The following is a 115343-nucleotide window of genomic DNA, read 5'->3' as shown; positions in this document are numbered from 1 at the left end:
GCGTGAAAAGGTGCTGCAGTCTGCCCGTGAGTTGGGTTATCGACCCAACGCGTTGGCGCGATCGCTGAACACCGCACGTTCGCGCATCGTTGGTGTGGTGATCTCCTGTTTCGATAATCCGTTTTATCCCCATGTGCTGGAAGCGTTGGGGCGTGAACTGGATGCGCTTAACTACCATCTGCTGCTGTTCGTCAGCGATCGGGATAGCAATGTTGACCGCATTTTCGATCAGATCATGCAGTACCGCGTGGATGGCATTGTGCTGGCATCCGGCGCGTTATCCGATGCCTTATCCGAAGAGTGCCACGGCGCGGGCATTCCGGTGGTGCTGTTCAACCGCACCGCCGAAAGCGAAATGGCGTCAAGCGTGAATACCGATAACCGTGCCGCCGCACGTCAGATCGCCGAATTTCTGTTGGCAGGCGAACATCAACGCTTTGCCTGCATTACCGGCGCGGACAACGCTTCGGTAAATCAGCTACGGCTGGACGGTTTTCGCGAGGCATTGCGCGCGCGCAACATCGACGTCACGGTGTTAGCGGGTCAAAACGACAGCGAGCAAACCGCACAGGCGGCGCGTCAATTGTTCAGCAGCAGCACGCCGCCCGATGCGGTGTTTGCCGTCAACGATCATATGGCGCTGACGGTTATGGATGTGGCGCGTTACGAGTTTGGTCTGCGCATTCCGCAGGATGTGTCGGTGGTGGGTTATGACGATGTTGGTCCAGCGGGCTGGCCTTCGTATGCGCTGACGTCTATCTGTCAGCCGGTTGAAGTGATGGTGCAACGCACCATTGGCCTGCTAATGCAGCAAATCGACAGCGCGGTGATGGCACCCGAGCAAATTGTTATTCCCGGCACGTTGGTAGTACGCCACTCCGCGCGGCGTCCGCGTCACGGCGTGGTAGAAGAGAACGGCCAGCTGCTATTTCGTTCAGAGGAGGTTGAGTAATGCGATTGCCGGGTTTCAGTCCCCAGTTTGATTCTATTCAGCAGTTTATTCTGACGTTAACCCACGTGGTATGGGAGCAGAAGGATATCGGGCAGCTGGCTGATTTCTACGCCACGCCGGTGGTATTTCACACGCCGGAAAAGCGCCTGACCGAACTCAGCGATTTTATGCGTTTGACGCTGGAAGCGTTACATTGCTTCCCGCAGCGTCAGGTGCTGACCGAAGATATTCTCACCGCGCGTGAAGGCGATACCTGTTGGTACGCCTCGCAGCGCACGCAGGCACGTATTCAGCATCTGGGCGAAGGCTTCTTTGGCGCGCCGAGTGGCAAAACGGTTTGGGTACGTACTTTCGCCGATCGTATTTGTCGTGATGGGCTGGTGGAGCAAGAGTGGCTGCTGCAGGATCGCGCGGGCATTCTTGCGCAGATTGGTACCAACGTGGCGGAGTTTGCCCAGCATCTAACGCAGATGCGCCAGCAACAAGGGCTGGAGATGCCCGCGCCCGAAGAGCTGGAAGCGCGTTGGGCTGGCGGCCCGGATGGCGATGATGCCGAAGGAACCATCGCGGGTTTGATTGAGCGCTATCTCAGCATGTGGGCCGGCGGCAACAGCGGTGTGGTGCCAGGTGTTTATCATCCCGCCGCCACCTTGCACGGACCGGGCCACAGCAGCTTTACCGGCGAGCAGGAGATTGGCAGCTTCCTTTCCGGCTATCGCGCCTCATTCGCTGACAGCGAAACGCAGCTGCATCATTTGGTGGTGCGCCGCGATGCCAACGAACCGGTGCGCATCAGCCTGCGCTGGTCACTGTTGAGCTGGCATGACGGCTACGGAAAATTTGGTCCGCCGTCGCGCAAGCCAGTGTGTATTTCCGGTATTTCTCATTTGGAATTACGTGATGGCGTCATCATGCGGGAATATTTAGGTATCGATGAACTCTCAATCTGGTTACAGCTACTCAGCTGATTAATCAGCACTTTTAAATAACGCATCACGTCACGGTAATTAATCCCTTAATTACCGACGGCGTTCTGCACCCTGAATTCAGCCGGGTGAATCGGCAGCGCTTGATTGCGAGGACCGCGCTCACCCTTAATTCGTCAAAAGCAGGAGTGTTTATGTCTACAACGGACACGGCTAATAAAGCCACCGCCAGTGAAAAGAGCGCAGAAAAAACCTCAGCACGCACCCAGGCCGAACCGGTTTTGCAGGTTGAGCGACGGGATTTTGTCGATCTGGTTCCAGAAAACCGTGCGCGGGTGCAGCCAATGCGCGGTTTCGATCCCTGCTATACCGATATCGTTGATTACATTGTGCGTTGTACCCACAAGATCTGGGATGAGCGCGATGTCGGGCTGATCTACAGCCATTACACCCATAACTGCGTGTTATACAACGCATTGGGCACCATTTATACCCGTGAACAAGTGGTGCTCGATACCTTGCAACGTTTGGTCGCCTTCCCGGAACGCCGCGGCATGGCAACGCAGGTGATTTGGAACGGCAACGACGTGGACGGCTTCTACACCTCGCATCTGGTCACCGGTAGCGGCCGCCATACACAATCAAGCCAATACGGTAAACCCACCAACCGCACCTTCACCACGCGCACCGTGGCGGACTGCATGATTCTGGAAAACAAGATTTACCGCGAATGGGTGGTGAGCGACAACATGTCGCTGATGCGTCAATTGGGGCTGGATACCGACCAGATCGCGTACAACATGGCGAAAGAGCAGTTTGATAAGGGTTTCCGACTGACGGAGATTGGCGAAAACCGTCGTCTGCTCGGCCAGTATCCGCCAGAAAGCGATCCGGATTACACGCTGGCGCACAGTGATACCGAAGCACAGGTGCTGGGCTGGCTGCACGAGATTTACAACAAACGCATGCTGGGCAAAGTGAAAGAGGTTTACGCCAGCAATGTGCAGTGGCACGGCCCACTGATGAAAGAGTTATATGGTCAGGCATCGGTGATCCATCAGACGCTGGCGCTGATCGGCATGATCCCGGACGGCGCATGGATGCCGCAGCATATCTGCTCCAATCCATGTGAAGAGGGCGGCACCAAAGTGGCGGTGCGCTGGGTAATGGAAGGGCATCATCTTGGCTACGGCGAATTGGGTAAACCGACGGGACAGCGTCTGCTGGTGATGGGCATGAGCCACTATCACGTAGTAAACGGCAAAATTGTTGATGAATGGGTGGTTTACGATCACTTGGCGATGCTGGCGCAGATCAAACTGGGACAACTGGCGGAGACGGAAGCATGAGCAAACAACGCGTGCAGTTTATCAAGCAAGCCGCGGGCGAGGATGCGCAGGCGGATGCCAGCCTGATCGCCACCGTGAGCGACATTATTAGCAACGTGCGTCAGCGCGGAGACGCGGCACTGCGTGATTACTCGCAGAAATTTGATGGTGTCGCGCCGGAGCAGCTGGAAGTTTCGGCAGCAGAGATCGAGCAGGCGCTGGCGCAACTCGCCGATCAAACCCGCCAGGACAGTGAGTTTGCCATTGCGCAGGTGCGCCGCTTCGCCGAAGCGCAGCGCGCCACCTTGCAGCCGCTGGAGATTGAGACGTTGCCGGGCGTTCATCTGGGGCATCGCATCATCCCGATTGAAACCGTGGGCTGCTATGTGCCGGGCGGACGCTATCCGATTCTCTCCGCGCCGGTAATGTCTATCGTGCCAGCGGTGGTGGCGGGCTGCGATAACATCATCGCCTGTCTGCCGCCGGGCGCTCATCCGGCAATGATTGCAATTTGCCACTTGGCCGGAGCGCACCGCATTTTCAAAGTTGGTGGTGCGCAGGCCATTGCCGCGATGGCATACGGCACCGCATCGCTGCCGGCGGTGGACAAGATCGTCGGGCCGGGCAACGCTTTCGTCAATGAGGCGAAGCGTCAGGTATTTGGCAAAGTGGGTATTGATGCGTTGGCGGGGCCGAGCGAAATCTTTATCGTCGCCGATGACAGTGCTGATCCGCGCGTGCTGGCAGCGGATCTGCTGGCGCAGGCGGAGCATGACGTGCGCACGCGTGTTGGGCTGGCCACCACCAGCGAGCGCGTGGCGCATGCAACATTGCGGGAAATTGAGGCGCAGCTGGCATCCTTGCCGACGGCGAAAACGGCTGGTGAGGCGTGGCAGCGTCAGGGCGAAATTGTTCTCTGTGCCGACGAGGATGCGATGGTGGCGTACACCGATGAGATCGCCACTGAGCATCTGCAAATCCATGCGCGCGATCCCCATGCGCTGGCGGCGCGCATCCGCAATTACGGATCGCTGTTTATCGGGCAAAACGCCAGCGTGGTGTTTTCTGATAAATGCTGCGGCACCAACCACACGCTGCCCACCATGGCGGCGGCACGTTACACCGGCGGATTGTGGGTCGGTGCGTATCTGAAAACCTGCACGCATCAATGGATTGACGATCAGGGCATCGCCGCCATCGCTGCTCCTGCGGTGCGCCAGAGCCGTACCGAAGGGATGCAGGCGCATCGTCGTGCAGCGCAGATTCGTTTGCAGCCAGAAAAACTCGACGCCATCCTGCGTGGCGCGGAGGATTAGTCCGTGACTTTCATCACCTGCCAGGCGAGGATGCTGGCAGGTGATGAACAGAGGAATCGGGCTATGCAGGGCAGTCGTCGTACCCTGAAGTTACTTACCGCTTTATTGGTGCTGTTGATTGTCGGACTGATCGCCGGCGCCATCCATTTCCATAAAAACGCCAACGCCTTATGGCAGATCATCAGCGAAAAGTGCGTGCCGAATATGGCGGCGACGGGCAACCCAGCGCCATGCCAGCAGGTGAATAGCGCGCAGGGTTACGTCACGCTGAAAGATCTCAACGGGCCGTTGCAGTATCTGCTGATGCCGATCGAAAAAATCACCGGCATGGAAAGTCCCATCATTCTTGAACCCGCGACGCCGAATCTGTTTGCCGAGGCCTGGCAACAGCGCGCATTACTGGCGCAAAGGCACGGCGCGCCGATTCCCGATAGCGCGCTGTCGCTGGCCATCAATGCGCAATACGGGCGTACGCAGAATCAGCTGCATATTCATATTTCCTGTCTGCGTCCGGATGTGCGCCAGCAGCTGGATGCACTGGCACCGAGACTGAATGCGCAGTGGCAGAGTGAAACGCTGCGCAAGCATGGTTATCTGGTGCGGGCGCTTTCTAGGCAAGAGCTGTCGCAGCAGAGTGCGTTTATCCGTCTGGCGGATGAAGTGCCGCATGCGCGCAGCGAGATGGGGAAATATGGCCTGGCGCTGGCACAGCTGCCGGATGGCCGTTTAGCGCTGCTGGCGCTGGAACGTAACTGGCTGAAACTGAACAGCGGTTCGGCGGAAGAGCTGCAGGATCATAACTGCAGCATATTGCCGCAATAACCCTTTTTCGTAGGGACGCAATTAATAGCGGCCAATAAAAAAGGCGGCTAATCAGCCGCCTTAATCTGCATCTAAACGCTAAGTTACGCGTTTTTCGCTGCTGCTGCCGCTTTCACGATTACCGCAAAAGCATCCGCTTTCAGTGAAGCACCGCCAACCAGCGCGCCATCGATATCTGGCTGGGTGAACAGCTCAGCGGCGTTTTTGTCGTTGACCGAACCGCCGTACTGAATGATCACTTGCTGAGCGATAGCCGCATCTTTCTTCGCGATGTGGTCACGAATGAATTTATGCACCGCCTGAGCCTGCGCTGGCGTCGCTGATTTGCCGGTACCGATAGCCCAAACTGGCTCATAAGCGATGACTGCGCCTTCGAACGCCGCAGCACCCTGCGTTTCCAGCACGGCGTCGATCTGACGTGCGCACACTTCTTCCGTTTTGCCCGCTTCGTTTTCTGCGTCAGTTTCACCGATGCACAGAACCGGCACCAGACCCGCTTCTTTCACGACGGCAAATTTCTTCGCGATGAACTCGTCGCTCTCTTTGTGGTAGGTGCGGCGCTCAGAGTGGCCGATGATGATGTATTTCGCGCCAACGTCTTTCAACATGTCTGCGGAAGTTTCGCCAGTGAATGCGCCAGACAGATTAACGTCAACGTTCTGAGCACCCAGAGCAATGTGGCTACCGGAAATGGCGTGTTTCGCCAGGTCCAGATAGATGGCTGGCGGTGCAATCGCGACGCCACAACCATCAACACCAGACAGCTCTTTGCGCAGGCCTTCAATCAGCTCTTTGGTGATCTGCTTGCTACCGTTCAGTTTCCAGTTACCCATAACCAGTGGATGTCGCATTCTTTCCTCCGCATAACGCGATTCATGAAATAGCGCTGCCATCGGGCAGCGATGTCTGCGAGACAGTATAGAGATCAAATGTGTTGCTGGCTTTGCTTTTCGTCATTTTTGCCGGTGCGATCAGGGCGTCGCGAGCGCCAGTTTTATCGGTTCAACGGCGAAGGTCAAACCCTTGTCGCCGTTGTCTGCCACCACGAAACGCAATGCACCTTCGGTGCGGGCAAAATAGCGCGCACCTTTACCGGCGCTCAGCAGGGAATCGAGTTTTTTACGCCCCTCTTCGGGCGACAAGCCGGGAATGAAGAAGCGCAGCAGGGCGGTCATGTAATCCATGGCGCGAGCCTGCGCGGCTTTCATATCGGGACCGGGAACCGGCAGCCAGGTGATTTGCAGGGTTTTGATTTTGCCGGTGCCTTGCTCCAGCGCGGTTGAGGCATACAGCGTTTCGCTGATTTTGCTGGCGGCACGCGTCAGATTGCTTTTATCGCCGCGACTATCAATCGCGCGATACTCCTGCAGCAATGCATTGGGATTAGCAGCGTTGTACTTCTCACGGAACTGAGCAACGGTCATATCGAACGTCGGCGCACCCGCGAGCAGATAGGGCGCTACAGGCAGATGATCGCTACGATCCAACGCGGCTGCATCGTCCGCCCAGGCGGGAAATGTCAGTGCGAGGCCAAGCAGCAGCGCGACTGGCAGGTTGTTCATTGCTTCGGCCCTAAATCATTCACTTAGCCCACGATTAGAACGGTTTTTACCGGGCAAAGTCAAAACCCACACTGGGAAAAATCTCAGATTATTCGCTCCGCGCCAATTACCAGTAATGCTCGCTGGTCATGTGGCCGGGTTTGCGTTTGAAATGTTTGCGCATCTCACGCGTATCTTTCAGCAGCTGCTGGGTATCGCGCACCATCTGTGGATTGCCGCACAGCATCACATGGCTGGTTTCTGCCGTCAGCGGCAAGCCAACCGCACGCTCCAGTTCTCCGCTTTCAATCAACTGCGGTACGCGGCCGTGCAGCGAACCGGCGATCTCTTCGCGGCTCACCACCGTTTGGATGTGTAACTTGCCCTGATAGCGCTGCTGCAACGCCTGCATCAAGGGCAGGAAGCTCAGATCGTCGGCGAAGCGCGCGGCGTGTACCAGCACAATATTGTCGAAACGATCCAGATCTTCGCCCTGTTGCAGAATCGATAAATAGGGGCCGATCGCCGTGCCGGTCGCCAGCATCCACAGCGTTTGGCAATCTGGAATTTCGTCGAGCACAAAGAAACCCGCCGCCTCTTTAGTGATCATCACCTGCTCGCCGGGCTGCAGCGCCTGCAAACGCGGGCTCAGTTTGCCTTCCGGCACCGTGACCAGATAAAACTCCAGCAGCGGATCCTGCGGCGCGTTGACGTACGAATAGGCACGCTGCACGCGCTCACCGTCAATCTCCAGAGCCAGCTTGGCAAATTGTCCCGCGGTAAAGGTATCAATCGGCGCTGCAACGCGCAGGCTGAACAGTGCGTCGGTCCAGTTTTTTACCTCTTTCACTTCAGCATTGATCCACTCAGCCATGCTCACTCCTTAGTGTTGAATATTCAGGCACATGATTATCATCGTTATCCATCCGATAAATTTCCAGCTCGGTACCCTGTAAAGGGCTCTCAGCGACAAACGCAGCGCACAGATCAGCAACTGTAGCGGGCGGTTTACAATCTGGACAAACAGCTTGACGGCTTGAGACATACAGCTTTGCCCGCGCCTCTCGATTTGTCACTGAATCCTGATATTTTTGCCGCCATAAATCCGAGGCGGCCTTTTTTGTGCTGCTTATTCTTTGTTTCTCAGGCAGACATTTTGTTCCATGTTGATAAGTAAAACGCAAAATCGCTTTCTGTTATTCATGCTGATCGTGCTGGTGGCGGTTGGGCAGATGGCGCAAACCATCTATGTGCCAGCCATGGCCAACATGGCCGAAACGCTTAATGTGCGCAGCGGGGCGATCCAGCAGGTGATGGCCGCCTACCTGATGACTTACGGCGGATCGCAGTTGATCTACGGCCCGCTGTCGGACAGTTTTGGCCGCCGTCCGGTGATCCTGATTGGCATGACGATCTTTGCCGTCGGCGCGTTGATCGCTATGTTCGCGCCCTCGTTGGATATTTTGGTGCTGGGCAGCGCGGTACAAGGTTTAGGTACCGGCGTGGCGGGCGTGATGGCGCGCACCATGCCGCGCGATCTCTACGCCGGCATCGCACTGCGCCAGGCGAACAGCTTGCTTAATATGGGCATTCTGGTCAGCCCGCTGCTGGCGCCGGTGATTGGGGCGCTGCTGACGCATCTGTTTGGCTGGCACGCCTGTTTCGCCTTCCTGCTGCTGCTGTGCGTCGGCGTCACCGCGTCGATGGCGCGCTGGCTGCCGGAAACGCGTCCAGCGGATACGCCCGCCACGCCGTTCCTGCGCCGTTATGCCACTTTGCTGAGCGACGGCAACTTTGTGCGGTATCTGCTGCTACTGATTGGCGCGCTGGCGGGCATCGCGGTGTTTGAAGCCAGCTGTGGCGTGCTGATGGGCGGCGTGTTGGGGCTGGATGGATTAACCGTCAGCATCCTGTTTATCCTGCCGATTCCGGCGGCGTTCTTTGGTGCCTGGTTTGCCGGACGTGAGCAGAAATCCTGGCACACGCTGATGTGGTACGGCGTGAACAGCTGCCTGTTAGCGGGCTTGCTGATGTGGGTTCCGGCCTGGTTTGGCGTGATGAACATCTGGACGTTGCTGGTGCCGGCTGCGCTGTTCTTCTTTGGCGCGGGCATGCTGTTTCCGCTGGCAACCTCGGGCGCGATGGAGCCATATGCGTGGCTGGCGGGCAGCGCGGGTGCGTTAATCGGAGGCTTGCAGAATCTCGGTTCCGGCGTGGTGGCGTGGCTTTCTGCGCTGTTGCCGCAGCACGATCAATCCAGCCTTGGCATGCTGATGTTTGTGACGTCGCTGGTGATGCTGCTGTGCTGGTGGCCGCTCTCACGTCATCCGGAGAGCGGCAAGCAGGCGATTACAGGATAAATTGATGCAGCGCCGCGTCTTTGCGATCCAGATAGTGGATTGACTGGATGCGGCGAATGGTGCGCGATTTACCGCGCACCAGCAGGGTTTCGCTGGTGGCGATGTTGCCGTTACGCGTGATGCCTTTCAACAAATCGCCGGTGGTGATGCCGGTGGCCGCGAAGATAACGTTATCGTTGCGCGCCATCTGATCCAGCTTCAGTACCTGACCCGCTTCAATGCCCATCTCGGCGCAGCGTTGCAGTTCATTCTCGCCCAGACGACGATTCTCTTCGCTATCGCCTTTCACTTCGTGACGTGCCAATAAACGTGCCTGCATGTCGCCATCCATTGCGCGAATGACTGCCGCCGACACCACACCTTCCGGCGCGCCGCCGATGCCGTACATCACATCCACTTCGCTATCCGGCATACAGGTCAGAATCGAGGCCGCGACATCGCCATCCGGGAAAGAGAACACGCGCACGCCGAGCTGCTGCAGCTGGGCAATCACCGCATCGTGGCGGGGCTTGGCCAGAATCGATACCGTTAACTGGCTGAGCGGTTTGCCCAATGCCAGCGCGATGTTTTTCAGGTTGATATCAAGCGGCAGATTGAGGTCGATGGCGCCACGTGCGCCCGGTCCAACAATCAGCTTTTCCATGTACATATCAGGTGCGTGCAGGAAGCTGCCCTTATCACCAACCGCCAGCACCGCCAGCGCATTGGCCTGGCCCATCGCCGTCATGCGTGTGCCTTCAATCGGATCGACCGCGATATCCACCGCGTCGCCACGGCCGGTACCGACTTTCTCACCGATATACAGCATCGGCGCTTCGTCGATTTCGCCTTCGCCAATCACAATCTGGCCGTCGATATCAATAGTGTTGAGCATAATGCGCATGGCGTGAACGGCTGCGCCGTCGGCCGCATTTTTATCGCCGCGTCCTAACCAGTGATAGCCCGCCAGAGCGGCGGCTTCAGTCACGCGGGAAAATTCAATCGCGAGTTCTCGTTTCATGGTGGCACCTGACAAAAAACAGGCAGGCAGTTTAACACAGCGGGGAAGCGGGACGGGGGAAAAACCCGCGGCAGGGCACCGCGGGTCAGCAGGATGTTACTCTTCGTCTTCCCACGCTTTAGCGCGAGCGACGGCTTTCTTCCAGCCGGCGTAACGGACGTTACGTTCGGTGGTCTCGATGCTTGGGCGGAACTCACGCTCAATCACCGCTTTAGCGCGAACTTCTTCCAGGTCGCCCCAGAAACCGACGGCCAGGCCAGCCAGATACGCCGCACCCAGTGCTGTAACTTCACGCACTTCCGGACGCTCAACGCGCGTGCCGAGAATGTCAGACTGGAACTGCATCAGGAAGTTGTTGGCGACCGCACCACCATCCACGCGCAGTGACTGCAGGCGGGTGCCAGCATCGTTCTGCATCGCTTCCAGTACATCGCGCGTCTGGTAAGCAATCGACTCCAGCGTGGCACGGATGATGTGGTTAGCGTTCGCACCGCGCGTCAGACCGAAAATCGCGCCGCGTGCATACGGGTCCCAATAAGGCGCGCCCAAACCGGTGAAGGCCGGCACCATATATACGCCGTTAGTGTCTTTCACTTTCAACGCGAAGTATTCAGAGTCGGTTGAATCACTGATCAGCTTCATCTCATCGCGCAGCCACTGAATCGACGCACCACCGATAAACACCGCACCTTCCAGCGCATAGTTCACTTCGCCGCGTGGGCCGCAAGCGATGGTGGTCAGCAGGCCATGCGTCGAAGTCACGGCTTCGGTGCCGGTGTTCATCAACATAAAGCAGCCGGTGCCGTAAGTGTTTTTCGCCATACCCGGTTGTACGCACAGCTGGCCATACAGCGCCGCTTGCTGGTCACCGGCGATTCCGGCGATAGGAATACGCGTACCGCCTTTACCACCAATGTTGGTCTGACCGTACACTTCGGAAGAACCTTTCACTTCTGGCAGCATTTCACGCGGGATATCGAGGATCTCCAGCATGCGCTCATCCCACTCCAGCTTGTGGATGTTGTACATCATGGTACGTGAGGCGTTGGTGTGATCGGTGACGTGCACACGTCCCTGCGTCATTTTCCAAATCAGCCAGGTATCAACGGTACCGAACAGCAGTTCGCCGCGTTTTGCACGCTCACGTGCGCCTTCAACGTGGTCAAGAATCCACTTCACTTTGGTGCCGGAGAAGTACGGGTTAATCACCAAACCGGTGGTGTGCTGGATGTACTCTTCCAGACCCTCTTTCTTCAGTTTGTTACAGTAGTCTGCGGTGCGCGGATCCTGCCAGACGATAGCGTTGTAAACCGGTTTGCCGGTCTCTTTATCCCACACGATGGCGGTTTCACGCTGGTTGGTGATACCAATCGCCGCGATTTGATCGGAGTTAATATCGGCGTGCGCCAGCACTTCCACCAGCGTCGAGCTTTGTGACGCCCAGATATCCATTGGGTCATGTTCAACCCAACCCGCTTTCGGGTAGATCTGGGTAAATTCGCGCTGAGAAACCGCAACGATGTTGGCATCATGATCAAGCACCACGGCGCGTGAGCTGGTTGTGCCCTGATCGAGTGCAACGATATATTTTTTATCAGTAGTCATTGTGCTGTCCTGATGTGGTATCGATGAAACTTACGCTTTACGCTGCTGAGCGCGCGCAACCGGTTTTTCTGCTGTGCTGGCTTCCGCGACGTTAACTGGCAGATGGCGGCCAATCAGCGAACGGTAACCAAAGGCTCCGAGGCAAGCACCGACCAGCGGGCCAAAAATCGGAACCAGGAAGTAAGGAATATCTTTGCCACCGGTGAAGGCGACGTTGCCCCAACCAGCGAAGAAGGCGAACAGTTTTGGACCAAAGTCACGCGCCGGGTTGAGTGCGAAGCCGGTCAGTGGACCCATTGAGCCACCGATGACCGCCACCAGCAGACCAATCAACAGCGGAGCCAGCGGACCACGCGGCACACCGTTGCCGTCATCGGTCAGCGCCATGATCACTGCCATCAACACCGCTGTAATCACCATCTCAACCAGGAACGCCTGAGCTACACTGATGTGCGGGTTCGGGTAAGTCGAGAAGATACCGGCCAGATCGAGGCTTTCAACACTGCCGCGCACCATTTGATGGCCCGCTTCGTAATCAAAGAACAGATTGTAGTAGAGACCGTAAACCAACGCGGCAGCGCAGAACGCGCCGGCAACCTGCGCCAGAATATAGGGAACAACTTTACGACCTTCAAAATTAGCGAACAGGCACAGCGCGACGGTAACGGCTGGGTTAAGATGCGCGCCGGAAACGCCTGCGCTCAGATAGACTGCCATGGAGACGGCTAAACCCCAGATAATACAAATTTCCCACTGACCGAATGACGCACCGGCCAGTTTCAGTGCAGCAACGCAGCCTGCACCAAAGAAGATAATCAAACCTGTACCGAGAAATTCAGCGATGCACTGACCTTTTAGTGTGTTAGTTGTCTGACTCATAATGGCATTCCTGAAGCGAGGTTAAATTTTATCAGTTTTTGTTCTCATCCATGAGTCGCCCAGCTATCAATGTAGGGTTGATGTGAATTTATCGTTAACGAGCATAAACGAGAAATAGCGAAATTGAAATCTGTGTACTGCGTCATAAAAATGCGCGTTTTCGCGTCTTTTGCGTTTCTTTAAGGCCCATTCACCCCGCCAGGCTGGTCGATGCCGACGTGATCGCGCACACAGATGCGCGAAGATGCGCATTTTTTTAGGCATAGACTGAAAAGTGTTACAGACTGCCCTCGCAGGCCTTGTGCCGCTGGACTTGCTGGGTTCGGCTACATACAATCGAGTCATCGTGGCTGAGCGCACTGTAATAAGGCATGCACTAGCCCCATCAACGCCTTGCAAGATTTAGGAGAGGTCAGAAAGATGTCATTTGAAGTGTTCGAGAAACTGGAAGCGAAAGTACAGCAGGCGATTGATACCATCACTCTGCTGCAGATGGAAATTGAAGAGCTGAAAGAGCAAAACAACACGCTGAAAAACGAAGTCAGCCAGGCTTCAGGCAATCAGGATGCACTGGTGCGTGAAAATCAGCATCTGAAAGAAGAGCAGCATGTCTGGCAGGATCGTCTGCGGGCACTGCTGGGAAAAATGGAAGAAGTTTAAGCGTCAATGCTTAAACCAACGGGTGCCGCGGCACCCGTTTTTGTTGCGGCTTACTCGATGTCGAGCGCGTCTTCAGACAGGATGATGCCGGTATTGTCGGCATACAGATGGTCGCCAGAGAAGAAAGTCACGCCGCCGAAGTTAACGCGCACGTCACTTTCGCCAATGCCTTCACCCGCTGCACCCACCGGAATCGCCGCAATCGCCTGAATGCCGATTTCCAGCTCTTCGAGATCGTCAACCTGACGCACCGAGCCGTACACCACAATGCCTTCCCACTCATTTTGCGCCGCCAGACTCGCCAGCTGAGCATCGACCAGTGCGCGACGGACCGAACCGCCGCCATCCACCAGCAATACGCGACCCCGACCGTTCTCTTCCAGCAAATCGTAGAGTAAGCCGTTATCTTCGAAACATTTCACTGTGGTGATTTGACCACCGAATGAGCTGCGCCCACCAAAGTTCGAAAAAAGCGGTTCAACAACATTCACAGCTTCGTGGTAGATGTCACAGAGTTCAGATGTATCGTATTTCATGAGGGTTTTCGTCTGTTTGCCACAGGAGCGCTAAGTATATCGCTATCTGGCGATTGTTGGCAAAATCATCAACCGCCAAAAAAAGCGTTGCATCAATATCCTGCGTAAAAAAAAGCCCGGCACAGTGGCCGGGCAGAGATTTCGCGGGTGAAGCTTACAGAATGAAGCGGCTGAGATCTTCGTCGGCCACCAGCTCATCCAGATGCTTACCAACGTACTCGGCATCGATAGTGATCGACTCACCGTTACGATCGCTGGCGTCATAGGAGATATCTTCCATCAGACGCTCCAGCACGGTATGCAGACGACGCGCACCGATGTTCTCGGTGGTCTCGTTCACCTGCCATGCGGCTTCGGCGATACGCCGCACTGCGTCATCGGTGAAGTCGATGTTGACTCCTTCGGTGCCCATCAATGCTTTGTACTGCACGGTAACCGAAGCGTTTGGCTCGGTCAGGATGCGCTCGAAGTCATTGACGGTCAGCGCCTGCAGTTCAACGCGAATCGGCAGACGGCCTTGCAGTTCTGGGATCAGATCTGACGGGCTGGCGACCTGGAACGCGCCGGAAGCGATAAACAGAATGTGGTCAGTTTTCACCATGCCGTGCTTAGTGGAAACGGTGCAACCTTCTACCAGCGGCAGCAGGTCGCGCTGTACGCCTTCGCGTGACACGTCTGGACCGCCCGCATTCTGGCCGCCGCGCTTACAGATTTTGTCGATTTCGTCGATGAACACGATACCGTGCTGCTCAACCGCATCGATGGCATCCTGTTTCAGCTCTTCAGGGTTCACCAGCTTGGCCGCTTCTTCTTCAATCAGCAGCTTCATGGCTTCTTTGATTTTCAGCTTACGCGGTTTCTGCTTCTGCCCACCGAGGTTCTGGAACATCGATTGCAGCTGGCTGGTCATCTCTTCCATGCCCGGAGGCGCCATGATCTCAACGCCAGCCGATGAAGCGGCCAGATCGATCTCAATCTCTTTGTCATCCAGCTGGCCTTCGCGCAGTTTCTTGCGGAAGGATTGACGCGCTGCCGATGGCTCAGCCGCTTGTTCAGCCTGGCCCCAGTTATTTTTCGCGGGTGGGATCAGCACATCCAGGATGCGCTCTTCCGCCATCTCTTCCGCGCGGTACTTGTTCTTCTCGATTGCCTGGCTGCGCACCATCTTGATGGCAGAATCGGTCAGATCGCGAATGATGGAATCAACCTCTTTACCGACGTAACCGACTTCGGTGAATTTGGTGGCTTCCACTTTGATGAACGGTGCGTTCGCCAGTTTGGCTAAGCGACGGGCGATTTCGGTTTTACCGACACCGGTTGGACCAATCATCAGAATGTTTTTTGGCGTCACTTCATGGCGCAGCTCTTCGTCGAGCTGCATGCGGCGCCAGCGATTACGCAGGGCGATCGCGACCGCCTTCTTTGCGCCGTCCTGGCCGATGATAAAGCGATTAAGCTCGCTGACAATCTCGCGTGGAGTCATCTCAGACATGATGTTTAGTCCTTAGCCTTAGACGGTAATGCTTCGAAGTTAATATTGTGGTTGGTGTAGATACAGATATCGCCAGCGATGTTCAGCGCTTTCTCCACGATATCGTGTGCACCAATGTCGGTGTTTTCCAGCAACGCGCGTGCCGCTGCCTGGGCGTAAGGCCCACCAGAACCAATTGCGATCAGGTCATTTTCCGGCTGGATAACGTCGCCGTTGCCGCTGATGATTAATGAGGCGTTTTCGTCGGCCACCGCCAGCAGCGCTTCAAGGCGGCGCAGCATGCGATCGGTACGCCAATCTTTAGCCAGTTCGACCGCCGCTTTCACCAGATGGCCCTGGTGCATTTCCAGCTTGCGCTCAAACAGTTCAAACAGGGTGAAGGCATCTGCGGTACCGCCAGCAAAGCCGGCGATCACTTTATCGTTGTAAAGACGACGGACTTTTTTAACGTTGCCTTTCATTACGGTATTGCCGAGCGTAGCCTGGCCATCACCGCCAATCACTACCTGGCCGTTGCGTCGTACACTTACTATTGTTGTCACGGGCAGACCCCTTGTTGCAGTAGAAAAGGAACTCCGCGCACTCGGCGCGGAGTATCATGCAACCAGATATGGGGTAGGAAAAAGGGGTTTCAACCCCCGAGAGCGAGGGGAATACAACTTCCGTGGCCGGAACTGTGTAAGCGTTTGACTGTGCTGTCGGCGCTGCTGCGATCTTTGAACGGCCCGATCACCACGCGATTCCAGCCACCGCCGGTGGTAATGCGGCTCTCAAATCCTTCAAATGCCAGACCGGCGCGCACGGATTCCGCCTGATCGGTGCCTTTGAACGAACCACACTGCACCATCCAGCGTTGTGAAGCGGCTTTCTCTTCCGCTTTCGCCTTGGCCGTTTCCTGCGGCTTGGTTTGCTGCGTTGGCTCACGCGTGATCGGCGCAGCTTGCTGTTGCTGCTGACGCGCGGCCTGTTGTTGCTGCAACTGTTGCTGGCGCTGCTGCTGCTGTAACTGTTGCTGCTGACGTTGCAACTGCTGCTGTTGTTGTTGCTGAACCTGCTGACGCTGCAGCGTTTGCTGGCGCTGCGCCGGGGTTTGTTCGTTCCACGGCACTTCGTTCAACTGCGTCGGCTGCTGGCGCATATCGGCCTGCATCTGCTCCAGCAACTGGCGCTGTTCATCGGTCAGCTGAGTTTGTGATTGCACGCCACCAGCCGAAGGCTCAGTTGGCGACGGAACGGTAATTTGGCGATTTTCCAGCTCTTTGATGTACTTCCAGCGCTCTTCCGGCTTCGGCGGCAGGCCGTTACCGTTGGCTTTGTGGTTTGGAATGACCTCAATCTCTTCTTTCTTATGATGCGAGATAAACCATAAACCACCGGCAAAGGTGACCAGCACGGCCGCGGCCAGTACCATCATGAGCTTTGAAGTGCCTGATCCGCCTTTGCTTTTCTTGCTGCGGCTGGCGGGTTTTTTGCGACGCGTCCCTGTTGAACGCCCGCGGCCTACATAATCTTTCTGTGCCACTTTCGTTCTGCTACCCTTCAAAAAAATGCCAATGGGCATGTAAATGTGCTGTTAATTGCCCGGCAATGAATGCGCCATGTTACGCAAGGGCTGGAACTTTGACCAGCACAGTCTGCCTTCAGAATCCGCTGAAAATGCAGGCGTCTATGCACTATTTTTCCCGTTTTGCCGCCGGTGCCGTACTGCCGCGCACGCGCAACTCCGCATCCAGCAGGCGCGAACCGTTATTCACGCGTTTACCCTGCAGCTCATCAAGTAACAGCAGCATCGCTTCTCGGCCGATGGCAAAACGCGGCTGGGCCACGGTGGTCAGCGGCGGATCGTAGTATTGCGCCAGTTCGATATCATCAAAGCCCACCACCGACAGATCCTGCGGAATGCGCATGCCAAGTTTACGCGCCTGGTTCATCGCGCCCAGCGCCATCAAATCGCTATGGCAGAAAATCGCTTTCGGCGGCTGCGGCAAACTCATCAACTGCTTAAGCGCATTCGCGCCGGCTTCAAAGGTGAAATCGCCGTGCACAATCATCGTTGGGTCGATGGCGATACTGCTGCGCCGCAGCGCCTGAATGTAGCCCTGCAAACGATACTGGCTCAGCGGAATGTGTTCTGGCCCGGTGATGCAGGCAATTTGGCGATGACCAAGCTGCAGCAGGTGATTCACCGCTTCGAAGGCGGCGGTCAGGTTATCGATATGGACCGTGGGTAATGCCATCTCCGGCGCAAATTCGTTGCCCATCACCATCGGCGGTAGGTTGCGCTGATCTTCAATGCCCGCCTCAAACGGCAGCTGTGAACCCAACAGCACCATGCCGTCGATCTGTCGCGTCAGCATTAAATTCAGAAAGGTTTTTTCCTGTTTATTCTGATGCGCGCAATCGCCAATCAGTACCAGATAACCTTCATGCGCAGCGGTGACTTCCACGCCGCGAATGATCTCACTGAAGAAGGGATCACAGATGTCCGGCACAATCACCAGAATGGTTTGCGTTTCACCGCGTTTGGCATTGCGCGCCAAACCGTGCGGCGCATAACCCACGGCAATCACGGCTTTTTCGACCTTGAGCCGGGTAGCAGCAGAGACTTTTTCTGGATTCATCAACGCACGTGAAACCGTAGCGGTTGAAACGCCTGCTTTCTCGGCCACATCTTTCATGGTGGCGGCGGTGGAGGGTTGCTTCTGGTCCAACGTATAACTCCTGACGCGGTACAGCGCATTGATTTTCAGACATTACCGGGCTTCAACCGGGTCGGCACTATTGTTAACCCAAGGTCGCGTCGGGTTGTTACTTAATTTGCATAAAAATTGTGACTTGTGCGACTTTTTTCGATCTGGCTCGCAGTTGTGGCGTGGCTTAGCTCTCGGTGGGATCGATATCCAGCGTCCATTTCACTTTGCGTGACGCCGGCAAGGTGGCGATCAGCGGCAGCGATCCGCTCAACAGCTGTTGCAGACGTTTGCGCGACGGATGCTGCAACAGCAGCTGCCAGCGCCAGCGTCCACTGCGCTTCGGTGCCAACGCCGGAACCGGCCCCATCAGCCACATCGCCTCATCTTTAAGCGGGCTGGCTTCCAGCAAATTGCGCAGCTGTGTGAGGAATTCCGCCGCCTGTTGGTTATCCATATCCTCAGCGCGGAACAGCGCATGGCTGGTCCACGGCGGCAGCTGAACGGACTGACGCTCCAGCAGCGTTTGATCGGCAAAGGCGAAATAGCCGCGATGCAGCAATGTTTGCAGCAATGGATGTTCCGGATGATGGGTCTGCAGCAACACTTCGCCCTGTTTACCCGCACGACCGGCGCGACCCGCGACCTGCGTGTAGAGCTGAGCGAAACGCTCGGCGGCGCGGAAATCGGCCGAGAACAGCGCACCATCAACATCCAGTAGCGACACCAGCGTGACATCCGGGAAATGATGGCCTTTCGCCAGCATCTGCGTGCCCACCAGAATGCGCGCGCCGCCGCGATGCACATCGGCCAGATGCTGCTCCAGCGCGCCTTTACGGCTGGTGGTGTCGCGATCGATGCGCGATACCGGCACGCCGGGGAACAGCGTGCCCAGCTGCTGTTCTAGCTGTTCGGTGCCGACGCCGACCGGCATCAAATGCGTTGAACCACAGCTCGGGCACTGATTCGGCAGCGGGCGCTGGCTGTCACAATGGTGGCAGCGCAGCTGGCGATGGTTCTGGTGCAGCGTGTAGTAGCTATCGCAGCGCTGGCACTCGGCCAGCCAGCCGCAATCGTGGCACATCAGCGCCGGAGAGAAGCCACGGCGGTTGAGGAACAGCAGAACCTGATTATCGGCCTGCAGGTGCTGACGCATTTTGCCGAGCAGTGCTGGCGCCAATCCGCCTTTCAGCTGCTGGCCTTTAAGATCGATCAGCTGCTGTAACGCCGGTTTAGCATTGCCCGCGCGTTTGGTGAGATTGAGCTGGCGATATTTGCCGACGCGCACGTTGTGCAAGGTTTCCAGCGCGGGCGTGGCGGAACCCATCACAATTGGAATATCTTCCTCATGCGCACGGAACACCGCCAGATCGCGCGCCTGATAGCGCCAGCCTTCCTGTTGTTTGTACGAGCTGTCGTGCTCTTCATCAATGATGATGACGCCGGGGCGCGCCAGCGGCGTGAACAGCGCCGAGCGTGTACCGATAACAATCGCCGTTTCGCCGCTGCGCGCGCGCAGCCAGACGGCGAGGCGTTCGCTGTCATTCAGTGCCGAGTGCAGCACATCAATCGGCGCATCAAAGCGCTCACGGAAGCGGGCGATGGTTTGCGGCGTCAGGCCGATTTCCGGCACCAGCACCAAAGCCTGTTTGCCGCGTGCCAGCACGTTCTCCAGCACGCTGAGATACACTTCGGTTTTACCCGACCCGGTAATGCCGGCCAGCAGCCACGGCGCATAGTGATCGTCTTCACTGCGCATCGCGCCCACCGCCATCGCCTGATCGGTGTTCAGGCGCAGGCGATCCCCTTTGACGGCAAAGCTGGTACGCCAGTCGTGCATCTGCGGCGTGTGTTCACGCAGTTCGCACAAGCCTTTTGCGCGCAACGCTTGCAGCGCGGCATCGGTAAAATCGTGTTCGCTGACCTGATGACGATAGAGCGGTCGCTGACGCAGCATCGCCAGCGCTTGCTGCTGTTTCGGCGCGCGCTTCAGGCTCTCCATCGCCACTTCACGGCCAGCGTCATTGATCACCCATTGCCACAGCGGCGCTTCCTGCGCGGGTTTGCCCTGACGCAGCAGCACCGGCAGCGCATGGCTCAGCACTTCGCCGAGCGGCGAATGATAATAGTTGGCGGCCCAATGCAAAATGCGCCACAGGGCGGGCGAGAACAGACTTTGATCGTCGATCACGCTCTCTATCTGCTTGAGCTGCGTCAGCGGCAGATCGCTGGTCTCACGCGTACCGATCACAATGCCGATCATTTTGCGATTGCCGAACGGCACATTCACGCGTGCGCCCGCCACCGGCTGCGGCGCATCGGCAGGCAGCAAGTAATCAAACAGGCGAGGTAGCGGAACGGGCAGGGCAACCTGAACAACGGGCATCTGAATCTCTATCCGGTTCTGAATTAAGGAGAAGTAGTGTACACGGCTAATTAGGAAGCGGCTATTTGCTAAAACCGGTTAATTTCTGTATACTATGCCGCCTTCGATGAGATCACTTGTCGGAGCATACACTTAATGTTCAACCGCGTGTGGTGCTGTGCAGGCTGAGCCTGGCACGGAGAGCGACACGGCCTTTTATGAGGTTCTCCCATGAAACAAGGTATTCACCCTAAGTACGAAGCAGTAACCATGACTTGCTCTTGCGGTAACGTGATCAACACCCGTTCAACCATGGCTTCTGGTCTGAACCTGGACGTGTGCGGCAAATGCCACCCGTTCTACACTGGTAAGCAGCGTATTGCTGACACCGGTGGCCGTGTAGATCGCTTCAACAAGCGTTTCAGCGTGCCAGCAAGCAAGAAATAAGATTTTTGGCCGTCGAATCTTCGCGATTCGGCAGCAAGAAAAAACCCAGCCTCGGCTGGGTTTTTTTATTTCTGGCTTCAGTATTCCCAGCTATCGGGATCGATGCCCATTTCACGCATAATCTGTTTCGCTTCTTCCGGAATCTCATCGCTGCGTTCTTTACGCAAATCGACATCGTTCGGCAGAGGCTGCCCGGTGAAAGCATGCAAAAAGGCTTCACACAGCAGTTCGCTGTTGGTGGCGTGACGCAGGTTGTTCACCTGACGGCGGGTGCGCTCGTCCGTTAAAATCTTCAGCACTTTCAGCGGGATAGAAACTGTGATTTTCTTAACCTGCTCGCTCTTCTTGCCATGTTCAGCGTAAGGGCTGATATATTCGCCGTTCCATTCAGCCATGGGTTACCTTAATCAATAAAAGTTGAATATGGGGAAATCCGTTGATTATGCCCGATTTTTCGATGCCTGACCCCTTAAACCGCAGGTTTTATGCTTGAGCACCGCTTCTGCAAAGGAAAGCGCGCTGAACACCAGGCGATGACGGACAATTTTAGCGGTTATTGATGATTTGCTCAATCTATACGCAAAGACATTTAGATGTCCAGATGTATTGACGTCTATGTGCGGAATGTTATCCTGTTGCTCTTCTTTTTCTTCAGGAACAGTAAGCACCATGACGCGTAAACAGGCAACCATCGCAGTACGTAGCGGTTTGAATGATGACGAGCAATATGGCTGCGTTGTCCCACCGATTCATCTCTCCAGCACCTATAACTTCCTCGACTTCAATGAGCCGCGTGCGCATGACTATTCACGTCGTGGTAATCCAACGCGCGATGTGGTTCAGCGCGCGCTGGCTGAGTTGGAAGGTGGCGCAGGCGCGGTATTGACCAATACCGGCATGTCAGCGATTCATCTGGTGACAACCGTGTTCCTGAAGCCGGGCGATCTGCTGGTGGCGCCACATGACTGTTACGGCGGCAGCTATCGCCTGTTTGATAGCCTGAGCAAGCGCGGCGCGTATCGCGTGAAGTTTGTTGATCAGGGCGATAAAGCGGCGCTGGCCGCTGCTCTGGCCGAGAAGCCAAAACTGGTGCTGGTTGAAAGCCCAAGTAATCCACTGCTGCGTGTGGTCGATATCGCCAGCATTTGCGCCGCCGCGCGTGAAGCTGGCGCCATTAGCGTGGTAGACAACACCTTCCTCAGCCCGGCGCTGCAAAACCCGCTGGCGCTGGGTGCCGACTTGGTTGTTCACTCCTGCACCAAATACCTGAATGGTCACTCTGATGTGGTGGCGGGCGCGGTGATTGCGAAAGATCCAGCTATCGCCACCGATCTGGCGTGGTGGGCGAATAATATTGGTGTAACCGGCGCGGCGTTTGATAGCTACCTGCTGCTGCGCGGTTTGCGCACGCTGTCACCGCGCATCGCCGCCGCACAACGCAATGCATTGGCGATAGTTGATTACCTGAAGCAACAACCGCTGGTGAAAAAACTGTATCATCCGTCCCTGCCGGAAAATGCCGGTCATGAGTTTGCGGTACGTCAGCAGCGTGGTTTTGGTGCCATGCTGAGTTTCGAAATCGATGCCGATGAGGCTCGCCTGCGCCGCTTCCTGAAAGCGCTGCAGTTGTTCACGCTGGCCGAATCGCTGGGCGGCGTAGAAAGTTTGATTTCGCATACCGCGACCATGACGCATGCCGGCATGTCTGCAGAAGCGCGCGCGGCAGCGGGAATTTCGGAAACACTGCTGCGTATTTCTGTTGGGATTGAAGATCACGAAGATTTAATCGCCGATCTGGATAATGCATTCCGGATCGCAGCCGAGGAGTAATCATGACGAGTTCAGTGGGCGCGGGAACGCCGATCAAGCAGTTGCATAAATTTGGTGGCAGTAGCCTGGCCGACGCCCGTTGCTATCAGCGCGTGGCCAGCATCATGGCGGATTACAGCCAGCCAGGCGACTTAATGGTGGTCTCTGCCGCAGGCAGCACCACTAACCAGTTGATCAGCTGGCTGAAATTGAGCCAGAGCGATCGCTTATCTGCCCATCAGGTGCAACAGGCTTTACGGCGTTTTCACAGCGAATTAATTGCTGCGCTGCTGCCTGCTGAATATGCCGAAACCCTGACGTCTTCCTTTATACGAGATCTGGAAAGACTGGCGGCGCTGCTCGATGGCACCATCACCGACGCGGTGTATGCCGAAGTGGTGGGGCATGGCGAAATCTGGTCAGCGCGCTTGATGGCTGCGGTTTTGAGCCAGCGCGAGATCGAAGCCGCCTGGCTGGACGCGCGTGACTTCCTGCGTGCTGAACGTGCCGCGCAGCCGCAGGTTGATGAAGGCAAATCCTGGCCGCTGCTGCAGGAGCTGTTAACACAGCATCCGCATAAGCGTTTGGTGGTGACCGGCTTTATCAGCCGCAGCGAAGCGGGTGAAACCGTGCTGCTCGGCCGTAACGGCTCGGACTACTCGGCAACGCAGATTGGTGCGCTGGCGGGCGTGGGGCGCGTGACCATCTGGAGCGATGTGGCGGGCGTTTACAGCGCCGATCCGCGTAAAGTTTCTGATGCGTGCCTGCTACCGCTGCTGCGTCTTGATGAAGCCAGCGAGCTGGCGCGTCTGGCGGCGCCGGTGCTACACACCCGCACCTTGCAGCCGGTTTCCAACAGCGACATCGACTTGCAGCTGCGTTGCAGCTATCAACCGGAGCAGGGCTCGACGCGTATTGAACGCGTGCTAGCCTCCGGCACTGGCGCGCGAATCGTCACCAGCCACGATGATGTGTGTCTGGTGGAGATTCAAATTCCCGACAATCACGATTTCAAAACCCAGCAGAAAGAGATCGATCTGCTGCTGAAGCGCGCGCAGCTGCGTCCACTGGCGATCGGCGTGCATCCCGATCGCCGCCTGCTGCAGCTGTGTTACACCTCGGAAGTGGTGAATAGCGCCTTCAACCTGTTGCAGGATGCCGCACTGCCGGGCCATCTGCAGCTGCGCGACGGCTTAGCGCTGGTGGCGCTGGTGGGCGCGGGCGTGACGCGTAATCCGCTGCACAGCCACCGCTTCTGGCAGCAAATCAAAGATCAGCCGGTGGAGTTTGTCTGGCAATCGGAAGATCACATCAGCATCGTGGCGGTACTGCGCGTCGGCCCGACGCAGCACCTGATTCAGGGATTGCATCAGTCGCTGTTCCGCGCAGAAAAACGCATCGGTTTGATGTTGTTCGGCAAAGGCAACATCGGTTCACGCTGGCTGGAGCTGTTTGCCCGCGAGCAGGAAACGCTGTCGGCGCGTACGGGATTTGAGTATGTGCTGGCGGGCGTGGCAGACAGCAGCCGCAGTTTGCTGAGCTACGACGGTCTGGAAGCCAGCCGCGCATTGGCGTTCTTTGATGATGAAGCGGTCGAGCGCGATGAAGAGTCGCTGTTCCTGTGGATGCGTGCGCACCCGTTCGATGATTTAGTGGTGCTGGACGTCACCGCTAGCGAGCAGCTGGCGCAGCAGTATCATGATTTCGCCAGTCACGGCTTCCACGTTATCAGCGCCAACAAAGTTGCCGGTGCGTCGAGCGGTCAGAGCTGGCGTCAGGTGCGCGATGCTTTCGCCAAAACCGGTCGTCACTGGCTGTATAACGCCACCGTCGGTGCCGGTTTGCCGGTCAATCACACGGTGCGCGATTTACGCGAAAGCGGCGATAGCATTCTGGCGATCAGCGGCATCTTCTCCGGCACGCTGTCGTGGCTGTTCCTGCAATTTGATGGCACGGTGCCGTTTAGCGAGCTGGTTGATCAGGCGTGGCAGCAAGGCCTGACCGAACCAGACCCGCGCGTGGATTTGTCCGGGCAGGACGTAATGCGCAAGCTGGTGATTCTGGCGCGTGAAGCGGGCTACGACATCGAGCCGGATCAGGTGCGTGTCGAGTCGCTGGTGCCGGCAATTTGCGACGGTGAGTCGATTGATCACTTCTTCGAAAACGCCGACGAGCTGAATGATCAGATGCTGCAGCGTCTGGAAGCGGCGCAAGAGATGGGCTTAGTGCTGCGTTACGTGGCGCGTTTCGATGCCAATGGCAAAGCGCGCGTCGGCGTGGAAGCGGTACGTCCCGAGCATCCGCTGGCTGCGTTACTGCCGTGCGATAACGTGTTTGCCATCGAAAGCCGTTGGTATCGTGATAATCCGCTGGTGATCCGCGGACCGGGCGCAGGCCGCGATGTTACGGCCGGCGCGTTGCAATCGGATATCAACCGCCTCGCACAGCTGCTGTAATCTGCCTCACTTTGCAGACGGCATCGTCCGTCTGCATTCTTCACCTTCCCACCGCGCATCATGAAACGCTTTCACCTTGAGTGAAAATTTGTCACGCCTGTTCATTAATTTTCAGTTGACGCTAGCGTGCGAATCGTTCATTTTGTGCATCTGGACGTCTAAACGTATGGATGTTCGAAGGCCGCAAAATAATCGATATGTGATGACGAGGTATTAGGATGAGTTTCTTTCACGCCAATCAACGCGAAGCGTTGAACCAGAGCCTGGCTGAGCTGAACGGGCAAATTAATGTCTCTTTCGAATTTTTCCCGCCACGTACCAGCGAAATGGAAGAAACCCTGTGGAGCTCAATCGATCGACTGAGCAGCCTGAAGCCAAAATTCGTCTCCGTCACCTACGGTGCCAACTCGGGCGAGCGCGATCGTACGCACAGCATCATCAAAGGCATCAAAGATCGTACCGGTCTGGAAGCCGCACCGCATCTAACCTGTATCGATGCCACGCGTGATGAGCTACGCAGCATCGCGCGTGATTACTGGGATAGCGGCATTCGTCATATCGTGGCCCTGCGCGGTGATTTACCGCCGGGCAGCGGCAAGCCGGAGATGTACGGCTCGGATTTGGTGGCGCTGCTGAAAGACGTTGGCGATTTCGATATCTCGGTGGCGGCCTATCCGGAAGTGCATCCCGAAGCGAAAAGCGCGCAGGCCGATTTGATTAACCTGAAACGCAAAATTGATGCCGGTGCTAACCGCGCCATCACCCAGTTCTTCTTCGATGTGGAAAGCTACCTGCGCTTCCGCGATCGCTGTGTCGCAACCGGTATCGACGTGGAGATCGTGCCGGGTATTTTGCCGGTCTCTAACTTCAAACAGCTACAACGCTTCGCTACCATGACCAATGTGCGGGTGCCGGGCTGGATGAGTGCAATGTTTGAAGGTCTGGAAAACGATCCGGAAACGCGCAAAATGGTGGGTGCCAGCGTCGCCATGGACATGGTGAAAATCCTGTCGCGCGAAGGGGTGAAGGATTTCCATTTCTATACGCTGAACCGCGCCGAGTTGAGTTACGCCATTTGCCACACGCTGGGCGTGCGTCCGGCGATGGGAGGTTAAGATTGGCGGTCGCCATGAATGGCGGCCTTACAAAATCCAATAAAAAAGGAGCCAGTTGGCTCCTTTTTCACATCATTTCACTCGATTAACCGGTATTACGCATACCCGCTGCAACACCCGCGATCGTCACCATCAGCGCTTGTTCTACACGCGCATCTGGCTCATCACCGCGCTCTTCCTGCGCACGTGAACGATGCAGCAGTTCAGCCTGCAACACGTTCAGTGGATCGGTATAAACGTTACGCAGCGCGATGGACTCAGCAATCCACGGTTGGTCAGCCATCAGATGGGCATCGTTAGCGATGGTCAACACCGCTTTGATATCCGCATCCAGCTGATCGCGCAGCTGCTTGCCGAGCGACCACAGTGATTTATCCACCAGACGCTGATCGTAGTACTCCGCCAGCCACAAATCGGCTTTCGAGAACACCATCTCTAGCATGCCAAGGCGTGTGGCGAAGAATGGCCACTCGCGGCACATGTTCTCCAGCTCATCCTGATGACCTTCATCCATCGCTTTCTGCAACGCGGCACCCGCGCCCAGCCAGGCTGGCAGCATCAGACGGTTCTGCGTCCAGGCGAAGATCCACGGAATGGCACGCAGCGATTCCACACCGCCGGTTGGGCGACGTTTAGCCGGACGTGAACCCAGCGGCAATTTGCCCAGCTCCTGCTCGGGCGTGGCTGAGCGGAAATAGGGCACGAAGTCCGGATTCTCACGCACATAGCCGCGATACATCGCGCAGGAGTGCGCCGACAGACCATTCATGATCTCCTGCCATTCGCGCTTGGGTTCCGGCGGTGGCAGCAGGTTGGCTTCCAGAATCGCACCGGTATACAGCGACAGGCTGGCGATAGTGACTTCGGGCAAACCGTATTTGAAGCGAATCATCTCGCCCTGTTCGGTCACGCGCAGGCCACCTTTCAGGCTGCCCGGCGGTTGTGACAACAGCGCCGCATGGGCTGGCGCGCCGCCACGACCGATTGAGCCGCCGCGTCCATGGAACAGCGTCAGCGTGATGCCCGCGCTTTCACAGGTTTTGATCAGCGCGTCCTGCGCCTGATATTGCGCCCAGCTGGCGGCCATCACGCCGGCATCTTTCGCTGAGTCGGAATAGCCAATCATCACCATCTGTTTGCCATTGATAAAGCCGCGATACCAGTCGATGTTCAGCAACTGTGTCATCACGTCGTTAGCGTTGTTCAGGTCATCAAGGGTTTCGAACAGCGGCGCAACCGGCATGGCGTAAGGAATGCCGGCTTCTTTCAGCAGCAGATGCACGGCCAGCACGTCCGACGGCGTTTTCGCCATGGAGATCACGTAGGAAGCAATTGAACCCTGCGGCGCTTCGGCCACCACTTTGCAGGTATCCAGCACTTCGCGCGTCTCATCGCCTGGTTCCCACTGATGCGGCAACAGCGGACGCTTGGAATTCAGTTCGCGAATCAGGAAGGCTTGTTTATCCGCTTCTGACCAGCTTTCGTAATCACCGAGGCCGAGATAGCGCGTTACTTCGGCAATCGCCTGGGTATGGCGGGTGCTCTCCTGACGGATATCGATGCGCACCAGCGGCACGCCGAAACACTTCACGCGGCGCAGCGTGTCCAGCAGCTGACCATTGGCGATGATGCCCATGCCGCACTGCTGCAGAGATTGATAGATAGCGAACAGCGGATCCCACAGCTGATCGTTAGAGACCAGCAAATCGGCCGGACGCGGCAGGCGCTCGCCTTTAAGACGACGGCCAAGATAAGCCTGCGTGGTCATCAGCTGGCCGCGAAGGCGCTTCAGCACCATGCGGTACGGCTCCAGCGCTTCCGCATCGCCGCACAGCTCGCGCACTTCGTCGCTGCATTCGGACATCGACAGCTCGGAAATCAGCACGCCGATATCGCGCAGGAACAGGTCCGCGGCCTTCCAGCGGCTCAGCTGCATCGCGTGGCGGGTAATCGGTGCGGTGACGTTCGGGTTGCCGTCACGGTCGCCGCCCATCCACGAGGTAAATTTAATCGGTACGAAATCGACCGGCAGCTTAATGCCAAAAGTCTCTTCCACTTGCTCATTCAGCTCACGCAGGAAGGCTGGCACGCCTTGCCACAGGCTGTTTTCCACCACGGCAAAGCCCCATTTGGCTTCATCTATCGGCGTTGGACGGTATTTGCGGATTTCGTCGGTGTGCCACGCTTGTGCCACCAGCTGGCGCAGACGGCGCATCACCTGGGTACGTTCGTAGTCAGAAATATCGCTATGATCGAGTTGCTGTAAACAGCTGTTCACTTCGCCCAGCATATGGATCAGCGTGCGGCGGGTAATTTCGGTGGGGTGCGCAGTCAGCACCAGCTCCAGCGACAGCTCTTCAATCGACTGGCGGATCGCCGCTTCGCTGATATCGCCTTGCTGTTTCAGACGTTCGAAAGTCTTTTTCAGCAGTTCAGGGTGGTTCGCGCCATCGCCGCTACGTGAAATGGTTTGATACTGTTCAGCGACGTTGGTGAGATTAAGGAACTGGCTAAACGCACGCGCCACCGGCAGCAGCTCGTCGTTCGACAGATTTTGCAGCGTGGTCAGCAGTTCCTGACGATGAGTGTCATTTCCCGCACGGGATGACTTAGAGAGTTTACGGATGGTCTCCACCTGGTCGAGGATGTTCTCTCCTAGTGCATCCTTAATTGTATCCCCGAGCAGTTTGCCGAGCATACTGACATTACTTCGCATTGCGGAATATTGTTCGTTCATTGGACCCTGACACCCTTATCGTCTTTTTTTAATACTCTTACGCCCAACGGGCATAACATCGTCTTTTATCTAGCCACGTATCTTCCTGCGCGTCAATTGCCTTAAATCTACGTAAATGTGCTGCTAAATGGCGGAAATTCAAAGAATTTGCTTGCATCGAAGCGAGATAAGTTATTCTTATTATCAAATCCCGAACAATGACGGGGCAATTTGCTGATTTAACAGTGAAATGCCCCATTTGTTGTTCATCAATGACAAAAATGCTGTACGACTTGGGTGATAAGCGCATGAGTCGGCTTGATAAATGCGGTATCAATAAACTCATCAGGTTGATGGGCTTGATTGATAGATCCCGGGCCTAATACCAGCGTTGGGCACAACTGCTGGATAAAAGGCGCTTCAGTGCAATAGTTCACCACTTCGGTTGGCACGCCCAGCAGCTTCTCCACCACTTGCACCAGCTCATGATCGGCCGGACATTCGTAGCCTGGAATCGGCGGATGCAGCTCGCCCACGGTAAGACGTCCCGGCCAGCGCGCACTTACCGGCGCCAGCGCGTCATTCAGCAGACCATCCAAATCGCTCAGGGTTAAGCCCGGCAGCGGACGAATATCCATGTGCAATTCACAGCAGGCGCAGATGCGGTTGGCGGCGTCGCCACCATGAATATGACCAAAGTTCATGGTTGGATAAGGAATGGCAAAACCATCGTGGTTGTAACGCTCTTTCAGCGTGTTACGCAGCTGCATCAGCTGGGTAATGGATTCATGCATCAGTTCAATGGCGTTAACGCCGCGTGACGGATCGCTGGAGTGGCCTGATTGCCCCTGAATACGAATCACATTCGACAGATGACCTTTATGCGCGCGCACCGGCTTAAGCGAGGTGGGCTCGCCGATGATGGCGCAATCCGGACGCAACTGGGTGGATTCAGAGAAATACTTCGCGCCCGCCATGGTGGTCTCTTCGTCGGCGGTGGCGAGGACGTAGAGCGGCTTGCTGAGTTTGGTCACGTCAACGTCACGCAGCGCATCCAGAATAAAGGCGAAGAAGCCTTTCATATCGGCGGTGCCGAGGCCGTACAGCTTGTTGTCGTGTTCGGTCAGCGTGAACGGATCGCGCGTCCAGCGGCCGTCGTCGTAAGGCACAGTGTCGGTATGACCCGCCAATAACAAGCCGCCTGCGCCCAATCCGCTGCGCGCCAGCATGTTGAATTTATGCCGCGTGCCAGGCACCGGCTGCACTTCGACACTGAAGCCAATATCGCGGAACCAGCCGGCCAGCAAATTGATTAAAGTTTCATTACTCTGATCCAGTGCGCTATCGGTTGCGCTGATTGATGGCGTGGCAATCAACTGGCGGTAGAGTTCGATAAAAGGTGGTAATTTTGTCTTCACTGTTGACGGTCCTTGGGTTAGGATGTATCAATATTCATGCATTAATAGTGAATAAAAATACAATAACGTCGCTTGCATGTGAAGCATCAAATCTTCTGCAAACGGCATTCTGGGCAACGGGGCAAGGCCGCGACCCGATACGTGTGACTGTAATAAGGTATACAGCCTGATGTTGAATACGCTGATCGTTGGTGCCAGTGGTTACGCTGGCGTAGAGCTTGCCACCTACCTGAATCGCCATCCGCATATGAACATAACCGCTTTGGCGGTTTCAGCGCAAAGCCCGGATGCTGGAAAGTTACTGTCGGATTTGCATCCACAGCTCAAAGGCATTGTCGATTTGCCGCTGCAGCCGCTGAGCGATGCCGCTGAATGGGCCGACAAAGTGGATGTGGTGTTCCTCGCCACCGCTCACGAAGTCAGCCACGATCTGGCACCTGCATTCCTCAAAGCCGGTTGCGTGGTGTTCGATCTCTCCGGCGCGTTCCGCGTAAACGACGATGCGTTCTATACCCAATATTACGGCTTCAGCCATCAGCATCAGGATTGGCTGGACAAGGCGGTTTACGGCCTGGCCGAATGGCAGCACGACAAAATCAAAGACGCAGAGCTGGTTGCGGTGCCGGGTTGCTACCCAACCGCAGCCCAGCTTTCGCTGAAACCGCTGATCGCAGCGGGTCTGCTTAACGATGCACAGTGGCCGGTGATTAACGCCACCAGCGGCGTGAGCGGCGCAGGGCGCAAAGCCAACGTTGGCACCAGCTTCTGTGAAGTGAGCTTGCAGCCGTACGGTTTGTTTAATCATCGTCATCACCCAGAAATTGTGGCGCATCTCGGTACGCCGGTGATCTTCACGCCACATCTGGGCAGCTTCCCACGCGGGATTTTATCGACCACCACTTGCCGCCTGAAAGCGGGCGTGACGCAGCAGGATGTGGCGGATGCCTTCCATAGCGCCTACCACGATAAACCGCTGGTGCGCGTCTATGACAAAGGCGTCCCGGCGCTGAAAGCGGTGGTCGGTTTGCCGTTCTGCGACATCGGCTTCGCCATGCAAGGCGAGCACCTGATTGTGGTGGCTGCCGAAGATAACCTGCTGAAAGGCGCCTCATCGCAGGCGGTTCAGTGTTTAAACATTCGTTTCGGCTTCCCCGAAACGCTGTCTCTGATTTAACGAACGGATAACGCAATGAATCCATTAATCATTAAACTGGGTGGCGTGCTGCTGGATAGCGAAGAAGCGCTGGCCCGTCTGTTTGATGCCCTGCTGGCGTACCGCAATGAACATCAGCGTCCGCTGATCATTGTGCACGGCGGTGGTTGCGTGGTGGACGAGCTGATGAAGAAGCTCGCGCTGCCGGTGAAAAAGAAGAACGGTTTGCGCGTGACGCCAGCCGATCAGATTGACATTATTACCGGTGCGTTAGCCGGTACAGCCAACAAAACGCTGCTGGCGTGGGCGAAGAAATATGGCATCGGCGCGGTGGGTTTGTGCCTCGGCGATGCCGGTCTGGTCAACGTGGCGCAGTTCGATGAAGAGCTGGGACACGTTGGCAACGCGACGCCAGGCAACCCGGCGCTGGTGAACACGCTGCTGAGTGCAGGCTATATGCCGGTGATCAGCTCAATCGGTATCACCGATGGCGGCGAGTTGATGAACGTCAACGCTGACCAGGCGGCAACCGCGCTGGCTGCGACCATCGGTGCCGATTTGGTGCTGTTGTCTGATGTCAGCGGTATTCTCGACGGCAAAGGTCAGCGCATCGAAGAGATGACCGCCGCGAAAGCGGAGCAGCTGATTGCGCAGGGCATCATCACCGATGGCATGATCGTGAAAGTGAACGCGGCGCTTGATGCCGCCCGCACGCTCGGTCGCCCGGTCGATATCGCCAGCTGGCGTCATGCTGAACAACTGCCAACCCTTTTCAACGGCGTGTCGATTGGCACCCGGATTCTCGCATAATCAAGGATTAAGACATGAGCACGCAAAACATCAAAAAAATCGTTCTGGCCTACTCCGGCGGTCTGGATACTTCAGCCATCATTCCATGGTTGAAAGAGAACTATGGCGGCTGTGAAGTGGTGGCGTTCGTGGCGAACATTGGCCAGGATCCCGCCGATCTGGAAGGCGTTGAGAAGAAAGCGCTGCAGTCAGGTGCGTCTGAGTGCCACGTGGTTGACCTGCGTGAAGCGTTCATCAGCGAATACGTGTATCCGGTTCTGCAGACTGGCGCCCTGTACGAAGGCACTTATCTGCTGGGTACGTCTATGGCGCGTCCGATTATCGCTAAAGCCCAGGTTGAGCTGGCGCTGAAAGTGGGCGCAGATGCGCTGTGCCACGGCGCAACCGGTAAAGGTAACGATCAGGTGCGTTTTGAAACCACCTACACCGCGCTGGCGCCACAGCTGAAAGTGGTTGCGCCATGGCGTGAGTGGGACCTGCGTTCACGTGAAGCGCTGCTGGATTACCTGAAAGAGCGCAATATCCCGACCACCGCGTCGCTGGAAAAAATCTACAGCCGTGACGAGAACGCATGGCACATCTCTACCGAAGGCGGCGTGCTGGAAAGCCCAGCCAATGCACCGAACAAAGATTGCTGGGTGTGGACCGTTGATCCGCTGGAAGCGCCCGATCAGCCAGAAAATGTCACGGTCACCGTGGAGAAAGGTCGCGTGGTGGCGGTGAATGGCGAGACGCTGAGCCCGTTCCAGTGCCTGGAAAAACTCAACGTGCTGGGCGCCAAACACGGCGTCGGCCGTATCGACATCGTGGAAAACCGTCTGGTAGGCATCAAGTCCCGCGGCTGCTACGAAACTCCAGGCGGCACCATCATGGTTAACGCGTTGCGTGCGGTTGAACAACTGGTGCTGGATCGCGATAGCTTCAAATGGCGTGAGCAGCTGGGCCATGAAATGTCTTACGTGGTTTACGATGGTCGCTGGTTCGCGCCGCTGCGTAAATCTATCCAGGCCGCAGCTGAATCATTGGCAGAAGAGGTGAATGGCGAAGTGGTACTCCAGCTGTATAAAGGCCAGGCCACGGCGATTCAGAAAACCTCTGCTAACAGCCTGTACTCAGAAGAGTTCGCCACCTTTGGCGAAGACGAAGTTTACGATCACCGTCACGCGGGCGGCTTTATCCGCTTGTTCTCACTCTCTTCACGCATTCGCGCGCTGAACGAGCAGAAGAAGTAATACCGCGGCAATCGACCTATTTTGCAAGGGCGGCTTCGGGCCGCCTTTTCTATAACAGATTCAGGAGTAATGCAGATGGCACTTTGGGGCGGACGTTTTTCGCAGGCAGCAGACCAACGGTTCAAACAGTTCAACGACTCGCTGCGTTTTGACTATCGCCTGGCCGAGCAGGACATTACCGGCTCGATTGCCTGGTCAAAAGCGCTGGTGACGGTCAACGTGCTGACCAATGAAGAGCAGCAACAGCTGGAAAGCGCGTTGAATGAACTGCTGGCTGAGGTACGCGCCAATCCTGAGCAGATTCTGCAAAGCGATGCGGAAGATATTCACAGCTGGGTGGAAGGCAAGCTGATCGACAAAGTCGGCGCGCTGGGCAAGAAATTGCACACCGGCCGTAGCCGTAACGATCAGGTCGCGACCGATCTGAAACTGTGGTGCAAAGAGCAGGTTGCCGTGCTGCTGGAGGCGACGCGTGAGCTGCAATCGGCGCTGGTCGCCACGGCACAAGCCAATCAGGACGCGGTGATGCCGGGTTACACGCACCTGCAGCGTGCGCAACCGGTGACGTTCGCGCATTGGTGCCTGGCGTACGTTGAGATGCTGGCGCGTGACGAGAGCCGTCTGCAGGATGCACTGAAGCGTATGGATGTCAGTCCGCTGGGTTGCGGCGCGCTGGCGGGTACCGCCTACGAGATCGATCGTCAGCAGCTGGCCGGCTGGTTAGGTTTTGCCTCTGCCACGCGTAACAGCCTCGATACCGTTTCCGATCGCGATCACGTGCTCGAGCTGCTGTCAGACGCCTCGATTGGCATGGTGCATCTGTCGCGCTTTGCTGAAGACCTGATCTTCTTCAACACCGGTGAAGCGGGCTTCCTTGAACTGTCGGATAAAGTCACTTCCGGGTCGTCGCTGATGCCGCAGAAGAAAAACCCGGATGCGCTGGAGCTGATCCGTGGCAAATGCGGCCGTGTGCAAGGTGCGCTGACCGGCATGATGATGACGCTGAAAGGCCTGCCGCTGGCGTACAACAAAGATATGCAGGAAGACAAAGAAGGGCTGTTCGATGCGCTGGATACCTGGCTCGACTGCCTGCATATGTCGGTGCTGGTGCTGGACGGCATTCAGGTAAAACGTCCGCGTTGCCAGGAAGCCGCTGAGCAGGGCTACGCCAACTCGACCGAGCTGGCCGATTATCTGGTGGCAAAAGGCGTTCCGTTCCGCGAAGCCCACCACATTGTGGGTGAAACCGTGGTGGAAGCGATCAAGCAAGGCGTGGCGCTGGAAGCGCTCACTCTGGCGCAGTTGAAGCAGTTCAGCGCGGTGATTGAGGATGACGTGTATCCAATTCTGTCGCTGCAATCCTGCCTGGATAAGCGTAATGCGCAAGGTGGTGTCGCTCCTCAACAGGTCGCCTTCGCCATTAGCGAAGCTCAGAAGCGTTTGGGTTAAAGCTATGCGCATTAGATTGCGCCGCTGCGGTATGAGCAGGAATGCGTAGCGGCGCGATTTATCGCGCTCTGTTGATATCCAGCAGGCGAGTGACAAGCAAAAAAAAGCGGGCACCTCTTGGGTAGCCCGCCAACCTCTAGCTTCGGAATTACATTTTGTTATAGGCACATCATCAAGGGCAGGCCACTCCCGGCCAGCACAGTGATTGGTTTTAAGCAGTTTGCAGGTTCTGCTCCAGATCATTTGATGCGCGCATTATTCCCGCTCACGCCTTGATAGGGCCAATCGTTCATTGCTATTCTATCTATCGCCACGGGCTATCGTGGTTTGGAGGATTTCAATGAATATTCGTGATCTCGAATACCTGGTTTCACTTGCGGAGCATCGCCATTTCCGGCGTGCAGCTGACGCATGTCATGTCAGCCAACCTACCTTAAGTGGACAGATTCGTAAGCTGGAAGATGAACTTGGCGTGATGCTGCTGGAGCGAACCAGCCGTAAGGTGTTGTTTACTCAGGCAGGACTGTTGCTGGTGGATCAAGCGCGAACCGTGCTGCGCGAAGTGAAAGTGCTGAAGGAGATGGCGAGCCAGCAAGGCGAAGCGATGTCTGGACCGCTGCACATTGGTTTGATTCCAACCACCGGGCCGTATCTGCTGCCGCACATCATTCCGATGCTGCACAAAACCTTCCCCAAACTCGAAATGTACCTGCATGAAGCGCAGACGCAGCAACTGCTGGCACAGCTCGACAGCGGCAAGCTGGATTGCGCCATCGTGGCATTGGTGAAAGAGAGTGAAGCCTTTATTGAAGTGCCGCTGTTTGATGAGCCAATGACGCTGGCGGTTTATGCCGATCATCCGTGGCGCGATCGCGATCGCGTGCCGATGTCGGATCTGGCCGGTGAGAAATTACTGATGCTGGAAGATGGGCACTGCCTGCGCGATCAGGCGATGGGCTTCTGCTTCGAAGCCGGTGCCGATGAAGATACGCATTTCCGCGCCACCAGTCTGGAAACGCTGCGCAACATGGTTGCCGCCGGTAGCGGCATTACCTTGTTACCTGCGCTGTCCGTGCCGAATGAACGCGAACGTGATGGCGTCTGCTATTTACCGTGTTACAAGCCGGTGCCGCAGCGCACCATCGCGTTGGTCTATCGTCCAGGATCGCCTCTGCGCAGCCGCTATGAGCAGTTGGCAGAAGCAATCAAAACCCACATGAAGGGTTATCTGGATACCTCGTTAAAACAGGCGGTTTAAGCCGTTTAACGCTGCCACGCGATAAGCTTCGGCCATGGTGGGATAGTTGAAGGTGGTATTCACGAAGTACTCGATCGTGTTGCCGCCGTTCTTCTGTTCCATGATGGCCTGGCCGATGTGAATGATCTCCGCAGCACGCTCGCCAAAGCAGTGAATCCCTAAAATCTCTTTGGTTTCGCGGTGGAACAGAATCTTCAGGCTGCCGACATGCATGCCAACAATCTGCGCACGCGCCAGATGTTTAAACTGCGCACGACCCACTTCATACGGCACTTTCATCGCCGTCAGCTGCTGTTCGGTTTTACCCACTGAGCTGATCTCCGGAATGGTGTAAATCCCGGTTGGAATATCTTCGATCAGGTGCGCGGTAGCTTCACCTTTGATGATCGCCTGCGCGGCAATGCGGCCCTGATCGTAAGCAGCAGAAGCCAGGCTTGGATAACCAATCACGTCGCCAACCGCGTAAATATGCGGCAGCGCAGTTTGATACATGCTGTTCACCTTCAGCAGGCCACGACCATCCGCTTCCAGTCCGACGTTTTCCAGCGCCAGTGAATCGGTGTTACCGGTTCGACCGTTTGCGTACAGCAGGCAATCGGCTTTCACTTTTTTGCCCGATTTAAGGTGAATTATCACCCCGTCATCAACGCCTTCAATCTTCTCAAACTCTTCGTTGTGACGAATCACCACGCCGCTGTTCCAGAAGTGATAGGAGAGGGAATCTGACATCTCCTGATCGAGGAATGCCAGCAGACGGTCGCGAGTGTTGATCAGGTCAACCTTGACGTTCAGGCCGCGGAAAATCGAGGCATATTCACAGCCAATTACGCCGGCGCCATAAATGATGACGTGACCAGGTTCATGATGCAGGTTGAGGATGGAGTCGGAATCGTAAACGCGCGGATGGGTGAAATCGACATCCGCGGGATGATACGGACGAGAACCGCAGGCGATCACGAATTTCGCCGCGGTTAATCGCTCGCGGGTGCCGTCGGGTTGTTCCACTTCGATGGTGTTGGCATCAACAAATCGGGCATCGCCCTGATAAAGTTCACAGCGGTTGCGCTCGTAGAAGCCCTGACGCATCGCGGTTTGTTGACTGATCACGTTCTCGGTGTGGTTGAGAATGTCGGCGAATGAGGAGCGCAGGAGGCGAGTGTGATCGCTGTAAAGTGGGTTTTGATTGAACTCGATGATACGGCTAACAGCGTGACGCAGGGCTTTGGAAGGGATGGTTCCCCAGTGTGTACAACCGCCGCCGATGTTGTGGTAGCGTTCGATCACTGCAATACGCGCTCCCTGCTTCACCAGCCCCATCGCCGCACCTTCGCCGCCCGGACCGGAGCCAATCACAATGGCATCGTAATCGTAAGACTTTTGCATACCAGTACGTCCTATTTTTTTATCACATTTTTACAACGAGATTCTAACATCTCGCCGCGCACATCTGAATTCTAACAGCGTAAATTGCTGAAGTTTGACAAAGCGTGAGGTTCACAAGCGTTCACAAAGTTTGCACCGCTGTACGCTGAAAAGTTTGTTATAGTGCCTGCCAAATCACCTAAAAGGCCGGGAAAATGGGCGTCAGAGCGTTACAAAAAGAACGTACACGACGTTCACTGATTGAAGCTGCCTTCAGTCAGTTAAGTGCAGAAAGGAGTTTTGCCAGCCTGAGTTTGCGCGAAGTTGCACGCGAAGCGGGGATTGCGCCGACCTCATTTTATCGTCACTTCCGCGATGTCGATGAGCTGGGCCTGACCATGGTGGACGAAAGCGGCTTGATGCTGCGCCAGTTAATGCGTCAGGCGCGCCAGCGTATTGCCAAGGGCGGCAGCATTATCAAAACCTCGGTGGCAACTTTTATGGAGTTCATCGGGAACAATCCCAACGCTTTTCGGCTCTTACTACGCGAGCGCTCCGGAACCTCGGCGGCCTTTCGTGCCGCAGTCGCGCGTGAGATTCAGCACTTCATCGCCGAACTGGCCGATTATCTTGAATTAGAAAATCGCATGCCGCGCAGCTTCACCGAAGCGCAGGCCGAAGCCATGGTGACGATTGTGTTTAGCGCGGGTGCCGAAGCGCTGGACGTTGATATTGAGCAGCGCCGTAAGCTTGAGGATCGATTAGTGCTGCAGCTGCGCATGATCGCCAAAGGCGCTTATTACTGGTATCGCCGGGAGCAAGAGCGTCTGGCGGTTACCCTGGAAAAACCCGAAGAGTAATGTGATAAGGATAATGAAATGATTGAGCAAAACCCACGCGATAAAGGAACGCTTTTATTGGCTTTTATCACCGGTTTAGCGATCAACGGCTCCTTTTCGGTGCTGTTCAGCACGTTTGTTCCCTTTTCGATATTCCCGCTGATTGCGCTTGGCCTCGCGGCCTGGTGTTTGCATCAGCGTTATCTCAACCGCAATATGCCAGACGGCATGCCTTCACTGGCGGCGGCGTTCTTCCTGCTGGGTATTTTGGTTTATAGCGCGCTGGTGCGGGCTGAATATCCGGATATCGGCTCTAACTTCATCCCGACCATTCTGATGGTGGCGCTGGTGTTCTGGATTGGTATGCGTTTTCGCCGCGCGAAGAGCAAGCAGTGAAAAAACGGGAACCTTGGGGTTCCCGTTGTTGTTTAGGCCTTGCGCGTCAGCAGCACGCCGCATTCCATATGATGGGTATACGGGAACTGATCGAACAGCGCCAGACGCGTGACGTCATGCGTTTCTCCCAGCACCGCGAGGTTGTCGCACAGCGTTTGCGGGTTGCAGGAGATATAAAGGATGCGCGGATAGGCCTGCACCATCTTCACAGTTTCCTCATCCAGCCCGCTACGTGGCGGATCAACAAAAATGGTTTCGCATTGATAGCTCTTCAGGTCGATGCCTTCTAAACGATTGAAGCTGCGTACGCCCGTCATCGCCTGGGTAAACTCTTCAGCGGCCATACGAATAATCTGCACGTTATCAATATGGTTGGCGGCAATGTTGTATTGCGCGGACGCGACCGACGGCTTGGCAATTTCCGTGGCCAACACGCTGCGGAAGTTACGCGCCAGCGCCAGCGAGAAGTTGCCGTTACCGCAATAGAGTTCCAGCAGATCGCCTTGCGAATCCTGCGTGACGTCCAGCGCCCACTCCAGCATCTTAATATTCATCGCCGCGTTTGGCTGGGTGAAGCTGTTCTCCACCTGACGATAAATCATCTCTTTCCCCGCGACCGGCAGGCGCTCATCCACGTAATCGCGATCGAGGCAGATTTTGGTTTTGGTGGCGCGGCCAATCAGCTGCACGTCAAAGCCTTCGGCACGCAGGCTGTCGCGCAGGGCGCTGGCGGCGGCGGTCCACTCCTCTTCCAGCTTGCGGTGATAGAGCAGCGAGATAACAATCTGGTTGCTCATCGTCGACAGGTAATCGATCTGGAACAGTTTGAAACGCAGCGCGCGGTTGTCACGGATCGCCGCGATCAGTTTTGGCATCAACTGGTTGATCAATTCACTGGCCGCCGGGAATTGATCGACGCGGATACGTTGCTTGGTCTGTTGATCAAAGATGATGTGGTAGAGATCGTCTCCGTCGTGCCAGATGCGGAATTCGGCACGCATCCGATAGTGGCTGACCGGCGAACGGAACACCTCCACGTCGGGCGCGGCAAAGGGCACCATCATCGCCTGTAAACGGCTGACTTTTTCCGCCAGTTGCGCGTCGTATTGTTCAATCGGGAGCTGTTCGGGTGTCATCTTTAATCCTGGTAATAAGCTGGCTTGCCGGGCGATTGTAGGCATTCAACTGCTGATGTCCAGCCCTGCGGAAAACAAGATGGCTGGAAGTCTGGATTTCCGGCCTTCCTGGCCGTAGACTGCGCCTGCCGGCCTCCTTGAGTTAAAAGGGAATCCAGTGTGAATCTGGAGCTGACGCGCAGCGGTAAGGAATGTCGTGGTGATGGCAATTACAAACACTGTCCTGCCGGATGGGAAGTTTTTTCACCATTTATGATTCTCAGCCCGAAGACCTGCCGGTGTGACGTCGCAATACATACGACCATCGCGAGCTATTGGTCGTAGTCGTGCGGCATCCTGCTTCGTCTTTTGGATGCTATAACAATGAAAAAAACACATGCTTCGCTGTTTGCCTTCAGTGCAACGGCGTTGTCTCTCTGGGCGCAATTTGGCTACGCGCAGCAGAATGATGATACGCAAATCGTTACCGCTAACCGCTTCGCGCAGCCGGTCTCGTCGGTGCTGGCTTCGACTTCTGTTGTCACCCGTGATGAGATCGATCAGTGGCAATCCAGGAACCTACTGGAAGTGTTACGCCGCTTGCCGGGCGTGGATATCGCGCAAAGCGGTGGCATTGGGCAAAGCGCTTCTATGTATGTGCGGGGTTCGGAAGCGCGCCATACGCTAATTCTGGTTGACGGTGTGCCGTTCTCTAAGCCTGGCATTACCGGCGTTGCTGACTTCAACCAGATTCCTGTTTCTATTATCCAGCGCGTTGAGTTTATTCGCGGCCCGCGCTCTGCCGTTTACGGCGCAGATGCGATTGGCGGCGTGGTGAATGTCATCACGCAAAACCCGAATAATCAAAACTCGCTGACGGCTGGCTTTGGTTCGAAGGGCTATCAGGAATACAGCGGCGGCATCAATCAAAATGTCACGGACCAAACGCGCGTAACGGTGGCGGGCTCTTATCAGGCCACCAACGGCTACAACGTTCAGCCGGGCTCAACGTCTCCGACCGATCGCGATCGTGATGGCTGGCGCAATAAGGCGTTCTGGGCTGGCGTTGACCACAAGTTTAACGAGGCGTTTTCTGGCTTCTTCCGGGGTTACGGTTACGCCGCGAACTCAGATTACGATGCGGGTTATGTCGGTGGTCAGGATGAGCAACAGATCTATAATCACTCGTTTGATACCGGTCTGCGCTTTAATAAAGAGGAATACTCCTCGCAGCTGACCGCCAGTTATCAAAAGTACAAAATCTATAACTACGTTGGGTCTGATGGCCGCTATGCGGATTCCAATAGCCTGGATGACATGGAGCAGCGCAACCTGCAGTGGGGCAACACCTTTGCGGTGGGGTATGGCATGGTCAGCGCGGGTCTGGATTGGCAGCAGCAGAAACTGAGCTCGGTTGGACAACTCTATTCTGGCGCACCGCGTGACGAAGATGGTTACAAGCAAGACAACACCGGTGCTTACCTGACGGCTCAGCAGCAGTTTGGCAATGTTACGCTTGAAGGTTCGGCGCGTGGCGATGATAACCAGGACTTCGGCCGTCATGGCACCTGGCAAACGGCTGCGGGTTGGGAGTTTGTGCCGGGTTACAAGGCATCACTCTCTTACGGCACGGGTTTCCAGGCGCCGACGTTAGGCCAGCTATATGGTCTGAAGCGCTTTGGTATTAGCTCTAATCCCGATCTCAATCCTGAGAAATCAAAACAGTGGGAAGCCGCGCTGGAAGGTTTAACCGGTCCGGTTAATTGGCGTGTTGCGGCGTATCACAATAAAGTCAGCAATCTCATTACCTATGCTTCTGATCCTGTGACTTTTGAGGGCGGCTATTACAATGAAAAAGCCGTTACGCTGAAAGGTATTGAAGCCACCGCTGATTTTGATACCCGCTTACTTCATCACCAGATCACCTTGGGTTATCTGGATGCGCGTCGTGATTCAGATGGTGAAATGCTGGCGCGTCGTGCGCGTGAGCAGGCCAAATATCAGCTGGGTATGACGGTGTATGACTTTGATATTGATGTCATCTACCAGTACTTCGGTAAGCGCTACGATAACAACACCAGCGAATATGCCAGCGAGCAGCGTCGTTTATCGAGTTACAGCACGGTAGATCTCGCGGTCTCGTATCCGGTCACATCACAGCTCACCGTTCGTGGTAGAATTGCCAACCTGTTCGATAAAGATTATGAGACAGCGTATGGCTATCCAACTCCAGGAACGGAGTATTACCTCAGCGCCAGCTACAGCTTCTGATCTGCGTCCCACCGTGCTGGTGTTTGACTCCGGCGTGGGTGGGCTCTCCGTTTATGATGAGGTCCGGCATTTACTGCCGGATCTTCACTATCTCTACGCCTTTGATAATGAAGGGTTCCCGTACGGCGAAAAATCCGAAGACTTTATTGTCGAGCGCGTGGTGGCGGTGGTGACGGCTATCACTCAGCGTTTCCCGCTTGCGTTGGTGATCATTGCTTGTAACTCGGCCAGCACCATCTCTTTGCCGGCTCTGCGTGAGCGCTTCGAATTCCCGGTTGTGGGTGTGGTGCCTGCGATAAAACCTGCTGCGCGTCTGACGCGTAACGGCGTAGTGGGATTGCTGGCCACGCGCGGCACGGTGAAACGTCCTTATACCCATGAGTTAGTGGCGCAATTTGCCCGCGACTGCAAAATTGAAATGCTCGGCTCTGCTGAGCTGGTGGAGCTGGCGGAAGCCAAGCTGCATGGCGAAGATGTTGAGCTCGCTGATGTACGCCGTGCTGTGCAACCCTGGCTACGGATGAAAGAGCCACCTGATACCGTGGTTCTCGGATGTACGCATTTCCCTTTACTACGTGATGAGCTGCAATTGGTGCTACCGGAAGGGACAAGGCTGGTGGATTCGGGCGCGGCTATTGCACGTCGTACCGTTTGGTTATTAGAGCATGAAGCACCGCAGGCAGTTTCATCCGGTCAGAATTTAGCGTTCTGTACGCGTATAGATGATGAAGTGACGAAATTGTCACCGATTTTGCAGCGTTATGGCTTCCCGTTGCTGGAAAAATTAGCAGTTTAGTGGCGTTTCGACGAAAAAATCAGCACTCGGAAATTAATTTGAAATTAGCGCTTGTCAGCTCCGAAGAAATCCCTATACTGCGCCTCCACTGACACGGAACAACGGCTTACGAAGCGAAGTGTTCAGGAGGTGGTCTTCAAGGCAACCTTCAGAAAAGCAAAAATAAATGCTTGACTGAGAATGCGGAAAGCGTAATATACGCATCCCGCGCCGCTAGAGAAATCGCGGCATGCTCTTTAACAATTTATCAGACAATCTGTGTGGGCACTCGCAGGATTGATATCCGCGTCTCCGGACGCAAAAAAATATCAAAGCCTCACGAGTGAACACATAATGAAATTCATTATGACGTTTTACAGATGAGCACCGCTGAACTGGTTTCAGCAAATCAAACTTAAATTGAAGAGTTTGATCATGGCTCAGATTGAACGCTGGCGGCAGGCCTAACACATGCAAGTCGAACGGTAGCACAGAGAGCTTGCTCTCGGGTGACGAGTGGCGGACGGGTGAGTAATGTCTGGGAAACTGCCCGATGGAGGGGGATAACTACTGGAAACGGTAGCTAATACCGCATAACGTCGCAAGACCAAAGTGGGGGACCTTCGGGCCTCACACCATCGGATGTGCCCAGATGGGATTAGCTAGTAGGTGGGGTAATGGCTCACCTAGGCGACGATCCCTAGCTGGTCTGAGAGGATGACCAGCCACACTGGAACTGAGACACGGTCCAGACTCCTACGGGAGGCAGCAGTGGGGAATATTGCACAATGGGCGCAAGCCTGATGCAGCCATGCCGCGTGTATGAAGAAGGCCTTCGGGTTGTAAAGTACTTTCAGCGGGGAGGAAGGCGGTGGAGTTAATAGCTTCACCGATTGACGTTACCCGCAGAAGAAGCACCGGCTAACTCCGTGCCAGCAGCCGCGGTAATACGGAGGGTGCAAGCGTTAATCGGAATTACTGGGCGTAAAGCGCACGCAGGCGGTCTGTCAAGTCGGATGTGAAATCCCCGGGCTTAACCTGGGAACTGCATTCGAAACTGGCAGGCTGGAGTCTTGTAGAGGGGGGTAGAATTCCAGGTGTAGCGGTGAAATGCGTAGAGATCTGGAGGAATACCGGTGGCGAAGGCGGCCCCCTGGACAAAGACTGACGCTCAGGTGCGAAAGCGTGGGGAGCAAACAGGATTAGATACCCTGGTAGTCCACGCCGTAAACGATGTCGACTTGGAGGTTGTTCCCTTGAGGAGTGGCTTCCGGAGCTAACGCGTTAAGTCGACCGCCTGGGGAGTACGGCCGCAAGGTTAAAACTCAAATGAATTGACGGGGGCCCGCACAAGCGGTGGAGCATGTGGTTTAATTCGATGCAACGCGAAGAACCTTACCTACTCTTGACATCCAGAGAACTTAGCAGAGATGCTTTGGTGCCTTCGGGAACTCTGAGACAGGTGCTGCATGGCTGTCGTCAGCTCGTGTTGTGAAATGTTGGGTTAAGTCCCGCAACGAGCGCAACCCTTATCCTTTGTTGCCAGCGGTTCGGCCGGGAACTCAAAGGAGACTGCCAGTGATAAACTGGAGGAAGGTGGGGATGACGTCAAGTCATCATGGCCCTTACGAGTAGGGCTACACACGTGCTACAATGGCGCATACAAAGAGAAGCGACCTCGCGAGAGCAAGCGGACCTCATAAAGTGCGTCGTAGTCCGGATCGGAGTCTGCAACTCGACTCCGTGAAGTCGGAATCGCTAGTAATCGTAGATCAGAATGCTACGGTGAATACGTTCCCGGGCCTTGTACACACCGCCCGTCACACCATGGGAGTGGGTTGCAAAAGAAGTAGGTAGCTTAACCTTCGGGAGGGCGCTTACCACTTTGTGATTCATGACTGGGGTGAAGTCGTAACAAGGTAACCGTAGGGGAACCTGCGGTTGGATCACCTCCTTACCTGAAGATACCTTCCCGCGAAGTGCTCACACAGATTGTCTGATAGAAAGTAACGAGCAGAAAAAACCTCTACAGGCTTGTAGCTCAGGTGGTTAGAGCGCACCCCTGATAAGGGTGAGGTCGGTGGTTCAAGTCCACTCAGGCCTACCAAATTTCTTCTCATGCTGCGTTAAAGCGCCGCTCGTATAGTGAACTATACGTCGCGCCACTTTGCCTTGCCTGAAAAGAAATTACCGTTTGTCAAAAACGGAACTCCTGGTGAGTGGTAGTAGTGGTCTCTGCAGTAACTGTATGGGGCTATAGCTCAGCTGGGAGAGCGCCTGCCTTGCACGCAGGAGGTCAGCGGTTCGATCCCGCTTAGCTCCACCATTACAGTGACTCAAAACAATACTTCAGAGCAAACCGGAAACGGTGTGCTGCGAAGTATTATGCTCTTTAACAATCCGGAACAAGCTGAAAATTGAAACGACGTATCGTCTTCATTCTCCGTAATAAGAATGAAGCGGCGATATGTTCGAGTCTCTCAAATGCTTGCAGTCTGCACGCGTTGCAAAACGCCTGTGGGTTGTGAGGTTAAGCGACTAAGCGTACACGGTGGATGCCCTGGCAGTCAGAGGCGATGAAGGACGTGCTAATCTGCGTAAAGCGTCGGTAAGGTGATATGAACCGCTACAGCCGACGATGTCCGAATGGGGAAACCCGGTGCACCCAGTGCATCATCGCAACATGAATACATAGTGTTGCGAGGCGAACCCGGGGAACTGAAACATCTAAGTACCCGGAGGAAAAGAAATCAACCGAGATTCCCCCAGTAGCGGCGAGCGAACGGGGAACAGCCCAGAACCTGAATCAGTTTGTGCGTTAGTGGAAGCGTCTGGAAAGTCGCGCGATACCGGGTGATAGCCCCGTACACGAAAGTGCACATTCTGTGAGTTCGAAGAGTAGGGCGGGACACGTGGTATCCTGTCTGAATATGGGGGACCATCCTCCAAGGCTAAATACTCCTGACTGACCGATAGTGAACCAGTACCGTGAGGGAAAGGCGAAAAGAACCCCGGCGAGGGGAGTGAAACAGAACCTGAAACCGTGTACGTACAAGCAGTGGGAGCCTCTTTATGGGGTGACTGCGTACCTTTTGTATAATGGGTCAGCGACTTATATTCTGTAGCAAGGTTAACCGTATAGGGGAGCCGCAGGGAAACCGAGTCTTAACTGGGCGTTAAGTTGCAGGGTATAGACCCGAAACCCGGTGATCTAGCCATGGGCAGGTTGAAGGTTGGGTAACACTAACTGGAGGACCGAACCGACTAATGTTGAAAAATTAGCGGATGACTTGTGGCTGGGGGTGAAAGGCCAATCAAACCGGGAGATAGCTGGTTCTCCCCGAAAGCTATTTAGGTAGCGCCTCGTGAACTCATCTCCGGGGGTAGAGCACTGTTTCGGCTAGGGGGCCATCCCGGCTTACCAACCCGATGCAAACTGCGAATACCGGAGAATGTTATCACGGGAGACACACGGCGGGTGCTAACGTCCGTCGTGAAGAGGGAAACAACCCAGACCGCCAGCTAAGGTCCCAAAGTCATGGTTAAGTGGGAAACGATGTGGGAAGGCACAGACAGCCAGGATGTTGGCTTAGAAGCAGCCATCATTTAAAGAAAGCGTAATAGCTCACTGGTCGAGTCGGCCTGCGCGGAAGATGTAACGGGGCTAAACCATGCACCGAAGCTGCGGCAGCGACGCGTATGCGTTGTTGGGTAGGGGAGCGTTCTGTAAGCCGTTGAAGGTGTGCTGTGAGGCATGCTGGAGGTATCAGAAGTGCGAATGCTGACATAAGTAACGATAAAGCGGGTGAAAAGCCCGCTCGCCGGAAGACCAAGGGTTCCTGTTCAACGTTAATCGGAGCAGGGTGAGTCGACCCCTAAGGCGAGGCTGAAAAGCGTAGTCGATGGGAAGCAGGTTAATATTCCTGCACTTGGTGTTACTGCGAAGGGGGGACGGAGAAGGCTAGGTTATCCGGGCGACGGTTGTCCCGGTTTAAGCGTGTAGGCGGAGAGTTCAGGTAAATCCGGACTCTTATTAACGCTGAGGCGTGACGACGAGCCACCACGGTGGTGAAGTAACTGATGCCCTGCTTCCAGGAAAAGCCTCTAAGCTCCAGGTAACACGAAATCGTACCCCAAACCGACACAGGTGGTCAGGTAGAGAATACCAAGGCGCTTGAGAGAACTCGGGTGAAGGAACTAGGCAAAATGGTGCCGTAACTTCGGGAGAAGGCACGCTGTCATCAGGTGAAGTCCCTCGCGGATGGAGCTGAAGGCAGTCGAAGATACCAGCTGGCTGCAACTGTTTATTAAAAACACAGCACTGTGCAAACACGAAAGTGGACGTATACGGTGTGACGCCTGCCCGGTGCCGGAAGGTTAATTGATGGGGTTATCCGCAAGGAGAAGCTCTTGATCGAAGCCCCGGTAAACGGCGGCCGTAACTATAACGGTCCTAAGGTAGCGAAATTCCTTGTCGGGTAAGTTCCGACCTGCACGAATGGCGTAATGATGGCCAGGCTGTCTCCACCCGAGACTCAGTGAAATTGAAATCGCTGTGAAGATGCAGTGTACCCGCGGCAAGACGGAAAGACCCCGTGAACCTTTACTATAGCTTGACACTGAACATTGAGCCTTGATGTGTAGGATAGGTGGGAGGCTTTGAAGCGTGGACGCCAGTCTGCGTGGAGCCAACCTTGAAATACCACCCTTTAATGTTTGATGTTCTAACGTAGGCCCGTAATCCGGGCTGCGGACAGTGTCTGGTGGGTAGTTTGACTGGGGCGGTCTCCTCCCAAAGAGTAACGGAGGAGCACGAAGGTTGGCTAATCCTGGTCGGACATCAGGAGGTTAGTGCAATGGCATAAGCCAGCTTGACTGCGAGAGTGACGGCTCGAGCAGGTGCGAAAGCAGGTCATAGTGATCCGGTGGTTCTGAATGGAAGGGCCATCGCTCAACGGATAAAAGGTACTCCGGGGATAACAGGCTGATACCGCCCAAGAGTTCATATCGACGGCGGTGTTTGGCACCTCGATGTCGGCTCATCACATCCTGGGGCTGAAGTAGGTCCCAAGGGTACGGCTGTTCGCCGTTTAAAGTGGTACGCGAGCTGGGTTTAGAACGTCGTGAGACAGTTCGGTCCCTATCTGCCGTGGGCGCTGGAGAATTGAGGGGGGTTGCTCCTAGTACGAGAGGACCGGAGTGAACGCACCACTGGTGTTCGGGTTGTCATGCCAATGGCACTGCCCGGTAGCTAAGTGCGGAAAAGATAAGTGCTGAAAGCATCTAAGCACGAAACTTGCCCCGAGATGAGTTCTCCCTGACTCCTTGAGAGTCCTGAAGGGACGTTGAAGACTACGACGTTGATAGGCCGGATGTGTAAGCGCAGCGATGCGTTGAGCTAACCGGTACTAATGACCCGTGAGGCTTAACCTTACAACGCCAGAGGCGTTTTGGTCTGAGAGACCAGAGGTTTTCAGCTTGTTTACGGACTGGTCTGCGGCGCCTGAGAGGGGGCTGCGGACAAAACAGAATTTGCCTGGCGGCTTTAGCGCGGTGGTCCCACCTGACCCCATGCCGAACTCAGAAGTGAAACGCCGTAGCGCCGATGGTAGTGTGGGGCCTCCCCATGCGAGAGTAGGGAACTGCCAGGCATCAATTTAAGACCCGTTACCGGGTCGTGACCTTCCCCGTGACGCGGGAAGGGCGAAACACCTGAAATCAGAACGATTGTCTGATATCAGTACAGAATCGGTGGAGCGGTAGTTCAGTTGGTTAGAATACCTGCCTGTCACGCAGGGGGTCGCGGGTTCGAGCCCCGTCCGTTCCGCCACCCTAATTAGGGGCGTAGTTCAATTGGTAGAGCACCGGTCTCCAAAACCGGGTGTTGGGGGTTCGAGTCCCTCCGCCCCTGCCAGAAAATAATCCTTTGCTTCGGCAAAGGATTTTTTTTGTCCAAAATTCGGCAGTGAAATGAGTTTGAGTTTCACTGTGATCCACTCAAACTCCCTCATTTATTATCTTATTGTGTCAAAACCGGATATTTAAGCAGCTGACGAATGTGACTTTGCTGATCGCTATTCTGCAGCCACACCGCATATAACGGTCGCACGGCGACGGGTGTATCTGGAATAACCATCAAATCACTATAAATGCCGTGCCAAAAATCAGGTAAAAAGGCACAAGCACCGGTGGTATGCAGTAATTCGCGTGTTAAATGTGCGGATGTGGTGGTTAATACGGGAACATCATCACTGGACAGATAACTTTCATGCTGATGAAAATCTGCGCCCCATTCCAGCTTGATATAGTCATATTTTTCACGCTTCTCGGTTTTACGCGCCCGGAATAATGCGAGCGAAATATGCCCTATTTGCTGGCTGGTTAACTCATCCATTTTTGGCGCTTCAGTTGTGATCAACAGGTCCAACTGACGTTCATGCAATTGCTTAACCAGTAAATGTCGCTGGGCGATACGTGCCTCGAGATGAAGGCTTTCGCGATTCTCATAAAGTGTTTGCAACCAGGGAGTTAAGTACGCTTCCCAAAGGGATGCGCTACCTCCTATTGAAAGCTCATGATGCTGTTGTGTATGCGAGACTTCTTTTTTGGCCATCAGCCAGGTGCTCATCAGGCTTTCGGCATAGGGTAATAAACGCTCGCCTGCTGAAGTCAGCCGGATGTTATTACGGTGACGAGTAAAAAGGTTTACGCCCAGCTGATTTTCCAGCTGACGAATGCGAAAACTAACGGCAGATTGCGTGAGGTAAAGCGCTTCAGCAGCACGCCCGAAATGGCGTGTTCTGCTCACTTCGAGGAAAGTTTTCAGTAATTCCGTATCCACTGCATTCTCCCAAAAATTGTTTGTCGTACTGATTTAAATGTTTTGTTTTACACTCTGTCAAGCCTATCTAATACTCCGCGCCATAAATAGCACGGCCATATGAGAGTCAGGAGCGTGTAAAATGGCGGATAGCTTCGCAACAACGAATCGTTTCTTTGATAACAAACATTACCCACGTGGTTTTTCGCGTCATGGTGATTTCACCATTAAAGAAGCTCAGCTTCTGGAGCGCCACGGTTACGCCTTTAATGAACTGGATCTCGCTAAGCGTGAACCCATTACAGAAGAAGAGCGTTCATTTTTAGAAGTATGTCGTGGTCTTCGTGAGCCACAAACGGAAGCTGAACGTGTATGGTCGAAATACACCGCACGTATCAAGCGACCTAAGCGTTTCCATACGCTATCTGGCGGCAAACCGCAGATGGATACGGTGGAAGATTTTAGCGATAGCGATGATTAAGAATAGCGGGGCTTATATAAGCCCCGTTTTTTATTCCAGAGTCTTGTGCAGATAGATCATTAAGCGGTCGATGCTGCGATATCCCACCGCTTCCTGCAAATGACTACGAGTAATCTGCTCTTCACCTGCTAAATCAGCTATTGTCCTGGCCACCTTTAAAATCCGCTGCCAGGCGCGTACTGAAAGCCCCAACGAATTCAACACTTCTTCCAGCCATTCAGCATCCTGCTGCTTCAATGGACACCAGCGTAAAATCTCTGGGTTAGAGAGATGAGCATTCACTTTTCCGCTGCGTGCTGTTTGAATCTTTCGTGCGGCGAGGACGCGAGTTAAAACTTCAGCGCTGCTTTCGCTGACTTGTTGTTTCTTACTTAGCGATCCACTGGGCAGAAGTGGGACCTCTAACGATAAATCAAAGCGATCGAGAAAAGGTCCTGATAACCGATTGAGATAGCGCAACACCTGCTGAGGTGATGAGCGATTATGGTTGCCCTGATAATGCCCGGTCGGGCTGGGATTCATCGCGCCGATCAATTGAAAGCGCGCGGGATACGTCACTTTAGCGCGCGTGCGTGAAATGGCGATTTCCCCGGATTCAATCGGTTCGCGCAAAGCATCAAGCGTTCTGCGCTCGAATTCTGGCAGCTCATCGAGGAATAACACGCCATTGTGTGCCAGGGAGATTTCTCCCGGCCGCGGCAAGGAGCCGCCCCCAACCAGCGCATAGAGTGATGAACTGTGATGAGGCGCTCTGAACGGCCGTTTGCGCCACTGATGATGGAGATTGCCACTGCTTACCAGACTGGCGATAGCGGCGCACTCCAGCGCTTCCTGGTCGTCTAACGGTGGCATGATACCGGGCAGACGCGTCGCTAACATGGTCTTGCCGGTGCCAGGCGGCCCAATCAGTAATAGGTTATGCCCGCCAGCTGCGGTGATCTCCAGTGCACGTCGGCCCTGATCCTGGCCAATGATATCGCTGAGGTCCTGCTTTTCCTGTTCAAGCGTTTCGGGCTGATAATGCGCGACAGTGAGAGTGGTTTTGTTATGGAGAAACGCACAGATTTCTACCAGATGTTTGCCAACCAGCGTCTCGCCTTGTTGAATCAACCCTACATCCTGTTGATTCTGTTCAGCTAACACCATTTGTCTGCCTGCTTGCAGTGCCGCCATCGCAGCTGGAATAGCGGCCTGAACGCCACAGAGCGCGCCGTTAAGTGCTAACTCCCCCAGGAATTCAAATTGCCCCAGTTTTGCGTCTGGCAGCTGCTCAGAGGCCGCCAGAATGGCGATAGCGATGGGGAGGTCATAGCGTCCGCCCTCTTTTGGCAGATCGGCAGGCGCCAGATTGATGGTGACGCGTTTCGCCGGGAAGGTGAACCCGCTATTAATAATCGCGCTTCGCACCCGTTCCCGCGCTTCTTTTACCGTGGTTTCAGGCAGTCCAACCAGCGTCAGGGCCGGCAAGCCGTTGCTGATGTGCACTTCCACCGTCACCAGCGGAGCCTGAACACCCAGCGCAGCTCGTGTTAATACCTTCGATAAAGACATAACCGCTCCTTGTTGTCCTTATCATCAAAGCAGCCAGACAGATAAACAATGGCTTACTGCTCAACTTCAGAGCCAGATTCCTTACATTCCCTGATAATTGCCGCTCTTTCACTGAAAATCAGAGCTTGATCGTAAACTCCAAATGAAGATTACGACGCGGGCGTTATGAATTTTTATCACAAATGTAAATAACCTTTTATTTACAATGTGATAACGGCGGGCCACCAGCGGCATCATAAAATTTTCCAATGAAAATTATTGTCAACGACGTGCTAACTATGGTAACTCTGTAGGTATTACTTCGAACAATCGAAAAAACAAACAACACATGAAAGCCCTTCTACAAGTGATTAGCCTAGTCGTGATTAGCGTGGTGGTGATTATTATCCCACCGTGCGGGGCATCGCTTGGAGAAAGAAAGGCTTAAAAATCAAGTCTGGAATTCCAAAAACCCCCGCACCGAAAGGTCCGGGGGTTTTTTTTTAACCAGGCTAAATATCAGCAAATTAGCGAGGAACAGATTATGAGCAGTAGCATAAAATTCTGTTGTTCTCCTAGAAATACAGGAGAATAACCATGACAGGTGCACAGTGGGTAGTTCAGGCTTTACGCGCGCAGGGTGTCGATACAGTGTTTGGCTACCCTGGCGGCGCAATCATGCCAGTGTACGATGCGCTCTACGATGGCGGCGTGGAACACTTACTGTGTCGTCATGAGCAAGGTGCGGTGATGGCTGCCATCGGTTATGCCCGCGCAACCGGCAAGACTGGCGTATGTATCGCCACTTCGGGTCCCGGCGCCACCAACCTGATCACCGGTTTGGCGGATGCGATGATGGATTCGATCCCGGTAGTGGCGATAACCGGCCAGGTATCATCGGCCTTCATCGGCACCGACGCCTTCCAGGAAATAGACGTTCTTGGTTTATCGTTAGCCTGCACCAAACACAGTTTCCTCGTTGAATCGCTTGATGATTTACCCTCGGTGATGGCAGAAGCTTTTGCCATCGCGCAATCGGGCCGTCCCGGCCCGGTACTGGTCGATATCCCGAAAGACATTCAGATCGCCAATGGCGAACTGACGCCTCATCTGCTGCCAGTTGAGGAAGAAATCAGCCACTCCGCGCAGCACATTGCAGAGGCGCGCACATTGATGGCGCAATCGCATAAGCCGATGCTGTATATCGGTGGCGGCGTGGGTATGGCGCAGGCGGTTCCAGCCTTACGTGCCATGGCGCAGGAAACCGGTATCCCGATGGTTTCTACGCTGAAAGGCCTCGGCAGCGCGGATGCCAGTAGCGATCTTTATCTCGGAATGCTGGGCATGCACGGCACCAAAGCCGCTAACCTCGCGGTACAATCCTGTGATTTGCTGATTGCGGTTGGCGCGCGTTTTGACGACCGCGTTACTGGCAAGCTGGACACCTTCGCGCCGCACGCCAGCGTCATCCATATCGATATCGATCCTGCCGAGCTGAACAAATTGCGCCGTGCTCACGTTTCACTGCAGGGCGATATGAATCAGGTGCTGCCGGCACTGAGCATGCCAATGCACATTGATGGCTGGCGCAAAGAAGTCAGCGCGATGAAAAGCGAGTTCGACTGGCGCTACGATCATCCCGGCGAAGCGATTTATGCGCCGTTGCTGCTGAAGCAGTTGTCCGATCGTAAAGCGGACAGCGCCGTAGTCACCACCGATGTAGGTCAACACCAGATGTGGGCCGCTCAGCACATGAGTTTCACCGCGCCAGAAAACTTCATCACCTCGAGCGGTCTCGGCACTATGGGCTTTGGCCTGCCGGCGGCGATTGGGGCGCAGGTAGCACGTCCGGAAGACACAGTGATCTGCGTGTCTGGCGATGGTTCTATCATGATGAACATTCAGGAGCTGGGCACCATCAAGCGCGGCAAGCTGCCGGTGAAAATTCTGCTGCTGGATAACCAGCGTCTCGGCATGGTGCGGCAGTGGCAGCAACTGTTCTTTGATGGTCGCTACAGCGAAACCATTCTGACCGACAACCCCGATTTCCTCACGCTGGCCAGCGCGTTTGATATCCCAGGCCAGCGCATTAGCCGTAAAGATCAGGTCGACGCCGCCCTCGATGCTCTGCTGAACAGTGAAGGTCCTTACTTCCTGCATGTTTCGATAGATGAGCATGAAAACGTCTGGCCATTGGTACCGCCAGGTGCCAGCAACGCAAACATGATGGAGAAAACCGCATGAATCAGCATCAATTGTCTATCGAAGCCCGCTTTCGTCCTGAAATATTGGAGCGCATTTTGCGTGTCGTGCGTCACCGTGGTTTCCAGGTGTGTGCGATGAATATGGCCACCGCGGTCAATGCGGAGAACATTAATATCGAAATGACCGTTGCCAGCCAACGCTCAGTCGATTTACTGTCTTCGCAGTTAAGCAAACTTATGGATGTCGCTTGCGTCGAGATCCAACAACAGACAACACAACAAATCCGCGCATAGTCGCCAAAGGAAAAAGCAATGAGTACGAAGAAAGCAGACTTTATTTGGTTCAATGGTGAGATGGTTAAGTGGGAAGACGCCAAGGTCAGCGTTATGTCTCACGCCCTGCACTACGGTACTTCTGTGTTTGAAGGCGTGCGTTGCTACGACTCACACAAAGGTCCAGTGGTGTTCCGCCACCGTGAGCATATGAAGCGTCTGCATGAATCCGCCAAAATTTACCGTTTCCCGATTAAAGCCAGCGTTGATGAGTTGATGGAAGCGTGCCGCGAAGTAATCCGCGTGAACAAACTGAAAAGCGCTTATATCCGTCCGCTGGCCTTCGTGGGTGACGTGGGTCTGGGTGTGAACCCGCCAGATGGCTACACCACCGATGTAATCATCGCTGCCTTCCCTTGGGGTGCTTACCTGGGCGCTGAAGCGCTGGAAAACGGTATCGACGCCATGGTTTCTTCATGGAACCGCGTTGCACCAAACACCTTGCCAACCGCCGCGAAAGCGGGTGGTAACTATCTCTCCTCTCTGCTGGTAGGCAGCGAAGCGCGCCGCCACGGCTATCAGGAAGGTATCGCGCTCGACACCAACGGCTATATTTCAGAAGGTGCTGGCGAAAACTTGTTCGAAGTGAAAGATGGCATTCTGTTCACGCCGCCGTTCACCTCTTCAGCGCTGCCGGGCATCACCCGTGACGCGATCATCAAGCTGGCGCAAGACATGGGTATTGAAGTGCGTGAGCAGGTTCTGTCGCGCGAATCCCTGTATCTGGCCGACGAAGTCTTCATGTCAGGTACTGCAGCGGAGATCACCCCGGTGCGCAGCGTCGACGGTATTCAGGTCGGCGAAGGTAAACGTGGTCCGGTCACCGGTCGTATCCAGAAGGCATTCTTTGGCCTGTTCACTGGCGAGACGGAAGACAAGTGGGGCTGGTTGGATCCGGTTAACGCATAACGAGATTTTTTGCGGGCGTCAGATGGCGCCCGCAACCTTATTATTACTGGAGTAAATAGAGCATGCCTAAGTACCGTTCCGCCACCACCACCCATGGACGTAACATGGCCGGTGCCCGTGCCTTGTGGCGCGCGACAGGAATGACCGACGACGATTTCGGTAAGCCGATTATCGCCGTGGTCAACTCATTCACCCAATTCGTACCGGGCCACGTGCACCTGCGCGATCTTGGCAAACTGGTTGCTGAGGAAATCGAAGCAGCCGGCGGCGTGGCCAAAGAGTTCAACACCATTGCGGTGGATGACGGTATCGCCATGGGTCATGGCGGCATGCTGTATTCACTGCCTTCACGTGAGCTGATTGCCGATTCAGTGGAGTACATGGTTAACGCGCACTGCGCCGATGCCATGGTGTGTATCTCCAACTGCGACAAAATCACCCCAGGCATGCTGATGGCGTCACTGCGCCTCAATATTCCGGTGATCTTTGTGTCTGGCGGCCCGATGGAAGCCGGTAAAACCAAACTGTCTGATCAAATCATCAAGCTGGATCTGGTTGATGCAATGATTCAGGGCGCCAATCCGAACGTCAGCGATGCCGACAGCGATCAGATCGAACGTTCTGCTTGTCCAACCTGCGGTTCCTGTTCCGGTATGTTCACCGCCAACTCGATGAACTGTCTGACCGAAGCGCTGGGCTTGTCGCAGCCGGGTAACGGTTCACTGCTGGCCACACACGCCGATCGTAAAGAGCTGTTCATCAATGCTGGTAAGCGCATCGTTAGCCTGACCAAACGCTACTACGAGCAGGATGACGTTAACATGCTGCCGCGGAACATCGCCACCAAAGCGGCGTTCGAGAATGCGATGACGCTGGATATCGCCATGGGCGGTTCCACCAACACCGTTCTCCATCTTCTGGCTGCCGCGCAGGAAGGCGAGATCGATTTCAATATCTCCGATATCGACCGTCTGTCACGCAAAGTGCCGCAGTTGTGCAAAGTGGCGCCAAGTACGCCAAAATACCATATGGAAGATGTGCACCGTGCGGGTGGCGTTATCGGCATTCTCGGTGAGTTAGATCGCGCCGGTTTGATCGACACCAGCGCGCGCAACATTCTGCAGCAGAGCATGCGTGAAACCATCGATCAGTACGACATCATGCTGACCAAAGATCAGGCGGTGAAGGATATGTTCCGCGCCGGTCCTGCTGGTATTCGTACCACCAAGGCGTTCTCGCAGAACTGCCGTTGGGACACGCTGGATGATGACCGTACCGAGGGTTGTATTCGTACTCGCGAACACGCGTACTCGCAGGATGGCGGCTTAGCTGTGCTTTACGGCAACATTGCCGAAGATGGCTGCATCGTTAAAACCGCGGGCGTAGACAAAGAGATCCTCACCTTCAAAGGCCCGGCGAAAGTGTACGAAAGCCAGGATGATGCAGTTGAAGCGATCCTTGGCGGCAAAGTGATAGCCGGCGACGTCGTGGTGATCCGCTACGAAGGACCGAAAGGCGGACCGGGCATGCAGGAAATGCTCTATCCGACCACTTATCTGAAATCCATGGGCCTTGGCAAAAGCTGCGCACTGATCACCGACGGTCGCTTCTCTGGCGGCACGTCAGGCTTATCGATTGGTCACGCCTCTCCGGAAGCGGCGAGCGGCGGCACCATCGCGCTGGTGAAAGATGGCGACATGATTGAGATCGATATCCCCAACCGTGGTATCAAGCTGGCGGTACCGGATAACGAACTGCACGCCCGTCGTGAAGAAGAGCAAGCGCGCGGCGATGCGGCTTATACCCCGCACGGCCGCGTACGTGAAGTCTCGTTTGCCCTGCGTGCCTATGCATCACTGGCGACCAGCGCAGACAAAGGCGCGGTGCGCGATAAGTCCAAGCTGGGAGGCTAACCGATGGCTGAGTCTCAACCGCTCTCCGCGACGCCAAACGGCGCGGAGTATTTGCGCGCAGTGCTGCGTTCACCGGTGTATGAAATTGCCCAGGTGACGCCGCTGCAAAAAATGGAAAAAATTTCATCGCGTCTTGGCAACACCATTCTGGTGAAGCGTGAAGATCGTCAGCCGGTGCACAGCTTCAAGCTGCGCGGGGCTTACGCGATGATTGCCGGGCTGAACGAAGAGCAAAAAGCGCGCGGCGTGGTCACGGCTTCGGCCGGTAACCATGCGCAGGGCGTGGCGCTCTCGGCCAGCACGCTGGGTATCAAATCACTGATTGTGATGCCGCTGGCCACGGCAGACATCAAGGTTGATGCAGTACGCGCATTTGGCGGTGAGGCTTATCTGTTTGGTGCCAACTTCGACGAGGCGAAAGCCAAAGCGATTGAGCTGGCAGAGCAGCAGGGTTACACCTTCGTTCCTCCGTTTGACCATCCGGCAGTGATCGCCGGGCAGGGCACGCTGGCGATGGAGTTGCTGCAGCAGGACGCGCATCTTGATCGCGTCTTCGTGCCGGTCGGCGGCGGTGGTCTGGCGGCGGGTGTCGCGGTGCTGATCAAGCAGCTAATGCCGCAGATCAAAGTGATTGCCGTGGAATCGGAAGATTCAGCCTGCCTGAAGGCCGCGCTGGATGCGGGTGAACCGGTAGATTTGGCGCGCGTGGGCTTGTTTGCGGAAGGCGTGGCTGTCAAACGCATCGGCAGCGAAACCTTCCGTCTTTGTCAGGAGTATCTCGATGACATCATTACGGTGGATAGCGATGCAATTTGCGCAGCGGTGAAAGATCTGTTCGAAGATGTGCGCGCCGTGGCGGAACCTTCCGGCGCGCTGGCGCTGGCGGGTATGAAGAAGTACATCCAGCTGCACGACATCAAAGGCGAGCGCCTGGCGCACGTGTTGTCGGGTGCCAACGTCAACTTCCACGGCTTGCGCTATGTCTCCGAGCGTTGTGAACTGGGCGAACAGCGTGAAGCGCTGCTGGCGGTCACCATTCCAGAACAGCAGGGCAGTTTCCTCAAGTTCTGTCAGACCATCGGCGGGCGCTCCATCACCGAGTTCAACTATCGTTACGCGGATGCGGATAACGCCTGCATCTTCGTCGGCGTGCGCTTAACGCGCGGGCTGGAGGAGCGCAGTGAGATCATCAGCCAATTGAGCGAAGCCGGTTATCACGTGGTGGATCTGTCGGATGACGAAATGGCCAAGCTGCACGTGCGCTACATGGTCGGCGGACGTCCATCGAAGCCGCTGCGCGAACGCCTGTTTAGCTTTGAATTCCCGGAAGCACCGGGCGCGCTGCTGAAGTTCCTGCAGACGTTGGGTGCGCACTGGAATATCTCGCTGTTCCATTATCGCAGCCACGGCACCGATTATGGCCGCGTGCTGGCGGCATTTGAAGCCAACGATCAGGAACCGGATTTCGAAACCCATCTCACCGCGTTGGGTTACGAATGGCATGACGAAGCGAGCAACCCGGCGTTCCGTTTCTTCCTCGCCGGGCAGTGATTACAGCTGGTGCCAGAACGCATTGATAAGCGGCTCTCCGAGCCGCTTTTTTTGTACGCAAACGCCGAGTTCCAGCGGTGCGACAGACTCCACATTCTCCAGCGTCAATACGCGATTGCGCACCGGTTCCGGGCTGTTCTCCAGCACCACATCCGGCAGCAGCGCAATACCACATCCCAGCGCCACCATTGACACAATCGCCTCATGACCGGAAACCGTGGCATAAATCTGCGGATTGGGAATGCGCTGGCGGCGGAACCATAAATCGATGCCGCGGCGTGCAGGTCCTTGTTCCGGGAGGATAAACGGAATTTGCGCCCAATCGGGTTGCTCCTGCGTCGCCTGATTGCGCACCGGGCAAGGCAGCGCCGGGGCGATCAGCACCAGCGGAATCAGGCCCAGTGGCGTAAAATCTATGCTGGCCGGCAGCGATTCTGGGCGACCGGCAATGGCGAGATCGGCGTCGCCGGACTGCACCATCTCAATCGCATCGGCGGCATCACCGGTGGTGAGTTTGATCTCTACCTGCGGATGTTCAGCGCGAAAGCGATCAAGAATCGGCGGCAGATGGCTGTAAGCGGCGGTTACCGAGCAGAACAGGCGCAGTTCGCCGCTCAGCGACGGGCCGTTAAGATCCATCACATGGCGTAACTGCTGATACTGCAGCAACGTCTGCTGCGCAAACTGGCGCAGGCGCTCACCGGCTTCGGTGAGCGTGACGGTACGGTTATCACGCAGGAACAACGCGTGACCGACATCCTCTTCCAGGCGCTGAATCTGGCGCGAAAGGGTTGAAGGGCTGACGTGCATGGCACGCGCGGTGCGACCAAAGTGGCAGCTTTCAGCCAGATGAAGGAAGAGTTTCAGGTCTCGTAAATCCATGCGCGTATCGCCTCAAGGTTATGTTGCAAATTATGCAATGTGACCTTGCTAATATATCAATTTAAGCAACGGATTGCCTGTCATATGATGGGGTCATTCGCGGCGTAAGAGACAACGTCGTTACTGAACAAAAACAAACACAACATCTAACCGGAGTACCCATGGCTAATTACTTCAACACATTGAATCTGCGCAACCAGTTAGCGCAGCTGGGCAAATGTCGTTTCATGTCACGCGACGAATTCGCAGATGGCGCTAGCTTCCTGAAAGGCAAGAAAGTGGTCATCGTTGGCTGTGGTGCTCAGGGTCTGAACCAGGGTCTGAACATGCGTGATTCTGGTCTGGACGTGGCGTATGCCCTGCGTGCTGAAGCGATTGCTGAGAAGCGTGCCTCTTTCCGCAAAGCGACCGATAACGGCTTCAAAGTCGGTACTTACGAAGAGCTGATCCCACAGGCCGATCTGGTGGTTAACCTGACGCCAGACAAGCAGCACTCGGCGGTCGTTCAGGCTGTTCAGCCGCTGATGAAAGATGGCGCTGCGCTGGGTTACTCACACGGTTTCAACATTGTTGAAGTGGGCGAAACCATCCGCAATGACATCACCGTCGTGATGGTGGCACCGAAGTGCCCGGGTACGGAAGTACGTGAAGAGTACAAGCGTGGTTTCGGTGTACCTACGCTGATCGCCGTTCACCCGGAAAACGATCCAAAAGGCGAAGGCATGGCGATTGCTAAAGCCTGGGCAGCAGCGACCGGCGGCGACCGTGCAGGCGTGCTGGAATCCTCCTTCGTTGCGGAAGTGAAATCTGACCTGATGGGCGAGCAGACCATCCTGTGCGGTATGCTGCAGGCCGGTTCTCTGCTGTGCTTCGACAAGCTGGTGGCTGAAGGTCACGACGCGGCTTACACCGAAAAACTGATTCAGTTCGGCTGGGAAACCATCACCGAATCACTGAAGTTTGGCGGCATCACGCTGATGATGGATCGCCTGTCTAATCCGGCAAAAATCCGCGCTTATGCTTTGTCTGAGCAGCTGAAAACCATCATGGCTCCGCTGTTCCAGAAGCACATGGATGACATCATCTCTGGCGAATTCTCTTCAGGCATGATGGCTGACTGGGCTAACGACGACAAAAACCTGCTGACCTGGCGTGAAGAGACCGGCGCAACGGCATTCGAAAACGCACCGCAGTTTGATGGCAAAATCGAAGAGCAGGAATATTACGACAAAGGCGTCGTGATGGTTGCGATGGTCAAAGCAGGCGTTGAGCTGGCATTCGAAACCATGGTTGACGCGGGCATCATCGAAGAGTCGGCTTACTACGAATCACTGCACGAGCTGCCGTTGATTGCCAACACCATCGCACGTAAGCGTCTGTATGAAATGAACGTGGTTATCTCTGATACCGCAGAATACGGTAACTACCTGTTCTCTTTCGCGGCGGTTCCCCTGCTGAAAGAGTTCATGACCACGCTGCAGCCGGGCGATCTGGGCAAAGCAGTTGAAGGTACGCAGGTGGATAACGCGCAGCTGCGTGACGTCAACGAAGCCGTTCGCCAGCACCCAATCGAATCTGTAGGCCGCAAACTGCGTGGCTACATGACCGATATGAAACGTATCGCTGTCGCTGGCTAAGCCACGCGCGACACAGTTTTCAGCACAATAAAAAACCCCGGCTTGCCGGGGTTTTTTTTTATTCGTGCTCGCTGTTGCTCCAGGTGTGTACTCGCTGTCCCCCATCCCGGCCTTCCCCCGCAAGCGGGGGAAGGAGACGCTGCCACATGCAGCTTCAGAACTCACATATGGCAGCATCTTCCTCCCCCATTTATGGGGGAGGACCGAGGAGGGGGACAGCGAGCACATACCTAAGGGACAGCAAGCACGTACAAAGTACAGCCAGCTCAATCACACCGCTTCATACAGCGTCTGATTACGCGTCTCTTTACAGGCAATCAGCGCGATCAACGTCAACACCGCCATCGAAGCCAGATAGAAGCCCACCGCCTGCAAACCGTAATGGGCGTTCAGCCAGGTGGCGATATAAGGCGCTACCGAGGCACCAAGAATCGACGACAGGTTGTAGGAGAACGATGCGCCGGTATAACGCACTTCCGTTGGGAACAGCTCTGGCAGCAGCGCGCCCATCGGACCAAACGTCAGGCCCATAATGCTCAGACCAAGGATCAGGAAGCCCATTACCAGCACCTGAGAACCGGAACCCAGCAGCATTGGGAACATCAATGCAAAGGCGATAATCATCAACGTAATGGTGATCATGGTTTTACGACGACCAAAGCGATCGGCCAGCAGACCGGCAATCGGCACCATCACACCAAAACCAATCACCGCCACCATCAGCATCCACAGGAAGCTGTTACGCGAATAGCCAAGGCCAGCCGGTGCGGGTGCGGTGCCGTAACTCATCGAATACACGGTCATGATGTAGAACAGCGTGTAAGTGGCGAGCATGATGAAGGTGCCGAGAATGGTGGCGGTCAGATGCTTACTCAGCAGCGTGCCGATCGGCATTTTCACCTGTTTGTTCTCTTTCTGCACTTTGGCGAATACCGGGCTTTCATGCAGCGAAACGCGCACATACAGGCCAATTAACACCAGCACCGCTGAGAGAATAAACGGCACGCGCCAGCCCCAGTTCATGAACTGCTCGTCGGTCAGCAACCATGAAAGCAGCAGGAACGTGCCGTTAGCGAAGAAGAAGCCAATCGGCGCGCCGAGCTGTGGGAACGAACCATAAAGCGCACGTTTCTTCGCCGGAGCATTTTCGGTCGCCAGCAGTGCTGCGCCGCCCCATTCGCCACCAAGGCCAAGACCCTGACCAAAACGCGCCAGCGCCAGCAGCAGCGGCGCTGCCACGCCAATGGTTTCATAACCTGGCAGTAAACCAATCAGCACCGTCGAGACGCCCATGGTCAGCAGCGATGCCACCAAGGTGGCTTTACGGCCAACGCGGTCGCCAAAGTGTCCAAACACGGCAGAACCGATAGGACGCGCCACGAAGGCGATCGCGAAAGTCGCCAGCGACTGCAACGTGGCCACGGTCGGATCGCCCTGCGGGAAGAAGATGTGCGGGAAAATGATCACTGCGGCGGTGGCATAGATATAGAAATCGAAGAACTCAATGGCGGTGCCGACAAGCGATGCCACAACCACTTTGCCACGTGAATTGACCGGCGTGTCGTCGTGTTTTTTGTCGAGTGTTTCTGTGATGGAGGCTTGCATAAGTGTTTCTTAATTGTAAATGTAGACAGAGAATCTTACGCACCTGGTTTGCGGCATTCAATGGCGAAAAACCGCGTCAGACCGGGCTTTTTCGGCGAATAAGTGGATAATTTCTGAGTTGCTGCGATCAGTGGCGGATGGGAACGAGAAGTGTCACTTTTTTGGCGGGAATCTCTGCAAAAGGGCCAAATTAAAGTGACCCTTTAGCGTTTCCTGCTGGTTTTTGCTGAAAAAGCAGCCAGCAGGAGACATTTTTAGCTAGTACGGCAATTGTAACAACCTCGTTGGCTTATTTAGCCTGATGCGGCTGCGGCATCTCTTTATCATCTTTGTATTTGGCGGTGGCGATCCACGCGGCGCAGAACAGCGTCAAACGCGCAAAGAAGTAGAAGAACGCCATTAAGCCGAGTACTGAACCAAAGGCCGCGCCCGACGGCGAGCTTGCCAGCTTCGGCAGCGTCAGCGTCATTACAAACTTGATCACCTCAAAGCCAATCGCCGCCAGCAGCGTGCCGCGGAACAGCGCTTTTTTACGCGGCTTATGGCGCGGTAAAATCCAGAAGATCCACAGGAACAGCAGATAGTTAGCCAGGATAGAGATGGATAACGCAATCACCGTCATCGCTGGACGCAGCCACTCAATGTCTTCCAGCCCCAGCGCGTTAACGATCGCTGCCTGCGCCGCGCCGGCAATCGAGGTCAGCGACAGCGTAATCACCAGCGCAAACATCAAACCCAACAGCGAAATCAAATCGCGCGCGTACTTCTTCCAGAATTTCTCCTGATCGTCCGGCGTGCGTTCCCACACGTCGCGTGACTGCGCGCGCACCGCTTCACGCAGGTTGCCCATCCAGTTAATGCCGGAGTAGAGCGCCAGCAGCAAACCGGTTAATCCCACTGTGGCACGCTGCTGAATCGCGGTATTCACCGTATTTTTCAGCGTGGTGGCCAGCGTCGGATCGCTGATGCTGTTAACGATTTTGTTGATCAACTCGGTGAGCAAATCCTGATTCGACGCCAGCACAAAACCGACCGCCGCAAAGGAGACCATCAAAATCGGTATCAGAGAGAGAAAGGAAAAGTAAGTGATCGCCGCGCCAAACTGGCTACCGAGACGATCGTTGAAGCGTTCCAGCGCGCGCATAAAGTGCGCCACCGCCGGAATCGCCTGGAACCAGGCAGCGAAGCGCGACACATTTTGAATCGAGCCATCCACGGTTTTATTGCCGGTTTTAATATCAATCAGCGGCTTGGCTTCTGCCTCGGCCGCGGTCTGTTTAGGGGTTTTGTCCGTCATAGACGATAGTCATCCTGTTCACTGCGAAAATACAATTATAGTCTGCTAAGTTACATATTCCTGCAGGACTTGGCTGAGCCATTCCATAAACACTCGCACGCGGCGCGCCACGTTGCGGCGATGTGGGTAAAGCAGCGAGATGGGCATCGGTTTCGCCGGGAAATGATGCAGCACTTCCACCAGTTGCCCCGACTCCAGTAGCGGCTGTACGCCAATCGCCGGCACCTGAATAATGCCGAGCCCTGCCATACAGGCGGCGCGATAGGTTTCGGTGCTGTTTACCGTCACTACGCCGCCGGTTTGAACGTAATGACACTGTTTGCCATCAAAATATTCAAAGCCCAATGAAGGTTGTCCCAGTTGCTGGGTGTAATGCACCATCGCGTGTTGCGACAGATCTTCCAGCCGCACCGGCATGCCGAAGCGGGAAAGGTAGCCGGGGCTGGCGCAGTTGATCAAGGCGTGCGAGCCGATTTTCCGCGCAATCAGCCCGGAATCTTTCAGCTCGCCGACGCGCACCACGCAGTCAAATCCTTCGCGAATCACATCAACCTGACGATCGCTGCTGCTCAACTCAATTTCCAGACCGGGATAGTGCTGCAAAAACTCCGGCAATCGTGGCAGCACAAAGCCGGTCGCCATCGCCACCGACATGTCCACGCGCAATTTGCCGCTTAAGGTGCCGGGATCGTGCTGGAACAGGCTGTCCATGTCGTCGAGCATCGACAGTAAATCGAGGCAGCGATCGTAATAAACCAGGCCGTCCTGCGTCAGGTGCACACGTCGCGTGGTGCGATGCAGCAGGCGCGTCCCCATTTGATTCTCCAGCGCCTGAAGCTGGCGGGATACGCTGCCTTTCGGTAAACCTAAGCTTTCTGCCGCACGGGTAAAACTGCCCATCTCTGCCACCCGCACAAAAACCTGCATAGCGTGAATTTTATCCATGTTGTTCACCGATTGTTGTTGTTAGTGAAACAGTGCTGCGTATTCCTCTGCGTTTATAGATCAATTATTCACGAATATCCTTAACACGTGTTCAATTTTCCAACTGGAGCGAAACATGAGTCATAAAATTGCATTGATTACCGGCGGAAATCGCGGTTTAGGCAAGAATGGGGCGCTGAAACTGGCTGCCAAAGGCACCGATATCCTGTTTACCTATCGCGGTCACGCGGAAGAAGCGCAGGCGGTTGTGCAGGAGATTGAAGCGTTGGGCGCGCGTGCGGTGGCGTTGCAGCTGGATGTAGGCGACACCGGCACGTTTGACGGCTTCGTGGCGCAGGTGAAAGAAGCGCTGCAGAAAACCTGGCAGCGTGACAGCTTTGATTATTTAGTGAACAACGCCGGTCACGGTCACTACAAGCTGTTTGCAGAGACCAGCGAAGATGAGTTTGATGCGCTGGTGAATGTGCACTTCAAAGGGCCGTTTTTCCTGACGCAAAAACTGCTGCCGCTGATCGTTGATGGTGGACGCATCCTGAATATCTCCAGCGGTTTAACCCGTTTGACGCTGCCGGGTTCAGGCACGTACGCCTCAATTAAAGGCGCGATGGAAGTGCTAACACGCTATCAGGCCAAAGAGTTAGGCGAGCGCCATATCCGCGTCAACATTCTGGCGCCAGGCGCGATTGAAACTGACTTCGGTGGCGGTCGCGTGCGTGATACCAAAGATCTCAACGACCATATCGCTTCCGTCACCGCGCTGGGCCGCGTTGGTTTGCCGGATGATATTGGCGATGCCATCAGCGCGATCCTCAGCGATGAAACCGGCTGGATCACCGCACAGCGCATTGAAGCCTCAGGCGGCCAAGGTCTGTAAAAATATAAACTGATGCACATATTCGTAGCGGCGCAATTTATTGCGCAATAAATTGCGCCGCTACGGATGGTGCAGATTACAATTACAGCTCAATCGTCCCGTCAATCACCGTCACGGTTTGGCCACCAATCCAGATCGCTTTATCGCTAAAACTCACCTGAATGCGACCTTCCCGCTGAATCGCGCTGCCCTGACGTGCCCGATAATCCCGCGTTTGCTTGTTAGCCTCGAAGTAGCGCGCCAGACAGGCGTTGGCGCTGCCGGTCACCGGATCCTCAGTCAAGCTGCCGTTCTCAACCAGCAATGCGCGCACTTCATACTGCTCGTTTTCGCCCGACGGTAACGCACCAAAAATTGCCGTACCGTTAACCTCAGCATGCTGATGTAAACGGTGTAAATCGGCTGCTGACGGCACCACATCCAGCACCGCTTGCGCGCTACTCATCGGAATCAGCAACCAGCGAATACCCATATCAACGATGCTCGGCATTTGGCTGAGATCGAAGCATTCACTGTTCAGCGCGCTGCTCATCAGCGCATCACTGAACGGCGTTAATGTGGCGGCAGGCGCGGCAAACGCCAGCGCACCGTCATCGCTGATTTTCACCTCAACCAGACCAACGCCGCATTCCTGCACGATTTTGCCCGGCGTTTTCAGCGGCCAACCGGCTTCCAGCAGCGCATGCGCGGTGCCTAACGTCGGATGCCCGGCAAAAGGCAGTTCACCTTCGACGGTAAAAATGCGTACGCGGTAATCCGCCGCCGCATCCTGTGGCGGCAGCACAAAGGTGGTTTCCGACAGATTGGTCCAGCGCGCAATCGCCGTCAGCTGCGCGTCACTCAATCCCTGTGCATCCATGATCACCGCCAGCGGATTACCTTTAAACGCCGATGAGGTAAACACGTCCACCTGTTTAAATGCGACCTTCATTGTCACTCCTTCCTCGTTGAGGTTGTCTGAAATCGGGATTTACATCCTGCTGATTGCGAAAGGCCAGCAACAGGGCTATGAATAGATTAAGAATTCTGGAATCGGAGTCCGCAATGTTAAAAGTTCTTGGCCGTACTTCATCAATAAACGTGCGAAAAGTTCTGTGGCTGTGCGCAGAACTCGATATTGCGTACGAATTAGAACCCTGGGGCGATGATCCACAATCGCTGCACTCGAAAGAGTTTATGGCACTCAATCCCAACGCCATGGTCCCGGTAATAATCGAGGACGACTTCGTGCTGTGGGAATCCAACGCTATTCTGCGCTATCTCGCCAACAGCAATGGCGGCGAATGGCTCTATCCCGACAATCCCCGCGCGCGCGCGCCAGTTGATCAGTGGATGGATTGGCAAGCCACCGAACTTAACACGTCCTGGCGTTACGCATTTATGTCGCTGGTGCGCAACTCGCCGGCGCATCAGGATCCCCGCTTGCTGGCGGCGGCGGTGAAAGGCTGGACGCACACCATGAACATACTCAACCAGCATCTGGAGAAAACCGGGCGCTATGTCGCAGGCCGCAATTTCTCGCTGGCCGATATTCCGGTTGGGCTGGCGGTGAACCGCTGGTTTGAAACCCCGCTGGAACACCCTGACTTCCCGGCGGTGCAGACTTATTACGAACGCCTGACCGAGCGTGAGCCTTACACCACCTGGGGCCGCAACGGCAAACCCTGATCCTGTCCCGGCGCGAGGCCTGTCATTTCACAGGCCAGCGCGCCGGTGCGCTGCAGCGCCCACGTATAACGTTCATCAAACGGGTAGCAGCAGGAGAGGCGCAACGCATGTTTGTAACGATCGCTCAGGGAGTAGAGCGCGCCCGGCGTCACACAGATTTGCTCCTGCAGCAGACGATGAAACATCTCTACGGTATCAATGTTCCCCGGCAGTTCGACCCAAAAAACAAACCCGCCGCGCGGCAGGGTCGCGCGCGTGCCCTGCGGAAAGTGGCGTGCCAGAATCCCGCGCGCCGCATCCAGATTGGCGGCATAGCGCCGACGCAGCGTGCGCAGATGATGATCGTAGCCGCCGCTGGCAAGAAATTCGGCCAGGGTTTCACTTAACAAGCGTGATTCCGCCATCGACGACACCGCTTTCAGGTGAGCGATAGCGTCATGAAAACGCCCGGCAGCAGTCCAGCCGACGCGGAAATCAGGCGCCACGGTTTTGGTAAAGCTGGTGCAGTAAATCACCCAACCCTCGCTATCAAACGCCTTTACCGGTGGCGACAGCGGCCACTCAAACTGCAATTCGTCGTATAAACCATCTTCCAGCAGCGGAACGTGGTAAGTGTTCACTAACTTCGCCAGCCGCTTTTTATTCTCCAGCGGCATCACATATCCCAGCGGGTTCTGCGCGCCGGGCATGGCGATCACCGCCTGAACCCGCTTCTCCTGCAGCAGCATCTCCAGCGCATCCAGCGACAATCCCTGCTGCGGATCGGTAGGAATTTCCAGCGCTTTCAGCCCCAGCGACGCCAGCAGCGGGAACAGGAAGAAATAGGTCGGCGACTCCAAACCGATGCAATCGCCGGGTTTAGTCACCGCGCGCAGCGCCAGCTGGAGTGCTTCCATGCAGCCGTGCGTTAGTGTGATCGCCTGCGGCGGCAAGTTGATGCCGTTGTGCAGGGCACGACGCGCAATCTCCTCCCGTAAGCGCTCACTACCAGGCGGAAGCGCATAGCGTCCGATAATGTCGGGATTCTGGCGCAAAATCGACGCAGTAATTCGCCCGATTCGCGCCGCCGGATAGAAGGTGCCATCCTGCGGACAAGCTAATGAGATATTGGTGTAATCAGGATTATTTTGCGCCGCGAACACTTGCTCAATCAGCTCCAGCTTCTGCGCGCTGGGATCGTTGATTTTTGCCGGCAGCGGTTTAACCGAACGCGTCACGGCGGGCAGCACGCCACGCACGTAATAACCCGACTGCGGCCGCGATTCAATCAGGCCGCGATCTTCGAGGATTTGCCATGCATTGAGCACGGTATTGATACTCACCTGATGCGATTGTGCCACGCGGCGTATCGCCGGCAGCCGTTTACCCGGCTTCAGCGTGCCCTGATGTATCGACTCGGCAAAGCTATCGACCAACTGCTGATACAGCGTTTGACCGGATGAGAGTGGAAGGGACACAAAAGCCTCCGCGCGCAATGGGTACAATTCATTTTTAAAACAACTGTACCCATTACAATAGTGGTTTTGTGTCTCTGTTTCCATTGCAACATACGCATTAGCATGAAGACATCATTGATTCTTCAGGAAGCGCATCATGCTTGATCCCTCATTCTTCAGCTACGTCACCGTTATGTCGATCACGCCAGGCCCAAACAACCTGTTACTGGCGACGTCGGGCGTTAACTTTGGCTTTAAACGCACGCTGCCGATGCTGTTTGGCATCCTGCTGGGTTGCGCAATACAGATGCTGCTGGCGAGCGTGGCGCTGGATGTGCTGCTGCACTGGATGGGCGCGATTCGCCTGCCGCTGACGGTGGTCGGCTGTAGCTATCTGCTGTGGTTATCGTGGAAGATTTTCCGTGCCGGCGCGCCGCAACTGCGCGAACGTCCGCGTCCCATGACGCTAATTGGCGGCATCTGTTTCCAGGCGGTGAATCCCAAGGCCTGGTTGATGGTCACCAACGTGGCGCTGATGTACGCCAACAGTAACGGCGTGCTGACGGTGCTGTTGGGATTCGCCGCACTGAATCTGCCGTGCATTTTGATTTGGGCAGCGCTGGGCGATCGCCTTCGCAGCCATCTGCAGGTCGCGTGGAAACGTCAGGCGTTTAACAGTTTGATGGCGCTGTCGCTGGTGGCGACAACTGCGTGGATGTTGTACGACGCGGTGCTGCTGAGCTAGCTACTTCGGTGCGCAAAAATGCGCACTTTGCACTTTCCGGGTTGCCATTAATGGCGATCCGTTCGCCTTACAATCCGATCAGGCTCTCTAATGGAATTCCAAACTGCTTATGCAGATTACGGATCATTTCCAGTGACAATGAACGTTTGCCATTGAGCACTTCATAAACGCGATTGCGGCGGCCAATTGCGGGCTCCAAATCCTTGGCAGTAAGCCCTTGTTGTTCCATCCGGAACTTGATGGCTTCAATCGGATCGGCAGCCTCAATGGGATAATGCTTTTTTTCCCATGCCTCAATTAGCATGCTCATCACAATCATATAATCGCTCTCTGGTGTGCCGAGCTCGGGCACATGTTCAAAGAGCGGCGAAATAGCTTCAAGAGCCGCTTCGTAATCCTGTTCGGAATGAATAGGTTTAATGGTTAATGTCATTAGCGTTGCTCCACCGTATTAGCGTCAATCGCGTCATATTCCCGAGGTGTGCCGATAAACTTTATAAATATCAGCTTCTGTGGATAAGCAATGGCCGCTATCAGTCGATAATCGTTTCCTTTGATGTTGAATACCACTCGGCTGCCTTTAAGGATGCTGGCGTGGCGGTATTGTTCCTTAATATCTGCCGGGCTTGACCAGTCGGCCTTCTGTGCTTCATCAATCCAGGCTCTCAACGGCTGCGAAGAGTCGGGGTTCGCCGTCATAAACTCCCTTAATGACCTTACCGATATGATTCTCATGCAGCGCATCTTAATCCCGTTTTGGGACTATAACAAACTTGAATCCCAATTTGGGACATTCCTTGCGTTAGGCATAAAAAAGAGGCCGCTTTCGCGGCCTCTCATCTTGCCAACATCCGATACTACCTTGTTACTTACCCACCACGTGCGCGGTTTCGCGCGCTTCATCGTTGGCGGCATCAGGTGTAATCACTGGTTCATAGTCGAGTTGCAGCACGCGGCTGGTATCGGCCAGCACTTTCTCGGTCAGTGCGACGTCGCCGTTCAGCTTGCGGCCCCACGATGGGATCACCATGCGGATTTTGGTCTGCCACTCCGGTGAACGCATCTGTTCCGGGAAGGCTTTCGCCATCAGCTCAAGCATAATCGGTGCGGCGGTGGAGGCGCCCGGCGAGGCACCCAGCAGGGCGGAAATAGTACCATCTTCCGAAGTCACCACTTCGGTACCGAGACGCAGCACGCCACCTTCAACGGCATCGTTCTTGATGATTTGCACGCGCTGGCCAGCAGTGACTAAACGCCAATCTTCCTGCTTCGCCTGCGGCACGTAAGCGCGCAACGCTTCCATACGATCGCTGTCGCTTTGCAACACCTGATCAACCAGATATTTCACCAGGTCGAAACTTTTCAGGCCAACCTGCACCATCGGCTTGAGGTTGCTGGTGTTCATCGCGCCGAACATATCCAGCAGCGAACCCTCTTTGAGGAATTTGGTTGAGAAGGTAGCAAACGGCCCAAACAGCAGCACCTGTTTGCCATCCAGCACGCGGGTATCGACGTGCGGCACCGACATCGGCGGTGCGCCGACGCTGGCTTTGCCATACACCTTCGCCATATGCTGTTTCACCACGTCAGGATTTTCCGTCACCAGGAATGAACCGCCCACCGGGAAACCGGCGTAGCCTTTCACTTCCGGAATGCCGGATTTCTGCAGCAGCGGCAACGCCGCACCGCCGGCACCGATAAACAGCTGGCGCGTGGTCAGCACACGATTTTCACCGCTGGCCAGATTATGCAGCGTGACCTGCCAGCGACCGTCGCTCAGGCGTTTGATATCACGCACTTCCTGGCGCAGACGCAGGCGGAAATTGGCTTTCTTCTCTAAAGAGGCAGTCAGCTGGCGCGTTACTTCACCGAAGTTCACGTCGGTACCCATTTCGGTCCAGGTCGCCGCCACTTTCTGTTTGCTGTCGCGGCCGTTCATCACCAGCGGAATCCACTTAGTGATTTGATCGCGGTCTTCAGAGTAATTCATGCCACGGAAAAGGGTGCTTTTCTGCAGCGCATTGAAACGCTTGCGCAGGAATTCAACGTTATCGTCGCCCCAGACGAAACTCATGTGCGGCGTACTGTGGATAAAGCTTTTGGGATTGCGCAGGTTGCCTTTCTGCACGTGATACGCCCAGAACTGACGCGAAATCTGGAACGATTCGTTAATCGCGACCGCTTTGGCGATGTCGATGCTGCCATCCGCCTTCTGCGGCGTATAGTTGAGCTCCGCCAGCGCGGCGTGACCGGTTCCGGCGTTGTTCCAGCCATTAGAGGATTCAACGGCCACATCATCGAGACGTTCAACCATCTCAATCGACCAGTCAGGCTCGAGATCTTGCAGCCATGCGCCCAAAGTCGCACTCATCACGCCTGCGCCAATCAGCAGTACGTCGACGTCTTTTCGTTCCTGAAGGTTTGCACTTTCCATTGAAGCGGCGGCGAGCGCCAGATTTACCGCAGTAGTACTCATGAGGCGACATCTCCTCTCTCTGTTGACCTGAAGCTCAACAGGTTCGCAGGCGAAATAGCCGCGCTTCTTTCGAGCGCGTGGCGCTATCTCTCAAAGGTTAAGACTCAGGTATAAGTCACGGGGACGATAACGGTTAACTGCACGTTATGCATATGCATTCGAATATAACATTCTCGTATCGGAATTAAACGTTTGTTTATTTTTTAAAGGCGGAAATGATTCAGCATAAGAATTAATCAGCTCAACCTCGCGGTCATAAGGGATTTTTATCTCTTAATCAGACGGTTAGCGTAATGCAGTTGTTACGCTATTGTGAGGGGTTTTGACGGGGGTGAAAACGGCGGGTGATATGCATCACATTTTAATGTGTTGAAAAATATATGTTTTAACTAAATTGATTATTTATGCGGATTTTATGTTGCGCAATATTTCGCCATGTCGTGTAAAAGTAATGTTACATTTTTGTGGTGATGAATTGAGGTATGGCCGCGTAAAGCTGCCAGAAGAAAAATGCATCACCTTGCCGGAAAAACGATCAGCGCGATCGGCGGCGCCACAGGAAGCGAATGACGAAAAACTCGATCGCGCCCAGCAGCAAAAACCACAAACTAAAGACGATGGTATACAGCTGATTAACATCCATCAAATGCAGGCTTTCCTGCAATTGTTTTGCCAGCTCAATACCAAATGAAGGCGCGGGCAGCAGCAGGGCGGAAAGAAAGCCTAGCAGCAGAATGCCGCCTGGGATGATCAGCGTTTCGAATGGGTTATTCATGGTCATTGTCCAAATCAGTTAGCGCGGGCATTAGCGCATAAAACCGCGCTACGGTGCAATCCCCGCGCCGGCTCGCGCTCAGAAATTTCTTCTATTCCATTCACTTAGCGTCAAAAATAGCGGAAGTTAAGAGTTATAGCCTTTGCTATACTTAAATCCCTGATTTTACTGTCTTTTTTTTGACGTTTTTGCGTGTTAGACTGCGCGCACTTTTTCATTACTGAACAATAAATGCGGACAAGTAGCGGCTTTAGCGCCGGTTCCGCGGCATTGATTGAAAACCCATGACATTTATCGCAACCCTGATTTTGGCCTTTGGCATGTCGATGGACGCTTTCGCCGCAGCACTGGGCAAAGGCGCGTCGCTGCATCGCCCAGGTTTCAAAGAGGCGCTGCGAACCGGCCTGATTTTCGGCGTTATCGAAATGTTGACGCCGCTGATTGGCTGGGCAATTGGCCTCGCGGCCAGCCGCTACATCATGGCGTGGGATCATTGGGTGGCATTCGTGCTGTTAACCGTGCTGGGCGGCCGTATGATGATGGAAGGTTTTCGTCAAACCGCTGACGAGCCGTGCGAAGCGCCGCAGCGTCATGGTTTTATGGTGCTGGCGTTAACCGCCGTCGCCACCAGTCTTGATGCGCTGGCCGTCGGTGTTGGCCTGGCGTTCCTGCAGGTGAATATCATCATGACCGCCGTCACCATCGGCGCGGCGACCACTATCATGGCAACCACCGGCGTATTGGTTGGACGCTTTATCGGCCCGGTGATGGGCAAATGGGCGGAAGTGTTGGGCGGCGTAGTGCTGATCAGCATTGGCTGCACCATTTTAAGCGAGCATTTAGGCTGGTTTAACTAACCACGTTGTCGTTATGCCATTCATGGCGACCTCTTCTTCACATCCGCACTAATCCCCAATTCTGTGATCTACTTCAAAAATAATTGCGGTAAAAACGCTCAGCGGCTATACTTTTTGCGTATTTCTTCAACAATTTTTGAACCAGGTGCTTTATGAAACGCTTTTTCCGCTACGTGTTCCGTTCTTATGTCGAGACTTTCAAACACGTACCGCCGGGTGCTTTAAACTAAGCATTCCGCCAGATACCCTCGATAATCGCGGTCAGGGATCGACCTGTGGTTATCAACGATTTTCTTATCTCTCCAGCCGCTACTCTGCCCATTTTTCCCCTAACTCGCTGATAAAACTCCTCAGCCATTAGATTTCGATCTGGCTATAGCCGCACGTTATACCCCGCCACTAAACAAGCATTCGTCACCCCATCTTCTGCGTGAAATAGTCAATTCAGGCCCTATAAACCGTCTGAAACGAGAAACATCATGCTGATCCCACAACCTTATTTACTCTTCCTCGGCGACGTTACCGATCCACTGGCCGCTAAAACCGCACGCGGCATTCACGTCTGGCGTCCAGAGCAGTGCGTTGGCGAAATCAAACTGCCGGGCTGCACCGTCACGCTTGGCCTCGACGTCCTCGACATCGCCGCTGCCAAAGCGCGCGGTGCCAAAACGCTGGTGCTCGGCACCGCCAATGCTGGCGGTTACTTGCCCACGCATTGGCTCGACACGGTAAAAAGCGCCCTCTCTGCCGGGATGAACGTGGCCAGCGGTTTGCACCATCGTCTGGTGGATGAGCCGGAGCTGGTGGCGTTGGCCAAAGAGTTCGGCGTTGAACTGTTCGACCTGCGCCACATGCGCCCAAAACTGGAGGTCGGCAGCGGTAAAAAGCGCACAGGTAAGCGTGTACTTACTGTCGGCACCGATTGCTCGGTAGGCAAGATGTACACCTCGCTGGCGCTGGAAGCCGCGATGCGTGAACGCGGCATGCAAGCCGATTTCCGCGCCACCGGCCAGACCGGTATTTTGGTCGCGGGCGAAGGTATCGCGATTGATGCAGTGATTGCCGACTTCATCGCCGGCGCGGTCGAAGCGCTGTCGCCAGCCAATGACGCCGATCACTGGGATATCGTTGAAGGTCAGGGTTCGCTGTTCCATCCTTCCTATGCTGGCGTCAGCATGGGCCTGATCCACGGTGCGCAGCCGCACTGGCTGGTGATGTGCCATGAAATGGGGCGTCCGCATATGCGTCATCTGCCGCATCAGCCAATGGTCAGCCTGAAAGATTGCGTTGAAGCCAACCTGCGCGCAGCGCACGTCACCAGCGACGCGGTTCAGCTGGCCGGTTTCGCCATCAACACCTCGAACTACAGCGAAGACGAAGCGCGCGCCTATTGTGCAGAGATCAGCGCCGAATTCGGCGTGCCTGCTACCGATCCGGTGCGTTTTGGCATTGCGGATATCGCCGCGCTGCTGCAGGAGCATGGCTAACATGCGGCGCATGCAGATTGAAGTGCTGGAGCTGCCGCTGGCGCGTCCGTTCGCCATCTCACGCGGTACGCGCACCGCAGTCACGGTGATTCGCGTGACGCTGGAGCAGAACGGCTTTATTGGCCGCGGCGAATGTACGCCAACGCCGCGCTACGATGAAACGCCAGAAAGCGTCAACGCCGAACTGGAAGCGCTGCGCGCCGCCATGGAAGCGGGCCTGAGCCGCCTCGATCTGCAAAGCCGTTTATATGCGGGTTCAGCGCGTAATGCGCTGGACTGTGCGCTGTGGCGTCTCGATGCCGCGCTGGCGAAGCACACGCTGTGGCAACAGTGCGAGCGTCGTCAGCCGCCATCGGTGATCACCGCCGAAACTCTCAGCCTCGACTCCATCGAAAACATGGCCGCCGCCGCTGCCGATGCGGTATCACGCGGCGCCATCCTGCTGAAAATCAAACTTAATCGCGACGACATTCTGGAGAAAGTCGCCGCGATTCGTCAGGCCGCGCCGCGCGCCACCTTAATCATTGATGCCAACGAAGCCTGGTCGGGCGTGGATTTGCCCAGCCTGTTCAACGCGCTGGCGAGTTTTAACATCGCGATGGTCGAGCAGCCGCTGCCGGCGGGTCAGGATCAGGCGTTGCAGCGCTTCACGCACCCGATTCCGGTGTGTGCCGACGAGAGCTGCCACACCCGCGAGGACATCGCGCCGCTGCGCAATCGCTACGAGATGATCAACATCAAGCTGGATAAGTGCGGCGGTTTGACCGAAGCGCTGGCGATGGTGGAGGAGGCGCAGAAGCACGATATGCGGTTGATGGTCGGCTGCATGCTCGGTTCTTCACTGGCGATGGAAGTGGCGCTGCCGGTGGCGATTGCCGCTGAACATGTCGATCTCGATGGCCCCATTTGGCTGGCCGCCGATAGCTCGCCCTTCCTTTCTTACGCTCAAGGCCAAATCTGGCTGTAACCCGCATGCGGAGCAACGATGACGGACACTTTACTCACATCCAACGCCGCCAGCGTTGCCGGTTCAGAACCGGTGCTCGCGATTCAGGAGCTCAGCGTCAGTTTTCGCGGCCGCAGCGGCGAAAATCAGGTGCTGAAGGGCATCAGTTTTAACATTCATCAGGGCGAAATTGTTGCCGTGGTGGGCGAAAGTGGCTCGGGTAAATCGGTCACCTCGCTGGCGGTGATGGGCTTGCTGGCCGCATCCGGGCGTATCGATCGCGGCAGCATGCAGTTCCGCGATCGTCAGGGCAACGCACATCAGCTTGCCACGCTGAATGAAACTCAGCGCCGAGCTTTACGTGGCCGCGAAATGGCGATGATATTTCAGGAGCCGATGACCTCGCTCAATCCGGTGCTGCGCGTCGGCGATCAGCTGACTGAAGCGCTACGTGACCATCAGATTTGCGACAAAAGTCAGGCCGACGCGCGCGCACGTGAATTACTGCGCCAGGTGCGCATCGCCGATGTGGATCGCGTAATGAAAAGCTATCCGCATTCGCTGTCGGGCGGCATGCGCCAGCGCGTGATGATTGCGCAGGCGCTGGCCTGCGATCCGCAACTGCTGATCGCCGATGAGCCGACCACCGCGCTGGATGTCACGGTGCAGGCGCGCATTCTGCATATCCTGCGCGACCTGCAACGCGAGAAGCAGATGGCGGTGCTGTTCATTACTCACGACATGGGCGTGGTGGCAGAAATCGCCGATCGCGTGGTGGTAATGCTGCGCGGCGAAGTGGTTGAACAGGGCACGGTAACTGAAATCTTCAACGCGCCGCAGCATCCTTACACTAAAGCGTTACTGGCGGCGGTGCCGAAACTTGGCGATATGCGTGAGCACGCATGGCCGCAGCGTTTTCCGCTGTTGGGCAGCAATGCTAGCGATAACAGCGAGCAGCGCACCGCGCGCTATGACGAAACGCCGCTGCTGGATGTGCGTGGCCTGAAAGTGTACTACCCGATTCGCAGCGGGATTTTCTCGGCGCTCACCCATCAGGTGCACGCGGTGGAGCAGATCGACTTCAGCCTGTGGCCGGGCGAAACCCTGGCGATTGTCGGCGAAAGCGGCTGCGGCAAATCCACCACCGGCCGGGCGCTGATGCGGCTGATTAACAGCGACGCCGACAGCATCCATTTCCAGGGCAATGAAATCGCCAACCTGAAAGAAGCGCAGTTCCAGCCGCTGCGCCGTGAAATCCAGATGGTGTTTCAGGATCCTTACGCCTCGCTCAATCCACGTCTCACTGTCGGCTTCACCATTGCCGAACCGCTGCTGCTGCACGGCAGGGTGAAATCGCTGGAAGAAGCGTCGCCGCAGGTTGATGCGTTGCTGAAAAGCGTGGGCTTATTGCCGGAACATGCGCGGCGCTATCCGCACGAATTTTCCGGCGGCCAGCGCCAGCGTATTGCGATTGCGCGCGCCATGGCGTTGAAACCCAAAGTGATCATCGCCGACGAAGCCGTCTCGGCGCTGGACGTCTCAATTCAGGCGCAGGTGGTGAACCTGATGATGGATCTGCAACAGCAAACCGGCGTGGCGTGGATTTTTATCTCGCACGACATGGCGGTGGTGGAACGTATCGCTAACCGCGTGGCGGTGATGTATCTCGGCCAGATTGTTGAGCTGGGCCCGCGCCAATCGGTGTTCAACCAGCCACAACATCCTTATACCCAACGTCTGCTGGCCTCGGTGCCGGTGGCCGATCCCCAGAACCGGCAACCCCGCACTTTCGAAGAGGGCGAAATTCCTTCGCCGCTACGCAAGGTGGGAGAAACGGTCATTAAACCGCGTTATCGCCAGGTTGCTCCGCAACACTGGGTCGCTGATTTTGTTTCGCGCTAACCCTCAATACCAGGAGATTTCATGAATCCGATTTTTCGCCGTACTGCGCTTGCGCTGGGATTGACCCTCTCGCTGGCCGCCGCCGCTCAGGCGCAGGATCTGCGCATTTCGATGTATGCCGACATCACCGGCCTCGATCCGCACGATACCTCCGATAACGTCAGCTACTCGGTGCAGAGCGGCATCTTCGAGCGTCTGTTCCAGTTCGATGCAAAGATGAAGCTGCAGCCGTGGCTCGCCACCAGCTACACCAGCAACGACAGCGCCACCGAATTTACCCTGACGCTGCGTAAAGACGTGACCTTCCAGGACGGCACGCCGTTTGATGCTGAAGCGGTGAAAGCCAACCTCGATCGCCTTGCCGACCAGAGCAAAGGCCTCAAGCGCAACAGCCTTTACAAGATGATTGCTAAGGTAACGGTGCTGGCGCCGGATCAGGTGAAAATCGATCTGAACCAATCGTTTGGTGCCTTCATTAACACGCTGGCGCATCCGTCGGCGGTGATGTGGAGCCCGGCGATTCTCAAGCAGTATCCGGAAGAAGCGCAGCTCCGTCTGCATCCGGTCGGCACCGGCCCGTTCAAGTTTGTAACGTGGCAGCCGGGCAAAGCGGTGACGCTGGCGAAATACGACGGCTACTGGCAAAAAGGCTGGCCGAAAGTGGATAACATGATCTTCTCGCCCAGCCCGGAAGATGCCACGCGCGTTGCGGCGCTGAAGTCGGGCCAGGTGGATGCGATCTGGCCGCTGCCATCCGATCTGATCGCCACCGTGCAGAGCGACAGCAAACTGGCGGTGCAGCGCGATCCAAGCATTTATCTCTATTACATGGCGATTAACACTCAGCACAAACCGCTGAATGATGTGCGCGTGCGGCAGGCGATCAACTACGCCATCGACCGCGATCTGTGGCTGAAAGTGGCGTTTGCCGGCATGGGTAAACCGGCCAGTTCAGCGATTCCGGAAGGCGTGCAGTTCTACCAGAAACAAGCTACGCCGAACTACCGCTATGCGCCAGATGAAGCCAAAGCGCTGCTGAAGGCCGCCGGTTATCCGAATGGCCTCGATCTCAAACTGTGGGTCACCAACGCCACCGCCAGCGTGCGTGCCGCACAGGTATTGAAAGCGCAGCTGGCAACGGTGGGCATTCGCGCCACGGTCACGCCGATGGATTCCGGCACGCGCAACGCCAAACTATGGGGCGTGAAGGACCCGAAACAGGCGGAATTTGATCTCTACTACGGCGGCTGGTCGACCTCAACCGGTGATGCCGATTGGGCCTTGCGTCCACTCTACGCCACTGAATCCTGGGTGCCGACCTCGTATAACGTTTCGTACTTCAGCAACGCCGAAGCCGACAAAGCGATTGCCGGTGGCTTAGCCACTGCCGATCCGGCCAAGCGTGGTGAAGCCTACGCCGAAGCGCAGAAAGTGTTGTGGAAAGAGGCACCGGTAGCGTTCCTCGGCACGCCAGACAACCTGGTCGGCAAACGCAGCACGCTGAGCGGTGTGTCGATGCTGCCGGATGGTAACTTCCTGTTTAATCAGGCGACGTTTAAGTAAAGGTGAGGTTGGGTGCTCGCTGTCCCCCTCCTCGGTCCTCCCCCATAAATGGGGGAGGAAGATGCTGCCACATGCCAGTGATGAAGCTGCATGTGGCAGCGTCTCCTTCCCCCGCTTGCGGGGGAAGGCCGGGATGGGGGACAGCCAGCACGATCTGGGGGCAGCCAGCACCATCTGGGGCCAGCCAGCACCATCCCAAAAAATAAAGGAACCGCATGTTCGCATACATCATTCGCCGACTGCTGGAGATGATCCCCGTATTGCTGGTGGTCTCGCTGCTGGTCTTCGGCTTCATCAAACTGCTGCCTGGCGATCCGGCGCGTATCTACGCCGGGCCGGATGCGCCTTTGGCCGCGGTGGAAGCAGCGCGTCAGCATCTCGGACTTAACGATCCGCTGCCGCAGCAATATATCAACTGGATCGGCGGCCTGCTGCGTGGCGATCTGGGCGTCACTTATCGCACCCAACAGCCGGTGCTGGACGTGATCAAACAGGGCTTTATGCCGACGCTGTGGCTGGCGCTGGCCGGGTTTGCCTGGTCGGTGATTCTGGGGTTATTCCTCGGCGTATTTGCCGCACTGAAACGCGGTAAATGGCAGGACTGGACCTTAATGAGCGTCGCCGTCGGCGGCATCTCCATGCCCACTTTCTGGCTCGGTCTGCTGCTGATCCAGTTCGTCGCCATGCCGTTTGGCCTGTTCTCCGTCAGCGGCTTCAACCAGCCCAGCGACATCGTATTACCGGCGATCACACTCGGTTCCTCGGTGGCAGCGGTGATGGCGCGCTTCACCCGTTCGGCGTTTCTTGAAGTGGCGCAGGAAGATTACGTGCGTACCGCCAAAGCCAAAGGGCTGCGCAATCGGCTGGTAACGTGGAAACACGTGATGCGCAATGCGTTGATCCCGGTGATCACCATGCTCGGTTTGCAATTCGGTTTCTTACTCGGCGGATCGATCGTGGTCGAAAGCGTGTTCAACTGGCCGGGATTGGGCTGGCTGTTGATCGAGTCGATCAAGGCGCAGGATCAGCCGGTGATCCAGGCATTAGTCATGCTGTTCGTGTTTGAATTTATTGTCATTAACCTGCTGGTCGATCTGCTGTATGCCGTGGTCAACCCAGCAATTCGCCTGCGACAGGAGCCCTGATGAGTCTGCAATCTCTGCCTGCCCACGCGCAGGAGGCGATCCGTTCGCCGTGGCGCGATTTCCTGCACGCGCTGGTGCGTAATCCGCTGGCGCTGGTCTCCGGCGGCTTTGTGCTGCTGCTGGTGCTGGTGGCTATTTTCGCACCCTGGCTGGCACCGTGGGATCCGATGGCACCGGACTGGATGGCGCTGTCATCGCCGCCGTCCAGCACGCACTGGATGGGCACCGACGAACTCGGTCGCGATCTGTTCAGCCGCATCATCTTTGGCGCGCGCATTTCGCTGTATGTTGGCGTGCTGTCGGTGACGCTCGGCATGGTGGTCGGCGTGCTGCTGGGCCTGCTGGCGGGCTATTACGGACGCTGGATCGATATGCTGATTATGCGTGGCTCCGACGTGCTGTTCGCCTTTCCCGGTATGCTGCTGGCGATTGCGGTGGTAGCGATTCTCGGTCCGGGACTCAACAACGTCATCATTGCGGTCGCCATCTTCAGCGTGCCGGTATTTGCCCGTATCGTGCGTGCTTCTACGCTGTCGCTGAAACAGGCGGCGTACGTTGAAGCCGTGCGCTGCGCCGGTGCGCCGGATCGCGTGATTCTGCTGCGCCATATTCTGCCGGGCACGCTGTCAAACGTGATTGTCTATTTCACGATGCGTATCGGCACCAGTATTCTGACCGCTGCCGGGCTGAGTTTTATCGGCCTCGGCCCGGAACCCGATGTGCCGGAATGGGGCAATATTCTGGCGATGAGCCGCAGCATGATGATGGCGGGCTTGTGGCACGTCAGCGTGTTTCCGGGTCTGGCGATATTTATTACCGTGCTGGCGTTTAACCTGCTGGGTGATGCGCTGCGCGACACGCTCGATCCTAAACTGAAGAGCTAAGCATGGACTTTCAACAACTGCAGCGCGACCTGCTGCTGCAACGCTGGCGCAACGAGCGTCAGCTGGGACAACCGCGCAGCGCCAGCGGGCCAACCAATCGCATCAGCGATGTGCCGGGCGTGCGCGTCGGTCACTACACGCTAGCCGACGGCGAGCGACAAACCGGCGTTACCGCGATTGTGCCGCCGGGCGACAATCTGTTTACCCAGCCGCTACCTTGTGCGGCGGCGGTGTTTAACGGTTTCGCCAAGCCGGTTGGCCTGGTGCAGGTTGAAGAGTTAGGCGTGCTGCAAACGCCGATTCTACTGAGCAACACGCTGGCGGTTGGCACGCTGTTTACCACGCTGGTGCGCGATGCCATCAGCCGCAACCGCGAGTTGGGCCGCAGCTTGCCCACGGTCAATCCGCTGGCGCTGGAGTGCAATGACGGCTGGCTTAACGATATTCAGGCGCTGGCGATCACCGAAGCGATGGCGCAGCAAGCACTCTATGACGCCACGGCAGATTTCGAGCGCGGCAGCGTCGGTGCCGGGCGCGGCATGAGCTGTTTCAGTTTGAAAGGCGGCATTGGCACCGCATCGCGCAGTATTCCGTCGCTCAACACCACGCTGGGCGTGCTGGTGCTGGCGAACTTTGGCGCGTTAACCGCGCTGACGCTGGATGGCGTACGCCTGGGTGAAATGATCGCGCCGCTGCTGCCGGAACTGACGCCGCAGCGCGATGCCGGTTCCATCATCATTATTATGGCGACCGATACGCCGCTCGATGCACGTCAGCTGAAGCGCGTCGCCAAACGCGCCGGTGCCGGTTTGGGACGACTGGGCAGCTATTGGGGCCACGGTTCGGGCGATATCGCGCTGGCGTTTTCCACCCAGCCGCAGCCGCAACCGCCAGAAGAGTCCACGCTGGAACCGCTGCTCGCCGCCGCCGCCGATGCCACCGAACACGCGGTGCTGGATGCCTTACTCAGCGCCGAATCTGTCACCGGTTTTCGTGGCCATCATCGGCCGTCGTTAACGGAAGTATTGGATAAATTAATTCGATGAAAATCTTTATCTCAGCCGATATCGAAGGCATCGCCGGCGTGATGCGGCCGGAACAGTGTTCACCCGGCCACGCCGAATACCAACTGGCGCGTGGACTGATGGAACAGGAAGTTAACGCCGCAATCGATGGCGCCTTCGCTGGCGGCGCAACGGAAGTGGTGGTGGCCGACAGCCACGCGCAGATGACCAACCTGCGTGCGGAAAATATCGATCCCCGCGCGCGCATGGTGCAGGGCAAACCGCGCGGCTTATCGATGGTAGAAGGCATTGAGCAGCAGCCGTTTGATGGCCTGTTCTTTATCGGCTATCACAGCGCGGCGGGTGAACCGGGCGTGCTGGCGCACACCATTAACGGCCGTGCGTTCTGGCGCATTCACATCAACGGCAAGGTGATGGGCGAAAGCGACATCTACGCCGCAGCCGCTGCTGAACAGGGCACGCCGCTGTGGCTGGTGAGCGGCGACGACCAGCTTAAAGGCTGGATTGCCGAGCATTATCCCTCGGTGGATTACGTCTGTGTGAAACGCGCCATCTCGCACACCTGCGCAGAATCCATTAGCCCGCAGGCAGCGCAAAATGCCATTCGCGCTGCCGCGACGACCGCCGTGCAACGCAAACGCCAGGTCAGCACCACGCGCCTGAGCGCGCCCTATGAGATGCAGCTGCAAGCCAGCAAACCGGTGCTGGCGGATCTGTTCAGCCTGATCCCCGGCGTGACGCGCATTGACGCGGTTACCGTTGTCTATCGCGCCGATGACATGAACACGTTGATTAGCCTGCTGAGCGCCTTCTCTTATCTGGCGACCACGCAGTCGTGATTTTCATCAGGTCGGTCCGCATTTCCTGCTGAATTTTGCTAACCTGCGCGCAATTTATAGATCACAACGAGGCAGTCATGCAGCTCTGCAGTTTTTATCTTATTGACCAGCAAAGAAAAAGTTACGGTATTGTGCAGCAAGAGGGCGTGATTGATATCGGCTTGCGTCTTGGCGCTGACTGCCCGGACCTGAAAACCTTGCTGCAACGCGGCGCGTTAAGCGATCTCGACGCCTATGTGTCCCAGCCGATTGATCACCCGTTTAGCGCCATTCGCTTCCTGCCGGTGGTGGAAAATCCTGGCAAAGTGTTCTGCGTTGGCATGAACTACGCCGACAAACGCAAAGAGTTTGCCGAGACGATTGAAGCGCCGACGCTGTTTGTGCGTTTCGCGGATTCGCTGGCGGCGCACCAGCAGCCGCTGCTGAAACCCATCACCACGCAGGAATTTGATTACGAAGGTGAACTGGCGGTGATCATCGGCCAAGCGGCCTATCAGGTGAAAGCCGCCGATGCGCTGCAGCACGTTGCGGGCTACAGCTGCTTTATGGACGCCACGGTGCGCGACATGCAGTTTACCTGGTTCACTGCCGGGAAAAACTGGCAGCAGACCGGCGGTTTCGGACCGTGGATGACCACCGCTGACGAGATCCCCGATCCGCAGCAGCTGGCGATCAAAACCTGGCTCAATCAGCGCGAAGTGCAGAACGACACCACCGCCAGCATGGTGCATCCGGTGGCGAAGATCATTGAGTACATCTCCGCGTTCAGCCCGCTGTCGCCAGGCGATGTGATCATCACCGGTTCACCGGGCGGCGTCGGTAAAAAACGCACGCCACCGCTGTTTATGTTCCCCGGCGATGAGATTGAAGTCGAAATCGAGAAGATAGGACGCCTGCGCCACCGTATCGCCTAAATGCGCAATAAATTGCGCCGCTACGGTATGTGCGCTCTGTTTGACCATTACGCGATTTTCAACGCGTAAACGTCACCACGCGGCTGCGGTTCAACAGCAGCCGCAGCGTGTCACCTTCGCGCGCAATCGCGAAGCGCTTCTCCCACGGTCCATCCTGCGCGGTAGCTAATAGGCGATCGTTGCCCAGCGACTGCAAACGCGCACGAATTGCCGCCGGGCCGATGCCCATGATTAAGTTGTCGCCCTCAATCACCAACTCGCTGCGCCACTGCGGCGCGAACCAGCGGCCCTGCAGATGATCGAGGCTGGCCTGATCGGCCTGCACCGGCACAAAACGTCGGGCGGCATGACCAATCTCTCCCACAATCGCCGCGCCAGCATGGCGTAGTTGCATCGGGAAAGTGCTGGAGAGCGACACCGCCGTGCCGTGCACATCGTCACGCCACAAGGTTTCGCCTGCGCCGAGCCAGGTGGCGGTCACGCCTTTGATTTCCAGCCAGTCGGCGGCGTCTTCCGCCACGTAAAGTCCGGGCGTTAAATCGTGTCCTTTCTCCGGTAACGCGCGATTGAGCAGCGCCGCCATCACGCGCAGCACGCTTTCTGAGGTGGTGACATCTTCGCGGTTGGCGACCAGCGCCACGCCGATTTTCAGCTCCGGATGCAGCAGGAAATAGCTCTTATAACCGGCATGCGAACCGCCGTGACCGAACAGCGTCTGGCTGCCAAGCGTCGAGCTGGTGATGCCCAAACCGTATCCGCTGGTGCGACCATCGTTGAGATTGCGCGGTGCGCTCAGGCGCTGCAGCACGCCCGCGCCTGGTCCGCTATCGGCCAGCAGGCTTTGCAGCCAGCGCGTCAGATGATTCAGGCTGCCGGTGACGCTGCCCGATGCCGAGAGATGCAAACCGGCGCTGGAGAGCTGCCACTGCGCGCCGTTTTGCCAGTAGCCGGGCACTAAACCGGGCACAATATCGAACCAGCTTTCCGGCGCAATCAGGTTGATGTCCAGCGGATCACAGATGTACTGCTGCAGCAGATCATTAAATAACACGCCTTTGGCTTTCAGCGCCTCTTCAACCAGCCGATAGCCGGTGTTGGTGTAGGAGATTTCGCTGCCGGGCGCGTAGTTGAGATCGCCTTCGCGCGCGACAAAATCCAGCAGGTCGTCGGCGCGGGTGGCGTTGTACACCGACAATCCCAGCAGCGATAAGGTTTCGCGCACGTCCGGCAAACCGCTGCTCATATCCAGCGCCTGGCCGACGGTGATCTGGCCGTTGGCGCCGCGCAGCTGCGGCAGATGCTGCACCAGCGCATCGTCGAGCTTGAGATAGCGGCGGCCCGGCCCGGTCACCAGCGCAGCAAACAGATGTTTGGTGATGGAGGCGAAACGTACCACGCTGTCGGCGCTGAACGGCGTTTGCTGCGCCAAATCAGCCAATCCGGCGCAGTGCGTTGAGTGAATCTGGTGCGCATCAAACAGGATCATCGCACCGCCCGGCGCGCCTGGCTGTTGCCAGCTTTCAGTGATCTGTTGTGCGACATCCGCGGCGCGTTGCCAGTAAGCGGTCATGCCGGTTCCTCCAGCGTCATGCTGAGATCGAAAAGTTGGGCGGTATGCGGATGCTGGATGCGCCGCGCGCGCAGATCGTCGGCGCTAAGCTGCTCCACCATCTCGCCATTCTGCATCACGCCAATGCGCTGACACAGATGCGTCACCACCGCGAGGTTATGCGTCACCATAATGTAGGTGAGTTTGCGCTCGCTGCGGAGATCGCTGAGTAAATTGAGGATTTCGGCCTGCACCGACACATCCAGCGCCGAGGTCGGCTCATCCAGCAGCAGCACTTCCGGTTCGGCGATCAGCGCGCGCGCAATCGCCACGCGCTGACGCTGGCCGCCCGACAGCTGATGCGGATAGCGGAAACGCACCGACGCGGGCAACCCCACTTCGCTTAACGCCTGGCTGATGCGCTGTTCGGCGCGATCAAGCTGATGCACCAGCAGCGGTTCGTGCAGGATGCGATCGATGGTCTGGCGCGGGTGCAGCGAACCAAACGGGTCCTGAAATACCATCTGCACCTGACGATAGAAGGCGCGGCTGCGTTTGGCGCTGAGCTGCATGCCACCAAACAGCATGCTGCCTTGCCAGTCGGCATTCAGTCCGGCGAGTGCGCGCAGGATGGTGGATTTGCCCGAACCGCTTTCACCAACCAGGCCAAAGCTTTCGCCGTTACCGACCGTGAAGCTGACGTCTTTCACCGCCGTGTGCGCACCGAAGTTGATGCGCAGGTTATCGATTTGAATCATAAATTATTCTCGCCACGCGGCATCGCGCTGCAATACGGGTAAACGTTCGCGCGGATGGCGCAACGACGGCAAACACGCCAGCAAACCGCGCGTATAGGGATGCTGCGCCTGCTGCAACTGCCCGGCATCCAGCAGCTCAACGATGCGGCCGGCGTACATCACCGCCACGCGATCGCAGAAGTGCGACACCAGCGGCAAATCGTGGCTAATCAGAATCAGCCCCATGCCGCGCGCCGACACAAGCTCATCAATCAGCTTGAGAATCTCCGCCTGCACCGTGGCATCCAGCGCGCTGGTGGGTTCATCGGCGATCAACAGTTCCGGATCGGGCGCCAGCATCATGGCAATCATCACGCGCTGACCCATGCCGCCCGAGACTTCATGCGGATAGCGTTGCGCCACGGCTTCAGGGTCGCGAATCTTCACCTGCTCCAGCAGCTCAATCGCCGCCTGCATCGCCGCTTTATGGCTGCCGCCTTTGTGCTCGCGCCAGGCTTCGGCAATCTGCTGGCCGATGGTCATCACCGGATTAAGCGAATATTTCGGGTCCTGCAGGATAAAACCGACGCGCTTGCCGCGAATTTTGCGCAGCACTTTCTCGCTGACTCCGCGCAGATCGATGCCGTCAAAGCGCAGCACGTCGGCGCTGACTTCCGCGTTGCCCGGCAGTAACTGCATCAGGCTGCGCGCGGTCAATGACTTGCCGGAGCCGCTTTCGCCGACAATGGCAAACTTCTCGTGGCCAACGCTAAAACTCACGCCGCGCACCGCTTCAACGGTTTCGCTGCGCGAGCGGAAGGCAACGCGCAGGTTCTCAATTTCCACCAACATTTAGCGCTCCTTAGGATCCAGCACGTCACGCAGACCGTCGCCGAGAAAGTTGAACGCCAGTGACGTCAGGAAAATCGCGATACACGGCATCAATGGCACCCACCATTCGCTGAACAGGAAACGACGCGCGGTGGCGATCATCGTGCCCCATTCCGGTGACGGCGGCTGCGCGCCCATGCCGAGAAAACCGAGGCTGGCAGCGGTGATGATGATGGAGCTCATGTCCAGCGTGACGCGCACAATCAGGCTCGGCACGCACAGCGGCATGATGTGGCGCAGAATAATGCGCAGCGGCGAAGCGCCGGTCAGACGGCTGGCGGCGATAAAGTCGCTGTGGCGGAACTGCAGGGTCTCGGCCCGCGCCAGACGCGCATACGGCGGCCACGACGTCAGGGCAATCGCCAGAATCGCGCTCTCCACGCCGGGTTTCAGCGCGGCGACAAACGCCAGTGCCAGAATCAGCCGTGGGAAGGCGAGAAAGATGTCGGTCAAACGCATCAGCGCTTTATCGATAAAGCCTCCGGCATATCCGGCGATGCAGCCAATCAGCAGGCCGAGCGGTGCGGTGAGCAGCACCACGGCGATCACCATGCCGAGCGTGGTGCGGCCGCCGTAGATAATGCGCGTCCAGACATCGCGCCCCAACTCATCGGTGCCGAGCCAGTGCGCGGCGGAAGGCGCCGCAAGGCGGTTTTCCAGATGCTGCATACCGGGTTCGAACGGCGTCAGCCACGGCGCAAACAGCGCCAGCAGCAGCATCACCGCCACCACCAGCAATCCGGCCATCGCCAGCGGATTACTGCGCAGGCTGAGCCACAGGCGATAACGCCGGCCCCACACCGCCTGGCGGCGATTGGCTGGCGTGTCGTCGAGCAGCCATTCTCGTGAGAAGAAGGTCATTTTACGCGCGGGTCCCAAAGTCGATAGAGAAGGTCAGCCAGCTGATTGAGCAGCACATACACGGTGCCGACCAGCAAAGTGGCGCCGATCACCGGGTTCATGTCGGCGTTCATCAGCGATGTGGTGAGATATTGGCCGATGCCGGGCCAGGCGAAGACGTTTTCCGTCACCACCGCGCCCTCCAGCAATCCGGCGTAGGTCAGCGCCAGCACCGTAACCAGCTGAACCGCCACGGTGGGAAACGCATGCCGCCAAATCACCCGCCGTGACGACAAGCCTTTGGCGCGCGCGGTGATCACGAACTCGCCGCTCAGCGCGTTAAGCATAAAGGTGCGCGTCATACGTGTGATGTAGGCCATGCTGAAGTAGGCCAGAATCAGCACCGGCTGCGCCATGTGGGCCAGCGCATCCCAGAAGGCGTCCGTTTCTCCGGCCAGCAGCGAATCAATGGTGAGGAAGCCGGTGACCTGCGGCACCATATCCTGCCAGATGATGTCCTGCCGTCCGGGGCCGGGCGCAATGCCGAGCACCGCGTAGAATATCAGCAGGCTCAGCAGCGCCAGCACAAATACCGGCAGCGAATGGCCGGCGAGACAGATCACGCGAATGGTTTGATCGACCCACGAACGTTGACGCACCGCCGCCCACACGCCGAGCGGAATGCCGATCAGCGCCGCGATGATGATGGCCGCCGTTGCCAGCTCCATGGTGGCGGGGAAGAAGCGGGCGATATCGGTAATCACCGGATTCGAGGTGAGAATCGATTTACCGAGATCGCCATGCAGCAGTTGATTGAGGTAGTGACCAAACTGCACGTAAAGGGGCTGATCCAGCCCCATTTCCGTTCGCACGCGCTCGACGACCGATTGCGGTGCGTTATCACCGACCGCCGCCAGCACCGGATCGGTGGGCATGACGCGGCCAATGAAAAAGGTCAAAACCGACAGACCAAACAGCGTCAGCACCAGGCTTCCCAGGGTGCTGACGATTCTCTTCAGTAACGGCATCAGGCTTTTTTCACCTGCGCATACGGCCACTGCTCCAGCACGGTCATGTGGACATCACTCAGCGCTTTGCTGGTGGCCACGTTTTTGGTCTTTTGCATCATGAAAATAAACGGGCTCTTCTCGCGGCCTAACTGCTGAATCTGCTGATAGAGCGCGATGCGCTTCGTCGGATCCGGCTCATGCAGCGCCTGCTCGGTGAGTTTGTTAAATTCATCGTCTGACCAGCTGCAGCGCCACGCCAGCGTTCGCGCACGCGCGTTATCACTGTTGTCGGTGTTAACGCAGAAGGCTTCGGTATTGGAGTTAGGATCAAAGTAATCGGCGCCCCACACGGTCAATGCCAGCTGATGCTGACGCGCACGCATCTTGGTCAGCACCTGGCGGTTTTCGGCGGCGATCAGTGACACTTTGATGCCAATCGCGCCCAATTGCGTCTGAATCGCCTGCGCGATGTCCGGATACGGTTGCATTGAGTAGTGATCGAGGGTGATGTCGAAACCGTCCGGATATCCCGCTTCGGCCAGCAGCGCTTTGGCTTTCGCCAGATCTTTGTGGAATGGCGTATCGTCCAGCGCCGCCGGGAAGCCGCTCGGCAGGAAGCTTTGATGGGTAACAAAACTCATCGACAGAATGTTTTTCTGAATGCTGTCGTAATCCAGCGCCCACTTCAGCGCCTGCCACACCTGCGGTTTTTTCAGATACGGATTATTGGTGTTGCACGACATCAGCATGATGGCCGACAGTGACTGATTCACCAGCGACACGCTGCTGTCGTTTTTCACCTGCAGCAGCTGTTCGGTGGTGAGGTCATACGCGGCATCAACATCGCCTTTTTTCAGCATCAGCGCCTGCGCTGCTGGGTCGGCGATGTGTTTGAGGATCACGCGTTTGGTTTTGCTGGCGCCTTTATATTGCGGGCTAATCTCCAGAATCACCGTTTCGCTGGCATTCCAGGTGCGCAGGGTAAAGGCACCGGAACCGGCGCTGTGCTGTTTCAGCCAGCCGTTACCGAAGTCATTGTTCTGCTGGTTCGCCAGACAGGCTTTCTTCGACACGATGCTGCCGACGGTGGCGGACAAGCAGTAGAGCAGGAAGGTTTCGGCCGCCGGCGCGCCGAGTTTCATCTCCACGGTGTGCGCATCTTTCGCGGTGACCCGCTGCGTCACGTTGTCCTTGGTAAAGCCGAACTGGTTGATAATAAAGGCCGGGCTCTTATCCAGCTTGACGATACGCTCAATCGAGAATGCCACGTCTTCTGCGGTAAGCGGCGAACCATCGGCGAATTTGGCCGCCGGATCGAGATGGAACGTGTAAGTGCCGTTATCGCTGCTGACGTCCCAGCTTTGCGCCAGTTGACCAATCACTTTATCGGCTTGATTGGGATCGGGCGTGACTAAACGTTGATAGAGGTTGCCGCAGATCTGGCCGCCGGTGGCTTCGAAGCTTTCGTGTGGATCGAGGCTGGTGATGTTATCGAGCTGCATCGCGATCACCAGCATAGTCGGCGGCGTCGCGGCAAAGGAAGCATTCAGGCTGAGGTAGGAAACAACAGGTACAGCAGTGCATCCTGCAAGAAAACGTCTTCTGGTAACCATGTAAACTCCCAACTTATTGATAAATAAAATAAAAAATCGTTATTTGATTGTTTTTTGTCTTGACTTTAGGCACCCGCCGGAGGATTAATACCGGTTCTACGTCCTTTGTTTCACGCGTATGGTTTTGCCCTTTTATGGTGCAATTTGCTCCGCCAGCTGGCAGTGCTGCGCTTTCCCCCGAACATGGAACTGAACAACATGTCTGACTCGATTACCCTCGATATTCCGGTCTTTGACGGCCACAACGACGTGCTGAATAAGCTGTGGCAGCACCATCAGCCGGACGCGGTTAATGCCTTTTTAACTGGCACCAAAACGGGCCAAATGGACTTGCCGCGTATCCGTCAGGGAAATATGGCAGGTGGCATTTTCGCCACCTGGGTGCCGTCCCACCCTCTGATTGCAAGAAGTGCGCCAGACCTCGCAGATTTTCCTCAGGAAATTATCAACTCAGCGCGCGACGCGACCTTTTCCATGCTGGCGCTGCTGCTGCGCATTGAGCAGGCCTCGAATGGCCAGGTGAAGATTTGTCGCAGCGTGCGCGATATCCGCTACTGCATGGCGAACAAGGTGTTAGCGGTGGTGATGCACGTCGAAGGTGCGGAAGCGCTGGATACCCACGGCGAGCTGCTCGACATGCTGTACGCCAGCGGCTTGCGCACGCTGGGACCGCTGTGGAGCCGCCCGAATCAGTTCGGCGACGGCGTGCCGTTCCTCTATCCCTCATCGCCAGATATCGGCAACGGCCTGACGGCTGCGGGCAAGCAGCTGGTGCGCGACTGTAATCGCCGCCGCATCATGGTCGACTTGTCGCATATGGATGAGAAAGGCTTCTGGCACACCGCGGAAATCAGCGATGCGCCGCTGGTGGCGAGCCACTCCAACGCGCATGTGCTCAGCGCGCAGTCGCGTAATCTCACCGATCGCCAGCTGGCGGCGATTGCCGAAACCAACGGCTTTGTCGGCGTCAATTTTGCCGTGCCGTTCCTGCGTGAAGATGGCGATCGTCATGCGCCGACCGGCGTCGATGCCATCGTGCGTCACGTTGAGTATCTGCTGGAAAAAGTGGGGGAAGAGGGCGTCGGTTTTGGTTCGGATCTCGATGGCGCCACCATGCCGGGCGATCTGAAGGACGTGGCCGGATTCCCGCTACTGGTGCAGGCGCTGGCGCAACGCGGCTATTCACGCGAGCTGCTGGAGAAGATTTGCCACGGCAACTGGCTGCGCGTGCTTGAAGCCACCTGGGGCGAATAATCATGCGGCTGCGGCATATCGAAGTCTTTCAGGCGATTGTGCAGACCGGCAGCATCAGTGCGGCGGCGCGTTTGCTAAATGTGTCGCAGCCGAATGTCAGCCGCGTGCTTAATCACGCCGAGCAGCAGCTCGGTTTTGCGCTGTTTGAGCGGCGCGCGCAGGGCATGGTGGTGACGGCAGAAGGGAGGCGCTTGCTGCCGGAAGTGGAAGATATCTATCAGCGTTTACAGGCGATTACCCAACTGACCGAGCAGCTGCGGCGCGGCGAGGGGCAAACGGTGCGCGTCGGTGCTGCGCATGCGTTTGGTCAGATGGTATTAGCACCCGCGCTGGTGAACTGGCGGCAACAGGCGGCGTCGGTCAGCGTGGAACTGGTCACCGAGCACTTCAGCACCTTGTGCCGCATGCTGATGGATAATCAGCTCGATTTCGCGCTGGTGTTTGGTCAGCAGGTGGATGCCGATTTACTGGCCGAACCGCTGTTTCAGTCGTCGATGGTGGCGTTGCTGCCGCGCGATCACACCCACCATGAGCCGGTGACGCTGGAGTGGCTGTGCGCCAACAACCTGTTGATGATGCAGAATCAGGATCCGCTTGGTCGGGTGCTGCACCGCGCGCTGCGCGATAAAGGGCTCAATCCGGCGGTATCGCTGTCGATTAAAACCTATTCGGTGATTGCTGATATGGTGCTGGCGGGCGGCGGCGTCGGGATTGTCGATCTGTTTACCGCGTGCCGTTATGCCGACCAGCTCAAGTTGTTGCCGGTCGCGCAGCCGCTACCGTTTGAAGTGATGTTAATCAGTCGCCGCGATCAGCCGCAGTCGCAATCAACGCTGCAGCTGAAACAGGTGATTCGCAACAAGCTGTGGGAGATCGCGCGCCAGTGTGAATCGCAGTTTTTCACCCGCCCGGCATAACGCCAATTGCCGGTGCGCATATTCATAGGCACCCGGTCGCCATGCATGGCGACTTTACGGAGCTTATAGCGATTGTGAGTTAAGAAAACGCATTGCTGCTGCAGCGAGGGTGTTGAGGCGACATCCCAATCCGCTGAACGATTGAGGGATTCCAGGACGAGACGCATGGATGCGGCGAGAGGTGGCGTTGAGCAGGAGCGAATCGACACCGGTCCGTCAGGAATCGTGAATGAGTGAAGGTACCGCGAAGCGGCGGGTTGGGCTGGCGCAAGGCCTGGGAGTGCAGAGGGCGTGGCCAGACGCCCTCTGCTCGGTCGCCGCACGAAGGTGCTGTAACTGCCTCAGTACGAGGCGAACGAAAGTCGCACTGCGCTTAACTGACATGTATTACGCCATTCCTGGCGACCATTCAAACCCCATCGGTAATCGGCTTACGCACCAGCAGCAAATAGGCCAGCGCACCCACCACCGTCACACCGGCGCAAATCATCAACGCCAGGCTAAACGACTTGGTGGTATCCAGCACCCAACCGGTGATCACCGGGGCGAACGAGGCGAACACGAAGCTGGCGAAGTTCTGGATGCTGCCGACCGAGGCGGTCATGCGCGCCGTGACGTTGGCGTGAATCAAACCCCAGCACGATGTACCGGCAAAGTGGATGCAGAACAGCGCCATACCAATCATGGTCACCGCGCTGGTGGTGTCGGTGGCACGCGTGACAAAGGCGGTAAACGCGGCGGACAACAGCATGCCCGTGACGATAGAGATCTTACGCACCTTCACCGCATCATGGCCACGACGCACCAGCGCATCGACCACATAACCGTTCAGCAGCATGCCCGCCGCGCCGAACAGGAATGGAATCGCAGCCAGTAAACCGGTGCTTTTCAGATCGAGGTGATAAGTGGATTGCAGATAGCCCGGCAGCCACGCGATGTACAGCCACGCGGTGTAGTTGATGCCGCTGAAGCCAATCATCATGCCCCACATGGTGCGCTGCTTAAACAGGCCGCGCCACTCGGCAAAACTCAGCGGCTCTTTGCGCGATGCCACGCTGCCCGCCTGCAGATAGTGAATCTCTTCGCCGCTCAGCGTGTTGTTATCGCGATCGCGGTACATCAGATACCAGCCGATGGCGAGAAACATGCCAAGCACGCCGATAGTGATAAACATGCCGCGCCAGCCCATCACCATCATCATCGCGGCCAGAATCGGTGGCGCAATCGACAAGCCAATCATCGAAGCGGCGTTAAACATGCCCATCGGCATGCCGCGATCTTTGATGTTGAACCAGTCATTGATCACCTTGACGCCGCACGGGTTCATCGGCGCTTCGCCAATACCTAACCCGATACGCACCAAAATAAACTGGGTGAAGTTATGCACCAAACCGGCGGCCGCCTGGAACAGCGACCAGAAGAACATACCAATCGCCAGCATGATGCGCGGCCCTTTGCGATCGAGCAGCGCACCGCACGGCAGCTGCGCTAAGCCATACGCCAGCGAGAAGGCCGACAGCAGCACGCCAATTTCAGTCGCGGATAAACCCAGTTCTCCCCGGATGGTCATATTGGCCACCGACAGCGAACTGCGGTCGAGATAGTTGATCATGGCGGCGAACAGCAGCAGCAGCATGGCGGTAATCTGGATCTTTCTGATGCGCGGCGAGCGCACCACGTCACTGCGTGCCGGGATAAAATCTTGCCCGTCAGCAGCCGGTTGTGGCGCGTTTTCGCGGCCACGAGCCGAAGTATTTTCCATTGCGACCTCCCGGATCTGGGTACTTATCGTTATGCGTTTGTGTGGGATCCTGCGGCAGCAAAACGGTGCTGCCCCAACGGATTGACTTCGAGACTAGAAGCAATCAGATCGGGATGTTGCGGAGATGTTTCAGATTCGTGCGGGAGCTAATGCTTTGTGGTTTTTAATCGGTTTTTAATTGTACTGGCGGATCGAACGGATCATCGATGTCTTGGCGGTGCCGAGATGAGTGTGCAGGGCGCACAAGGCTTCGACATCCTGACGGCTAATTAGCGCTGCCAGGATCGCCATATGTTCCTCCAGCGCCACGATATTTCTCTGCTTAAGATCGGTTTCGTCCCATTGATAATGCGAGTGAAAAATCACGGAAATAATCTCCAGCGACTGATTAAAAAACGGATTGTTGGCGGCGGAAAGAATCAGCGTGTGCATCTCTTTATCCAGCGCGGCGAAGTGGCGGTAATTGCTGGCGATGGTGTCACGCATCGAACGATGGCGATCCAGCAGGTCGCGCGCCTGCATCCAGCGCTCATCCTGCGAGGGCAGGTTGAGAAAACGGGTCAGCGCGTGGGTTTCCAGCATTTCACGCAGCTCAAACAGGTTCTCGGCATACTTCTGATCGAACTTCTTCATGCGCCATTGTCCGCGCTTCACCGGTTCCAGCAGGTCATAACGCATAAAGCGCAGCAGGAATTCACGTACCACAACCGGACTGACCTTCACCTGCTGGGCTAACTGCAGCTCGCTAAAGGTATCGCCCGGCATCAGCTGACGTTGATTAATCAGGTTGAAAAAGGTCTGCTCAAACTGCAGCGCCTGCTGATCGATCGGCGGCGTCAGGGCGTTAAAACCATCTTCTTCGCTGGGATCGCGCACGATAACGTAGGTTGCATCCACCTTTTCCAGCACGCCGCGCTCATGCAGATGCTGCAAAGTGTGGCGCACCGTAGTGCGGCTGATGTTGAACATCTCAGCCAGCGCCGCCTGCGGTGGCAACGGCGAACGGATATGCCGTTTGGCAATGCCTTCCAGCATCTGATTAATCACGTTCTGACGTAGATTCTGGCTGCGGCTCATACGCGTCTCCGGTTTTTTATCTATTAAAAACCATACAAAGCCCAAAAAAAGCGGTTGGCTTCACACTTCCCCCAACGCAAAACGCTGCCATCGGCGATTTTCGCCATAACTGCGACAACAGCACAGGAGAAGCCAATGACAACGATGAAAACGCTGGTGGTCGCCGAGCCGCGCCAGATGGTATGGCAGCAGCGCGCGAAGCCGACGCCCGCTGCCCATGAAGTTCTGATCAAACCGATCGCCGCCGGCATTTGTGGCACCGATATCCACGCCTGGGCCGGAAATCAGCCGTTTTTCAGCTATCCACGCGTGTTGGGGCATGAGCTGTGTGGTGAAGTGGTGGAACTCGGCAGCCAGGCCAGCGGCTTCAGGCTGGGCCAGCGCGTGGCGCTGATTCCCTACGTTGCCTGCCAGCAGTGCGATGCCTGTTTAAGTGGCAAAACCAACTGCTGCGAAAAAATCTCGGTGATTGGGGTGCATCAGGATGGTGGTTTTTGCGAATTCCTCAGCGTGCCGACCAGCAATTTGCTGGCGGTGGATGAGGTTGACCCCGAAGCCGCCGCGCTGATTGAACCCTTCGCCATCAGCGCGCATGCGGTGCGCCGTGCGGCCGTTACGGCGGATGAGCAGGTTTTGGTGGTGGGCGCAGGTCCGATTGGTCTTGGCGTGGCCGCGATTGCGGCGGCAGCGGGGGCGTATGTGGTGGTGGCCGACACCAGCGAGCAGCGCTGTGCACACGTAGCGCAGAAGCTGGGTTTGGCGACGGTGAATCCATTAGACGCCGATTTTGAGGCGCAGTTGCGGGCGGAGTTTGGTGGGCGTTTGCCGGCCAAAGTGATCGATGCCACCGGCAGCCCAGCGGCGATGAACGGCGCAGTGAAACTGATTCGTCACGGCGGCACCATCGTGTTTGTCGGCCTGCATAAAGGCGATTTGGTGATCCCGGATATCGAGTTCCACAAAAAGGAAACCACGCTGCTGGGCAGCCGCAACGCCACGCTGGAAGATTTCGCGAAAGTAGGCGAACTGATGGCGAACGGGCAGCTTCGTGCCGACATGATGCTCAATCGCCATTATGATTTTTCTACTCTGGCAGAGCGCTTTGAAGCGGATGTGATTAACAACCGGGAACTGATTAAGGGCGTGATTCACTTCGAACGTTGATATTGGCACCAACCGTAGCGGCGCAATTTATTACGCAAAGAGGGGTTGGCACGGTGCCTTCACTGATGCGCGCGATAGATCGCGCCGCGACAACACTGTGCCTCCTTCTCCATATTGTCTGCATTGCCAAGCCAGCGTATTATCTCCCGCCTAAGGTGATGGCGTGCCACCTTCCCCAACCGCCGTTCTGGTCACAGACGGCTGATGACGCCTGACAACACTCGTATCCCTGCGCGGGAGACGGCGGTGTGTCAGGTGTTATTCTGTCCTGCCGCGGCCCTGCGCGTCATTCATATCAGGAGCTCCAAACTATGTTGAAGTCGTTACTGGCGGTGGTGCTGGGCGGTGCGGTGGGCTGTACGCTGCGTTGGTTGATCTCATTACGTTTTAACGCGCTGTTTCCTAATTTGCCGCCCGGCACCCTGATGGTGAATCTGGTGGGCGGTTTTATCATCGGCGCAGCGCTGGCCTTTTTTGTGCGTAATCCGCATATCGATCCCTTTTGGAAACTGTTAATTGTCACTGGCTTGTGTGGCGGCTTAACCACCTTTTCCACTTTTTCTGCAGAAATTGTTGGGTTGCTACAATCAGGTAAATACCTTTGGGCGATGTCGAGCGTGATGGTGCATGTTATTGGTTCGCTGCTGATGACCTTCGCCGGTTTTGCCGCGGTCAATCTGCTCGGATAACCATCGCGCTTGAAATAACTCCTCAGAGGTAGATACTGATCGCTATTCTGTGCGCGTGACGCACAGAATTTGTCACCGATTATCCGGACGATTAAGGAGCTGTGTCATGCGTTGTAACCCTAAATTCCTTAACCTGGTGTTGTTAAACGGTGAACCTGAGGAGAAGCTGCGTGCCGCACGCGCCGCCGGTTTCGATCAGGTTGAGATCTGGCGCGACGATGTACAAGCCAGTACGCCACAGTTAGCGAAGCAGTTGCAGCTTGGCTTCACCAATGTACAGGTGCTGCGCGATTTCACCGGTGCGCCGGATCGCGACCGCCAGCAAAAACGCGAAGAGCTGCGTCAGTTTATTCAGATTGCACAAACCATCGGCTGCGACACCATTCAGGCACCGGCCAGCACGCGTGAAGATTGTGTGGCGGCGCGTATTGATGAAGATTTACGTTGGATGGCATCGGAAGCCGCACGTTACAACATGCGCATCATGTATGAGCCGATGGCGTGGTGCAGCGTAGATAACACGCTGCCGCTGGCGTGGGAACGCTTGCAACGGCTGGACCAGCCGAATATCGGTTTGGTGGTCGATCTGTTCCACATCTGCGCGTTAGGCGGCTATGCGTCGCAGCTGGATGGCATTCCCGCCGACCGTATCTACGAAGTGCAGCTGTGCGATATGGCCGACATGCCACCGCAGGATAAGCAGCCGCTCAGCGAGTACGCGCGTCACCAGCGCCTGTTGCCGGGCGATGGCATCATCGAAGTGGAACGCTTTGTCGATAAGCTGAAAAGTGCCGGTTACAGCGGGCCGGTCGGCATTGAAGTGTTCAACGATAAGTTGAAGGCGCAGCCAGCAGACGTGGCTGCGCAAAAAGCGTGGCAGGCGTTAAATCGTTACTGGCCTTAATCCTGCAAACATTGCGCAATAAAACCGGCGGCATCCATCGCACCCTGCGATGAAATGGTGTGGCCGGTTGCCGCTTCATAACGCGCTTCCACCGTCACGCCAGCCTGCTGTAAACGTTGCTCCGCCGATACGCTTTCGCTAAACGGAATCACCTCATCGGCTTTGCCGTGAATCAGCAGCGCAGGCGTATACGGCTGCGGCGTTAATGCGCCATCAAATGCCAGACGGCCGGAAAAGGCCACCACGCCGGCTAGCGGATAACGGCCCGACGCCAGCGCATCTAACGCCATGATCGAACCCTGCGAAAAGCCCACCAGAATCACTTTGTCCCACGCATCCGCCATGCCGTGCTGCGCCATCAGCTGCTGCAGCGTGTTATCAAAGGCCGCGCGCGCTTCACGCACGCGCGCCGGGCGGTTTTCGGGCGTGATGCCGGTCAGGCTAAACCACTGATATCCCATCGCGTGTTCAAAAGGACAGGGCGCATTCGGCGAGGCAAACGCCACATCCGGCAGCAGGCGCGCCCAATGTTCGCCGAGCACCGCGAGATCATCGCCGTTGCTGCCGACGCCATGTAAAAAAATCACTAACGCTTTTGCCATCGCCCTGTTCCTTATAAATCGTAGGCCGCCATATCCGGGCCAACCGGCACAATGCCGTTGGGATTCAGCGCTTTAATTGAATAATAGCCCTGCTTGATGTGATCGATATTCACCGTCTGACGCACGCCAGAGACCGAAAGCATACTCTTTAGATAACGATCGAGCAGCGGATAGTCGCGCAGGCGGCGCAGGTTGCATTTAAACAGGCCGTGATAGGCGGCGTCAAAGCGCACCAGCGTGACGAACAGGCGGATATCCGCTTCGGTTAAGCGCTCGCCGAGCAGGAAAGTACGGCCATCCTGCAAGCGCAGCTCCAGCTCATCTAACTGGCTGAACACATCGTTGAACGCCTGCTGATAACTCACCTGTGTGGTAGCAAAACCGGCGCGATAGACGCCGTTATTCAGGCGTGGATAGATCGATTCGTTCAGCGCGTCGATCTCTGCGCGCAGATCTTCGGGATAAAGATCGATGCGATCGTCCGCCAGCGCGCCAAAGCCGCTGTTCAGCACGCGCAGGATATCGGCTGACTCATTATTGACGATGGTTTGCGTCTTTTTGTCCCACAGCACCGGCACGGTGGCGCGGCCGGTGAAATCGGCATCGGCACGGGTGTAGAGTTCGTGAAGGTATTCGGCTTTATTCAGCCAGTCGCGATCCGCGCCAGGATAATCACCGAAGCGCCAGCCTTGCGCGCCGAGCTGCGGCTCAACCACCGACACGCTGATGACCTTATCCAGCCCTTTCAGACTGCGCGCCAGCAGCGTGCGCGAGGCCCACGGACAAATCAGCGCCACATAGAGGTGATAACGATCCGGCTCGGCAGCGAATGCGCTGGAACCATCTGCACTAATCCAGTGACGAAAACTGGAGGTCTGGCGCACAAATCCGCCTTGTTGATCGGTGGCTTGCACCGGATGCCACTCTGCACTCCACTTACCGTTTACCAGCATCGTCTTCTCTCCTCAGTGTTGATGAAGTGAGCATACAGCGCTGCTGGTTAGGCGATAATCCGGGCAAAATGGCTTTCATTGCTTCCAAAATGGAAGGAATTAGCCGGGCGGATGGTGCTGGAAATGGGCGGCGAGGAAATCGATCAGCAGCCGGGTTTTCTGCGCCAGATGACGCGCCGGCGGATAGAGCGCGAACAGGCCCATGGGCGGCGTGGCGAATTCCTCTAATAGCGAGACGATTTCACCGCGCTGCAGTGCGGGTGCGGCAATAAAACCTGGTAGCCGCGCAATGCCCAATCCGGCGATCGCCGCCTGCAAACAGGCTTCGGTATTGGAGAAACAGAGACGACCGCGAATCGGCATGCTGACGCTGTCGCCGCACGGCGTCACGAACGGCCAATGCCAGGGATCGCGGAAGTTGGTATCGCTGATGCACTGATGAGCCGCCAAATCGCGCCAGTGCTGTGGCGTGCCGTGGTGCAGCAGATAACCGGAAGACGCGGCCACGCGGATCGGCACATCGCCGAGGCGGCGAGCAATCAGGCTGCTGTCGTCAAGCTTGCCGATGCGAATCGCCATATCGAAGCCTTCATCGACGATGTTAACTGCACGATCGGAGAAGTTCACGTCGAGTTCGATCTGCGGATAATGACGCGCGAACTCCACCAGCACGCTGGCCAACACCGCAGTACCAAAGGTGCCGGGCGCGCTGATTTTCAGGCGGCCGCTCGGCGTAGTGGCGCTGTCGCGCACCGTGGCATCCAGCGTATCAAAGGCTTCCAGCAGGGTTTTTACCCGCTCGTAATAGGCGCGACCGATTTCGGTGGGCGAGAGCGCGCGCGTGCTGCGTTTAAACAGCTGCACGCCGAGTTCCTGCTCCAGCCGGGAGACCAGCTTCGACGCCTGGCCGCTGCTGGTGCCGAGGCGTTCGGCCGCACCGGCGAAGCTGCCCACTTCTAGCACGGCGACAAACATTCGGTCACAATCGAGGCGATCCATGGCGTTTCCTGACGGCTAAAAAGCCTGAGTATACACATGCCTAAAGGGCGCGCGATAAATGGCGCCGCTACGGAACTATCCACAGGTCGGTTGCGGGCACAAAGCAAGGTATACACATTCAGTGCGCTGCACCTTTTCCCACGCGGGAAAACCTGTTGAACTAGGCGCCTGCTTTCATCAGGCCGGGAGCCGTGAATGTCTTTGCTACATCTGTCGTCGCTGGCGGAGATCTCCGCCGTCGAATGGGATGCGCTGTTACCTGACGATCAACCGTTTTTACGCCACGCATTTCTCTTGTCACTTGAAGAGAGCGGCAGCGTGCGGCCCGAAAACGGCTGGCAGACGGATCACCTGCTGTGGCGCGAAAACGGCACGCTGCGTGCCGCGATTCCGGGCTATCGCAAACGCCATTCGCGCGGTGAATATGTGTTCGACCATGCGTGGGCGGATGCCTGTCAGCGCGCCGGTATTCCTTACTATCCGAAATGGCTGGGCGCGATTCCGTTCAGTCCGGTGACTGGCGCACGCCTGCTGGGCGATGAAGAAGCGGTGCTGAAACTGCTCAGCGTGCTGCCGGATAACCTTTATCAACACGGTCTGAGCGGCGCGCACATCAACTTCACCACGCCGTTCGCCAACCACATTATGCAGCAGCAGCCAGACTGGCTGGAACGCCTCGGCCTGCAGTATCACTGGCACAACAAAGGCTACCGCGATTTTCAGGATTTCCTCGACACGCTGATGTCGCGCAAGCGCAAACAGCTGCGTAAAGAGCGTGAGCAGGTGATGAGCAGCGGCTTTGAATTCAGCTGGTATCGCGGCGATGAGCTGCGCGAAGATCAGTGGGATTTTGTTTACACCTGTTATGCCAACACTTACGCGGTGCGCGGCCAGCGGCCCTATCTGACCCGCCACTTCTTTAGCCTGCTGGCGGAGCGCATGCCGCATTCGATTCGCGTGGTGATCGCGACGCTACAAGGGCAACCGGCAGCGATGGCATTCTGCTTAATGGACGGCAGCACGCTGTACGGCCGCTATTGGGGCTGTCTGGCGGAGTTTGATCGGCTGCATTTTGAAACCTGCTTCTATCAGGGCATGGATTTCGCCATCGCGGAAGGTGTGCAGCGTTTTGATGCGGGCGCGCAGGGCGAGCATAAGCTGGTGCGCGGCTTTGAGCCGCACATCACCCATTCGTGGCACTATTTGTGTCATCCCGGCTTGCGCGATGCGGTGGCGGATTTTCTGCTGCAGGAACGGGAAGGCGTGCGCGGCTGGGCAATTGAAGCGCGCGACGCCTTACCGTATCGGCGTGGTGATTAATCCGCGCCGACAAAACCGCCGGTCTGATGCTGCCACAGGCGCGCGTAAAGTCCGCCGTGCGCCAGCAGTTCGCGGTGGTTGCCCATCTCGACAATCTCACCCTGCTCCAGCACCACCAGACGATCCATTTTGGCGATAGTGGAAAGACGGTGCGCGATAGCAATCACCGTTTTGCCCTGCATCAGCGTTTCCAGGCTCTCCTGAATCGCCGCTTCCACCTCGGAATCCAGCGCCGAGGTGGCTTCGTCCATGATCAGAATCGGCGCATCTTTCAGCAGCACGCGCGCGATGGCGATACGCTGACGTTGACCGCCCGACAGCTTCACGCCGCGCTCGCCCACGTGCGCATCCAGCCCGGTGCGGCCTTGTGGATCGGAGAGCAGCGGAATGAACTCGTCGGCGCGCGCGCGGATAATCGCCGCCTGCAGCTCCTCTTCCGTCGCATCCGGACGACCATACAGCAGGTTTTCGCGAATCGAGCGGTGCAGCAGCGACGTGTCCTGCGTGATCATGCCGATTTGTCCGCGCAGGCTTTCCTGCGTCACTTCAGCGATGTTCTGATCGTCAATCACAATACGGCCGCTGTTGATGTCATACAGCCGCAGCAGCAGATTCACCAGGGTGGATTTACCGGCCCCGGACGGGCCAATCAAACCGATCTTCTCGCCCGGCTTGATGTTGAGGTTGAGGCGATTGATCACCTGACGACTGCCGCCATAATCAAAGCGCACATCCTCAAAACGAATCTGACCGCGCGTCACCTGCATGTTTTTCGCATTCGGTTCATCCTGCACGCTCAGCGGCTGCGCGATGGTATTCAGGCCGTCCTGCACCATGCCGATGTTTTCGAAGATGCCGTTCACCACCCACATGATCCAGCCGGACATGTTCACCAGACGAATCACCAAACCGGTCGCCAGCGCAATCGCGCCAACGCTGATCAGCGACTGGCTCCACAACCACAGCGCCAGGCCGGAGGTGCTGACAATCAGCAAGCCATTCAGCGTCGAGAGCGTGATATCCATGGTGGTGACCATGCGGCTGGCGTGCTGGGTTTTGTCGGTTTGCTCCTGAATCGCCTCACGCGCGTAACGCTTCTCCAGATCGTTATGCGAAAACAGTTTGATGGTGGCGATGTTGGTGTAGCCGTCGACAATGGTGCCCATCAATTTCGAGCGCGCTTCCGATGACACCACCGAACGCTGTTTAACGCGCGGCACAAAGAAGCCCAGCGAAACGCTGTAAGCCACAATCCAGATCACCAGCGGAATCATCAAGCGCCAGTCGGCTTCGGCGAACAACACCAGCGAAGTCACCGCGTAAATCACCACGTGCCATATGGCGTCCACCAGCTGTACCGCCGAATCACGCAGCGAGTTACCGGTTTGCATGATGCGCTGGGCAATGCGCCCGGCAAAATCGTTCTGGAAGAAGTTCAGGCTTTGACGCAGCACGTAGTTGTGATGCTGCCAGCGGATCATGCTGGTCATGCTCGGGTTAATACTTTGATGTACCAGCATATCGTGCGCAGCAATCACCACCGGTCGCAGAATCAGCGCGACAAAACCCATCCACAGCAATATTTGCCAGTTATCGCTGAACAGCGAAGCGGGCGTCGAGTGATTAACCAGGTCAATGATGCGGCTGAGATAGCTGAACAGCGCCACTTCGATCAGCGCCTGCGCCAGCCCGACAATCAGCAGCGCGACAAAGCTCGGCCACACCTGACGCAGATAGTAGAAGTAGAACGGCCAGACGCTGGCGGGTGGGGAATCGGTTGGCGCATCCTGGAAAATATTGATAAAACGTTCAAAACGGCGATACAACATAGAATCACTCTTCCCGAAATGGTGAGAGTTAACAGCTTAGTGCAAGTGAAAAGGGATTACCGACATGGATTTACACATTCGCGGTCGTGAGCCGGGCGATGCCGCCGCCTACCAACGCCTATACAGCCATCCTGACGTTTATCGCTGGACCACGCAGTTGCCGTGTCCGAGCATAGCGACCTGGCAGAAAAAATTCGAAAAGATGGATGAGCTGGGATACATCGGCTTTGTTGCGGAGATTGAGGGTGCGATGGTCGGTGAGCTCACGCTGTTTGTCGAACAGCGTCCGCGCACGCGTCACAGCATCAGTTTTGGTATCAGCGTCGATCCGGCGTTTGGCGGGCGCGGCATTGGTGAAAAGCTGATTCGCCACGCCATCGATTACGCCTACAACTGGCTCGGCATCATGCGCATTGAGCTGGAAGTGTTTCACGATAACGAACGCGCGCTGCGCCTGTATCAAAAGCTGGGCTTCGAGCGCGAGGGCGTGAAGCGCAAAGCCTGCCTGCGCGACGGCGAATATCACGATATCGTGCAGATGGCTAAACTAAAAAACTGATGGGTTTTGCGCAATAAATTGCGCCGCTACGGAATTGTGCACGCATTCGTAGCGGTGCGATTCATCGCTCGCGTTTGACCTTTTACTGACTCTTCTCAACGTACTTCTGCATATTCTCTTTGGTCACCAGCTCGAACGGGATCCACACGTGTGAATCCACTTTCTCGCCTTTGATCAGCTTCTGCGCCACATCCACCGACGTTTTGCCCTGGCCGACCGCATCCTGGAAAACCGTGACCTGAATTTTGTCCTGCGACAGCGCTTTCAGGCCGTCTGGCGTAGCATCGATACCGCCAATCAGCACCTTTTTATTGCTTTTGGCCAGCGCCATGGCCGCGCCAATCGCCATCTCATCATTATTAGCCGCAACGATATCAATCGCTTCATCGTTGCCCAGCCAGCTATTCATCAAATCCATGCCTTCATTGCGCGCGTAGTTAGCGGGCTGTTTCTGTACCACTTTCATGCCGGGATATTTCGCCACCACTTGCTCAACGTCTTTGGTGCGTTGCAGCGCACCGGCGTCGGTCAGGTTACCGATCATGATCGCCACATTGCCTTTGTAGTTAGCCATTTTCGCCAGCGCTTCCATCTGCAAGGTGCCGGATTCACGCTCGTCGGAGCCGACAAACACCACGCCGGCCGGCAGCGATTTATCGCCTGGGGTGCGGTTGACGTACACCAGCGGAATTTTTGCCTGCTGCGCCAGCCTGGTGAGCTGCGGCGTGCTGGCGGAATCGACCGGATCGACGATGATCGCATCCATGCCCGCACCGATAAAACTCTGCACCTGATCGGTCTGACGTCCCACGTCACCGCGTGCATCTTCAAACTGAATATCAAGCCCACGCGCTTTGGCTTCTTTATCAATCGACTGGCGAATGATGGTGAGGAAGTTTTGGTCGAAGTAGGCCATCGACACGCCAATTTTTTCCGCCAGCGCCGATAGTGACGTCGAGAGCAGGCCGAGCAACACAATCGCCTTGAGGATTTTCATCGCAGACTCCAGAGTAAGCTTGTTATTAGAATGAATGTTTCATCGATATTAAAAATGGCTCAATGAAATCATTTTCAGCCTACGAGCCCGCCACCCGGCTGACAATCGGCAAGGTTGGATTTTGCAGCTAAGCGCACACTTTGCTCTAGGGTGCGTTTTTCCTTCGCGCGCTCATAGTTGCACTGCGAATTATTTTCTTAGAGTTAGCGCACATTGCGGTGCAACAGCCTGCTGATTTTTGAGGTTCTGTGCAGCACCGCACCTTGCTTTGTGCTGGCTGCCAATTCTGGCGCTAATTAGCACTGTCGATTCCGCCATTCGCCCAATGACCACGCCTGAAACCGCTTCCTATAGTTGCTGAACAGGGAAATAAAGCGGTATTCCGGCACGTTCATTTGAGGAATTCAGCCCATGCTAAAAGCCAATCATCGTCCACAGAACAGCCACGTACGCGTTGGGATCCTTTGCCTGATCCTGTTTCTTTCCGTGGTGGCGTATGCCGACCGCTCGATCCTGTCGATCTCAGGATCGGCGATCAAAGATGAGTTTGGACTTTCGGCGATCCAGCTTGGCCTGATCCTCTCGGCATTTAGCTGGGCCTATGTGATCGGCCAGATCCCCGGCGGCCTGTTTCTCGATCGCTTCGGCACCAAAAAAGTGTATGGCGTGACGCTGGCGCTGTGGTCGATCTCCACGTTGCTGATGGGCTTTGTCGGCGAGTTCTCCAGCGGCATGACCATGGCGCTGACGCTGATGTTTGCGCTGCGTTTCGCGCTGGGCCTGATTGAAGCACCGAGTTTTCCCGCCAATGCGCGCGCGGTGATCATGTGGTTCCCTAGCGCTGAACGCGGCCGCGCCTCTTCACTCTTCGCCTCGGCGCAATATTTTGCCGTCGCTATCTTCTCACCGCTTTCCGGCTGGCTGGTGTCGCGTTTCGGCTGGGAATGGCCGTTCTTTGTGCTGGGCGGCATTGGCGTGCTGGCGGTGTTTGTCTGGATGGGCTTTATGCGCAGCCCGCGCCATCATCCGCAGGTCTCGGAAAATGAATTGCGCTACATTGAGCAGGGCGGTGCGCTGGTTGATATCGATTCGGCACAAACGCTAAAAGCGCGTCCGCCGTTGAGCAAAGCAATGTTCAGGAAGCTGCTCAGCAACCGCATGCTGTGGTGCGCCTATATCGGCCAATATTGCATCATCGCGTTGAGCTACTTCTTCATCACCTGGTTCCCGATCTATCTGGTGCAGGCGCGCGGCATGAATATTCTTGATGCCGGCTTTGCCACCATCGCACCGGCGGTATTTGGTTTTCTCGGCGGCATCAGCGGTGGCTATATCTCCGACAAACTGCTGGCAAGCGGCTGGAGTTTATCCTGGGCGCGTAAAACGCCGTATATTGTCGGCATGCTGATGGCGGCATCGCTGGTTCTGGCGGCGGTGATCCCCAGCAACGTCGGCATTATCGCCATGATGTCGTTCGCCTTCTTTGGTAAAGGCGTGGCGGCGGGCGCCGGAACCTGGACGATTGTCAGCGATACCGCACCGAAAGAAGCGGTTGGCCTTGCGGGCGCGATTTTTAACGGCATCGGCAATATGGCGGGTTTTATCACGCCGCTGCTGTTTGGCATCATCGTCGGCTTGACCGGCAGCTACAGCATCGGGCTGGTGTTTGTCGGCGCGCACTGCGTGGTCGCCGCACTGCTGTTCTTGCTGGTGATGGGACCGATTGAACGCGTTGGTGCGGAGCAGAACCCTGCTGCCTCTTATGAAAATTCGGAGAAAGCGCGCGGTATTAAAGCGGTTTAATCATCGGCTCATAAATTTTTGGAATCCCGATCTGAAATTCGTTATGATGTTAAAAAATGCACTTGAGCACAGTGCGTTAGTGCAATAAGTTGTCCACCATGTTTACATCAGGTGTGGTAGTAGATGAAGGGTTCAATTCACAGTTTCAGGGACGATTGGCTGCGATTATTTTTTGTTTATGCAACACCGCATAAGCATATCCCGGCCATGATTGAGTCCGTATTGGCGCGCAAGCTCGACATCATCCATGCCGCAACATCGCATCATGATTTGCGTTCACCACCGGGTAATCGCTTTGAGGCCTTAAGACCTCCGCTATTGGGATATTATTCAATACGGATAAATGAGCAGTATCGACTAATTTTTCAATGGGTTAATGGCACGGCAAGAGATTTCTATCTCGATCCACACACTTATCGTAAACACCGCTACCAGCCACTTGTGGCCAACTGCTAACCGTTAAAGAGAAGCAATAATGAAACAGGCGATGCGTAAACCGACCAGCGTTGGCGATGTTTTGCAGTACGAGTTCCTCGAGCCGCTTAACCTCAAAGTGAATGACCTGGCAGAGATGTTGAACGTGCACCGCAATACAGTCAGTGCATTGGTGAATAACAACCGTAAACTGACCACCGAAATGGCCTATAGGCTGGCAGCTGTTTTCGATACTTCAGTCGATTTTTGGCTGAATCTGCAGCGCCATTTGGATCTATGGGAAGTGGAAAACGATGCCAGAACACAGGAAGAGTTGAGCAGGGTAACGCCGTTAAGTGCCTTTCTGGCGCAGCGTTCAGCGGTTGTAGCCTAAAATCATGGTCGCCATAAATGGCGATCCAACGTCGTAAAATTCGCATTTATACGCACCTCTCTCGCAAACCTCACCGATCGCACAAATCCACTCTGAAGATTTTTTGCTCAGCTGCCGATACCTCCTTACCACCCACTGATATTAAGGAGCGATATCGTGATAAAGCTGATTAATGTTGACGAACTGCGGCAGGGAATGTTTATCCACAAACTGGAGGTTTGGTGGGTCAAAGATAAGCGCATTCGCAACCAAATGCTGATCACTGATAAACGCCAGATCGCGATGATCCGCAATGAGGGGATCCTGCAGTTATGGATCGATCTCGACAAATCGCTACAGGCACCCGTCACGCCTGCGCCGAAAAAAGAGATTCCTCAAACCCCGTTTTTCCAGGAGATGGATCAGGCGCAAAGCATCTTCAATCAGGGGAAACCGCAGGTGCTGGCGATGTTTAACGAGGCGCGCATGGGGCAAGGCCTCGACCTCGATTACACCCTTGATCTGGTTGATCAAATTGCCGGTTCCATCACCCGCGAACCCACGGCACTGCTGAGCGTGGCTCGCCTGAAGAATCACGACGATTACACCTATCTGCACTCAATGGCGGTGTGCGGTTTGATGATCTCGCTCGGCAAAAAAATGGGCCTCGATGAGCATCAGCTGCGGCGCGTTGGTATGGGCGGTTTGCTGCATGATGTGGGTAAAGCCGCAGTGCCGCTGGAGATTCTCAACAAACCCGGCAAGCTCAGCGATGAAGAGTTCACCGTGATGCGTCAGCATCCGATCGTGGGCGCGCAGATGTTAATGGACGCCAATGCCGGTGAAGATCTGCTGGATATCGCGCTGCATCACCATGAAAAGTATGACGGCAACGGTTATCCGCACGGACTGAAAGGCGACGAAATCTCACTGTATGCGCGCATGGCATCGGTGTGCGACGTCTATGATGCCGTCACCTCGAATCGTCCTTATCGCCAAGGCTGGACGCCTGCCGAAGCGATGCACAACATGTTGAGCTGGCGTGGCCACTTCGATAATACGCTGCTACACGCCTTCGTACGCACCATCGGCATTTATCCGGTGGGATCGCTGGTGCGACTGGCTTCCGGGCGCGTGGCGCTGGTGGTACAGGCTGGCGAAAAATCGCTGCTCAAGCCCAAAGTACATGTGTTCTGGTCGCTGCACGCGCAGCGCGAAGTGAAACCGGAAGCGCTCGATCTCGGCGACAGCTTCTGCACCGACAGCATCACCGGCGCGGAAGACAGCGGCTTATGGCAGAACATCGATCTGAACCGCATCTGGGCGTTAGAAAGCGCTTAATTCTTCACCATTTTTATACTTTATTTACGCCCGCTTCCCGCCTTTTTACCTCTTCTTTATGCCGCGCCGCGCATGCTTGCAGCATTACCAAAATCCTCTGGAGGTTGCTGTGAGCGTGGGCGTGATAGCCGGCATCGTGCTGGTGTTTGTTCTTCTGGGCTACCTGATTTATGCCCTGCTTAATGCGGAGGCATTCTGATGGCGGCGAATGCATTCATGCTAATTGCGGTGTTTCTGCTGGTACTGATGGTGCTGGCACAACCGCTGGGACGTTATCTCGCCCTGTTTGTGGCTGACAAGCCGCTGCTGCCGCGCACCGAAGGCGCGCTGTGGCGACTGGCCGGTGCCGACGGCGATGCCATGCGCTGGCCGCACTATCTGCTGGCGATTCTGCTGTTTAACGCGCTGGGTTTTGCCTTGCTGCTGCTGATGTTGATGACGCAGGCTGCGCTGCCGCTGAACCCGCAGCATCTGCCTAATCTCAGCTGGGATCTGGCGCTCAATACCGCCATCAGCTTCGTTACCAACACCAACTGGCAATCCTACGCTGGGGAAAGCACGCTGAGCTATTTCAGTCAGATGGCGGGCCTCACGGTGCAGAACTTTCTGTCGGCGGCGACCGGTATCGCCGTGGCGTTTGCGCTGATTCGTGGTTTTGCCAACCGTTCGCTGGATACGCTCGGCAACGCATGGCGTGACCTGACGCGCATTACCCTTTACGTGCTGCTGCCGATCAGCCTGGTTATCGCGTTGTTCTTCGTCAGCCAGGGCAGTATTCAAACCTTCGAGCCTTACCATGCGCTCACCACGCTGGAAGGCGCGCAGCAGACGCTGCCGCTCGGGCCGGTGGCGTCGCAGGAAGCGATCAAAATGCTCGGCACCAACGGCGGCGGTTTCTTCAACGTTAACTCGGCGCATCCGTTCGAAAACCCGACGGCGCTGACCAACTTCGTGCAGATGCTGAGCATCTTCCTGATCCCGGCGGCGCTCTGTTTCACCTTTGGTCAGCATCTGGGCGATCGTCGTCAGGGCCACATGCTGCTGTGGGCGATGACCATCATGTTTGTGCTGGCGGTGATCGCCGTGATGTGGGCCGAACTGCGTGGTAATCCGCACTTCCTCGCGCTCGGCGCAGACAGCGCCATCAACATGGAAGGCAAGGAGACGCGCTTCGGCATTCTCAACTCCAGCTTGTTTGCGGTGATCACCACGGCGGCGTCGTGCGGTGCGGTTAACGCCATGCATGACTCCTTCACCGCGCTCGGCGGCATGGTGCCGATGTGGTTGATGCAGCTGGGTGAAGTGGTGTTCGGCGGCGTCGGTGCTGGCCTGTACGGCATGCTGCTGTTCGTGCTGCTTGGCGTGTTTATCGCCGGGTTGATGATCGGTCGCACGCCAGAGTACATGGGCAAAAAAATCGACGTATGGGAGATGAAGATGACCGCGCTGGCGATCCTGGTGACGCCAACGCTGGTGCTGCTCGGCACCGCGCTGGCGATGATGACCGACGCCGGTCGCGCCGGTATGGCCAATCCTGGTATTCATGGCTTCAGCGAAGTGCTGTACGCGGTTTCCTCGGCATCCAATAACAACGGCAGCGCCTTTGCCGGACTGAGCGCTAACACGCCGTTCTGGAACCTGCTGCTGGGCTTCTGCATGTTGGTGGGCCGTTTCGGCATCATCATTCCGGTGCTAGCGATTGCCGGTTCGCTGGCGGCGAAGAAAATTCAGCCAGTCGGCAACGGCACGCTGCCAACGCACGGCCCGCTGTTTATCGCGCTGCTGATTGGCACCGTCTTGCTGGTGGGCGCATTGACGTTCATCCCCGCGCTGGCATTGGGCCCGGTCGCGGAACATCTGCAATTAATTCAGGGATAACGGAATCATGAGTCGTCAACAACTGGCGCTGTTTGATGCGGCGCTAACCCGCGTTGCCATGCTGGATGCGCTGAAAAAACTCGATCCACGCGTGCAGTTCCGCAACCCGGTGATGTTTTTGGTGTGGATCGGCAGCGTGCTGACCTCGGTATTGGCGGTGGGCATGGCCAGCGGCGCGCTCAGCGGTAACGCGGGCTTTACCGCCGGCGTCGCCATCTGGCTGTGGTTCACCGTGCTGTTCGCCAACTTCGCCGAAGCGCTGGCGGAAGGGCGCAGCAAGGCGCAGGCCAACAGCCTGAAAGGCATCAGTAAAACCAGCGATGCGAAAAAACTGGCCGAAGCGCGCTACGGCGCAGCCTGGCACAACGTGGCGGCCGATACGCTGCGCAAAGGCGATGTGGTGCTGGTGGAAGCCGGTGACATCATTCCGTGCGACGGCGAGGTGCTGGAGGGCGGCGCATCGGTGGATGAGAGCGCCATCACCGGTGAATCCGCGCCGGTGATCCGTGAATCGGGCGGGGATTTCTCCTCGGTGACCGGCGGTACGCGCATTCTTTCCGACTGGCTGGTGATTCAGTGCAGCGTCAATCCGGGCGAAACCTTCCTTGACCGCATGATTGCGATGGTGGAAGGCGCGAAACGCCGTAAAACGCCGAACGAAGTGGCGCTGACCATTCTGCTGGTGTCGCTGACGATTGTGTTCCTGCTGGCGACCGCCACGCTGTGGCCGTTTTCAGCGTATGGCGGCACGCCGGTCAGCATCACGGTGCTGGTGGCGCTGCTGGTGTGTTTGATCCCGACCACCATCGGCGGCCTGCTGTCGGCCATCGGTGTGGCGGGCATGAGCCGCATGCTGGGCGCGAACGTTATCGCCACCAGCGGCCGTGCGGTGGAAGCGGCGGGCGACGTAGATGTGCTGATGCTGGATAAAACCGGCACCATCACGCTTGGCAACCGTCAGGCGACGCAGTTTCTGCCCGCGCCGGGCGTCAGCGAACAGCAGCTGGCCGATGCGGCGCAGCTGGCATCGCTGGCCGATGAAACGCCGGAAGGGCGCAGCATCGTGGTGTTGGCGAAGCAGAAATTTAACCTGCGTGAGCGTGACTTGAGCAGCATGGGGGCGAGCTTCATTCCCTTCTCGGCGCAAACGCGCATGAGCGGCGTAAACGTGCAGGATCGTCTGATCCGCAAAGGCGCGGTCGATGCGGTTCGTCGCCACATTGAAGCCAATCATGGCCGCTTCCCGTTAGAAGTGAATGCCGCCGTGGAAGAAGTGGCGCGCGCTGGCGGCACGCCGCTGGTGGTGGCCGAAGGCGCGCAGGTGCTTGGCGTGGTGGCGCTGAAAGATATCGTCAAAGGCGGTATCAAAGAGCGCTTTGCCGAGCTGCGCAAGATGGGCATCAAAACGGTGATGATCACTGGCGATAACCCATTAACCGCGGCGGCGATTGCGGCGGAAGCGGGTGTCGATGACTTCCTGTCTGAAGCGACGCCGGAAGCCAAGCTGGCGCTGATTCGTCAGTATCAGGCCGAAGGGCGCTTAGTGGCGATGACCGGCGACGGCACCAATGACGCACCGGCGCTGGCGCAGGCCGACGTGGCGGTGGCGATGAACTCGGGAACCCAGGCGGCGAAAGAGGCCGGCAACATGGTCGATCTCGACTCGAATCCGACCAAGCTGCTGGAAGTGGTGCACATCGGTAAACAGATGCTGATGACGCGCGGTTCGCTTACCACCTTCAGTATCGCCAACGACGTGGCGAAGTATTTCGCCATTATTCCGGCCGCGTTTGCCGCCACCTATCCGCAGCTCAACATGCTCAACGTGATGGGGCTGCATTCGCCGAACTCGGCGATTCTGTCGGCGGTAATTTTTAACGCGCTGGTGATTGTGTTCCTGATCCCGCTGGCGCTGAAAGGCGTGAGTTATCGTCCGCTGAGCGCGGCGGCGCTGCTGCGTCGCAACCTGTGGATTTACGGTGCGGGCGGATTAGTGGTGCCGTTTATAGGTATTAAAGCCATCGACCTGCTGCTAACGCTGCTTGGTCTGGCTTAAGGAGAAGAGAAATGAGTCAGTTACGTCCGGCTATTGTATTGTTACTGGTGCTTACGCTGCTCACCGGCGCGGTCTATCCGCTGCTGACCACCGGTCTGGCGCAGTGGTGGTTCCCATCGCAGGCCAACGGTTCGCTGATTGAGCAGGATGGCGCGGTACGCGGTTCCGAGCAGATTGGACAAATGTTTAATCAGCCGGGCCACTTTTGGGGCCGACCTTCCGCTACCGGCGATGCGCCTTATAATGCATTGGCCTCCAGCGGCAGCAATCTGGCAGGCAGCAATCCGGCGCTGGATAAAGCGGTAGCGGAACGCGTCGCCGCGCTGCGTGCGGCGAATCCGCAAGCGCCCAAAGCGGTGCCGGTGGAGTTGGTCACCGCATCGGCGAGCGGATTAGATCCGGATATTTCGCCAGAAGCTGCGTTGTGGCAGGCACCGCGCATCGCCGCCGCGCGCAAGATGGCGCTGAAAGATGTCGAGGCGCTGATTGTGCGCCACACCGAGCGCCCGCTGCTGCCGTTTGTTGGCGAAGAGACGGTAAACGTGCTGCGCCTGAATCTGGCGCTGGATGATTTACAAGGATAAACCCCTCGCGCAATGCATTGCGCCGCTACGGTATATGTACGCAATCGTAGCGGCGCGATTTATCACGCTGTTTTTACGATGGACGATCGATGAACGACGATGTTGCCCGCCCCGATCCCGATGCGCTGCTGCTGAACCACAGCGACAGCCATCGCGGTAAGCTGAAAATCTATTTTGGCGCCTGTGCGGGCGTGGGCAAAACGTTCGCCATGCTGCAGGAGGCGCAGCGCCTGCGGGCGCAAGGTCTCGACGTGTTAGCCGGCGTGGTAGAAACCCACGATCGTGCAGAGACCGCCGCGCTGCTCAACGGGCTGGCGCTGTTGCCACGGCGAACCATCGGCCGTTCGCGCCACGCCGAATTCGATCTCGATGCCGCGCTGGCGCGCCATCCGGCGGTGATCCTGATGGATGAACTGGCGCACACCAACGTGCAGGGTTCGCGTCATCCCAAGCGCTGGCAGGACATTGAAGAGCTGCTCGAAGCGGGCATTG

At 56.4% G+C, this 115343-nt stretch carries 99 protein-coding genes, 4 tRNA genes, 3 rRNA genes and 2 riboswitches (2 of these 108 only partly in view); of the genes, 64 read left to right on the top strand and 42 right to left on the bottom strand.

The window, feature by feature from the left end; all coding sequences use genetic code 11:
- The 5 genes from FCN45_RS18890 to FCN45_RS18870 form a co-directional block, all read left to right on the top strand.
- On the top strand, positions 1-952 hold the 3' portion of the coding sequence (locus FCN45_RS18890) for a LacI family DNA-binding transcriptional regulator (protein WP_137386757.1). Its footprint begins 116 nt before the window's first position; 952 of the gene's 1068 nt are visible here — the last part of the coding sequence; its start codon lies off the left edge, out of view; it ends in the stop codon at positions 950-952.
- On the top strand, positions 952-1920 hold the full coding sequence (locus FCN45_RS18885; protein ID WP_110868187.1) for a nuclear transport factor 2 family protein: 969 nt from the start codon (positions 952-954) through the stop codon (positions 1918-1920). The genes FCN45_RS18890 and FCN45_RS18885 overlap by 1 nt, the downstream gene beginning before the upstream one ends.
- 152 nt (positions 1921-2072) lie before the next feature.
- The gene (locus FCN45_RS18880) at positions 2073-3227 is read left to right on the top strand and encodes an ester cyclase (protein WP_110868186.1); all 1155 of its coding nucleotides are present in this window, start codon (positions 2073-2075) and stop codon (positions 3225-3227) included.
- Positions 3224-4522 (top strand): histidinol dehydrogenase, encoded by a 1299-nt coding sequence (gene hisD / locus FCN45_RS18875; RefSeq protein WP_101760649.1) that lies wholly within the window; start codon positions 3224-3226, stop codon positions 4520-4522. Before FCN45_RS18880 ends, hisD begins: the two co-directional genes overlap by 4 nt.
- A gap of 63 nt (positions 4523-4585) precedes the next feature.
- Positions 4586-5344, top strand: a complete 759-nt coding sequence (locus tag FCN45_RS18870) for a CDP-diacylglycerol diphosphatase (protein WP_137386756.1) — start codon at positions 4586-4588, stop codon at positions 5342-5344.
- A gap of 83 nt (positions 5345-5427) precedes the next feature.
- Here the strand turns inward: FCN45_RS18870 and tpiA are convergent, their stop codons facing one another.
- The 3 genes from tpiA to fpr all read right to left on the bottom strand — a co-directional run bounded on the left by tpiA (position 5428) and on the right by fpr (position 7759).
- A complete protein-coding gene (gene tpiA / locus FCN45_RS18865) occupies positions 5428-6195 on the bottom strand; it encodes a triose-phosphate isomerase (RefSeq protein ID WP_008109693.1) in 768 nt (255 codons plus the stop codon).
- Between the two features lie 120 nt (positions 6196-6315).
- The gene (locus FCN45_RS18860; protein WP_137386755.1) at positions 6316-6906 is read right to left on the bottom strand and encodes a YiiQ family protein; all 591 of its coding nucleotides are present in this window, start codon (positions 6904-6906) and stop codon (positions 6316-6318) included.
- A gap of 106 nt (positions 6907-7012) precedes the next feature.
- Entirely contained in the window at positions 7013-7759 is a 747-nt protein-coding gene (gene fpr, locus FCN45_RS18855; RefSeq protein WP_110868182.1) for a ferredoxin--NADP(+) reductase, read from the bottom strand.
- Between the two features lie 289 nt (positions 7760-8048).
- Between fpr and emrD the strand changes: the two genes are divergently transcribed.
- Entirely contained in the window at positions 8049-9245 is a 1197-nt protein-coding gene (gene emrD / locus FCN45_RS18850) for a multidrug efflux MFS transporter EmrD (RefSeq protein WP_137386754.1), read from the top strand.
- On the opposite strand, the gene glpX is transcribed toward emrD, so the two are convergent.
- From glpX to FCN45_RS18835, 3 genes are all read right to left on the bottom strand, one after another.
- Complete coding sequence (gene glpX / locus FCN45_RS18845; RefSeq protein ID WP_008109685.1) at positions 9235-10245, bottom strand: class II fructose-bisphosphatase; 1011 nt, start codon at positions 10243-10245, stop codon at positions 9235-9237. The genes emrD and glpX overlap by 11 nt on opposite strands.
- A gap of 96 nt (positions 10246-10341) precedes the next feature.
- Positions 10342-11850, bottom strand: coding sequence for a glycerol kinase GlpK (gene glpK, locus FCN45_RS18840; protein ID WP_110868179.1), 1509 nt, complete (start codon positions 11848-11850; stop codon positions 10342-10344).
- Positions 11851-11880: 30 nt separating this feature from the next.
- Positions 11881-12729 carry an MIP/aquaporin family protein gene (locus tag FCN45_RS18835; RefSeq protein WP_061720295.1) on the bottom strand — a complete coding sequence of 283 codons (849 nt, stop codon included), beginning with the start codon at positions 12727-12729 and terminating at the stop codon, positions 11881-11883.
- Between the two features lie 420 nt (positions 12730-13149).
- Here FCN45_RS18835 and zapB point away from each other — a divergent pair, with 420 nt between their 5' ends.
- Positions 13150-13389: a cell division protein ZapB gene (gene zapB / locus FCN45_RS18830; protein ID WP_007885384.1), complete on the top strand. Its 240-nt coding sequence runs from the start codon at positions 13150-13152 to the stop codon at positions 13387-13389.
- Positions 13390-13439: 50 nt separating this feature from the next.
- On the opposite strand, the gene rraA is transcribed toward zapB, so the two are convergent.
- From rraA to priA, 6 genes are all read right to left on the bottom strand, one after another.
- Entirely contained in the window at positions 13440-13925 is a 486-nt protein-coding gene (gene rraA / locus FCN45_RS18825) for a ribonuclease E activity regulator RraA (protein WP_061720294.1), read from the bottom strand.
- Between the two features lie 154 nt (positions 13926-14079).
- A complete protein-coding gene (gene hslU / locus FCN45_RS18820) occupies positions 14080-15417 on the bottom strand; it encodes an HslU--HslV peptidase ATPase subunit (protein WP_007885388.1) in 1338 nt (445 codons plus the stop codon).
- A gap of 5 nt (positions 15418-15422) precedes the next feature.
- On the bottom strand, positions 15423-15959 hold the full coding sequence (gene hslV / locus FCN45_RS18815; protein ID WP_101760642.1) for an ATP-dependent protease subunit HslV: 537 nt from the start codon (positions 15957-15959) through the stop codon (positions 15423-15425).
- Between the two features lie 89 nt (positions 15960-16048).
- The gene (gene ftsN, locus FCN45_RS18810; protein WP_137386753.1) at positions 16049-16939 is read right to left on the bottom strand and encodes a cell division protein FtsN; all 891 of its coding nucleotides are present in this window, start codon (positions 16937-16939) and stop codon (positions 16049-16051) included.
- Positions 16940-17090: 151 nt separating this feature from the next.
- Positions 17091-18095, bottom strand: a complete 1005-nt coding sequence (gene cytR / locus FCN45_RS18805) for a DNA-binding transcriptional regulator CytR (RefSeq protein ID WP_371419605.1) — start codon at positions 18093-18095, stop codon at positions 17091-17093.
- Positions 18096-18294: 199 nt separating this feature from the next.
- A complete protein-coding gene (gene priA, locus FCN45_RS18800) occupies positions 18295-20493 on the bottom strand; it encodes a primosomal protein N' (RefSeq protein WP_137386752.1) in 2199 nt (732 codons plus the stop codon).
- Between the two features lie 210 nt (positions 20494-20703).
- On the opposite strand from priA, the gene rpmE reads away from it, so the two are divergent.
- Entirely contained in the window at positions 20704-20919 is a 216-nt protein-coding gene (rpmE, locus tag FCN45_RS18795; protein WP_007885402.1) for a 50S ribosomal protein L31, read from the top strand.
- A gap of 77 nt (positions 20920-20996) precedes the next feature.
- On the opposite strand, the gene metJ is transcribed toward rpmE, so the two are convergent.
- Entirely contained in the window at positions 20997-21314 is a 318-nt protein-coding gene (gene metJ / locus FCN45_RS18790) for a met regulon transcriptional regulator MetJ (protein ID WP_007885403.1), read from the bottom strand.
- 274 nt (positions 21315-21588) lie between these two features.
- Between metJ and metB the strand changes: the two genes are divergently transcribed.
- The 3 genes from metB to metF all read left to right on the top strand — a co-directional run bounded on the left by metB (position 21589) and on the right by metF (position 26299).
- Positions 21589-22749 (top strand): cystathionine gamma-synthase, encoded by a 1161-nt coding sequence (gene metB / locus FCN45_RS18785; RefSeq protein ID WP_137386751.1) that lies wholly within the window; start codon positions 21589-21591, stop codon positions 22747-22749.
- A gap of 2 nt (positions 22750-22751) precedes the next feature.
- Positions 22752-25184, top strand: a complete 2433-nt coding sequence (locus tag FCN45_RS18780) for a bifunctional aspartate kinase/homoserine dehydrogenase II (protein ID WP_008109663.1) — start codon at positions 22752-22754, stop codon at positions 25182-25184.
- A gap of 218 nt (positions 25185-25402) precedes the next feature.
- Complete coding sequence (metF, locus tag FCN45_RS18775; protein ID WP_137386750.1) at positions 25403-26299, top strand: methylenetetrahydrofolate reductase; 897 nt, start codon at positions 25403-25405, stop codon at positions 26297-26299.
- Positions 26300-26384: 85 nt separating this feature from the next.
- On the opposite strand, the gene ppc is transcribed toward metF, so the two are convergent.
- Together ppc and argE are read right to left on the bottom strand one after the other, a co-directional pair.
- Complete coding sequence (ppc, locus tag FCN45_RS18770; protein ID WP_101760638.1) at positions 26385-29036, bottom strand: phosphoenolpyruvate carboxylase; 2652 nt, start codon at positions 29034-29036, stop codon at positions 26385-26387.
- Between the two features lie 248 nt (positions 29037-29284).
- On the bottom strand, positions 29285-30433 hold the full coding sequence (gene argE, locus FCN45_RS18765) for an acetylornithine deacetylase (protein ID WP_101760637.1): 1149 nt from the start codon (positions 30431-30433) through the stop codon (positions 29285-29287).
- A gap of 169 nt (positions 30434-30602) precedes the next feature.
- On the opposite strand from argE, the gene argC reads away from it, so the two are divergent.
- The 5 genes from argC (at position 30603) to oxyR (ending at position 36335) form a co-directional block, all read left to right on the top strand.
- Positions 30603-31607, top strand: coding sequence for an N-acetyl-gamma-glutamyl-phosphate reductase (gene argC / locus FCN45_RS18760; protein WP_137386749.1), 1005 nt, complete (start codon positions 30603-30605; stop codon positions 31605-31607).
- 15 nt (positions 31608-31622) lie between these two features.
- The gene (gene argB / locus FCN45_RS18755) at positions 31623-32396 is read left to right on the top strand and encodes an acetylglutamate kinase (protein WP_137386748.1); all 774 of its coding nucleotides are present in this window, start codon (positions 31623-31625) and stop codon (positions 32394-32396) included.
- Positions 32397-32410: 14 nt separating this feature from the next.
- On the top strand, positions 32411-33628 hold the full coding sequence (locus FCN45_RS18750) for an argininosuccinate synthase (protein ID WP_101760634.1): 1218 nt from the start codon (positions 32411-32413) through the stop codon (positions 33626-33628).
- Between the two features lie 75 nt (positions 33629-33703).
- Entirely contained in the window at positions 33704-35077 is a 1374-nt protein-coding gene (gene argH, locus FCN45_RS18745; RefSeq protein WP_101760728.1) for an argininosuccinate lyase, read from the top strand.
- A gap of 340 nt (positions 35078-35417) precedes the next feature.
- Positions 35418-36335 carry a DNA-binding transcriptional regulator OxyR gene (gene oxyR / locus FCN45_RS18740; RefSeq protein ID WP_008109652.1) on the top strand — a complete coding sequence of 306 codons (918 nt, stop codon included), beginning with the start codon at positions 35418-35420 and terminating at the stop codon, positions 36333-36335.
- On the opposite strand, the gene sthA is transcribed toward oxyR, so the two are convergent.
- Complete coding sequence (sthA, locus tag FCN45_RS18735; protein ID WP_101760632.1) at positions 36318-37718, bottom strand: Si-specific NAD(P)(+) transhydrogenase; 1401 nt, start codon at positions 37716-37718, stop codon at positions 36318-36320. The genes oxyR and sthA overlap by 18 nt on opposite strands.
- A 194-nt stretch (positions 37719-37912) precedes the next feature.
- Between sthA and fabR the strand changes: the two genes are divergently transcribed.
- Together fabR and FCN45_RS18725 are read left to right on the top strand one after the other, a co-directional pair.
- Positions 37913-38557 (top strand): HTH-type transcriptional repressor FabR, encoded by a 645-nt coding sequence (fabR, locus tag FCN45_RS18730; protein WP_008109648.1) that lies wholly within the window; start codon positions 37913-37915, stop codon positions 38555-38557.
- A gap of 18 nt (positions 38558-38575) precedes the next feature.
- Positions 38576-38932: a YijD family membrane protein gene (locus FCN45_RS18725; protein ID WP_061720276.1), complete on the top strand. Its 357-nt coding sequence runs from the start codon at positions 38576-38578 to the stop codon at positions 38930-38932.
- A 32-nt stretch (positions 38933-38964) separates the two neighbouring features.
- On the opposite strand, the gene trmA is transcribed toward FCN45_RS18725, so the two are convergent.
- Positions 38965-40068: a tRNA (uridine(54)-C5)-methyltransferase TrmA gene (gene trmA / locus FCN45_RS18720; RefSeq protein ID WP_137386747.1), complete on the bottom strand. Its 1104-nt coding sequence runs from the start codon at positions 40066-40068 to the stop codon at positions 38965-38967.
- 112 nt (positions 40069-40180) lie between these two features.
- Positions 40181-40363, top strand: a riboswitch (cobalamin riboswitch).
- A 68-nt stretch (positions 40364-40431) separates the two neighbouring features.
- On the opposite strand from trmA, the gene btuB reads away from it, so the two are divergent.
- The 9 genes from btuB to FCN45_RS18675 all read left to right on the top strand — a co-directional run bounded on the left by btuB (position 40432) and on the right by FCN45_RS18675 (position 49007).
- Positions 40432-42318 carry a TonB-dependent vitamin B12 receptor BtuB gene (btuB, locus tag FCN45_RS18715; protein WP_137386746.1) on the top strand — a complete coding sequence of 629 codons (1887 nt, stop codon included), beginning with the start codon at positions 40432-40434 and terminating at the stop codon, positions 42316-42318.
- Positions 42263-43114 (top strand): glutamate racemase, encoded by an 852-nt coding sequence (murI, locus tag FCN45_RS18710; protein WP_110868173.1) that lies wholly within the window; start codon positions 42263-42265, stop codon positions 43112-43114. The genes btuB and murI overlap by 56 nt, the downstream gene beginning before the upstream one ends.
- A gap of 396 nt (positions 43115-43510) precedes the next feature.
- A 16S ribosomal RNA gene (locus tag FCN45_RS18705) occupies positions 43511-45050 on the top strand.
- Between the two features lie 73 nt (positions 45051-45123).
- Positions 45124-45200 (top strand) — tRNA-Ile (locus FCN45_RS18700).
- A 143-nt stretch (positions 45201-45343) separates the two neighbouring features.
- Positions 45344-45419 (top strand) — tRNA-Ala (locus FCN45_RS18695).
- Between the two features lie 202 nt (positions 45420-45621).
- Positions 45622-48526, top strand: a 23S ribosomal RNA gene (locus FCN45_RS18690).
- A gap of 102 nt (positions 48527-48628) precedes the next feature.
- A 5S ribosomal RNA gene (gene rrf / locus FCN45_RS18685) occupies positions 48629-48744 on the top strand.
- The 16S, 23S and 5S rRNA genes sit together here with 4 tRNA genes alongside, the layout of an rRNA operon.
- A gap of 102 nt (positions 48745-48846) precedes the next feature.
- Positions 48847-48923 (top strand) — tRNA-Asp (locus FCN45_RS18680).
- Between the two features lie 8 nt (positions 48924-48931).
- Positions 48932-49007: transfer RNA gene (locus tag FCN45_RS18675), tRNA-Trp, on the top strand.
- Between the two features lie 105 nt (positions 49008-49112).
- Here FCN45_RS18675 and hdfR read toward each other — a convergent pair.
- Complete coding sequence (hdfR, locus tag FCN45_RS18670; protein ID WP_008106614.1) at positions 49113-49934, bottom strand: HTH-type transcriptional regulator HdfR; 822 nt, start codon at positions 49932-49934, stop codon at positions 49113-49115.
- 121 nt (positions 49935-50055) lie between these two features.
- On the opposite strand from hdfR, the gene FCN45_RS18665 reads away from it, so the two are divergent.
- On the top strand, positions 50056-50394 hold the full coding sequence (locus tag FCN45_RS18665; protein ID WP_008106616.1) for a DUF413 domain-containing protein: 339 nt from the start codon (positions 50056-50058) through the stop codon (positions 50392-50394).
- A 30-nt stretch (positions 50395-50424) separates the two neighbouring features.
- On the opposite strand, the gene FCN45_RS18660 is transcribed toward FCN45_RS18665, so the two are convergent.
- Positions 50425-51945 (bottom strand): YifB family Mg chelatase-like AAA ATPase, encoded by a 1521-nt coding sequence (locus FCN45_RS18660; RefSeq protein WP_110867717.1) that lies wholly within the window; start codon positions 51943-51945, stop codon positions 50425-50427.
- A 328-nt stretch (positions 51946-52273) separates the two neighbouring features.
- Between FCN45_RS18660 and ilvL the strand changes: the two genes are divergently transcribed.
- The 6 genes from ilvL (at position 52274) to ilvA (ending at position 58834) form a co-directional block, all read left to right on the top strand.
- Positions 52274-52372, top strand: coding sequence for an ilv operon leader peptide (gene ilvL, locus FCN45_RS18655; protein ID WP_071531048.1), 99 nt, complete (start codon positions 52274-52276; stop codon positions 52370-52372).
- Between the two features lie 149 nt (positions 52373-52521).
- A complete protein-coding gene (ilvG, locus tag FCN45_RS18650) occupies positions 52522-54168 on the top strand; it encodes an acetolactate synthase 2 catalytic subunit (protein ID WP_137386745.1) in 1647 nt (548 codons plus the stop codon).
- Positions 54165-54422, top strand: coding sequence for an acetolactate synthase 2 small subunit (gene ilvM / locus FCN45_RS18645; protein WP_101762784.1), 258 nt, complete (start codon positions 54165-54167; stop codon positions 54420-54422). The genes ilvG and ilvM overlap by 4 nt, the downstream gene beginning before the upstream one ends.
- A gap of 18 nt (positions 54423-54440) precedes the next feature.
- Positions 54441-55370: a branched-chain amino acid transaminase gene (locus tag FCN45_RS18640; RefSeq protein WP_007888821.1), complete on the top strand. Its 930-nt coding sequence runs from the start codon at positions 54441-54443 to the stop codon at positions 55368-55370.
- A gap of 62 nt (positions 55371-55432) precedes the next feature.
- On the top strand, positions 55433-57283 hold the full coding sequence (gene ilvD, locus FCN45_RS18635; protein WP_137386744.1) for a dihydroxy-acid dehydratase: 1851 nt from the start codon (positions 55433-55435) through the stop codon (positions 57281-57283).
- Between the two features lie 3 nt (positions 57284-57286).
- The gene (gene ilvA, locus FCN45_RS18630; RefSeq protein ID WP_137386743.1) at positions 57287-58834 is read left to right on the top strand and encodes a threonine ammonia-lyase, biosynthetic; all 1548 of its coding nucleotides are present in this window, start codon (positions 57287-57289) and stop codon (positions 58832-58834) included.
- Here ilvA and ilvY read toward each other — a convergent pair whose 3' ends face one another.
- Positions 58835-59716: an HTH-type transcriptional activator IlvY gene (gene ilvY / locus FCN45_RS18625; protein ID WP_008106630.1), complete on the bottom strand. Its 882-nt coding sequence runs from the start codon at positions 59714-59716 to the stop codon at positions 58835-58837.
- Between the two features lie 161 nt (positions 59717-59877).
- On the opposite strand from ilvY, the gene ilvC reads away from it, so the two are divergent.
- Entirely contained in the window at positions 59878-61353 is a 1476-nt protein-coding gene (ilvC, locus tag FCN45_RS18620; protein ID WP_101762782.1) for a ketol-acid reductoisomerase, read from the top strand.
- A 270-nt stretch (positions 61354-61623) separates the two neighbouring features.
- Here ilvC and FCN45_RS18610 read toward each other — a convergent pair whose 3' ends face one another.
- From FCN45_RS18610 to FCN45_RS18600, 3 genes are all read right to left on the bottom strand, one after another.
- The gene (locus tag FCN45_RS18610; protein ID WP_101762781.1) at positions 61624-62958 is read right to left on the bottom strand and encodes an MFS transporter; all 1335 of its coding nucleotides are present in this window, start codon (positions 62956-62958) and stop codon (positions 61624-61626) included.
- 289 nt (positions 62959-63247) lie between these two features.
- A complete protein-coding gene (yhjD, locus tag FCN45_RS18605) occupies positions 63248-64255 on the bottom strand; it encodes an inner membrane protein YhjD (RefSeq protein ID WP_110867713.1) in 1008 nt (335 codons plus the stop codon).
- A 45-nt stretch (positions 64256-64300) separates the two neighbouring features.
- Positions 64301-65200, bottom strand: a complete 900-nt coding sequence (locus FCN45_RS18600; RefSeq protein WP_101762793.1) for a LysR family transcriptional regulator — start codon at positions 65198-65200, stop codon at positions 64301-64303.
- 115 nt (positions 65201-65315) lie between these two features.
- On the opposite strand from FCN45_RS18600, the gene FCN45_RS18595 reads away from it, so the two are divergent.
- Positions 65316-66074, top strand: a complete 759-nt coding sequence (locus tag FCN45_RS18595) for an SDR family NAD(P)-dependent oxidoreductase (protein ID WP_137386742.1) — start codon at positions 65316-65318, stop codon at positions 66072-66074.
- Positions 66075-66156: 82 nt separating this feature from the next.
- Here FCN45_RS18595 and FCN45_RS18590 read toward each other — a convergent pair whose 3' ends face one another.
- Positions 66157-67005 carry a PhzF family phenazine biosynthesis protein gene (locus FCN45_RS18590; protein ID WP_137386741.1) on the bottom strand — a complete coding sequence of 283 codons (849 nt, stop codon included), beginning with the start codon at positions 67003-67005 and terminating at the stop codon, positions 66157-66159.
- Positions 67006-67118: 113 nt separating this feature from the next.
- Here FCN45_RS18590 and FCN45_RS18585 point away from each other — a divergent pair, with 113 nt between their 5' ends.
- Positions 67119-67742: a glutathione S-transferase family protein gene (locus FCN45_RS18585; RefSeq protein ID WP_101762777.1), complete on the top strand. Its 624-nt coding sequence runs from the start codon at positions 67119-67121 to the stop codon at positions 67740-67742.
- Here FCN45_RS18585 and FCN45_RS18580 read toward each other — a convergent pair.
- Entirely contained in the window at positions 67709-69199 is a 1491-nt protein-coding gene (locus FCN45_RS18580) for a PLP-dependent aminotransferase family protein (RefSeq protein WP_137386740.1), read from the bottom strand. The two genes, FCN45_RS18585 and FCN45_RS18580, sit on opposite strands and share 34 nt — an antisense overlap.
- A gap of 136 nt (positions 69200-69335) precedes the next feature.
- On the opposite strand from FCN45_RS18580, the gene FCN45_RS18575 reads away from it, so the two are divergent.
- Positions 69336-69923 (top strand): LysE family translocator, encoded by a 588-nt coding sequence (locus FCN45_RS18575; RefSeq protein ID WP_137386739.1) that lies wholly within the window; start codon positions 69336-69338, stop codon positions 69921-69923.
- Positions 69924-69990: 67 nt separating this feature from the next.
- Here the strand turns inward: FCN45_RS18575 and FCN45_RS18570 are convergent, their stop codons facing one another.
- The 4 genes from FCN45_RS18570 to FCN45_RS18555 form a co-directional block, all read right to left on the bottom strand.
- On the bottom strand, positions 69991-70356 hold the full coding sequence (locus tag FCN45_RS18570; protein WP_137386738.1) for a type II toxin-antitoxin system HigA family antitoxin: 366 nt from the start codon (positions 70354-70356) through the stop codon (positions 69991-69993).
- Positions 70356-70658 (bottom strand): type II toxin-antitoxin system HigB family toxin, encoded by a 303-nt coding sequence (locus FCN45_RS18565; RefSeq protein WP_137386737.1) that lies wholly within the window; start codon positions 70656-70658, stop codon positions 70356-70358. The genes FCN45_RS18570 and FCN45_RS18565 overlap by 1 nt, the downstream gene beginning before the upstream one ends.
- Before the next feature lie 130 nt (positions 70659-70788).
- Positions 70789-72399 carry a malate dehydrogenase (quinone) gene (mqo, locus tag FCN45_RS18560; protein ID WP_137386736.1) on the bottom strand — a complete coding sequence of 537 codons (1611 nt, stop codon included), beginning with the start codon at positions 72397-72399 and terminating at the stop codon, positions 70789-70791.
- A gap of 535 nt (positions 72400-72934) precedes the next feature.
- On the bottom strand, positions 72935-73174 hold the full coding sequence (locus FCN45_RS18555) for a DUF1158 domain-containing protein (RefSeq protein WP_007891898.1): 240 nt from the start codon (positions 73172-73174) through the stop codon (positions 72935-72937).
- A 284-nt stretch (positions 73175-73458) separates the two neighbouring features.
- On the opposite strand from FCN45_RS18555, the gene mntP reads away from it, so the two are divergent.
- The 10 genes from mntP (at position 73459) to FCN45_RS18505 (ending at position 84736) form a co-directional block, all read left to right on the top strand.
- The gene (gene mntP, locus FCN45_RS18550; protein WP_101762773.1) at positions 73459-74031 is read left to right on the top strand and encodes a manganese efflux pump MntP; all 573 of its coding nucleotides are present in this window, start codon (positions 73459-73461) and stop codon (positions 74029-74031) included.
- Between the two features lie 479 nt (positions 74032-74510).
- The gene (dgcN, locus tag FCN45_RS18545; RefSeq protein ID WP_137386735.1) at positions 74511-75518 is read left to right on the top strand and encodes an N-acetyltransferase DgcN; all 1008 of its coding nucleotides are present in this window, start codon (positions 74511-74513) and stop codon (positions 75516-75518) included.
- Between the two features lies 1 nt (position 75519).
- Complete coding sequence (gene dgcA / locus FCN45_RS18540) at positions 75520-76485, top strand: N-acetyl-D-Glu racemase DgcA (RefSeq protein ID WP_137386920.1); 966 nt, start codon at positions 75520-75522, stop codon at positions 76483-76485.
- Positions 76486-76503: 18 nt separating this feature from the next.
- Complete coding sequence (locus FCN45_RS18535; protein WP_137386734.1) at positions 76504-78366, top strand: ABC transporter ATP-binding protein; 1863 nt, start codon at positions 76504-76506, stop codon at positions 78364-78366.
- Between the two features lie 21 nt (positions 78367-78387).
- Positions 78388-79929, top strand: a complete 1542-nt coding sequence (locus tag FCN45_RS18530) for a glutathione ABC transporter substrate-binding protein (RefSeq protein WP_137386733.1) — start codon at positions 78388-78390, stop codon at positions 79927-79929.
- A 215-nt stretch (positions 79930-80144) separates the two neighbouring features.
- On the top strand, positions 80145-81074 hold the full coding sequence (locus FCN45_RS18525; protein WP_008106670.1) for an ABC transporter permease: 930 nt from the start codon (positions 80145-80147) through the stop codon (positions 81072-81074).
- Entirely contained in the window at positions 81074-81958 is an 885-nt protein-coding gene (locus tag FCN45_RS18520) for an ABC transporter permease subunit (RefSeq protein WP_007891891.1), read from the top strand. Before FCN45_RS18525 ends, FCN45_RS18520 begins: the two co-directional genes overlap by 1 nt.
- Before the next feature lie 2 nt (positions 81959-81960).
- A complete protein-coding gene (locus tag FCN45_RS18515; RefSeq protein WP_137386732.1) occupies positions 81961-83004 on the top strand; it encodes a P1 family peptidase in 1044 nt (347 codons plus the stop codon).
- Positions 83001-83822 carry a M55 family metallopeptidase gene (locus tag FCN45_RS18510; RefSeq protein ID WP_137386731.1) on the top strand — a complete coding sequence of 274 codons (822 nt, stop codon included), beginning with the start codon at positions 83001-83003 and terminating at the stop codon, positions 83820-83822. Before FCN45_RS18515 ends, FCN45_RS18510 begins: the two co-directional genes overlap by 4 nt.
- A 77-nt stretch (positions 83823-83899) precedes the next feature.
- A complete protein-coding gene (locus FCN45_RS18505) occupies positions 83900-84736 on the top strand; it encodes a fumarylacetoacetate hydrolase family protein (protein WP_137386730.1) in 837 nt (278 codons plus the stop codon).
- A gap of 58 nt (positions 84737-84794) precedes the next feature.
- On the opposite strand, the gene FCN45_RS18500 is transcribed toward FCN45_RS18505, so the two are convergent.
- From FCN45_RS18500 to FCN45_RS18475, 6 genes are read right to left on the bottom strand one after another with little or no spacing between them, the layout of a single operon-like run.
- Positions 84795-86306 (bottom strand): serine hydrolase, encoded by a 1512-nt coding sequence (locus FCN45_RS18500; RefSeq protein ID WP_137386729.1) that lies wholly within the window; start codon positions 86304-86306, stop codon positions 84795-84797.
- Positions 86303-87043: an ABC transporter ATP-binding protein gene (locus FCN45_RS18495; protein ID WP_101762764.1), complete on the bottom strand. Its 741-nt coding sequence runs from the start codon at positions 87041-87043 to the stop codon at positions 86303-86305. Before FCN45_RS18495 ends, FCN45_RS18500 begins: the two co-directional genes overlap by 4 nt.
- 3 nt (positions 87044-87046) lie before the next feature.
- Positions 87047-87874, bottom strand: coding sequence for an ABC transporter ATP-binding protein (locus tag FCN45_RS18490; RefSeq protein WP_137386728.1), 828 nt, complete (start codon positions 87872-87874; stop codon positions 87047-87049).
- Positions 87875-88774 (bottom strand): ABC transporter permease, encoded by a 900-nt coding sequence (locus tag FCN45_RS18485; protein ID WP_137386727.1) that lies wholly within the window; start codon positions 88772-88774, stop codon positions 87875-87877.
- Positions 88771-89781: an ABC transporter permease gene (locus FCN45_RS18480; protein ID WP_137386726.1), complete on the bottom strand. Its 1011-nt coding sequence runs from the start codon at positions 89779-89781 to the stop codon at positions 88771-88773. Before FCN45_RS18480 ends, FCN45_RS18485 begins: the two co-directional genes overlap by 4 nt.
- Positions 89781-91376 carry an ABC transporter substrate-binding protein gene (locus FCN45_RS18475; protein WP_137386725.1) on the bottom strand — a complete coding sequence of 532 codons (1596 nt, stop codon included), beginning with the start codon at positions 91374-91376 and terminating at the stop codon, positions 89781-89783. The genes FCN45_RS18480 and FCN45_RS18475 overlap by 1 nt, the downstream gene beginning before the upstream one ends.
- 198 nt (positions 91377-91574) lie before the next feature.
- Here FCN45_RS18475 and FCN45_RS18470 point away from each other — a divergent pair, with 198 nt between their 5' ends.
- Positions 91575-92630: a dipeptidase gene (locus FCN45_RS18470; protein ID WP_137386724.1), complete on the top strand. Its 1056-nt coding sequence runs from the start codon at positions 91575-91577 to the stop codon at positions 92628-92630.
- 2 nt (positions 92631-92632) lie between these two features.
- Positions 92633-93547: a LysR family transcriptional regulator gene (locus FCN45_RS18465; protein ID WP_137386723.1), complete on the top strand. Its 915-nt coding sequence runs from the start codon at positions 92633-92635 to the stop codon at positions 93545-93547.
- A gap of 409 nt (positions 93548-93956) precedes the next feature.
- On the opposite strand, the gene FCN45_RS18460 is transcribed toward FCN45_RS18465, so the two are convergent.
- Together FCN45_RS18460 and FCN45_RS18455 are read right to left on the bottom strand one after the other, a co-directional pair.
- Complete coding sequence (locus FCN45_RS18460; protein WP_101762760.1) at positions 93957-95309, bottom strand: MFS transporter; 1353 nt, start codon at positions 95307-95309, stop codon at positions 93957-93959.
- Between the two features lie 174 nt (positions 95310-95483).
- The gene (locus tag FCN45_RS18455) at positions 95484-96386 is read right to left on the bottom strand and encodes a GntR family transcriptional regulator (RefSeq protein ID WP_137386722.1); all 903 of its coding nucleotides are present in this window, start codon (positions 96384-96386) and stop codon (positions 95484-95486) included.
- A gap of 135 nt (positions 96387-96521) precedes the next feature.
- On the opposite strand from FCN45_RS18455, the gene FCN45_RS18450 reads away from it, so the two are divergent.
- The 3 genes from FCN45_RS18450 (at position 96522) to FCN45_RS18440 (ending at position 99143) form a co-directional block, all read left to right on the top strand.
- Positions 96522-97550, top strand: a complete 1029-nt coding sequence (locus tag FCN45_RS18450) for a zinc-binding alcohol dehydrogenase family protein (protein ID WP_137386721.1) — start codon at positions 96522-96524, stop codon at positions 97548-97550.
- Between the two features lie 145 nt (positions 97551-97695).
- Positions 97696-97771, top strand: a riboswitch (Fluoride riboswitch).
- Positions 97772-97861: 90 nt separating this feature from the next.
- Positions 97862-98239 carry a fluoride efflux transporter CrcB gene (gene crcB, locus FCN45_RS18445; RefSeq protein ID WP_101762757.1) on the top strand — a complete coding sequence of 126 codons (378 nt, stop codon included), beginning with the start codon at positions 97862-97864 and terminating at the stop codon, positions 98237-98239.
- Between the two features lie 106 nt (positions 98240-98345).
- Entirely contained in the window at positions 98346-99143 is a 798-nt protein-coding gene (locus tag FCN45_RS18440; protein WP_137386720.1) for a sugar phosphate isomerase/epimerase, read from the top strand.
- Here FCN45_RS18440 and FCN45_RS18435 read toward each other — a convergent pair.
- From FCN45_RS18435 to FCN45_RS18425, 3 genes are all read right to left on the bottom strand, one after another.
- Positions 99140-99745: an alpha/beta hydrolase gene (locus FCN45_RS18435; protein ID WP_137386719.1), complete on the bottom strand. Its 606-nt coding sequence runs from the start codon at positions 99743-99745 to the stop codon at positions 99140-99142. The genes FCN45_RS18440 and FCN45_RS18435 overlap by 4 nt on opposite strands.
- An 11-nt stretch (positions 99746-99756) precedes the next feature.
- Positions 99757-100698, bottom strand: a complete 942-nt coding sequence (locus FCN45_RS18430) for a glutathione S-transferase family protein (RefSeq protein WP_137386718.1) — start codon at positions 100696-100698, stop codon at positions 99757-99759.
- 99 nt (positions 100699-100797) lie between these two features.
- Positions 100798-101697: a LysR family transcriptional regulator gene (locus tag FCN45_RS18425; protein WP_137386717.1), complete on the bottom strand. Its 900-nt coding sequence runs from the start codon at positions 101695-101697 to the stop codon at positions 100798-100800.
- Positions 101698-101892: 195 nt separating this feature from the next.
- On the opposite strand from FCN45_RS18425, the gene FCN45_RS18420 reads away from it, so the two are divergent.
- Positions 101893-103017, top strand: a complete 1125-nt coding sequence (locus FCN45_RS18420) for a GNAT family N-acetyltransferase (RefSeq protein WP_137386716.1) — start codon at positions 101893-101895, stop codon at positions 103015-103017.
- Here FCN45_RS18420 and FCN45_RS18415 read toward each other — a convergent pair.
- Complete coding sequence (locus FCN45_RS18415) at positions 103014-104846, bottom strand: ABC transporter ATP-binding protein (RefSeq protein WP_137386715.1); 1833 nt, start codon at positions 104844-104846, stop codon at positions 103014-103016. The two genes, FCN45_RS18420 and FCN45_RS18415, sit on opposite strands and share 4 nt — an antisense overlap.
- Positions 104847-104910: 64 nt before the next feature.
- Between FCN45_RS18415 and FCN45_RS18410 the strand changes: the two genes are divergently transcribed.
- Entirely contained in the window at positions 104911-105405 is a 495-nt protein-coding gene (locus FCN45_RS18410) for a GNAT family N-acetyltransferase (RefSeq protein ID WP_137386714.1), read from the top strand.
- 82 nt (positions 105406-105487) lie between these two features.
- On the opposite strand, the gene FCN45_RS18405 is transcribed toward FCN45_RS18410, so the two are convergent.
- Positions 105488-106402, bottom strand: coding sequence for a sugar ABC transporter substrate-binding protein (locus FCN45_RS18405; RefSeq protein ID WP_137386713.1), 915 nt, complete (start codon positions 106400-106402; stop codon positions 105488-105490).
- Between the two features lie 411 nt (positions 106403-106813).
- Here FCN45_RS18405 and FCN45_RS18400 point away from each other — a divergent pair, with 411 nt between their 5' ends.
- The 9 genes from FCN45_RS18400 to kdpD form a co-directional block, all read left to right on the top strand.
- Positions 106814-108205 (top strand): MFS transporter, encoded by a 1392-nt coding sequence (locus FCN45_RS18400; RefSeq protein WP_137386712.1) that lies wholly within the window; start codon positions 106814-106816, stop codon positions 108203-108205.
- A 123-nt stretch (positions 108206-108328) separates the two neighbouring features.
- On the top strand, positions 108329-108661 hold the full coding sequence (locus FCN45_RS18395) for a type II toxin-antitoxin system RelE/ParE family toxin (protein WP_137386711.1): 333 nt from the start codon (positions 108329-108331) through the stop codon (positions 108659-108661).
- Positions 108662-108680: 19 nt separating this feature from the next.
- Positions 108681-109013 (top strand): HigA family addiction module antitoxin, encoded by a 333-nt coding sequence (locus FCN45_RS18390; protein ID WP_101762746.1) that lies wholly within the window; start codon positions 108681-108683, stop codon positions 109011-109013.
- 156 nt (positions 109014-109169) lie between these two features.
- The gene (locus FCN45_RS18385; RefSeq protein ID WP_137386710.1) at positions 109170-110333 is read left to right on the top strand and encodes an HD-GYP domain-containing protein; all 1164 of its coding nucleotides are present in this window, start codon (positions 109170-109172) and stop codon (positions 110331-110333) included.
- A gap of 109 nt (positions 110334-110442) precedes the next feature.
- A complete protein-coding gene (kdpF, locus tag FCN45_RS18380) occupies positions 110443-110532 on the top strand; it encodes a K(+)-transporting ATPase subunit F (RefSeq protein WP_081113208.1) in 90 nt (29 codons plus the stop codon).
- Positions 110532-112211, top strand: coding sequence for a potassium-transporting ATPase subunit KdpA (kdpA, locus tag FCN45_RS18375; protein WP_137386709.1), 1680 nt, complete (start codon positions 110532-110534; stop codon positions 112209-112211). Before kdpF ends, kdpA begins: the two co-directional genes overlap by 1 nt.
- 7 nt (positions 112212-112218) lie before the next feature.
- On the top strand, positions 112219-114267 hold the full coding sequence (gene kdpB, locus FCN45_RS18370; protein WP_137386708.1) for a potassium-transporting ATPase subunit KdpB: 2049 nt from the start codon (positions 112219-112221) through the stop codon (positions 114265-114267).
- Between the two features lie 11 nt (positions 114268-114278).
- Positions 114279-114851, top strand: a complete 573-nt coding sequence (gene kdpC, locus FCN45_RS18365; protein WP_137386707.1) for a potassium-transporting ATPase subunit KdpC — start codon at positions 114279-114281, stop codon at positions 114849-114851.
- Between the two features lie 89 nt (positions 114852-114940).
- Positions 114941-115343, top strand: partial view of a two-component system sensor histidine kinase KdpD gene (kdpD, locus tag FCN45_RS18360; protein WP_137386706.1) — the beginning only. 2270 nt of this gene lie beyond the right edge of the window; only the first 403 of its 2673 coding nucleotides appear in the window; the start codon lies at positions 114941-114943; the stop codon falls past the right edge of the window.

This window comes from Pantoea sp. SO10, assembly GCF_005281435.1.
In the GTDB taxonomy this organism is placed as follows: Bacteria; Pseudomonadota; Gammaproteobacteria; order Enterobacterales; family Enterobacteriaceae; genus Pantoea; species Pantoea leporis.
The sequence above is the reverse complement of the archived record's forward strand: the minus strand, read 5'-3'. Positions and strand labels throughout refer to the sequence as shown.

Coding starts and splice junctions, on each gene's coding strand:
- FCN45_RS18885 (WP_110868187.1), top strand. CDS start 952: ATGCGATTGCCGGGTTTCAGTCCCCAGTTTGATTCTATTCAGCAGTTT.
- FCN45_RS18880 (WP_110868186.1), top strand. CDS start 2,073: ATGTCTACAACGGACACGGCTAATAAAGCCACCGCCAGTGAAAAGAGC.
- hisD (WP_101760649.1), top strand. CDS start 3,224: ATGAGCAAACAACGCGTGCAGTTTATCAAGCAAGCCGCGGGCGAGGAT.
- FCN45_RS18870 (WP_137386756.1), top strand. CDS start 4,586: ATGCAGGGCAGTCGTCGTACCCTGAAGTTACTTACCGCTTTATTGGTG.
- tpiA (WP_008109693.1), bottom strand. CDS start 6,195: ATGCGACATCCACTGGTTATGGGTAACTGGAAACTGAACGGTAGCAAG.
- FCN45_RS18860 (WP_137386755.1), bottom strand. CDS start 6,906: ATGAACAACCTGCCAGTCGCGCTGCTGCTTGGCCTCGCACTGACATTT.
- fpr (WP_110868182.1), bottom strand. CDS start 7,759: ATGGCTGAGTGGATCAATGCTGAAGTGAAAGAGGTAAAAAACTGGACC.
- emrD (WP_137386754.1), top strand. CDS start 8,049: ATGTTGATAAGTAAAACGCAAAATCGCTTTCTGTTATTCATGCTGATC.
- glpX (WP_008109685.1), bottom strand. CDS start 10,245: ATGAAACGAGAACTCGCGATTGAATTTTCCCGCGTGACTGAAGCCGCC.
- glpK (WP_110868179.1), bottom strand. CDS start 11,850: ATGACTACTGATAAAAAATATATCGTTGCACTCGATCAGGGCACAACC.
- FCN45_RS18835 (WP_061720295.1), bottom strand. CDS start 12,729: ATGAGTCAGACAACTAACACACTAAAAGGTCAGTGCATCGCTGAATTT.
- zapB (WP_007885384.1), top strand. CDS start 13,150: ATGTCATTTGAAGTGTTCGAGAAACTGGAAGCGAAAGTACAGCAGGCG.
- rraA (WP_061720294.1), bottom strand. CDS start 13,925: ATGAAATACGATACATCTGAACTCTGTGACATCTACCACGAAGCTGTG.
- hslU (WP_007885388.1), bottom strand. CDS start 15,417: ATGTCTGAGATGACTCCACGCGAGATTGTCAGCGAGCTTAATCGCTTT.
- cytR (WP_371419605.1), bottom strand. CDS start 18,095: ATGAAAGATGTGGCCGAGAAAGCAGGCGTTTCAACCGCTACGGTTTCA.
- priA (WP_137386752.1), bottom strand. CDS start 20,493: ATGCCCGTTGTTCAGGTTGCCCTGCCCGTTCCGCTACCTCGCCTGTTT.
- rpmE (WP_007885402.1), top strand. CDS start 20,704: ATGAAACAAGGTATTCACCCTAAGTACGAAGCAGTAACCATGACTTGC.
- metJ (WP_007885403.1), bottom strand. CDS start 21,314: ATGGCTGAATGGAACGGCGAATATATCAGCCCTTACGCTGAACATGGC.
- metB (WP_137386751.1), top strand. CDS start 21,589: ATGACGCGTAAACAGGCAACCATCGCAGTACGTAGCGGTTTGAATGAT.
- FCN45_RS18780 (WP_008109663.1), top strand. CDS start 22,752: ATGACGAGTTCAGTGGGCGCGGGAACGCCGATCAAGCAGTTGCATAAA.
- metF (WP_137386750.1), top strand. CDS start 25,403: ATGAGTTTCTTTCACGCCAATCAACGCGAAGCGTTGAACCAGAGCCTG.
- ppc (WP_101760638.1), bottom strand. CDS start 29,036: ATGAACGAACAATATTCCGCAATGCGAAGTAATGTCAGTATGCTCGGC.
- argC (WP_137386749.1), top strand. CDS start 30,603: ATGTTGAATACGCTGATCGTTGGTGCCAGTGGTTACGCTGGCGTAGAG.
- argB (WP_137386748.1), top strand. CDS start 31,623: ATGAATCCATTAATCATTAAACTGGGTGGCGTGCTGCTGGATAGCGAA.
- FCN45_RS18750 (WP_101760634.1), top strand. CDS start 32,411: ATGAGCACGCAAAACATCAAAAAAATCGTTCTGGCCTACTCCGGCGGT.
- argH (WP_101760728.1), top strand. CDS start 33,704: ATGGCACTTTGGGGCGGACGTTTTTCGCAGGCAGCAGACCAACGGTTC.
- oxyR (WP_008109652.1), top strand. CDS start 35,418: ATGAATATTCGTGATCTCGAATACCTGGTTTCACTTGCGGAGCATCGC.
- sthA (WP_101760632.1), bottom strand. CDS start 37,718: ATGCAAAAGTCTTACGATTACGATGCCATTGTGATTGGCTCCGGTCCG.
- fabR (WP_008109648.1), top strand. CDS start 37,913: ATGGGCGTCAGAGCGTTACAAAAAGAACGTACACGACGTTCACTGATT.
- FCN45_RS18725 (WP_061720276.1), top strand. CDS start 38,576: ATGATTGAGCAAAACCCACGCGATAAAGGAACGCTTTTATTGGCTTTT.
- trmA (WP_137386747.1), bottom strand. CDS start 40,068: ATGACACCCGAACAGCTCCCGATTGAACAATACGACGCGCAACTGGCG.
- btuB (WP_137386746.1), top strand. CDS start 40,432: ATGAAAAAAACACATGCTTCGCTGTTTGCCTTCAGTGCAACGGCGTTG.
- murI (WP_110868173.1), top strand. CDS start 42,263: ATGGCTATCCAACTCCAGGAACGGAGTATTACCTCAGCGCCAGCTACA.
- FCN45_RS18665 (WP_008106616.1), top strand. CDS start 50,056: ATGGCGGATAGCTTCGCAACAACGAATCGTTTCTTTGATAACAAACAT.
- FCN45_RS18660 (WP_110867717.1), bottom strand. CDS start 51,945: ATGTCTTTATCGAAGGTATTAACACGAGCTGCGCTGGGTGTTCAGGCT.
- ilvL (WP_071531048.1), top strand. CDS start 52,274: ATGAAAGCCCTTCTACAAGTGATTAGCCTAGTCGTGATTAGCGTGGTG.
- ilvG (WP_137386745.1), top strand. CDS start 52,522: ATGACAGGTGCACAGTGGGTAGTTCAGGCTTTACGCGCGCAGGGTGTC.
- ilvM (WP_101762784.1), top strand. CDS start 54,165: ATGAATCAGCATCAATTGTCTATCGAAGCCCGCTTTCGTCCTGAAATA.
- FCN45_RS18640 (WP_007888821.1), top strand. CDS start 54,441: ATGAGTACGAAGAAAGCAGACTTTATTTGGTTCAATGGTGAGATGGTT.
- ilvD (WP_137386744.1), top strand. CDS start 55,433: ATGCCTAAGTACCGTTCCGCCACCACCACCCATGGACGTAACATGGCC.
- ilvA (WP_137386743.1), top strand. CDS start 57,287: ATGGCTGAGTCTCAACCGCTCTCCGCGACGCCAAACGGCGCGGAGTAT.
- ilvY (WP_008106630.1), bottom strand. CDS start 59,716: ATGGATTTACGAGACCTGAAACTCTTCCTTCATCTGGCTGAAAGCTGC.
- ilvC (WP_101762782.1), top strand. CDS start 59,878: ATGGCTAATTACTTCAACACATTGAATCTGCGCAACCAGTTAGCGCAG.
- FCN45_RS18610 (WP_101762781.1), bottom strand. CDS start 62,958: ATGCAAGCCTCCATCACAGAAACACTCGACAAAAAACACGACGACACG.
- yhjD (WP_110867713.1), bottom strand. CDS start 64,255: ATGACGGACAAAACCCCTAAACAGACCGCGGCCGAGGCAGAAGCCAAG.
- FCN45_RS18600 (WP_101762793.1), bottom strand. CDS start 65,200: ATGGATAAAATTCACGCTATGCAGGTTTTTGTGCGGGTGGCAGAGATG.
- FCN45_RS18595 (WP_137386742.1), top strand. CDS start 65,316: ATGAGTCATAAAATTGCATTGATTACCGGCGGAAATCGCGGTTTAGGC.
- FCN45_RS18590 (WP_137386741.1), bottom strand. CDS start 67,005: ATGAAGGTCGCATTTAAACAGGTGGACGTGTTTACCTCATCGGCGTTT.
- FCN45_RS18585 (WP_101762777.1), top strand. CDS start 67,119: ATGTTAAAAGTTCTTGGCCGTACTTCATCAATAAACGTGCGAAAAGTT.
- FCN45_RS18575 (WP_137386739.1), top strand. CDS start 69,336: ATGCTTGATCCCTCATTCTTCAGCTACGTCACCGTTATGTCGATCACG.
- FCN45_RS18570 (WP_137386738.1), bottom strand. CDS start 70,356: ATGACATTAACCATTAAACCTATTCATTCCGAACAGGATTACGAAGCG.
- FCN45_RS18565 (WP_137386737.1), bottom strand. CDS start 70,658: ATGAGAATCATATCGGTAAGGTCATTAAGGGAGTTTATGACGGCGAAC.
- mqo (WP_137386736.1), bottom strand. CDS start 72,399: ATGAGTACTACTGCGGTAAATCTGGCGCTCGCCGCCGCTTCAATGGAA.
- FCN45_RS18555 (WP_007891898.1), bottom strand. CDS start 73,174: ATGAATAACCCATTCGAAACGCTGATCATCCCAGGCGGCATTCTGCTG.
- mntP (WP_101762773.1), top strand. CDS start 73,459: ATGACATTTATCGCAACCCTGATTTTGGCCTTTGGCATGTCGATGGAC.
- dgcN (WP_137386735.1), top strand. CDS start 74,511: ATGCTGATCCCACAACCTTATTTACTCTTCCTCGGCGACGTTACCGAT.
- dgcA (WP_137386920.1), top strand. CDS start 75,520: ATGCGGCGCATGCAGATTGAAGTGCTGGAGCTGCCGCTGGCGCGTCCG.
- FCN45_RS18535 (WP_137386734.1), top strand. CDS start 76,504: ATGACGGACACTTTACTCACATCCAACGCCGCCAGCGTTGCCGGTTCA.
- FCN45_RS18530 (WP_137386733.1), top strand. CDS start 78,388: ATGAATCCGATTTTTCGCCGTACTGCGCTTGCGCTGGGATTGACCCTC.
- FCN45_RS18525 (WP_008106670.1), top strand. CDS start 80,145: ATGTTCGCATACATCATTCGCCGACTGCTGGAGATGATCCCCGTATTG.
- FCN45_RS18520 (WP_007891891.1), top strand. CDS start 81,074: ATGAGTCTGCAATCTCTGCCTGCCCACGCGCAGGAGGCGATCCGTTCG.
- FCN45_RS18515 (WP_137386732.1), top strand. CDS start 81,961: ATGGACTTTCAACAACTGCAGCGCGACCTGCTGCTGCAACGCTGGCGC.
- FCN45_RS18510 (WP_137386731.1), top strand. CDS start 83,001: ATGAAAATCTTTATCTCAGCCGATATCGAAGGCATCGCCGGCGTGATG.
- FCN45_RS18505 (WP_137386730.1), top strand. CDS start 83,900: ATGCAGCTCTGCAGTTTTTATCTTATTGACCAGCAAAGAAAAAGTTAC.
- FCN45_RS18500 (WP_137386729.1), bottom strand. CDS start 86,306: ATGACCGCTTACTGGCAACGCGCCGCGGATGTCGCACAACAGATCACT.
- FCN45_RS18495 (WP_101762764.1), bottom strand. CDS start 87,043: ATGATTCAAATCGATAACCTGCGCATCAACTTCGGTGCGCACACGGCG.
- FCN45_RS18490 (WP_137386728.1), bottom strand. CDS start 87,874: ATGTTGGTGGAAATTGAGAACCTGCGCGTTGCCTTCCGCTCGCGCAGC.
- FCN45_RS18485 (WP_137386727.1), bottom strand. CDS start 88,774: ATGACCTTCTTCTCACGAGAATGGCTGCTCGACGACACGCCAGCCAAT.
- FCN45_RS18480 (WP_137386726.1), bottom strand. CDS start 89,781: ATGCCGTTACTGAAGAGAATCGTCAGCACCCTGGGAAGCCTGGTGCTG.
- FCN45_RS18475 (WP_137386725.1), bottom strand. CDS start 91,376: ATGGTTACCAGAAGACGTTTTCTTGCAGGATGCACTGCTGTACCTGTT.
- FCN45_RS18470 (WP_137386724.1), top strand. CDS start 91,575: ATGTCTGACTCGATTACCCTCGATATTCCGGTCTTTGACGGCCACAAC.
- FCN45_RS18465 (WP_137386723.1), top strand. CDS start 92,633: ATGCGGCTGCGGCATATCGAAGTCTTTCAGGCGATTGTGCAGACCGGC.
- FCN45_RS18460 (WP_101762760.1), bottom strand. CDS start 95,309: ATGGAAAATACTTCGGCTCGTGGCCGCGAAAACGCGCCACAACCGGCT.
- FCN45_RS18455 (WP_137386722.1), bottom strand. CDS start 96,386: ATGAGCCGCAGCCAGAATCTACGTCAGAACGTGATTAATCAGATGCTG.
- FCN45_RS18450 (WP_137386721.1), top strand. CDS start 96,522: ATGACAACGATGAAAACGCTGGTGGTCGCCGAGCCGCGCCAGATGGTA.
- crcB (WP_101762757.1), top strand. CDS start 97,862: ATGTTGAAGTCGTTACTGGCGGTGGTGCTGGGCGGTGCGGTGGGCTGT.
- FCN45_RS18440 (WP_137386720.1), top strand. CDS start 98,346: ATGCGTTGTAACCCTAAATTCCTTAACCTGGTGTTGTTAAACGGTGAA.
- FCN45_RS18435 (WP_137386719.1), bottom strand. CDS start 99,745: ATGGCAAAAGCGTTAGTGATTTTTTTACATGGCGTCGGCAGCAACGGC.
- FCN45_RS18430 (WP_137386718.1), bottom strand. CDS start 100,698: ATGCTGGTAAACGGTAAGTGGAGTGCAGAGTGGCATCCGGTGCAAGCC.
- FCN45_RS18425 (WP_137386717.1), bottom strand. CDS start 101,697: ATGGATCGCCTCGATTGTGACCGAATGTTTGTCGCCGTGCTAGAAGTG.
- FCN45_RS18420 (WP_137386716.1), top strand. CDS start 101,893: ATGTCTTTGCTACATCTGTCGTCGCTGGCGGAGATCTCCGCCGTCGAA.
- FCN45_RS18415 (WP_137386715.1), bottom strand. CDS start 104,846: ATGTTGTATCGCCGTTTTGAACGTTTTATCAATATTTTCCAGGATGCG.
- FCN45_RS18410 (WP_137386714.1), top strand. CDS start 104,911: ATGGATTTACACATTCGCGGTCGTGAGCCGGGCGATGCCGCCGCCTAC.
- FCN45_RS18405 (WP_137386713.1), bottom strand. CDS start 106,402: ATGAAAATCCTCAAGGCGATTGTGTTGCTCGGCCTGCTCTCGACGTCA.
- FCN45_RS18400 (WP_137386712.1), top strand. CDS start 106,814: ATGCTAAAAGCCAATCATCGTCCACAGAACAGCCACGTACGCGTTGGG.
- FCN45_RS18395 (WP_137386711.1), top strand. CDS start 108,329: ATGAAGGGTTCAATTCACAGTTTCAGGGACGATTGGCTGCGATTATTT.
- FCN45_RS18390 (WP_101762746.1), top strand. CDS start 108,681: ATGAAACAGGCGATGCGTAAACCGACCAGCGTTGGCGATGTTTTGCAG.
- kdpA (WP_137386709.1), top strand. CDS start 110,532: ATGGCGGCGAATGCATTCATGCTAATTGCGGTGTTTCTGCTGGTACTG.
- kdpB (WP_137386708.1), top strand. CDS start 112,219: ATGAGTCGTCAACAACTGGCGCTGTTTGATGCGGCGCTAACCCGCGTT.
- kdpC (WP_137386707.1), top strand. CDS start 114,279: ATGAGTCAGTTACGTCCGGCTATTGTATTGTTACTGGTGCTTACGCTG.